The organism is Pseudodesulfovibrio sediminis (assembly GCF_020886695.1).
Classification (GTDB): Bacteria; Desulfobacterota; Desulfovibrionia; order Desulfovibrionales; family Desulfovibrionaceae; genus Pseudodesulfovibrio; species Pseudodesulfovibrio sediminis.
Map to the genome: position 1 here is coordinate 538,035 of NZ_AP024485.1, position 115,343 is coordinate 653,377.

Annotated in this window: 118 protein-coding genes and 2 tRNA genes (2 of these 120 cut by a window edge); 38 read left to right on the plus strand and 82 right to left on the minus strand. The window is 52.2% G+C overall.

Translation table 11 applies throughout. The features are described 5' to 3' along the window. The 9 genes from ettA to SRBAKS_RS02680 all read right to left on the minus strand — a co-directional run. Positions 1-1,217, minus strand: partial view of an energy-dependent translational throttle protein EttA gene (gene ettA, locus SRBAKS_RS02640; protein ID WP_229593344.1) — the 5' portion only. The gene continues 466 nt to the left of window position 1, outside the view; 1,217 of the gene's 1,683 nt are visible here — the first part of the coding sequence; the start codon lies at positions 1,215-1,217; its stop codon lies off the left edge, out of view. Between the two features lie 33 nt (positions 1,218-1,250). Beyond that, positions 1,251-2,081 (minus strand): 2-oxoacid:ferredoxin oxidoreductase subunit beta, encoded by an 831-nt coding sequence (locus SRBAKS_RS02645; RefSeq protein WP_229593346.1) that lies wholly within the window; start codon positions 2,079-2,081, stop codon positions 1,251-1,253. 15 nt (positions 2,082-2,096) lie between these two features. Further along, positions 2,097-3,785, minus strand: coding sequence for a 2-oxoacid:acceptor oxidoreductase subunit alpha (locus SRBAKS_RS02650; protein WP_229593348.1), 1,689 nt, complete (start codon positions 3,783-3,785; stop codon positions 2,097-2,099). Positions 3,786-3,854: 69 nt separating this feature from the next. Next, positions 3,855-4,361 carry a ferritin gene (locus tag SRBAKS_RS02655; protein ID WP_229593350.1) on the minus strand — a complete coding sequence of 169 codons (507 nt, stop codon included), beginning with the start codon at positions 4,359-4,361 and terminating at the stop codon, positions 3,855-3,857. Between the two features lie 186 nt (positions 4,362-4,547). Then, complete coding sequence (gene recD2, locus SRBAKS_RS02660; protein WP_229593353.1) at positions 4,548-6,758, minus strand: SF1B family DNA helicase RecD2; 2,211 nt, start codon at positions 6,756-6,758, stop codon at positions 4,548-4,550. A 15-nt stretch (positions 6,759-6,773) separates the two neighbouring features. Beyond that, positions 6,774-7,379, minus strand: coding sequence for a recombination mediator RecR (gene recR, locus SRBAKS_RS02665; protein WP_229593355.1), 606 nt, complete (start codon positions 7,377-7,379; stop codon positions 6,774-6,776). A gap of 155 nt (positions 7,380-7,534) precedes the next feature. After that, entirely contained in the window at positions 7,535-7,846 is a 312-nt protein-coding gene (locus SRBAKS_RS02670; RefSeq protein WP_229593358.1) for a YbaB/EbfC family nucleoid-associated protein, read from the minus strand. A gap of 24 nt (positions 7,847-7,870) precedes the next feature. After that, positions 7,871-9,700: a DNA polymerase III subunit gamma/tau gene (gene dnaX, locus SRBAKS_RS02675; RefSeq protein ID WP_229593361.1), complete on the minus strand. Its 1,830-nt coding sequence runs from the start codon at positions 9,698-9,700 to the stop codon at positions 7,871-7,873. 276 nt (positions 9,701-9,976) lie between these two features. Beyond that, a complete protein-coding gene (locus tag SRBAKS_RS02680) occupies positions 9,977-10,900 on the minus strand; it encodes a branched-chain amino acid transaminase (protein WP_229593363.1) in 924 nt (307 codons plus the stop codon). A 223-nt stretch (positions 10,901-11,123) separates the two neighbouring features. Between SRBAKS_RS02680 and SRBAKS_RS02685 the strand changes: the two genes are divergently transcribed. The 6 genes from SRBAKS_RS02685 to SRBAKS_RS02710 all read left to right on the plus strand — a co-directional run bounded on the left by SRBAKS_RS02685 (position 11,124) and on the right by SRBAKS_RS02710 (position 16,446). Next, entirely contained in the window at positions 11,124-12,335 is a 1,212-nt protein-coding gene (locus SRBAKS_RS02685; protein WP_229593365.1) for an aminotransferase class I/II-fold pyridoxal phosphate-dependent enzyme, read from the plus strand. A gap of 3 nt (positions 12,336-12,338) precedes the next feature. After that, entirely contained in the window at positions 12,339-13,637 is a 1,299-nt protein-coding gene (locus SRBAKS_RS02690) for a homoserine dehydrogenase (RefSeq protein WP_229593367.1), read from the plus strand. Positions 13,638-13,646: 9 nt separating this feature from the next. After that, positions 13,647-14,843 (plus strand): cofactor-independent phosphoglycerate mutase, encoded by a 1,197-nt coding sequence (locus tag SRBAKS_RS02695; RefSeq protein WP_229593369.1) that lies wholly within the window; start codon positions 13,647-13,649, stop codon positions 14,841-14,843. Next, positions 14,843-15,262, plus strand: a complete 420-nt coding sequence (locus tag SRBAKS_RS02700; RefSeq protein WP_229593371.1) for an acyl-CoA thioesterase — start codon at positions 14,843-14,845, stop codon at positions 15,260-15,262. Before SRBAKS_RS02695 ends, SRBAKS_RS02700 begins: the two co-directional genes overlap by 1 nt. Positions 15,263-15,346: 84 nt before the next feature. Next, complete coding sequence (locus tag SRBAKS_RS02705) at positions 15,347-16,132, plus strand: amidohydrolase family protein (RefSeq protein WP_229593373.1); 786 nt, start codon at positions 15,347-15,349, stop codon at positions 16,130-16,132. Between the two features lie 89 nt (positions 16,133-16,221). Continuing rightward, positions 16,222-16,446: a YgdI/YgdR family lipoprotein gene (locus tag SRBAKS_RS02710; RefSeq protein WP_229593375.1), complete on the plus strand. Its 225-nt coding sequence runs from the start codon at positions 16,222-16,224 to the stop codon at positions 16,444-16,446. A gap of 56 nt (positions 16,447-16,502) precedes the next feature. On the opposite strand, the gene SRBAKS_RS02715 is transcribed toward SRBAKS_RS02710, so the two are convergent. The 10 genes from SRBAKS_RS02715 to SRBAKS_RS02760 all read right to left on the minus strand — a co-directional run bounded on the left by SRBAKS_RS02715 (position 16,503) and on the right by SRBAKS_RS02760 (position 26,658). Further along, positions 16,503-18,038, minus strand: a complete 1,536-nt coding sequence (locus SRBAKS_RS02715; RefSeq protein ID WP_229593378.1) for an ABC transporter ATP-binding protein — start codon at positions 18,036-18,038, stop codon at positions 16,503-16,505. Between the two features lie 5 nt (positions 18,039-18,043). Next, complete coding sequence (locus SRBAKS_RS02720) at positions 18,044-18,961, minus strand: ABC transporter permease (RefSeq protein ID WP_229593380.1); 918 nt, start codon at positions 18,959-18,961, stop codon at positions 18,044-18,046. Positions 18,962-18,965: 4 nt separating this feature from the next. After that, positions 18,966-20,027: an ABC transporter permease gene (locus tag SRBAKS_RS02725; protein ID WP_229593382.1), complete on the minus strand. Its 1,062-nt coding sequence runs from the start codon at positions 20,025-20,027 to the stop codon at positions 18,966-18,968. Between the two features lie 12 nt (positions 20,028-20,039). Further along, entirely contained in the window at positions 20,040-21,179 is a 1,140-nt protein-coding gene (locus SRBAKS_RS02730; protein ID WP_229593385.1) for a BMP family ABC transporter substrate-binding protein, read from the minus strand. Positions 21,180-21,301: 122 nt separating this feature from the next. Continuing rightward, a complete protein-coding gene (gene gpt, locus SRBAKS_RS02735) occupies positions 21,302-21,787 on the minus strand; it encodes a xanthine phosphoribosyltransferase (protein ID WP_229593387.1) in 486 nt (161 codons plus the stop codon). 58 nt (positions 21,788-21,845) lie between these two features. Beyond that, positions 21,846-23,297, minus strand: a complete 1,452-nt coding sequence (locus SRBAKS_RS02740; protein WP_229593389.1) for a dihydrolipoyl dehydrogenase family protein — start codon at positions 23,295-23,297, stop codon at positions 21,846-21,848. Beyond that, positions 23,284-23,988, minus strand: a complete 705-nt coding sequence (locus SRBAKS_RS02745; RefSeq protein ID WP_229593392.1) for a TVP38/TMEM64 family protein — start codon at positions 23,986-23,988, stop codon at positions 23,284-23,286. The genes SRBAKS_RS02740 and SRBAKS_RS02745 overlap by 14 nt, the downstream gene beginning before the upstream one ends. Before the next feature lie 9 nt (positions 23,989-23,997). Next, positions 23,998-24,945: a glucokinase gene (locus SRBAKS_RS02750; RefSeq protein ID WP_229593394.1), complete on the minus strand. Its 948-nt coding sequence runs from the start codon at positions 24,943-24,945 to the stop codon at positions 23,998-24,000. 97 nt (positions 24,946-25,042) lie between these two features. Continuing rightward, the gene (locus SRBAKS_RS02755) at positions 25,043-25,918 is read right to left on the minus strand and encodes a motility protein A (RefSeq protein ID WP_229593396.1); all 876 of its coding nucleotides are present in this window, start codon (positions 25,916-25,918) and stop codon (positions 25,043-25,045) included. 17 nt (positions 25,919-25,935) lie between these two features. Next, entirely contained in the window at positions 25,936-26,658 is a 723-nt protein-coding gene (locus tag SRBAKS_RS02760; RefSeq protein WP_229593399.1) for an OmpA/MotB family protein, read from the minus strand. A gap of 188 nt (positions 26,659-26,846) precedes the next feature. On the opposite strand from SRBAKS_RS02760, the gene SRBAKS_RS02765 reads away from it, so the two are divergent. The 4 genes from SRBAKS_RS02765 (at position 26,847) to SRBAKS_RS02780 (ending at position 29,078) form a co-directional block, all read left to right on the plus strand. After that, positions 26,847-27,473: a Maf family protein gene (locus SRBAKS_RS02765; RefSeq protein ID WP_229593401.1), complete on the plus strand. Its 627-nt coding sequence runs from the start codon at positions 26,847-26,849 to the stop codon at positions 27,471-27,473. A 36-nt stretch (positions 27,474-27,509) separates the two neighbouring features. Beyond that, positions 27,510-27,944, plus strand: coding sequence for an acetyltransferase (locus SRBAKS_RS02770; RefSeq protein WP_229593403.1), 435 nt, complete (start codon positions 27,510-27,512; stop codon positions 27,942-27,944). A gap of 156 nt (positions 27,945-28,100) precedes the next feature. Next, positions 28,101-28,589, plus strand: a complete 489-nt coding sequence (locus SRBAKS_RS02775) for a DinB family protein (RefSeq protein WP_229593405.1) — start codon at positions 28,101-28,103, stop codon at positions 28,587-28,589. Positions 28,590-28,595: 6 nt separating this feature from the next. Next, positions 28,596-29,078 carry a phosphatidylglycerophosphatase A family protein gene (locus SRBAKS_RS02780; protein ID WP_229593407.1) on the plus strand — a complete coding sequence of 161 codons (483 nt, stop codon included), beginning with the start codon at positions 28,596-28,598 and terminating at the stop codon, positions 29,076-29,078. A 125-nt stretch (positions 29,079-29,203) separates the two neighbouring features. Here the strand turns inward: SRBAKS_RS02780 and pal are convergent, their stop codons facing one another. From pal to cutA, 10 genes are all read right to left on the minus strand, one after another. Then, on the minus strand, positions 29,204-29,746 hold the full coding sequence (gene pal / locus SRBAKS_RS02785) for a peptidoglycan-associated lipoprotein Pal (protein WP_229593409.1): 543 nt from the start codon (positions 29,744-29,746) through the stop codon (positions 29,204-29,206). 122 nt (positions 29,747-29,868) lie between these two features. Next, positions 29,869-31,176 (minus strand): protein tolB, encoded by a 1,308-nt coding sequence (locus SRBAKS_RS02790; RefSeq protein ID WP_229593412.1) that lies wholly within the window; start codon positions 31,174-31,176, stop codon positions 29,869-29,871. Between the two features lie 6 nt (positions 31,177-31,182). Further along, positions 31,183-31,971 (minus strand): TonB family protein, encoded by a 789-nt coding sequence (locus SRBAKS_RS02795; RefSeq protein ID WP_229593414.1) that lies wholly within the window; start codon positions 31,969-31,971, stop codon positions 31,183-31,185. A gap of 119 nt (positions 31,972-32,090) precedes the next feature. Continuing rightward, the gene (tolR, locus tag SRBAKS_RS02800) at positions 32,091-32,507 is read right to left on the minus strand and encodes a protein TolR (RefSeq protein ID WP_229590902.1); all 417 of its coding nucleotides are present in this window, start codon (positions 32,505-32,507) and stop codon (positions 32,091-32,093) included. Between the two features lie 9 nt (positions 32,508-32,516). Continuing rightward, a complete protein-coding gene (locus tag SRBAKS_RS02805; protein WP_229593416.1) occupies positions 32,517-33,218 on the minus strand; it encodes a MotA/TolQ/ExbB proton channel family protein in 702 nt (233 codons plus the stop codon). 128 nt (positions 33,219-33,346) lie between these two features. After that, the gene (locus tag SRBAKS_RS02810; RefSeq protein WP_229593419.1) at positions 33,347-33,997 is read right to left on the minus strand and encodes a histidinol phosphate phosphatase domain-containing protein; all 651 of its coding nucleotides are present in this window, start codon (positions 33,995-33,997) and stop codon (positions 33,347-33,349) included. A gap of 7 nt (positions 33,998-34,004) precedes the next feature. Then, complete coding sequence (locus tag SRBAKS_RS02815) at positions 34,005-34,499, minus strand: bifunctional nuclease family protein (protein ID WP_229593422.1); 495 nt, start codon at positions 34,497-34,499, stop codon at positions 34,005-34,007. Continuing rightward, positions 34,493-35,842 (minus strand): tRNA (N6-isopentenyl adenosine(37)-C2)-methylthiotransferase MiaB, encoded by a 1,350-nt coding sequence (gene miaB / locus SRBAKS_RS02820; protein ID WP_229593424.1) that lies wholly within the window; start codon positions 35,840-35,842, stop codon positions 34,493-34,495. Before miaB ends, SRBAKS_RS02815 begins: the two co-directional genes overlap by 7 nt. A gap of 114 nt (positions 35,843-35,956) precedes the next feature. Then, entirely contained in the window at positions 35,957-36,895 is a 939-nt protein-coding gene (locus SRBAKS_RS02825) for a carbohydrate kinase family protein (RefSeq protein ID WP_229593426.1), read from the minus strand. Positions 36,896-36,980: 85 nt separating this feature from the next. Continuing rightward, on the minus strand, positions 36,981-37,301 hold the full coding sequence (cutA, locus tag SRBAKS_RS02830; RefSeq protein ID WP_229593428.1) for a divalent-cation tolerance protein CutA: 321 nt from the start codon (positions 37,299-37,301) through the stop codon (positions 36,981-36,983). Between the two features lie 126 nt (positions 37,302-37,427). Here cutA and nth point away from each other — a divergent pair, with 126 nt between their 5' ends. Then, positions 37,428-38,063, plus strand: coding sequence for an endonuclease III (gene nth, locus SRBAKS_RS02835; RefSeq protein WP_229593431.1), 636 nt, complete (start codon positions 37,428-37,430; stop codon positions 38,061-38,063). After that, positions 38,063-39,181 (plus strand): tRNA guanosine(34) transglycosylase Tgt, encoded by a 1,119-nt coding sequence (tgt, locus tag SRBAKS_RS02840; protein WP_229593434.1) that lies wholly within the window; start codon positions 38,063-38,065, stop codon positions 39,179-39,181. The genes nth and tgt overlap by 1 nt, the downstream gene beginning before the upstream one ends. A 13-nt stretch (positions 39,182-39,194) precedes the next feature. Here tgt and SRBAKS_RS02845 read toward each other — a convergent pair whose 3' ends face one another. The 12 genes from SRBAKS_RS02845 to lysS form a co-directional block, all read right to left on the minus strand. After that, positions 39,195-40,595: a YihY/virulence factor BrkB family protein gene (locus tag SRBAKS_RS02845; RefSeq protein ID WP_229593436.1), complete on the minus strand. Its 1,401-nt coding sequence runs from the start codon at positions 40,593-40,595 to the stop codon at positions 39,195-39,197. A 93-nt stretch (positions 40,596-40,688) separates the two neighbouring features. After that, positions 40,689-43,856, minus strand: coding sequence for an AsmA family protein (locus SRBAKS_RS02850; protein WP_229593438.1), 3,168 nt, complete (start codon positions 43,854-43,856; stop codon positions 40,689-40,691). Positions 43,857-43,859: 3 nt separating this feature from the next. Further along, a complete protein-coding gene (locus SRBAKS_RS02855) occupies positions 43,860-44,741 on the minus strand; it encodes a damage-control phosphatase ARMT1 family protein (protein ID WP_229593440.1) in 882 nt (293 codons plus the stop codon). A 140-nt stretch (positions 44,742-44,881) separates the two neighbouring features. Further along, complete coding sequence (locus SRBAKS_RS02860; RefSeq protein ID WP_229593442.1) at positions 44,882-45,718, minus strand: LpxI family protein; 837 nt, start codon at positions 45,716-45,718, stop codon at positions 44,882-44,884. Between the two features lie 9 nt (positions 45,719-45,727). Next, the gene (gene lpxA / locus SRBAKS_RS02865; RefSeq protein ID WP_229593444.1) at positions 45,728-46,528 is read right to left on the minus strand and encodes an acyl-ACP--UDP-N-acetylglucosamine O-acyltransferase; all 801 of its coding nucleotides are present in this window, start codon (positions 46,526-46,528) and stop codon (positions 45,728-45,730) included. Next, positions 46,528-46,986: a 3-hydroxyacyl-ACP dehydratase FabZ gene (fabZ, locus tag SRBAKS_RS02870; protein ID WP_229593446.1), complete on the minus strand. Its 459-nt coding sequence runs from the start codon at positions 46,984-46,986 to the stop codon at positions 46,528-46,530. Before fabZ ends, lpxA begins: the two co-directional genes overlap by 1 nt. Further along, the gene (gene lpxD / locus SRBAKS_RS02875; RefSeq protein ID WP_229593448.1) at positions 46,979-48,025 is read right to left on the minus strand and encodes a UDP-3-O-(3-hydroxymyristoyl)glucosamine N-acyltransferase; all 1,047 of its coding nucleotides are present in this window, start codon (positions 48,023-48,025) and stop codon (positions 46,979-46,981) included. The genes fabZ and lpxD overlap by 8 nt, the downstream gene beginning before the upstream one ends. 4 nt (positions 48,026-48,029) lie before the next feature. Continuing rightward, positions 48,030-48,542 carry an OmpH/Skp family outer membrane protein gene (locus SRBAKS_RS02880; protein WP_229593450.1) on the minus strand — a complete coding sequence of 171 codons (513 nt, stop codon included), beginning with the start codon at positions 48,540-48,542 and terminating at the stop codon, positions 48,030-48,032. A 34-nt stretch (positions 48,543-48,576) separates the two neighbouring features. Further along, positions 48,577-51,288 (minus strand): outer membrane protein assembly factor BamA, encoded by a 2,712-nt coding sequence (bamA, locus tag SRBAKS_RS02885; protein WP_229593452.1) that lies wholly within the window; start codon positions 51,286-51,288, stop codon positions 48,577-48,579. After that, positions 51,278-51,961, minus strand: coding sequence for an ABC transporter ATP-binding protein (locus SRBAKS_RS02890; protein ID WP_229593454.1), 684 nt, complete (start codon positions 51,959-51,961; stop codon positions 51,278-51,280). The genes bamA and SRBAKS_RS02890 overlap by 11 nt, the downstream gene beginning before the upstream one ends. Next, positions 51,954-53,183, minus strand: a complete 1,230-nt coding sequence (locus SRBAKS_RS02895; RefSeq protein ID WP_229593457.1) for a lipoprotein-releasing ABC transporter permease subunit — start codon at positions 53,181-53,183, stop codon at positions 51,954-51,956. Before SRBAKS_RS02895 ends, SRBAKS_RS02890 begins: the two co-directional genes overlap by 8 nt. 23 nt (positions 53,184-53,206) lie before the next feature. Further along, the gene (gene lysS, locus SRBAKS_RS02900) at positions 53,207-54,715 is read right to left on the minus strand and encodes a lysine--tRNA ligase (RefSeq protein ID WP_229596896.1); all 1,509 of its coding nucleotides are present in this window, start codon (positions 54,713-54,715) and stop codon (positions 53,207-53,209) included. A gap of 298 nt (positions 54,716-55,013) precedes the next feature. Between lysS and SRBAKS_RS02905 the strand changes: the two genes are divergently transcribed. After that, a tRNA-Asn gene (locus SRBAKS_RS02905) sits at positions 55,014-55,089 on the plus strand. A 564-nt stretch (positions 55,090-55,653) separates the two neighbouring features. On the opposite strand, the gene SRBAKS_RS02910 is transcribed toward SRBAKS_RS02905, so the two are convergent. The 28 genes from SRBAKS_RS02910 to SRBAKS_RS03045 all read right to left on the minus strand — a co-directional run bounded on the left by SRBAKS_RS02910 (position 55,654) and on the right by SRBAKS_RS03045 (position 81,085). Beyond that, entirely contained in the window at positions 55,654-56,088 is a 435-nt protein-coding gene (locus SRBAKS_RS02910) for a tail fiber assembly protein (RefSeq protein WP_229593459.1), read from the minus strand. A gap of 8 nt (positions 56,089-56,096) precedes the next feature. Continuing rightward, entirely contained in the window at positions 56,097-57,503 is a 1,407-nt protein-coding gene (locus SRBAKS_RS02915; protein WP_229593462.1) for an SPRY domain-containing protein, read from the minus strand. Continuing rightward, on the minus strand, positions 57,500-58,408 hold the full coding sequence (locus SRBAKS_RS02920; RefSeq protein ID WP_229593465.1) for a hypothetical protein: 909 nt from the start codon (positions 58,406-58,408) through the stop codon (positions 57,500-57,502). Before SRBAKS_RS02920 ends, SRBAKS_RS02915 begins: the two co-directional genes overlap by 4 nt. Next, positions 58,408-61,074 (minus strand): hypothetical protein, encoded by a 2,667-nt coding sequence (locus SRBAKS_RS02925; protein WP_229593467.1) that lies wholly within the window; start codon positions 61,072-61,074, stop codon positions 58,408-58,410. The genes SRBAKS_RS02920 and SRBAKS_RS02925 overlap by 1 nt, the downstream gene beginning before the upstream one ends. Next, complete coding sequence (locus SRBAKS_RS02930; RefSeq protein ID WP_229593469.1) at positions 61,074-63,611, minus strand: Rossmann-fold NAD(P)-binding domain-containing protein; 2,538 nt, start codon at positions 63,609-63,611, stop codon at positions 61,074-61,076. Before SRBAKS_RS02930 ends, SRBAKS_RS02925 begins: the two co-directional genes overlap by 1 nt. Before the next feature lie 104 nt (positions 63,612-63,715). After that, positions 63,716-65,674, minus strand: a complete 1,959-nt coding sequence (locus SRBAKS_RS02935; RefSeq protein ID WP_229593471.1) for a hypothetical protein — start codon at positions 65,672-65,674, stop codon at positions 63,716-63,718. Between the two features lie 8 nt (positions 65,675-65,682). Then, positions 65,683-66,135, minus strand: coding sequence for a hypothetical protein (locus SRBAKS_RS02940; protein ID WP_229593473.1), 453 nt, complete (start codon positions 66,133-66,135; stop codon positions 65,683-65,685). Beyond that, the gene (locus tag SRBAKS_RS02945; protein ID WP_229593475.1) at positions 66,136-68,361 is read right to left on the minus strand and encodes a phage tail protein; all 2,226 of its coding nucleotides are present in this window, start codon (positions 68,359-68,361) and stop codon (positions 66,136-66,138) included. Positions 68,362-68,363: 2 nt separating this feature from the next. Further along, complete coding sequence (locus tag SRBAKS_RS02950) at positions 68,364-68,957, minus strand: phage connector family protein (protein WP_229593477.1); 594 nt, start codon at positions 68,955-68,957, stop codon at positions 68,364-68,366. A gap of 53 nt (positions 68,958-69,010) precedes the next feature. Next, positions 69,011-69,250: a hypothetical protein gene (locus SRBAKS_RS02955; protein ID WP_229593479.1), complete on the minus strand. Its 240-nt coding sequence runs from the start codon at positions 69,248-69,250 to the stop codon at positions 69,011-69,013. Between the two features lie 50 nt (positions 69,251-69,300). After that, positions 69,301-69,474, minus strand: coding sequence for a hypothetical protein (locus tag SRBAKS_RS02960; protein WP_229593482.1), 174 nt, complete (start codon positions 69,472-69,474; stop codon positions 69,301-69,303). Between the two features lie 57 nt (positions 69,475-69,531). Next, positions 69,532-70,365 (minus strand): phage capsid protein, encoded by an 834-nt coding sequence (locus tag SRBAKS_RS02965; protein ID WP_229593484.1) that lies wholly within the window; start codon positions 70,363-70,365, stop codon positions 69,532-69,534. Positions 70,366-70,512: 147 nt separating this feature from the next. Beyond that, on the minus strand, positions 70,513-71,361 hold the full coding sequence (locus SRBAKS_RS02970) for a hypothetical protein (protein ID WP_229593487.1): 849 nt from the start codon (positions 71,359-71,361) through the stop codon (positions 70,513-70,515). Further along, positions 71,354-71,614, minus strand: coding sequence for a Bbp19 family protein (locus tag SRBAKS_RS02975; RefSeq protein WP_229593490.1), 261 nt, complete (start codon positions 71,612-71,614; stop codon positions 71,354-71,356). The genes SRBAKS_RS02970 and SRBAKS_RS02975 overlap by 8 nt, the downstream gene beginning before the upstream one ends. Beyond that, positions 71,583-73,217 carry a portal protein gene (locus tag SRBAKS_RS02980; RefSeq protein ID WP_229593493.1) on the minus strand — a complete coding sequence of 545 codons (1,635 nt, stop codon included), beginning with the start codon at positions 73,215-73,217 and terminating at the stop codon, positions 71,583-71,585. Before SRBAKS_RS02980 ends, SRBAKS_RS02975 begins: the two co-directional genes overlap by 32 nt. Before the next feature lie 3 nt (positions 73,218-73,220). Next, complete coding sequence (locus SRBAKS_RS02985) at positions 73,221-74,309, minus strand: hypothetical protein (protein ID WP_229593495.1); 1,089 nt, start codon at positions 74,307-74,309, stop codon at positions 73,221-73,223. A 2-nt stretch (positions 74,310-74,311) separates the two neighbouring features. Next, positions 74,312-74,611 (minus strand): hypothetical protein, encoded by a 300-nt coding sequence (locus SRBAKS_RS02990; RefSeq protein ID WP_229593497.1) that lies wholly within the window; start codon positions 74,609-74,611, stop codon positions 74,312-74,314. A gap of 1 nt (position 74,612) precedes the next feature. Further along, entirely contained in the window at positions 74,613-74,966 is a 354-nt protein-coding gene (locus tag SRBAKS_RS02995) for a hypothetical protein (protein ID WP_229593499.1), read from the minus strand. Then, positions 74,966-76,408 carry a terminase large subunit gene (locus tag SRBAKS_RS03000; RefSeq protein ID WP_229593501.1) on the minus strand — a complete coding sequence of 481 codons (1,443 nt, stop codon included), beginning with the start codon at positions 76,406-76,408 and terminating at the stop codon, positions 74,966-74,968. Before SRBAKS_RS03000 ends, SRBAKS_RS02995 begins: the two co-directional genes overlap by 1 nt. Beyond that, on the minus strand, positions 76,389-76,925 hold the full coding sequence (locus tag SRBAKS_RS03005) for a helix-turn-helix domain-containing protein (RefSeq protein ID WP_229593504.1): 537 nt from the start codon (positions 76,923-76,925) through the stop codon (positions 76,389-76,391). The genes SRBAKS_RS03000 and SRBAKS_RS03005 overlap by 20 nt, the downstream gene beginning before the upstream one ends. Further along, positions 76,922-77,125 carry a hypothetical protein gene (locus SRBAKS_RS03010; RefSeq protein WP_229593506.1) on the minus strand — a complete coding sequence of 68 codons (204 nt, stop codon included), beginning with the start codon at positions 77,123-77,125 and terminating at the stop codon, positions 76,922-76,924. Before SRBAKS_RS03010 ends, SRBAKS_RS03005 begins: the two co-directional genes overlap by 4 nt. Positions 77,126-77,127: 2 nt before the next feature. Further along, positions 77,128-77,502, minus strand: a complete 375-nt coding sequence (locus SRBAKS_RS03015) for a 3TM-type holin (RefSeq protein ID WP_229593508.1) — start codon at positions 77,500-77,502, stop codon at positions 77,128-77,130. Positions 77,503-77,690: 188 nt separating this feature from the next. After that, the gene (locus SRBAKS_RS03020) at positions 77,691-77,954 is read right to left on the minus strand and encodes a hypothetical protein (protein WP_229593511.1); all 264 of its coding nucleotides are present in this window, start codon (positions 77,952-77,954) and stop codon (positions 77,691-77,693) included. Next, complete coding sequence (locus tag SRBAKS_RS03025; protein ID WP_229593514.1) at positions 77,951-78,619, minus strand: tyrosine-type recombinase/integrase; 669 nt, start codon at positions 78,617-78,619, stop codon at positions 77,951-77,953. The genes SRBAKS_RS03020 and SRBAKS_RS03025 overlap by 4 nt, the downstream gene beginning before the upstream one ends. A gap of 174 nt (positions 78,620-78,793) precedes the next feature. Further along, positions 78,794-79,279 carry a DUF5675 family protein gene (locus SRBAKS_RS03030; protein WP_229593517.1) on the minus strand — a complete coding sequence of 162 codons (486 nt, stop codon included), beginning with the start codon at positions 79,277-79,279 and terminating at the stop codon, positions 78,794-78,796. After that, complete coding sequence (locus tag SRBAKS_RS03035) at positions 79,258-79,674, minus strand: hypothetical protein (protein WP_229593519.1); 417 nt, start codon at positions 79,672-79,674, stop codon at positions 79,258-79,260. Before SRBAKS_RS03035 ends, SRBAKS_RS03030 begins: the two co-directional genes overlap by 22 nt. Before the next feature lie 4 nt (positions 79,675-79,678). After that, a complete protein-coding gene (locus SRBAKS_RS03040; RefSeq protein ID WP_229593521.1) occupies positions 79,679-80,458 on the minus strand; it encodes a hypothetical protein in 780 nt (259 codons plus the stop codon). 3 nt (positions 80,459-80,461) lie between these two features. Continuing rightward, positions 80,462-81,085 (minus strand): hypothetical protein, encoded by a 624-nt coding sequence (locus SRBAKS_RS03045; RefSeq protein ID WP_229593523.1) that lies wholly within the window; start codon positions 81,083-81,085, stop codon positions 80,462-80,464. 322 nt (positions 81,086-81,407) lie between these two features. On the opposite strand from SRBAKS_RS03045, the gene SRBAKS_RS03050 reads away from it, so the two are divergent. Continuing rightward, the gene (locus tag SRBAKS_RS03050; protein ID WP_229593525.1) at positions 81,408-81,701 is read left to right on the plus strand and encodes a hypothetical protein; all 294 of its coding nucleotides are present in this window, start codon (positions 81,408-81,410) and stop codon (positions 81,699-81,701) included. Here SRBAKS_RS03050 and SRBAKS_RS03055 read toward each other — a convergent pair. The 3 genes from SRBAKS_RS03055 to SRBAKS_RS03065 form a co-directional block, all read right to left on the minus strand. Next, positions 81,698-81,877, minus strand: coding sequence for a hypothetical protein (locus tag SRBAKS_RS03055; RefSeq protein ID WP_229593527.1), 180 nt, complete (start codon positions 81,875-81,877; stop codon positions 81,698-81,700). The two genes, SRBAKS_RS03050 and SRBAKS_RS03055, sit on opposite strands and share 4 nt — an antisense overlap. A 281-nt stretch (positions 81,878-82,158) precedes the next feature. Beyond that, positions 82,159-82,677: a hypothetical protein gene (locus tag SRBAKS_RS03060; protein ID WP_229593530.1), complete on the minus strand. Its 519-nt coding sequence runs from the start codon at positions 82,675-82,677 to the stop codon at positions 82,159-82,161. Beyond that, positions 82,677-83,048 (minus strand): hypothetical protein, encoded by a 372-nt coding sequence (locus SRBAKS_RS03065; RefSeq protein ID WP_229593532.1) that lies wholly within the window; start codon positions 83,046-83,048, stop codon positions 82,677-82,679. Before SRBAKS_RS03065 ends, SRBAKS_RS03060 begins: the two co-directional genes overlap by 1 nt. A gap of 155 nt (positions 83,049-83,203) precedes the next feature. On the opposite strand from SRBAKS_RS03065, the gene SRBAKS_RS03070 reads away from it, so the two are divergent. The 8 genes from SRBAKS_RS03070 to SRBAKS_RS03105 all read left to right on the plus strand — a co-directional run bounded on the left by SRBAKS_RS03070 (position 83,204) and on the right by SRBAKS_RS03105 (position 86,939). Next, a complete protein-coding gene (locus tag SRBAKS_RS03070; protein ID WP_229593534.1) occupies positions 83,204-83,674 on the plus strand; it encodes a hypothetical protein in 471 nt (156 codons plus the stop codon). Continuing rightward, positions 83,661-83,981 (plus strand): hypothetical protein, encoded by a 321-nt coding sequence (locus SRBAKS_RS03075; RefSeq protein WP_229593537.1) that lies wholly within the window; start codon positions 83,661-83,663, stop codon positions 83,979-83,981. The genes SRBAKS_RS03070 and SRBAKS_RS03075 overlap by 14 nt, the downstream gene beginning before the upstream one ends. Positions 83,982-84,158: 177 nt before the next feature. Beyond that, positions 84,159-84,398 carry a hypothetical protein gene (locus tag SRBAKS_RS03080; RefSeq protein WP_229593540.1) on the plus strand — a complete coding sequence of 80 codons (240 nt, stop codon included), beginning with the start codon at positions 84,159-84,161 and terminating at the stop codon, positions 84,396-84,398. A gap of 18 nt (positions 84,399-84,416) precedes the next feature. Further along, complete coding sequence (locus tag SRBAKS_RS03085) at positions 84,417-84,647, plus strand: hypothetical protein (RefSeq protein WP_229593543.1); 231 nt, start codon at positions 84,417-84,419, stop codon at positions 84,645-84,647. A gap of 13 nt (positions 84,648-84,660) precedes the next feature. Beyond that, positions 84,661-84,939: a hypothetical protein gene (locus SRBAKS_RS03090; protein WP_229593546.1), complete on the plus strand. Its 279-nt coding sequence runs from the start codon at positions 84,661-84,663 to the stop codon at positions 84,937-84,939. Position 84,940: 1 nt separating this feature from the next. Further along, on the plus strand, positions 84,941-85,348 hold the full coding sequence (locus SRBAKS_RS03095; protein WP_229593548.1) for a hypothetical protein: 408 nt from the start codon (positions 84,941-84,943) through the stop codon (positions 85,346-85,348). A gap of 25 nt (positions 85,349-85,373) precedes the next feature. Then, on the plus strand, positions 85,374-85,940 hold the full coding sequence (locus SRBAKS_RS03100) for a hypothetical protein (RefSeq protein WP_229593551.1): 567 nt from the start codon (positions 85,374-85,376) through the stop codon (positions 85,938-85,940). 9 nt (positions 85,941-85,949) lie between these two features. Then, positions 85,950-86,939, plus strand: coding sequence for a phosphoadenosine phosphosulfate reductase family protein (locus tag SRBAKS_RS03105; protein WP_229593555.1), 990 nt, complete (start codon positions 85,950-85,952; stop codon positions 86,937-86,939). Between the two features lie 3 nt (positions 86,940-86,942). Here SRBAKS_RS03105 and SRBAKS_RS03110 read toward each other — a convergent pair whose 3' ends face one another. After that, positions 86,943-88,088, minus strand: coding sequence for a pentapeptide repeat-containing protein (locus tag SRBAKS_RS03110; protein ID WP_229593558.1), 1,146 nt, complete (start codon positions 88,086-88,088; stop codon positions 86,943-86,945). A gap of 124 nt (positions 88,089-88,212) precedes the next feature. Between SRBAKS_RS03110 and SRBAKS_RS03115 the strand changes: the two genes are divergently transcribed. From SRBAKS_RS03115 to SRBAKS_RS03160, 10 genes are all read left to right on the plus strand, one after another. After that, a complete protein-coding gene (locus tag SRBAKS_RS03115) occupies positions 88,213-88,410 on the plus strand; it encodes a hypothetical protein (protein ID WP_229593560.1) in 198 nt (65 codons plus the stop codon). A 16-nt stretch (positions 88,411-88,426) separates the two neighbouring features. Then, entirely contained in the window at positions 88,427-88,636 is a 210-nt protein-coding gene (locus SRBAKS_RS03120) for a hypothetical protein (protein WP_229593563.1), read from the plus strand. Then, positions 88,629-88,844: a hypothetical protein gene (locus tag SRBAKS_RS03125; RefSeq protein WP_229593565.1), complete on the plus strand. Its 216-nt coding sequence runs from the start codon at positions 88,629-88,631 to the stop codon at positions 88,842-88,844. Before SRBAKS_RS03120 ends, SRBAKS_RS03125 begins: the two co-directional genes overlap by 8 nt. Beyond that, positions 88,841-89,125: a hypothetical protein gene (locus tag SRBAKS_RS03130; protein WP_229593568.1), complete on the plus strand. Its 285-nt coding sequence runs from the start codon at positions 88,841-88,843 to the stop codon at positions 89,123-89,125. Before SRBAKS_RS03125 ends, SRBAKS_RS03130 begins: the two co-directional genes overlap by 4 nt. 185 nt (positions 89,126-89,310) lie before the next feature. After that, the gene (locus SRBAKS_RS03135; RefSeq protein ID WP_229593570.1) at positions 89,311-89,535 is read left to right on the plus strand and encodes a helix-turn-helix domain-containing protein; all 225 of its coding nucleotides are present in this window, start codon (positions 89,311-89,313) and stop codon (positions 89,533-89,535) included. After that, positions 89,532-90,626, plus strand: a complete 1,095-nt coding sequence (locus SRBAKS_RS03140) for a tyrosine-type recombinase/integrase (protein ID WP_229593572.1) — start codon at positions 89,532-89,534, stop codon at positions 90,624-90,626. Before SRBAKS_RS03135 ends, SRBAKS_RS03140 begins: the two co-directional genes overlap by 4 nt. A 440-nt stretch (positions 90,627-91,066) precedes the next feature. After that, the gene (locus SRBAKS_RS03145; protein ID WP_229593574.1) at positions 91,067-91,555 is read left to right on the plus strand and encodes a GNAT family N-acetyltransferase; all 489 of its coding nucleotides are present in this window, start codon (positions 91,067-91,069) and stop codon (positions 91,553-91,555) included. A gap of 177 nt (positions 91,556-91,732) precedes the next feature. Continuing rightward, positions 91,733-93,391, plus strand: a complete 1,659-nt coding sequence (locus tag SRBAKS_RS03150) for a Na/Pi cotransporter family protein (protein WP_229593576.1) — start codon at positions 91,733-91,735, stop codon at positions 93,389-93,391. A 32-nt stretch (positions 93,392-93,423) separates the two neighbouring features. Further along, the gene (locus SRBAKS_RS03155) at positions 93,424-94,464 is read left to right on the plus strand and encodes a hypothetical protein (protein ID WP_229593578.1); all 1,041 of its coding nucleotides are present in this window, start codon (positions 93,424-93,426) and stop codon (positions 94,462-94,464) included. A gap of 79 nt (positions 94,465-94,543) precedes the next feature. Beyond that, positions 94,544-95,926: an MBL fold metallo-hydrolase gene (locus SRBAKS_RS03160; RefSeq protein ID WP_229593580.1), complete on the plus strand. Its 1,383-nt coding sequence runs from the start codon at positions 94,544-94,546 to the stop codon at positions 95,924-95,926. Positions 95,927-95,978: 52 nt separating this feature from the next. On the opposite strand, the gene SRBAKS_RS03165 is transcribed toward SRBAKS_RS03160, so the two are convergent. Beyond that, on the minus strand, positions 95,979-98,165 hold the full coding sequence (locus SRBAKS_RS03165; RefSeq protein WP_229593582.1) for an MFS transporter: 2,187 nt from the start codon (positions 98,163-98,165) through the stop codon (positions 95,979-95,981). A gap of 346 nt (positions 98,166-98,511) precedes the next feature. Here SRBAKS_RS03165 and nifJ point away from each other — a divergent pair, with 346 nt between their 5' ends. After that, entirely contained in the window at positions 98,512-102,021 is a 3,510-nt protein-coding gene (nifJ, locus tag SRBAKS_RS03170) for a pyruvate:ferredoxin (flavodoxin) oxidoreductase (protein WP_229593584.1), read from the plus strand. A gap of 95 nt (positions 102,022-102,116) precedes the next feature. Here the strand turns inward: nifJ and SRBAKS_RS03175 are convergent, their stop codons facing one another. The 7 genes from SRBAKS_RS03175 to SRBAKS_RS03205 all read right to left on the minus strand — a co-directional run bounded on the left by SRBAKS_RS03175 (position 102,117) and on the right by SRBAKS_RS03205 (position 108,084). Continuing rightward, entirely contained in the window at positions 102,117-103,547 is a 1,431-nt protein-coding gene (locus tag SRBAKS_RS03175) for a carbon starvation CstA family protein (protein ID WP_229593586.1), read from the minus strand. Positions 103,548-103,717: 170 nt separating this feature from the next. Next, positions 103,718-105,451: a LytS/YhcK type 5TM receptor domain-containing protein gene (locus SRBAKS_RS03180; RefSeq protein WP_229593588.1), complete on the minus strand. Its 1,734-nt coding sequence runs from the start codon at positions 105,449-105,451 to the stop codon at positions 103,718-103,720. Positions 105,452-105,476: 25 nt separating this feature from the next. Then, positions 105,477-106,343, minus strand: a complete 867-nt coding sequence (locus SRBAKS_RS03185) for a LytR/AlgR family response regulator transcription factor (protein WP_229593590.1) — start codon at positions 106,341-106,343, stop codon at positions 105,477-105,479. A gap of 150 nt (positions 106,344-106,493) precedes the next feature. After that, complete coding sequence (locus SRBAKS_RS03190; protein ID WP_229593592.1) at positions 106,494-107,006, minus strand: hypothetical protein; 513 nt, start codon at positions 107,004-107,006, stop codon at positions 106,494-106,496. Next, positions 107,003-107,296 carry a hypothetical protein gene (locus tag SRBAKS_RS03195; protein ID WP_229593594.1) on the minus strand — a complete coding sequence of 98 codons (294 nt, stop codon included), beginning with the start codon at positions 107,294-107,296 and terminating at the stop codon, positions 107,003-107,005. The genes SRBAKS_RS03190 and SRBAKS_RS03195 overlap by 4 nt, the downstream gene beginning before the upstream one ends. Further along, on the minus strand, positions 107,293-107,631 hold the full coding sequence (locus tag SRBAKS_RS03200) for a hypothetical protein (RefSeq protein WP_229593596.1): 339 nt from the start codon (positions 107,629-107,631) through the stop codon (positions 107,293-107,295). The genes SRBAKS_RS03195 and SRBAKS_RS03200 overlap by 4 nt, the downstream gene beginning before the upstream one ends. Before the next feature lie 377 nt (positions 107,632-108,008). Then, positions 108,009-108,084 (minus strand) — tRNA-Lys (locus SRBAKS_RS03205). Between the two features lie 95 nt (positions 108,085-108,179). On the opposite strand from SRBAKS_RS03205, the gene SRBAKS_RS03210 reads away from it, so the two are divergent. The 4 genes from SRBAKS_RS03210 (at position 108,180) to SRBAKS_RS03225 (ending at position 113,552) form a co-directional block, all read left to right on the plus strand. After that, the gene (locus tag SRBAKS_RS03210; RefSeq protein ID WP_229593598.1) at positions 108,180-110,009 is read left to right on the plus strand and encodes a protein-disulfide reductase DsbD family protein; all 1,830 of its coding nucleotides are present in this window, start codon (positions 108,180-108,182) and stop codon (positions 110,007-110,009) included. Positions 110,010-110,032: 23 nt separating this feature from the next. Then, entirely contained in the window at positions 110,033-111,229 is a 1,197-nt protein-coding gene (locus SRBAKS_RS03215) for an iron-containing alcohol dehydrogenase (RefSeq protein WP_229593600.1), read from the plus strand. A 145-nt stretch (positions 111,230-111,374) separates the two neighbouring features. Next, on the plus strand, positions 111,375-111,962 hold the full coding sequence (locus SRBAKS_RS03220) for an NfeD family protein (protein ID WP_229593602.1): 588 nt from the start codon (positions 111,375-111,377) through the stop codon (positions 111,960-111,962). 12 nt (positions 111,963-111,974) lie between these two features. Then, positions 111,975-113,552 (plus strand): flotillin family protein, encoded by a 1,578-nt coding sequence (locus SRBAKS_RS03225; RefSeq protein ID WP_229593604.1) that lies wholly within the window; start codon positions 111,975-111,977, stop codon positions 113,550-113,552. A 79-nt stretch (positions 113,553-113,631) separates the two neighbouring features. Here SRBAKS_RS03225 and SRBAKS_RS03230 read toward each other — a convergent pair whose 3' ends face one another. Beyond that, the gene (locus tag SRBAKS_RS03230) at positions 113,632-114,855 is read right to left on the minus strand and encodes a M24 family metallopeptidase (protein ID WP_229593607.1); all 1,224 of its coding nucleotides are present in this window, start codon (positions 114,853-114,855) and stop codon (positions 113,632-113,634) included. 78 nt (positions 114,856-114,933) lie between these two features. On the opposite strand from SRBAKS_RS03230, the gene SRBAKS_RS03235 reads away from it, so the two are divergent. After that, positions 114,934-115,343: the 5' portion of a CoA-binding protein gene (locus SRBAKS_RS03235; protein WP_229593609.1), read on the plus strand. The gene runs 10 nt beyond the window's last position; 410 of the gene's 420 nt are visible here — the first part of the coding sequence; its start codon is at positions 114,934-114,936; its stop codon lies beyond the right edge, outside the window.

Consider the following 115,343-nt stretch of genomic DNA (forward strand, 5'->3'; position numbering starts at 1 on the left):
CCCGGCGTCAGCGACCCTCTGTTCTGATCGGCGTAAGCAAGCTCTACGGTAGCTCCCACTGTCATGGTGCCAGAATCCGGCTGTTCGTCGCCGACAATCATCTTGCACAGCGTGGACTTACCCGCTCCGTTGGGGCCGATAATACCGACGATAGCATTGGGGGGAATGATGAAATTCACATCTTCCATAAGCAACTTGTCACCCATGGATTTGGTGACATTCTCTGCGACAATGACCTGCTTGCCAAGATGCGGTCCCGGCGGAATGTAAATCTGCAGGTCATCGGCAAATTGCGCGCTCTCATGGCTGACCATGGATTCATAGGCGTTGATACGGGCCTTGCTTTTTGCACGACGTCCTTTGGGGGACATACGAATCCATTCCAATTCACGCTGCAACGTCTTCTGACGATCCGCTTCCTGCTTGCCTTCCTTCGCAAGGCGATTCTGTTTTTGATCCAGCCAGGAAGAGTAATTGCCCTTCCAGGGGATCCCGCGCCCACGATCAAGCTCCAGAATCCAACCAGCCACATTATCAAGAAAGTATCTGTCATGGGTAACGGCGATAACCGTGCCGGGGAATGAAGACAGGAACCGTTCCAGCCAAGCCACGGAGTCCGCATCAAGATGGTTGGTCGGTTCGTCCAGCAACAGAATGTCCGGAGACTGCAACAACAGACGGCATAAAGCGACACGGCGTCTTTCACCACCGGAGATCACGGAAACTTTGGTATCACCGGGAGGACAACGCAGGGAATCCATGGCCATTTCAAGCTTGGAATCAATATCCCAGGCTCCCTTGGCATCCATCTGCTCCTGCACCTTGCCCTGACGCTCGATGAGCGCATCCATTTCGTCCGCTTCCATGGGTTCGGCAAACTTCTCGTTGATGGCATTGTATTCACGGATAATATCCATGATTTCCCCAACACCTTCTTCGACCACCTCGCGCACGGTGCGATTATCGTCGACCAATGGTTCCTGTTCGAGGTACCCGATGGAAAACCCATCCTTGACCTGAATTTCACCCTCGAATTCCGTGTCCACGCCTGCCAGAATTCTGAGCAAAGAGGATTTACCCGATCCGTTGAGACCGAGAACACCAATCTTGGCGCCATAAAAATAGGAAAGCGAAACGTTCTTCAGCACTTCCCGCTGTCCGTGACGCTTGGTCACCTTGTACATAGAATAGATTATCTTTTCAGACTCGACGCTCATACATACCTCACAGCCGTGTTTATCCGCCCTACTTTAAAGATAGGACTGCAACACCGCTTTCAAATCGTTATTGTCATATTCATGGACGGCCAATTTCTCACCAAGGACAAATGGGAACCGATCATTCTCGTACAGCACACCAAGGGGAATGCTTTCACCAAATTCTTCACTTTTCGCCATAGCCGCCAGCCAGTTCTGCGGATCGTGATCTTTCAAAAAATACGTTCGTTCCTGATACCAGGAAAACGTGTTCACCTTGTTGAAGGAAACACAGGGCTGCAAAATATCAACCATGGAAAACCCCTTGTGATTCACCGCTTCCTTGATAACGGAAACAAGGTGTTCAGGCTCACCGGAAAAAGCCCGAGCAACAAAACCCGCTTTCATGGAAACCGCAGTGGCCACGGGATTGAACGCTTCGGAGCGGGAACCATCAGGCTGGGCCTTTGTCACCTGTCCGCGCGCCGTTGTAGGGCTGGCCTGTCCTTTGGTCAACCCGTAAATCTGGTTGTTATGCACCAACAGTGTGATATCGAGATTACGTCTGATAGCGGCCAGAAAGTGATTGCCGCCCTCTCCGTAGCTGCATCCGTCACCAGAAACGCACACAACAGTCATTTCAGGGTTCGCAATCTTCATTCCCTGTGCCATGGGCAATGACCTTCCATGCAATCCGTTGAACATGTGGCAGTTCATATAATGCGGCATCTTCGCCGCCTGACCAATACCCGATGAAACCATGAGTTCATGCGGTGGAATATCCAACTCCGTCAATGCCGTTTTCAAACTCTTGACGATGGAAAAGTTACCACAACCAGGGCACCATGAGGTCTCGAATTCGCCATATTCTTCGATGGAAACCATAATTATCTCCCTGATCTAAATGATATTTTCCAGGCCACGCAAGACATACTCCGACGTCATCGGACGACCATCAAATCGCAGGATGTACTCCCGCACCATAAACCCGGTCTCCTGAGCCACGAGCCGTGCAAACTGACCGGTGGCATTTCCTTCCACCGCAACTACTGTTCCCGCTTCTTCGAGGAAGTCCATGAACTGTTCTTCCAGAAGAGGAAAGAGCTGCTTGAAGTGCAGCACGGCAATGGATTTTTCAAAGGAGGCCGCTTCCATGGCATCCAAACACGCGCCAAGAGAAGAGCCCCAGCACAAGAGCAGGATATCAGCCCCCTCTTCACCATAATAATCAGGGTCAATGACCTCATCCTCAAGGCCGAACTGTTTGCTCAATCGTTTGGAATTCTGCAACACTCGATTGAGGCCGTCCTCGGTGATGGTGGAATCTTCGGCATGTTCATGCGAATCCGCCCGCACAAGAGCCTTGGAAAACCCAGGAACCAAACGCGGAGAAATACCGTCGTCAGTCAGCGCGTACCGCTTATACGTCTTCTCGTCGGCCTCCAGCATGGGCCGGGCGGTCTTGGGCATGGCATCGATATCAAAGGGTTCCACCGCGCGATATGAATCGGAAAGATATTGGTCAGAAAGAATGAAAACCGGGGTCTGGTATGTTTCAGCCAGATCAAAAGCCCGGTGAGTGAGATAAAAACACTCCACCGGATCAGCCGGAGCGAACACGGCGCGTGGGAACTCTCCATGACCGGCATTCAACACAAGATTCAGGTCGCCCTGCTCGGTACGTGTCGCCATCCCGGTGGCAGGACCGGGACGCTGCACCACGGCACAGACAAGTGGCGTTTCGGAAACACCGGCCAAGCTAACGCCTTCAACCATCAGCGAAAACCCACCGCCCGATGTGGTCACCATGGCGCGTGCGCCGGCAAAGGATGCGCCCAGTCCCATGTTTACAGCAGCAATTTCATCTTCCACCTGCTCATATTGAAGCCCCAGCGGTGCACCCTTCTGAATGAGAGTAAGTGCAACTGTGGTTGCCGGAGTCATGGGGTAAAACGACACGAAATTGCATCCGGCGGCCAAAGCCCCCATTGCGATCGCCTCGTTGCCGTTCATCATCATCCGTGCTGGCACATTCTCATGAGGAGGTGCGATACACGAAAAATCATACGTCTGAGCTGCAACCCATGCATAGGATTTGCGCAAAACCTCAATGTTGGCTTGAACAATTTCTTCCCCTTTTTTGGCAAAGGTCTCAGAAAGCAACTGTTCCAGAATCGAAAGATCATGACAGATCAAAGCACCAAGGATACCAAGGGCGACGACATTGTAAAAGAGCGGTTTTGGAGCCAGCTCTTTGAACGGAATACGCAACGCATTGAAATCAGAGGTCTCAATATCATCGCCCGCTACGACAATGCCCCCCGGGGTCAGCATATCCTTGTGTAGTTCAAGGCTCTCCTTGTTGAGCGCAACCAGAATATCCATTGATTCGACCGGGCCGAACAAGGGCTCTGTGCCCACGCGAATGGCATAGGTGTTATGCCCGCCCCGCACTCGAGACATATACTTCTGGTTGACCAACAGGTGGTAACCTGAACGGGTAACGCCTTTGGAGAGAAGGCGTCCGATCGTCGCCAATCCCTGACCTGCGGCCCCGCCAATAACAATATTCATACTTGAATCTGACATGCAAACCCCTTTGTTGCCGACAAGAAAAAGCCGGAGAGGGAATCCTCTCCGGCCAGATGAATGAATGTGTTAAGCGTCTGTCGGAGGAGTGAACACGCGGGTGCCAAGGTCTCGGTCCAGCATGAACATGCCACCGCCATCGCCAAGCATTTTCAATTTGCCGACGATATCGCCAACGGTATCTTCCTCTTCAACCTGCTCTCCAATGAACCATTGCAAAAAGATGCCGACAGCATGATTCTTCTCTTCCACGGCGAGATCGGCCAAAGCATTGATACGGGCGGTTACACCCTGCTCATGAGCCAGCGCCTCTTCGAATGCAGCCAGAGGTGTTTCCCAGATATAATCAGGTGCATCGATCTGACCGATCTTTGCATGACCGCCAGCTTCATTGATGTAGGCGAAGAACTTCATGGCATGGAACATCTCTTCCTGATACTGCGCATTCATCCATGCGCTGAAACCGCCAAGGCCTTCCTGTGCAAAGTGAGAGCACATGGACAGATAAATATGTGCCGAAAAAATTTCCCAATTCATCTGCTCATTGAGTGCAGCTTCCATCTTTTCACTAAGCATAATCGCGACTCTCCCTATGGGTTGATGTTTTGTTACAGTAAATATTCTGCATACTCTCTCGGAATATGGTCAGCTTAAATGATAATCATCATAAAACTCATGACTAGACGCAATGCATCATTTTTTCATTTCATTTGCAAGAATTTGCGACGACGAATGTGCTCAAAGCTCCTGTTTCAGGAAGCACTATTTGAGTCTGTTCTCATCAAAGATGGCTTGAAGCCGATAAGCCAGATGCGTATTGCGCTTTCCTGCCGTGGCATTGTTCAAGCCAATCTTGAAGGCTCGCTCCGAACCTATCAGAACAGCCAGCTCACGAGCACGAGTCAACCCGGTATAGATCAGGTTGCGCTGCAAGAGAAGGAAATGCTGGGTGACCACAGGCATGACCACAGCCTTGTATTCACTGCCCTGTGATTTATGGACACTGACGGCATAGGCCAAACCAAGTTCATCCAGATCACTGGATTCAAAATGCACGTGGTTCCCGTCAAACTCGACAAACAACTCATGATCCTCTGTGTCCACTTCGACAATCCAGCCGAGGTCTCCGTTGAACACCTCCTTGTCATAATTGTTCTTGAGTTGAATGACGCGATCACCTTCTCTGAATGTGGCAAATTTACGTTTAACTTCACGCACTCCGGGGCCGGGCGGATTGAGCCGTGCCTGGAGCGCCACATTCAATGCCTGCGTACCGACATCACCCTTGTGCATGGGGGTCAGTACCTGGATATCCCTCAGGGGATCAAGGTTATACCGTTGCGGTATGCGCTCGCAGACGGAGTCTAGAATGAGCTTCTGAACCTTGATCGAGTCTTCCTGCGGTATCCAGAAAAAATCGGCCTCCGGTGCCTGGCAGGGATGTTGACGAGGAAATTGACCTGAATTCACACGGTGCGCGTTCACGACAATAAAGCTTTCCTGCGCCTGACGAAAAATATGTGTCAGGACCGCGCACGGAATTTTGTGTGAATTTATGAGATCCCCAAGCACGTTACCCGGCCCCACACTCGGCAACTGGTTGACATCCCCTACCAGAATCAAACGACAGGTATGCGGCAATGCGCGCAAAATAGCGACAAACAGCTGGGCATCAACCATGCTGGCCTCGTCCACTACCAGCACGTCAGCCTTGAGTTTCTGGTCTTCACAATAGTGAAATCCGCCATCGGGTTGGTATTGCAACAGGCGGTGCACGGTCTTTGCCGGATGCCCGGTAGCCTCGGTCATGCGTTTTGCGGCTCGCCCCGTGGGTGCAGCCTGTTTGATCTGAAGCCCCAACTCCTTGAGAGTCAGCATGATCGCCTTGGTAATTGTGGTCTTACCCGTCCCAGGACCACCGGTTATGATGAAGACCTTGTTAGAGCACGCCTCGAACACGGCTTCACGCTGTTCGTCAGACAGCACAAACCCGAGTTTTTCTTCCACTCGTGGCAATGTCTTGTCGATTTTTTTTCGACTGATGGGGGTGGGATGGCTGACCAATTGGTAAAGTCGTTGAGTGGTCTCGTTCTCGAAATGAAAAAAATATATCAGATAAACAGCTTCGGAGATACCTTGCGCAGACAAATCCTCGATGCGAATACGTTTTTTTTCTTCCAATCCGTAGAGAGCGAGCTCAAGCTTGTCGAAATCAGACGTGTCGAGCATACGGGCCACATCTTCCAACAGCTTGGGCTTAGAAATAAACAGGTGCCCGCTCCGTTCGCACCCAGTGAGCAACGTGTAGGCCAGCGCCGCTTCCAGACGCTGTGCGCAGTCTGGGGCAAACCCGAGCTTCATGGCCATCTGATCAGCGGTCTTGAACCCTACTCCCCTGATTTCATAGGCGAGATCGTAGGGATTCTCCCGCAATTTGCTTTCAGCCTGCGCCCCGTACAAATGAAATATCTTTCCGGCAAACGTCGTGGCGACATTATGGGTCTGAAGAAAGACCAGCAGATTTTTTATCTCCCGCTGGCGCCCCCATGATTCAATTATCTCTTTCAGCTTCTTCTTTGAGATACCACGAATTTTGAGCAGCTGTTCCGGGTCATCATCCAGAATATCCAGCACCTCAACACCAAACTCCTCCACGATGACAGCAGCGGTCTTTTCCCCGACGCCCTTGATTGAGGATTGAAGAAACTTGATGACCCCGTTTTCCGTGGCAGGACGGGACTGTTCAAAGGTCGCAACTTCAAACTGTCGACCAAATTTGGCATGAGTGACCCATTTGCCGTTGAGATCAAGTGTCGCCCCGGCTGAAAGTTCGCCCAGAATACCCACGATCGTGGTTTGTCCGGGTTCATCCTTCACCTTGACACGAGCAATGGCGTAGCCATTCTCCTTGTTGTGATAGACAACATTCTGGACTTCCGCGCCCTGTAGGTAGAGGAGTTGATTGTCACTCATAAGTGGACTTTGAACCTAAACCTTTTGCCGGTGAACCAGGGACTGCTTGAGCGTTTCCTTGTCCATAAACTTGACTTCCGCACCGATAGGAATCCCCTGAGCCAGACGGCTTACCGACACTTCGGAAAACTCGTTCGCCACCATATTCTTTATATAAGAAGCCGTGGCTTCCGCATCGAGAGTTGCTCCCAATGCCAGGATCATCTCGGAAATCTCGCCTGAAGACAGACGACGTCTCAAACGTTCAATCTCCAGATGTCCCGGGTCAACGCCATCAAGCGGGGACAATAAGCCACCAAGGACAAGGTACTTGCCACGATAGATGCCCATTTCTTCCATGGCCAACAGCGCATCCCACTCCGGGACCAGACAGAGCTGATCCGTATCGCGGGAAGGATCACTGCAAATGGCACAAGGGCTGGACTCGGCCAGGCAGGCGCAGTCCTCGCACAGGCAGAGCCGTTCACGAAGATCGATGATAGACTGCCCCACGCCCCCAGCCCGTTCACGAGGCATCTTGAGCAATGTCAACGCGATGCGAAGAGCGGACTTGGGGCCGATACCCGGCAGACTGGAAAGTTGGTCGACCACTTCTCGAAGTGGTGCAGGGAGATTTTGCAACAAGACTCCTCAGGTTCAGTCAATTACACTACAATGAATATCCACATATTCATCGACATGATAAACGAAGCAATCAAAACCTCGGTGCTGATTTTCTGCACACAGGTTTGATTGCTTCGAAATAATTCGGCGAGGCTGGTCGGTAATGACCGTCTCTAGAACATGCCGGGAATGGACATGCCGCCGGTCACACCTTTCATGGCTTCTTCCATCATGTCCTTGGATTTCTTGAGCGCCTCATTGGTGGCGGTCATGATCAGATCCTGGAGCATTTCCACATCACCTGCTTCCATGACGGATGCTTCAATGACCACATCGACCACTTCCTGCTGACCGGTAACCTTGACGGTGACCATGCCGCCACCACTGGACGCCTCAACGGTCTGTTCCTTGAGTGCATCCTGCGCTTCGGTCATTTTACGCTGCATGATCTGGGCCTGACGGACCATTTCGTTCATACCTTTCATTATACTTCCCTCGTCTTCTTTTCTTTAGTGTTTTCTGGGACTCACAGAAATCATCTGGGCGCTGAAAGACTCCATGATCTTATTCACGCCAGGATGGTTCTCCGCTTCTTCCATGAGTTGCCTATCCGATTTGGGAACAACGATATCGCCTGTTTCCACACGGACTTCAACCCCTTCATCAAAAAATTCCCGCGCCAGCTCCTCAAGTGCTGTAAAAATCTGTTTTTCCAACAATCGAGAGCACATTGTTTTGGACTTGCAGGTAATCTCCAATCTATTCTGCTTGAATTCGCCATCAGCCAAATGGAGCATGCTCACCTTGACACCAGCCTGCCCATTACGCTCTTCCACGAACCGGAGAAATCCCTCCCAATTCTTTGGGCCGGATAGCGAAGCGCCAACCGGTTGTCTGTCCACTGGCTGCCCCACGGGCTGAACCGGCGGTGCGGCAGACTCAGTCATGGGCGCTGCCTCGGATGGAGCGACAGGCTCAGGTTCCGCTTCAACAGGAGCGGGATCCGACTGTCGAGGCGGTGGTGGTGCTGATGACTGCGGTGTTGTCTGACGGGGCTGCCGAGGAATATGCTGAACAGGCTGATTCTGACTGTGCGGAGAAAAACGTTGTCCGCCCTGAGGCATGCCGCCCTGTCCCTGCATGGAGCCGGTGTTCGGTCCTCCCTGCATTCCGCCCTGTCCGCCCATAGGACGCTGGGGCGCGCCCCCACCGGGCACATTGGCGGTCATGGTTTCAAGATTGATCAGGTCCGGCAGACTGGTCAAATTGAGTAACAGGAGTTCCAAAGCCAACGCCGGTTCAAGACTGGTCATGACCTTACGCTGACCATCCAACGTCATCTGCCAGCAGGCATGAATATGAGCGGCTTCAAATCGTCCGGCCCAATCCATCCAGGATGCGGCCTCCTCGCCTGACAGCCCAAGCAGCGGCAACGCCTCTTTCCCGGCCTGTCTCAGCAGAAACATGTTTCGCCAGCAATTGGTCAACTCCCGCAGGAAAAATCCGAGATCGAGTCCCTGATCCAGGACCTGACGCAACACCTGCCCTACAGCGACCAGATTGCGTGACTCCATGGCTTCCATAAGACCGAAAAAGACGTCCTGCCCCGCCAATCCGAGAAATCCACGTACATCCGATTCCTTGAGTACATCTTCGCCCATGGCCAACGCCTGCCCGAGAAGCGACATGGAATCGCGCACACTTCCCGCGCCGCGTTTGGCGATGATCTGGAGTGCTCCAGGTTCGTATTGGAGCTCTTCGGCATGCATGAGTTTCTCAAGGTGTGTCACCAGCTCACCCTGAGGCAGCATTTTAAATGTATAGTGCTGGCACCGACTGATGATGGTAGCCGGAAATTTGTGATGCTCTGTAGTTGCCATGATGAAGACGGCGCGCGGCGGCGGTTCCTCAAGGGTCTTCAGCAGCGCATTGAACGCTTCCTTGGTGAGCATGTGCGCTTCATCAATGATGAACACTTTATACCGACACTCAACAGGAGCGTACCCGATGTCCTCTTTCAAACGTCGGGCATCATCAATACCGCGATTGGATGCGCCGTCAATCTCGATGACGTCCACGGCCACGCCCGCGGTTATCTGCTTGCAGTTTGCGCATTTGTTGCACGGTTCCGCGGTGGGCGCCTCCACACAGTTCAATGCCTTGGCAAAGATGCGGGCAATGGTGGTCTTTCCCACACCGCGCGTACCGGAAAAAAGATAGGCAGGGGCAATCTTGTCCTGAGCCGCGGCTCTGGAAAGGATGGATTTGACGGCCTGCTGACCGGCCACATCCCCAAAGGTCTGAGGACGATACTTGGCAGTAAGATTGGATGTGCTCATGTGTTCGCCTGGAGCTTGGGCGCAAGATCTAGTTGACTGAAAATACAGAATAAATACGGGAAAACCCGACATCCAGCGCCTGATTTATCCATTAGTATCAGATGATGGACCGACTTTCTAGAGATTCTATCAAGATCTTTTAGCGGAAATGGAGGACGATTCATATTGCAACGAGATGCATGCATCGGAAAAAGGAACGCCGACACACGGTTGTGTCCATGTGTCGGCGTGAGGATCTGCCTTGTCGCGCATCAAAGATGCACGGAATACAGGCTGCTAGATGGAATACCTGTGCAGCCAGTGCTCGTAGTCAGGATTCTCACCCTTGACGATTTTGAAGTATTCGGTCTGGAGCATCTTGGCCACAGGACCGGCCACACCTGTACCTATCAGGCGACGATCGATTGAACTGATCGGCGTCAACTCGGCAGCGGTGCCGGTGAAAAACACTTCATCAGCCACATACAGCATATCCCGGGTAAGCGGCTCTTCACGAACTTCATACCCCATGTCACCAGCCAGGGTAATAATGGAGTTACGGGTCAGCCCACCCAGAACGCCGTCCGAGTGCGGTGTGTAAATAACATCATCCACAACCATGAAGATATTCTCGCCGGACCCTTCGGAGACATGCCCGGTCGTGTCGAGCAAAATGGCTTCATGATAGCCATCAGCCACGGCTTCGGTCTTTGCGAGTACGGAGTTGACGTAGTTTCCGCACGCCTTGGATTTGGTCATCATGACATTGACGTGATGACGGCTGAACGTGGAACATTTGACGTCAATCCCTTTTTCCAGCGCGTCGTCACCCAGATAGGCACCCCACGGCCAGGTGGCGATGATGGTCCGGATAGGGTTGTCTCCGGGGTGAACGCCCATGGCTCCTTCACCGATGAAAATCAGCGGCCGCACATAGGCTCCAGCCAACTTGTTCACCTTCAATGTTTCCACAGCGGCTTCTGTCAGCTCTTCTGCGGAATACGGCACGGTTATGCCGAGAATCTTTGCGGAGTTGATCAAACGGACCATATGTTCTTCAAGGCGAAACACCTCGGAAGAACCATCGGCACATTCATAGGCGCGAATACCTTCGAAAACCCCTGCACCGTAGTGCAAAGTGTGTGTCAAAACATGAACGTTCGCTTCATCCCAGGGGACTTGCGTGCCGTCAAACCAGATGGTTTCAGATTTTTGGACCATTATGATCTCCTATTAAATTTTCGACGTTAAGCCGTATACATTCGTAAATGGAACAAGGACGCTAAGAAAAACTTCCATCGAGGTCAAGACACATCGGCAATCACCCCTGAAAGTCACTAAAAACATGTCTGAAAAAATGTCTTAATTTCATTTTGACACCGGGCAGTCCCAAGAGTAAGAAATTTGAATTCTACTAATAATCTTATTGAGGAGTTGTACAGTCATGTCCAAGTTTGCGAGAGTCGATCGACTGCCCCCCTATGTGTTCGCCCAGGTTAACGAACTCAAGATGAAGATGCGCCATGCGGGCGCGGACATCATCGACCTGGGCATGGGCAATCCCGATGTGCCCACACCAAAGCCCATTCTCGACAAGCTGACTGAAGCGGCGTACAAGACCGGCAACTCCAAATATTCGGCGTCCAAAGGCATCAAGGGCCTGCGCAAAGCAGTACGCGACTGGTACTATCGTCGCTACGATGTTTCTCTTGATCTCGATCAGGAAGTCTGCGTCACCATGGGTGCCAAGGAAGGTCTTGCCCACCTGGCACTGGCCATGCTTTCTCCTGGCGATGTCGTACTGGCACCGGACCCGGCCTACCCTATTCATCCTTACGCTTCCATCATTGCCGGAGCGGATGTCCGCCGTGTGCCCATCGGCCCTGGCCAGGATTTCTTCGAGAATCTTGAAACCGCGGTCAAACACACCTGGCCCAAGCCCAAACTGCTGATCATCAACTTCCCGCACAACCCGACCACACAGTGCGTGGACTTAAGCTTCTTCCAGCGGATTGTGGACTTTGCCAAGGAAAACGACCTCTATGTCATCCACGACCTGGCCTATGCCGATTTCGTTTTCGATGGTTATGTTGCGCCGAGCTTCATGCAGGCCGATGGAGCCAAGGATGTCGGCGTGGAGTTTTTCTCCATGACCAAGAGCTACTCCATGGCCGGCATGCGTGTGGGATATTGTGTCGGCAACCCGGAGATGGTCAACGCCCTGACCCGCATAAAGAGCTATCTTGACTACGGCATCTACCAGCCCATCCAGATTGCGGCCGCCTGCGCGCTCAACGGCGACCTTGAAGCCAATCCCAAGTTCACTCAGGATGACATGGATGCTGCGGTCAAAGAAATCATGGATGTATACAAAGACCGCCGAGATGCACTCTGCTCAGGACTCAACCGCATCGGCTGGGAGGTAACCCCACCACAGGCGACTATGTTCCTGTGGGCAGCTATCCCTAAAGAATTCAAACATATGGGTTCCGTTGAATTCTCCAAAATGCTCCTGCAGGAAGCTGAAGTTGCAGTCTCACCCGGCCTCGGTTTCGGTCAATACGGCGACGACCACGTCCGTTTCAGTTTTGTGGAGAACCGTCATCGCACCAACCAGGCTGTCCGTAATCTACGAAAATTTTTCGCGAAAGGATAAAGCATGGATGTTATAAAACTCGGTCTTGGAGGATTCGGCACGGTCGGATCCGGCTTGGCCAAAATTCTCGACATGAATGCCGAGCGCATTGAAAAACGCCTTGGTAAACGTATAGAAATAAAGGCCGTCCTGGTACGCGACCTGAAGAAAAAACGAGCCTTCGAGTTAGGCTCCGATGTGACCTTTACTGATGATATGAATGTTCTGGTCAATGACCCTGACATTGATATCGTCGTCGAACTCATGGGCGGACTCGAAACCGCCAAAGAATTGATGATCAAGGCCTTTGCCGCCGGAAAACATGTAGTCACCGCCAACAAACACCTGTTGGCGGAGCATGGTCTGGAACTTTTTGACGTCGCTGCGGAAAACAGTGTCGGCCTCATGTTCGAGGCGAGCTGTGCTGGTGGAATCCCTATTGTCCAGACTCTCAAGGAGAATCTGGCCGGAGATGAAATCATCAAGATTCTCGGCATCATGAATGGCACGGCCAACTATATCCTGTCAGAAATGACCACCAAGGGCATGGATTTCCAGGCCGCCCTGGCCGATGCGCAGGACCTGGGCTATGCAGAAGCGGACCCGACCTTCGATATCGAAGGATTCGATACAGCCCACAAGCTCTGCATCCTTATCCGTATGGCGTACGGGGTCGACTATCCCCTGTCGGAAATTCCCATTCAGGGTATCACCTCCGTCACCCCCATGGATATCGAATTCGCCCGCGAATTCGGATACCGCGTCAAGCTGCTGGCGCATGTAATGAACACGGACGGCAAACTGGAAGCAGGTGTACACCCTGCTCTTGTGCCCTACACCTACCTGCTGGCGCGGGTTGGCGGCAACTACAACGCCGTGCGTCTGGAAGGCAATGCGGTGGGCCCCATCATGCTTCACGGTCAGGGAGCGGGCGACCTGCCTACGGGCAGCGCCGTGATCGCGGATATCATGAGCCTTGTGCGCAAGATGACAGACAACTGCGATAAGCCGGACAATACCGGTTTCGGCAACCAGCCTCTTGAGCTGGCCAGCATTCTGCCGCCCGAAGAATCGGAGTCCAAATACTATTTCCGTTTCACTGTGGCGGATCGTACCGGAGTAATGGCGGCCATCACCAACACCATGGCCGAGCACAATATATCCATTGCTCAAGCAGTACAAAAAGGCGAAGCCGGTGCCGAAGGCGTCCCTCTGGTCATCATCTCTCACGAGACCGCAGCCAGAGATGCAGAGGCAATGATTGCCGACGTGGACGCCATGGACTTCACGGTGGAACCCTGCGTGAAATTCCGTATTTTATAGAGACATATAATGAAATTACTTTACCTTATTGGTGATGGTATGGGTGGCTGGCCACTGGAAGAGCTTGGCGGCAAAACAACCATGGAGGCGGCACATACGCCCAATATGGATGAACTCGCCAGGACCGGTCTTGTTGGTCGCGCCCAGACCGTACCAGAAGGCATGCAGCCGGGCTCGGATGTGGCCAACATGTCCCTGCTCGGCTTTGATCCTGCCACCTACCACACTGGCCGTGGCCCTATTGAAGCCGCAGCGCAAGGCCTTGATTTGGAACCGGACGACCTGGTCTGGCGTCTGAATCTGGTCACTGTGTCGAAGCTGACCATTGACGGATTCATGCGAGACTATTCATCCGGGCACATTGCGACTGATGTTTCCAGACCATTGGTGGAAGCGTTGCAGGAAAAACTTGGCAATGACATGTATACCTTCTATCCCGGTATTCAGTATCGTCACCTGCTGGTGCAGAAGGAAGGAGCGTTGTCCGATGACGCGAAGCTGGCTATCAACCCTCCTCACGATATCACGGACAAACCCATAAAACTGGACCTGCGCACCATCTCCAAAAGCCCGTTCCTGTGGGACCTTCTCTTTGAGGCTCAGGAACTGCTTGAAGACCGCACCGTCAACAACTCCAGAGCAAACTCCATTTGGCCATGGGGACAAGGACGTCCGCTCAGCCTGCCGAACTTCAAGGAAACGTTCGGAGTTGAAGGAGCTGTCATCTCCGCCGTGGATCTTATCAAGGGCCTGGGACATGCATCCGGCATGGAAGTCATTGATGTCGAAGGAGCAACCGGCCTGCTGGACACCAACTATCAAGGAAAGGTGAACGCAGCACTGACCTTCCTCAAAGAGCATGATTTCGTTTTCGTCCACCTTGAGGGGCCTGATGAATGCGGCCACGGCGGCAATGCAGAGGAAAAGGTTGAAGCCATCAACCGGTTCGACGCACAAGTGGTTGGTCCACTGCGTGAAGCCCTCAAAGAGGAGGACACAGCATGGATAGTTACCTGCGACCATTTCACTCCCATTGTTGAACGAACCCACACAATGGACGCCGTACCCTTTCTCTTGAACGGTCCCAACTGCGAGCCTTCCGACGTTTCTGAATTCAGCGAAAAGTCAGCTGATTCAACGGGCTTGAAACTCGATAAGGGGCATGAGCTACTTGCCTTTGCACTCGAAAAATTCGGAATGAAATAATGGCTGCTAACAAGGACTTTCCAACACCGGACTGTTGGTATTCCCATTTCATATCCTATGGTGAGACAGATGCCATGGGCGTTGTCTACCATGCGGAGTATCTCCACCTTTTTGAACGCGCACGCAGTAAATTCATTCGTGAAAGCGGTATGAGCTACCGTGAAGCCGAAGAACGGGGCATCATGTTGCCCGTTCGTGAGGCAAACTGCCGCTATCGCACACCGATTGTGTATGATCAGGAAATATTCGTTCATGTTGGCATAGAGAAATGGGGCCGGGCTTCCGTCAATTTCATCTACGAAATCATGAACAGAGACAAGACCGTTCTCCATGCCACGGGCATGACAGGCCATGCCTGCACGGATAAATCTGGAAAACCGGTTCGCATTCCAGATTGGCTCAAAGAAATGTTTGAATAACCCGCTGTTTTTCTAGCATCATTTTTTTTCTTAAAATATCAAACAAGTGTTTACATCCAGATACTGATCTGGCAAATTTTGCCCATGCGAATCGACGTTCATACTCACGCTTTTCATCCGAAGATCGCTCCCAAAGTACTGACCCAACTTGAAGGCCACTACGGCATCTCTCCGGTAGGAACCGGCATAGCCGATGACCTCGTTGCAAAACTGGATAAGGCCGGACTGGACAAGGGAGTCGTTCTGACTGCTGCGACCTCTCCGGGACAGGTTATTCCGGCCAACAACTGGGCCATAGAACTCAAGGAAAACAATCCCCGATTCATTCCGTTTGGCACCCTCCACCCCGGTTTCACCCAGAATGAAGCAGAGCTGGACAGACTGGAACGAAACGGTATCAAGGGGCTAAAATTTCATCCAGATTTTCAGGGCTACCGCATGGATGACAAAGCCCTCTACGAGGTTATGGAGATGGTACAGGATCGGTTCATCTGCCTGTTCCATGTGGGAGACACCCTGACACCCGAGGAAAACCCCTCCTGCCCCAAAAAAATGGCTGCTCTCCGCAAGGCTTTTCCCAAGCCACCGATGATCGCGGCCCACATGGGCGGTTATCGCCACTGGGAGTATGCACTCAAACACCTGACAGACCTTGATGTGTATGTCGACTGTTCCAGCATGCTGGATTTCGTGGATGACACTCTGCTCAAAAGACTTTTCTCCTCCTATTCACAGGAGCGTATACTCTTTGGCAGTGACTATCCTCTCTTTGATGCAGAAACGGAACTCAAACAACTTTCTACTCGCCTTGCCTTCAGTGATTCTCAAATTGAGGATCTTGTCAATCGGGCTGGGGACCTATTCGACTAATCCATTCAATTTGAACATTTTTTCAGTTGATCGAAAGCGTAGCTACAAGGTGTTTTTTCGGAAAGACAATATTGATATGGGGTTTCGAAATGAAAAAACTGCTTACTCTTGTTGTCTGCATGGTACTGACATGGTCACTCGCTGCATGCGCGCACAAGAACTACATGATCACAACAACATCAGGAGATCGCTTTGTCTCCATGGGTGCACCAGATTATGATGTTGTCACTCGAAACTACACCTTCACAGATACACAAGGCAAAACACGACGCCTCAACAAAAATGAAATTGAGACTATACAAGCTCGAAATTAGAAACGAAAAAGCCCCGATTTAATCGGGGCTTTTTCGTTTCGTCAGGAAAAAATCATCTATTCCACAAGGCCTGCCATGAGCGGGCCGATCTTGCCAATTGTCTCCGGATCCGCAGTATCAAGCACTCCAAGTATCTGTCCCCGATATATAACGGCTATGCGGTCCGCCAACTGCAAGGCTTCATTCAGATCGCCTGTCACCAGCAAAACACCAGCAAGCCCTCGCGCTTCAAGCAGACGGGTCCATACTTCTTCCGTGGCAGAGACATCAAGCCCTTGTGTGGGCTGCTCAGCCACGATGAACTTGGGTTCACGGTACAACTCACGAGCGAGAACGGCTTTTTGCAGGTTCCCGCCGGAAAGCTGCCATGCAAGCGCATGGATACGCCCCGGACGAATATCAAACTTCTCGATAAGATCAACTGTGTCCCTGGCAGCCCGCTTCTTATCCAGCAGCCACCCCTTGGCAAAACCCTTTCTGGTTGTCAGCAACAGGTTGTCCACCAGGTTCTGATTCGGCAAGGTGGCCAGTCCCAGACGATCTTCCGGGATATAACACATGGAGCGGTTCCATGTGGACTCGTCAAAAAATTTCCGCCATGGCTGCCCCATGATAAACACGGTATCCAGCGGTGGCTTGATAAGCCCGGTCACGGCCTCGACAAGGTTCTTCTGCCCATTGCCGGCCACACCGACAAGAGCGACGACCTCGCCCTTCCTGACCTCCAGATCAATATCGACAAGCCCCAACCCGGTCAGACTTTTCACCTCAAGAACCAATTCACCTATCTCGGCAGGCTGACGGTCCACCTCAAGCAGCACTTCCTTGCCTACCATGCGTGACGCCAGATCAGCCTTGGATTCAATGGTAGTCGGATCGAGTTCGCCCTCAATACGGCCACGTCGCAAGATGGCAATCTCATCTGCCAGGGCAATGACCTCTTCCAGCTTGTGACTGATAAAAATAATGGATTTGCCCTGTTCGGTCATATTCCACAGGGCATCAAACAAGCGGGCCGTTTCATCGGGCGTGAGCACGGCCGTGGGTTCATCGAAAATGAGGATACGACTTTCACGATACAGAAGCTTGAGAATCTCAACCAACTGCCGCTCACCCATGGAAAGATCAGAGATATAGGCACCCGGATCGATATCAAGAGAATATCTAGTCGCCAATTCTCCGACACGTTTCTCCATCTCCTTTGGATTGATGAAAAAACCTCCCTCCTGCCCAAGTAGTACGTTCTGCGCCACCGTCATGGAGTCTACCAACATGAAATGCTGGTAAACCATGCCTATACCCGCGGCTATGGCATCCTTTGAAGAGGTGAACCGAACAGGCTGGCCGTTAACTTCAATATGGCCTTCATCCGGTTTGTAACGACCAGCAAGCATACTCATCATGGTCGATTTGCCTGCCCCATTCTCACCGAGCAACGCCTTGATACGTCCGGGGTAGATATCCAATGTGATGGCGTCATTCGCAACCACTGTACCGAACCGCTTGGTAAGCCCCTTGAGGCTGACAACAGGGGTTGCCTCTTCTGGAAGTGGACGGACAGGGGTAGGACGAGCAAATTTCAATTCCGTCATATGCGCTACCCCTCCGGCTCGATATTGGTGCCGAGCGCCGCTGGTGCGTCGATACGCTGCCCACGCCATGCGGACAGAATCAGCACCAAGATGGTCAGCAGATAAGGAAGCATAAGCAACAGAGAGGATGGCAGGTTGGTCCCCACAGCCTGCAATCGAAGCTGAAATGCCATGACGCCTCCGAAAAGGTACGCGCCGACCACGGCCCTGCCTGGACGCCAAAAGGCGAAGATGACCAGTGCCACGGCTATCCATCCGCGCCCACCGGACAGCCCATTGGTCCACAGATGCGTGTAGGCCAAAGAAAGATATGCGCCTCCAAGCCCGATAAGAAATCCACCGCAAATGACGGAAAGATACCGTAACCGAATCGGCTTCAAACCAGCAGCAGCGACTGCGGCAGGCATCTCGCCGGTCGCTTCCATGTGAGTTCCAAGGCTGGTGCGCTTGTAAAAAAACCAGAAAAGAATGGGAATGATGAAGGAAACATATACCAGCATATCATGCTTGAAAAATATCTCACCCAATACAGGAATCTGAGACAGCAAGGGAAAATCGAATGGGTTGAACCCGGGCGCGGGCAGTCCCACAAAAGGGACACCAAGAAAATGGGTCAGGCCGACACCAAAGATGGTCAACGCCAAGCCGGATACCACCTGATTGCCCAAGCAGGATACGCAAACGAATGCGTGCAAGGCACCAAACAACATGCCGGCAACGCCCCCGGCCATGAAGCCGAGCCAAGGCGACCCGGTCGTCAGGCTCACCCAGTAGGCGGCCAATGCGGCGATTGACATCATGCCTTCCACGCCGAGATTGATCACCCCGCCCTTCTCGGTCATCATCTCACCCAACGTGGCATAGAGGACAGGTGTTCCAGACTGCACAGTGGCCGCGAACAGCGGTATCAAGAATTCCCACATGCCTTTAATCCTGCTTGAGTTTTCGTTCTAACTTATATGTCAGGAAGAACTGCCCAGCCAGGACTGTGAGCAAAATGATACCTTCCATAATCACGCCAAATGCTGCGGGAATCTGCAATTCAAGCTGCATGTTTTCAACGCCCACACGCAGTGCAGCGAGAAGAAAAGAAGCAAAAGCAATGTTAAGCGGTTCCAATCGAGCCAACCACGCCACGACAATAGCCGTATATCCATACCCGACCATGAGACTGGGCTGGAGGCGATTGACAACGGCAGAGGTCTCAACACACCCCGCCCATCCGGCAAAGCCGCCGGACATGCTCATGACCAACATGACGAGCATGCCGTAACGAATCTTGGCATACTTGGCCACCCGAGCACCTTCTCCGCTGGCCTGGAGTTCAAAACCGAGACGAGTAAAGCGCATGAATGCCCAGAGCCCTATGCCCACTGCGGCACAGAAAAGCAGCCCCCAATGGACCCGACTGTCACCAATGGACGGGACAATGGCACCGGCAGTAAATTCGGGCGTCATGGGAAAGCCGAAGCTGGACGGGTCTTTCCATACGCCAAACACGAGGTAGTCAATCAGAAGAATGGCGATATAGTTCAGCATCAATGTCGAGATAATCTCATTGACGCGCAACTTGAGCTTGAGAAATGCGGGAATAAGCGCCCAGAGCCCACCGAATACAAAGGCCATGATGAACATGAGGGGCAATAAAATGAAGCCGGGCAAATCCGGGAATGAAAGCGCCATCCATGTAGCTCCGATGGCTCCCAGCGCAAATTGTCCTTCAGCGCCGATGTTCCAGATCTGCATGCGAAAAGCAACAGCCACCCCAAGCGAACAGAGAAATAACGGGATGGATTTGAGGAGAACGCCTTCCAGCGCCCACAGGTGACCAAAACTGCCGTCCCACAGAACCATGAGTCCGTGGAGAGCGTCCTTGCCCTGCCCTTCCAGCAGCAATGCGCTCACCAAAAGGGAAAAGAGCAGGGCGCCCAGGAATACTACCAGGGCGCCCCACTTCCAGGGTTCATTTCGTTTTCGAATCTTGAGCACGTGATATGTCGGCTATTTAACGGTGCCGACAACACCCTTGACGAACCAGTTCATGCCGAGCAGGTCGCCATCTGCGATGGTTGCGCCTTTGGCAACGACTTCTTCGCCAGCCTGATTCATGATCGGACCGGTGAAAATGGTGTCGGTGCCGGCCTTGAGCTCATCACGCTTGGCGTTAACGGTGTTCTTCACATCCTCAGGGACCATGGGACCCATGGGAGCGATATCAACAACATCGTCCTGCATGGACCACCACAGAGACTCATCGCCCTTCCAGGTGCCATTACGAACGGCCTCAACGACCTTGACGTATTCAGGACCCCAGTTCCAAACGGCGGAGGTCAGATGCGCCTTGGGAGCGAAAGAGGACATGTCGGAGTTGTATCCAACGGAGTAAACACCGGCCTCTTCAGCGGCTTCCTGAGCTGCGGGAGAATCCTGGTGCTGAGCGATAACGTCACAACCGGCATCCAGCAGGGACTTGGCCGCGTCTTTTTCCAGCGCAGGGTCGTACCAGGTCTTGGTCCAGACAACCCGGACTTCGGCGTCGGGGTTCATGGCCTGCACACCCAGGGTGTAGGCATTGATACCGCGGATGACTTCAGGAATCGGGAACGCAGCAACATAGCCGAGCTTGTTGGTCTTGGTCATGGCACCGGCCACCAGACCAGTCAGGTAACGAGCCTGATAAATGCGACCGAAGTAGTTGGAGACATTGGCGGACTTCTTGAATCCGGAACAATGCATGAAGCTGACTTCAGGGAACTCCTTGCTGACCTTGATTGTGGGGTCCATGTAGCCAAAGCTGGTAGTGAAAATCACGTCAAAGCCTTTACGGGCCATGTTGCGGATAACGCGCTCGGAATCGGCACCTTCAGGCACGGACTCAACAAAGGATGTGGAGGCGTAATCCAAAGCTTCTACAGCCGCACGGCCTTGATCATGCGCGTAGGAGAAACCTGCATCCCCCACAGGAGAAACATATACAAAACCGGCCTTGACGGTCTTGGGAGCCTCAGCAGGAGCAGCGGCTTCATCCACTTTTGCAGGCTCTTCGGCTTTCTTCTCCTCAGGAGCTTCGGCACAAGCGAAAAGGAACAGGAGCGCCATACAGGCGGCAGAGACACTAAACAGTTTCAATAGCTTTTTCATGAAGACCTCTCCGTTATCAATTAAATATCAAAATACCATAGCTCAGCATCACTTCCGGATCAATACCTGTGAGATGCTCGCCAAGCTTAACTCGCTGTTTTTTTTAAAGAAATTATTTTTGCTTATTCGTCAGAAACCTTGGCAATCGGTTCCACGAATTGTGATCCGGCATCCCACGGAAACAATATCCATGTATCCTGGCTCACTTCGGTAATAAACGTTTCGACCATGGGACGCCCTTCCGGCTTGGCGTATACGGTGGCAAAATGCGCCTTGGGGACCATGTCCTGAGCGATTTTAGCGGTCTTGCCAGTGTCTACCAGATCATCGATGAGCAACCAGCCTTCCCCGTCCATATCAACCTGTTTCAGAATATTGGCGTCCCCCTGTTCCAACCAATCGTAGGAAGAAAGACATATGGTATCAATGACATGAACATCCAACTCACGGGCAATGATAGCAGCCGGAACCAGACCACCGCGTGTAATGGCCAGAATGCCTTTCCACGGGCCCATTTCCATTAAACGCCATGACAATGCACGACAATCTCGATGCAATTGTTCCCAGGAAACCGGAAACATCTTCTTATATCTGCTTTTGTTGCCCATTGGATAATCTCCTTGCCAAGTCTCTTAAGGCAGAGGCTTCCTACCTTTATGTGGACCATTAATCAAGGGTACAGGCACGCCCCTTGTAATCGAACAGGAATCCGAGCGTTTTGCGAACCTTGTCGGAGAAAAGTTTGGGCGATAAAACCTTGCCCGCCACCCGTTTGTTGATCTCGCCAACCGTTGGGTACGGATGTACCGCTGACGCCAGAGTCGCGAGCCCGACCTTGCCGTTTGTCGCGGCTACCCACTCACCAATCAGCTCTCCCGCGTGTATCCCTGCTATCTGCACGCCAAGCGGCTTCTCTTTTTTATTAAGGATCAATTTGACTTTGCCGCCAATCACTCCCTCAGCCCGGGCACGGTCATTGTCACTGAACGATTCTTCCCAGACCGTGTATTCCAGCCCGGCCTCCTGCGCTCGTTTTTCATTCATACCAACACTGGCCAACTCCGGTTCGGTAAACGTACACCAAGGCAGCCATGTATAATCGACCTTTCGCGGCAAGCGGAACACCGCATTGGATATGACAATACCTCCCTCATATCCGGCCGCATGCGTAAAGCGATATCTGCCAAGAACATCCCCGGCTGCAAAAATATGTTTCCGTGTCGTGCGCAGGCGATCATCGGTCCTGACCCCTTTGCGGTCGTATTCGACGCCACAATTTTCAAGCTTCAGACTCTCTACACTCGGACTACGGCCTGCGGCCACAAGGAGAGTTTCGACCTGAACCACATGTGCTTTGCCGTCCTGCTCATATTCAACCTCAACGCCTCCAGAAACGGAACGAATCGACCTGGTTGCAGTCCCCAGATCAAGGTGCACCCCTTCCGCAGCAAGACTCTGCTGAATGACCTGGGCCATATCTGGATCTTCCGCAGACAAAAGCTGCGTGTTACGCTGAATGATGCGGACATCACTTCCCAATCGATTGAATGCCTGCGCCATTTCACAGCCAATGGGGCCACCACCAAGCACAACCAATGAACCGGGTAATGCCGGGAGGGAAAACAAATCCTCGTTGGTCAGATACTTCACATCAGACAAGCCGGGAATGGGAGGAGCCGATGGATGCGAGCCAGTGGCCAGCACCCAGAACTTTGCAGAAATCCGTTGACCGGAACAATTCACGACATGGTCATCTTCGAAGCTCGCCTCACCAAAAATGACTTTGACACCCAGGCCGCAGAATCGCTCTTCGGAGTCGTGTACCTGGATGGCATCAATAACCTCTTTGATGCGCCTGTTTACACCGGCCATATCCACAGGCGGCAATTCCACTCCAGGCAGTCCGTACTGCTCGGCGTACTTCATGTTGTGATAGACGGATGCGGTCTTGATGAGCGTCTTGGACGGCACACATCCAGTATGCAAACAGTCACCACCCAACGTCGGAGTCTTTTCCAGAAGCACTGTCTTTACACCGAGCTGTGCGGCTCCGGCAGCGACAGTAAGCCCTGCCGCTCCGCCTCCGATAACACCTATGTCATACTCATACTTCGCCACTTCTCTGCCTCCTGGCCTTATACCAACCAAGGATTTTTTTCATCACCAAAGGGAAAAACCCAAGAATGACAAAGGAAATAATGAGACTCGGAGACAACAGACCGGAAAGAGAATCGATCTTCCCCAACTCCTTGCCGGCGTTGACATAAACGATGGTTGCCGGGAACATGCCAACCTGTGACACCCAGAAGTAGGTGAAAAACCGCATGGGGGTCAGAGCGATCACTGTGTTGATGACAAAAAATGGAAAAACCGGAATCAGACGCAACGTGAAAAGATAGAATGCGCCATCCTCCTCAATACCTTTATTGATGGATGACAACTTATCGCCGAATTTGTTCTGAACATAATCGCCTACAAGATAGCGAGCGACTATAAAGGCCATTGCCGCCCCGATAGTGCTGGCAAAAGATACAACGATAACCCCGGTCACCAGTCCGAACATGGCCCCGCCCGCAAGGGTGAGCACTGTAGCCGCGGGCAGCGCCAACGCAGTGGTGACCACATACAAAAGAAAATACACTCCTAACACCAGCACAGTATGTTCCGCATACAAGGCCTGTAGATGTTCTCTGGAATCCTTGAGGTATTCCAAAGAAAAATACTGTCCTAGATCAAACAAAAAATATGCTGCAATCACTCCGACAATGAGACTTACAATCAACAGCTTCTTGAACATTCCGGCGGTCATGGTTTTCCTTTATCCAGCCAAGATTTGAGCACCATAAAAAGCCGCTCCATACAAGCCGCTTTCTTCATTGGAATTAAGAACGACAGGTACGGAATGGAGGAACTCTTCATATACATGAGAGTTATGAAATTCATTCATAAATTCAGGAACTTCTACAAACATGGGGTTCTTGGCCGCGATGCCGCCGGCGATGACAAATCCACCAAGCGCCATGATTCCAAGCGCCCAGTTTCGACATGCCCGTCCATAAAACCGTGCATACCACTTGGTTGTTTCGCTTTCGGGCGTAATCCGGGCAGAGACTTCTTTGGGTGTCAGGTCTTCTCCTGTCAAAAATTTGTGCACGAGGCTCAGCCCCAGGCCGGTGACAACGGAATCGCCCTCAGGCCAATTACGCCCGCTTTCGCGCCGGTTGAACTCGGCGTATTCGGTCTCTTCCTTGCCAAAAAAGGGAAACGCCATGTGGCCGCCTTCACTTGGAACCGCACTCCATCCGTTTTCTGTGGGGATCAAGGCGGAATATCCAAGGCCGGTGCCAGCACCTATGACGGATATGGCTTCCCCCTCCATGGCCTGCCCATCTTGCAGGACATGGGCATCTTTTACAGCTGACGTCTTGCACGCAAAGGCCTGAGCTGCAAAATCGTTTATCACGCAAACCTTATCGGTACCAAAATCAACTTCACGGACATCAATACCCCATGGAGCATTGGGAAGATTCGGGCATTTGACACCGCCGAGAACAGCTCCGGCTGCGGCCAAGACAGCAGAATCAAAGCCACCAGGTTCGGCTTTGAAATCACTCTTCCACAGCGCAGAGAGCAGGTCGGGAAAAGAAGACACTCCATGGGTTTCCAGCCAAATGGAATCCACAATTTCAAACCTGGAATCTGTGATATCAAACAAAGCGAATCGACTGTTGGTCCCACCGATATCCGCTGCCAGAACGTATGCCATATTCTCCTCTCCTCCTGTGGACGAGAGACTAGCATAAACCGACAAAAAAAAAAGGAGCCTAAAGGCTCCTTTTTTTACTGACTCGATTGGATTTTCATTATGCGGCGACAGTTACATCTTCCTCATGCTTATTCTTCAGTTCCGGCATATCGGACAGTTCAACTGGCTGCTGTTTTTTCTGCACATACTTGCGGGTAATCCTGCGCAACGTCTCGGTCTTTCCTTCGCGCTCTGACGGACTGAGAAATGAGACAAGCTTACGCTCCAACTTGTAAGAATTCTGCTCCTTGCTTATGGCCACAATACCTTCAAGAACAAGCTTCTGATTGAGCAATTCCGCCTTGGTTGAAAAGTTGATATTCTCTGCAATGGGCGAAAAGACAAGGTTGCTCAATACAAGCCCATACAATGTGGAAATAAAGGCCACGGGAATATTCTTGAGAATAACCGCAGTATCATTGATGCCCATGAGTAAACCAATAAGCCCGATAACACTACCTGCCACACCGAACGCCGGAGCCATACGCGCCAAGGTTTGAAAGAACCGTTCGCTTTGTTGACGGCGTAGGTTAAAAAACGCCATTTCCACACTCAGTGTCTCTCGAATCTCTTCTTCCTTGTAGTTGTCCACCAGCAGGATCAAGCCATTCTTCAAAAACGAACTCGTGGCCTTTGCCTCGGAACGTTCAAGGGAAAGGATGCCGTCCACTTTTGATTTGACCGAAAGATCAAGCAAGGTGTTGACGATAGTTTCGGCAGACGCATGACCGTTTCGATAGGCATTTTTTGCCACGGTAATCGCATTCTTTACATGAACAGCGGGATAACTGATCAACGTGGCTGCCACCAGCCCGGACCCGACCACCAGGAAAGCCACCAGATTCAGATAAGCACCGGCTGCTCCGGTAAGCAGGAAGCTGCATACGAAAATAATCAAGCTGATGATAATGCCGACAATGTTCTTTTTACTCATGATTTTCTCCAATCGATTCAGCTTTCATTTGCAAGGACAATTTCAACACGGCGGTTCGAGGCCTGATTGGCCTCGGATGTATCCGGCAGTTCCGGCTGATAGGACCCCCTGCCAGTTATGATGATCCGCTTGGGATCAACATGAAATTTGGAAATGAGGTATGCTGCAACCTCGGCAGCTCGTTGGGTTGAAAGAGTAAAACTCTCTGTGCCTTCCGCTTCGCTTGTGTCGGCATACCCGACAACATGCACCGCGCCGAGGCTGAGTTTGACCAGCTCCGCGATTTCACGAAGATACTGGCCTGCTTCATCCCTCAATTCGCCGGAGCGTTCAGCAAAAAACAATTCTCCCCGCAGTGAGATGCGCACTCGCCCCGGGGCTTCACGAACCACGGAAATGCCATCCGCACGAGAACGGAAAAGGACTTCATTCTCATGGACACGGACAACATCCTTGGATCCACTCGTATCAGCGCGGCTGGCCAACTGCCCAATGAGCCCAATGAGCGGATCAAGGGCGCTGGTGGCCCTGGCCTCACTGGCCGCCTGATTGCTGAACAGAATCTTCACATCCTGCTGACTGCTCGAATAAATGAACAGCACAACAAAAAGCACAAACATGACCATCATCAGATCAGACCAGGGTACGGCCCAGTCATTCATGCCCGGTGAAGAGGCACTATTCTCCAACTGATCAAATGACGTAAAATCCTTTGTAAAACTCGTGTCGATTTCTTGCATGGCATCTCCTGCGTATTCGCGCGCACGGTATCAAGCAAGAATACTGCCATTTTTTTAACACGTTGGGATAACACCGTTATTTGATCGATTTCAACCAACGACGAATCAATATGGAGTAGGGAGACAAAAAACCGACACCCTGCATGACATTGACTCCCCCAAAAATATGGGAGACATTCCACACCACTATGACACGCAAAGGACCATTCACAACAGACAGCCCGTTGGTGCTGGCATCCGGCTCTCCACGCCGCAAGGAACTGCTCACTGACCTGGGTTTAGACTTCAAGGTACACCCGAGCACCCTGGACGAACCGGCTCCGGACGAAGCGGAGCTTCCGCTGGACTATGTCCAACGCATGGCGGAGATGAAGGCGCTGGATATCGCAAGGGGATATAAAACAAGTACGGTACTTGGAGCAGATACCATTGTTGTTCTGGGTGACTGGATCATGGGTAAACCCAAAGACGCATCGGATGCGCTTGGAATGCTCTCCGCCCTGTCCGGCAGAACACACCAGGTCATCACCGGTTTCTGTATTGTCCTGCCAGATGGCTCCGTCATAACCAAGGCAGTCCAAACCGCCGTTGACATGCGCACTTCCACGACAGCTGAACTCAAAAGCTATATCGCCACCAAAGAGCCAATGGATAAGGCCGGAGCATACGCCATACAGGGAATCGGTACATTTCTGGTCTCTGGAATCAGAGGTTCCTATACGAATGTCGTGGGGCTGCCTTTGACACGGGTGTTAGAGATTCTGATGCAGTGGGAAGTTGTTATCCCAAGCAAAAGCTCGTGTGCACTTCCTTGACCTTGTCCCATCATTTCCGTCTCAGCAAGGCGTCGCATGACAATTAAACCTGTCGACAAAACGGACTATCCCAAACTGATTACACTATGGGAAGCTTCCGTTAGAGCAACGCATGATTTCCTGAAAGACGAAGACATCGTTTTTTTACGACCGTTGATTCTTGAACGATATTTTGATGCGGTGGAATTGCGGTGCGCAAAGGATAATCAGGGAAACATTCTCGGATTTTGCGGTGTGGCTAAGAACAACCTTGAGATGCTTTTCGTTTCTCCCGAGAGCCGAGGACAGGGAGTTGGCTCCGCTTTGTGCCGGCATGCCATTGAAAACATGCATGTCACAACCGTTGACGTCAACGAACAAAACACACAAGCACTCGGTTTTTATAAACATATCGGATTCACCGTTACGGGGCGATCGCCAGTTGACGGACAAGGAAAGCCCTTCCCATTACTGCATATGCAGTTGAATTAACCGACTCGGATTATCGACAAAAAAATACAAAGGCTCCCACACAAGGCCCACTCCATTGCGTCTTATTGACGATACTTGGTTACCACCTTACCATCCTGATCAATGTCGCCAGCCTGCCTGTTGCGCCCGAATCATCAACCCCAATAGAGAAACAACATGCCCTCTCCTGAAATTGAGAACATTATCAAAAGCCTTGAAGCCACCCCGTCAATCCTCGCAGGCATGGTCAATTCCATACCGGAAGATCAGCACCTCCTGAAACGTCAACCCGCGTTCTGGTCTATAGCTGAACACGTTGCGCATCTGGCTGATGTGCAGTCCATGCTTGTGGAACGCCTCACGCGGATACTGACCGAAGACAAGCCCGAATTCATCCCGTTCTTCCCTGATGCCGAAGAGGAAGAAGCGCCTCCGATTCCAGCTATGGCCGAAGCGCTTTCGACATTTTCTTCAGGCAGAAAACGACAGTTGGCTCTCTTGAAAGGGATAAATGAAAAAGAATGGGAACGGACGGCCACTCATCCCGAATACACAGAATACAGCATTCGCATTCTTGCCCGGCACATTCTCATGCATGATTATTGGCATATGTACCGTATGGAAGAGCTCTGGCTGACCCAAGACCCCTATCTGACAACAGGGTAAGATTCAATGACACCCAAATCACCACTCGACACCTTGTCAACGGCTCTGGCGACGATGGGCCCTATCGGCCATTTTCCTAAAGCACCCGGCACCTGGGGCTCCCTTGCGTCCATTGTGGTTGCTCCCTGGCTTTTCCTCCCCCTACCGCTTTGGCAGCGTGTAGCAGTGCTAGCCGTAATCCTGCTTATCGGCACCTGGGCTTCCACGCGTGCCGAGATCGTATATGACAAAAAAGACCCCGGCTGCGTCATCATTGACGAACTTTTCGGTCAATGGATTTGCATTCTCTTCTTCACATCCATGCCCATCTGGTATCTGGCTGCTGCCTTTGCCCTATTTCGATTTTTCGACATCCTTAAACCGTGGCCTATCAAATGGGCCGAGAACCGGTTCAAGGACGGCCTTGGCGTTATGCTCGATGATGGTGTGGCCGGGTTTTATGCGCTGGGATGTCTGCACCTCATGCACTTTTTTCTTTCTATGAATTGATAGTTGATTCCAAGGGCCGCCATCGAATTGCAGCCTATGCCCGGTATTCAATAAAATACTGCAGACGACAAAAAAACGCCATTTCCCAAGGGAAACGGCGTTTTTTAATTACAATCGAATTCGGGCTATTTTACCACGAATTCTGCGCGACGGTTCTTGGCCCAAGCGGTTTCGTTGCTTGCGGGATCAAGCGGCTGCTCTTCACCAAAGCTGACGATCTTCATACGCTGAGGGTCAACACCGAGGATAACCAGATGCTCATAGGTAGCACGTGCGCGACGTTCACCCAGGGCAAGGTTGTATTCTTCAGTACCACGTTCGTCACAGTGACCTTCGATAACAATATCAACATCCGCATAGTTACGCAGGATGTTGGCCTTCAGAGCCAGGATAGAACGAGCGCTGTCATTCAACTCATAGGAATTAAATGCAAAATTAATCGTGACGCTGGTCAGCTCAACCATGGCCTCAGTCTTGGCGCGAGCAGCTTGCTCGGCAGCCAGGTCTTTGTCTTCCATGGTGGAATCCTGAGTATCCATCCGGGTGTCGTCCTGAACCTGCACTGTATCATCAGTCGGCGTGGTTGTTGTTTTCTTTGCACAACCTGCTGCAACAAAAAGCGACAAGGCCAACAAGGCCACAACTACAAAACTCCATTTGATCTTCATGCTCTCTCCTTGGTAGCGCCGTTGTTCGGCTAGTATATAATAGCTTCCACAATCAATTTCGTTGCAATACATATAACCTGTACCTTTTTCACTACAAAAATCAACCCTATATGTATGACATTTTACCTTTGTTGCGATGTATCCCATGCCGGAGCAAAAGCAGCGCCCTTTCCGGTAGAGATTTTTCTCGGTGTATCACCATGTCGCGTTGTTAAATACAGTTTATACTCCCCTAAACGGTTAGAGGCGAATGCAACAAAATATCCATCAGGTCCAAACGCGGGGTATTCATCATTTCCCGGACCAAAGGTCAACTGCTTTTCTCGACCAGTGGTCAGGTCGATGAGATAAATCCTATGTCCTTGGGAAGTTTGATGTGTATACGCCACATATCGTCCATCAGGGCTGATACAAGGATGGGTATTGTACTTACCCGTCCTGGTCAGACGACGAACAGTTCCTGTTTTTATTTCAAGTAGATAAATGTGAGGGTTCCCGGCCCGGCCAGAGGTGAATACCATTTTCTCACCGCGTCGGTCAAAACTCGGCGAGACATCGATGTACGGACTCTTCGCCAGTATTTTTCCAGGTTTGAATGAGCTGGAAAGCTCATAGATATTGGTTGCGCCGTTTCTGTTGAGCGAGACATACAGTACATCATCAGGGCCAAAGACAGGACTGATGATCGAGTTGCCCATTCCTTTGTAGCGACGACGTATGCGCTTGTTGACTCCATCATAAACGCCCAGCTCATGCCGTGTCTTCCCAATATGAGTAAACACGATACTTTCACCATCAGCGGACCAGTCTGGACTCAGATTGTACCCACCGAGACGCGTAATTCGTTTCAAATTTCTGCCCTGAGGCAAAACAGTGAAGATTTCCTTGTTCTTTCCTTCCTGCCTGACAAAGGCAATCGGAGAACTAAAAAAGCCCTTCTTGCCAGTCAGCGCTTCAAGAAACGAAGAACAAAACCGATCAGCCACCAGCGGGAGATGTGCGGTGACATCACGATAGGACTTGCCCACCACCCTGCGACCGCTGAACGTTTCAAAAGCGCGCATCTCTATATAGTCACCATTCCAGCCAGTGGTCACACACAAATCGACACGAGCAAGCTGAAAAGGCTTGAAATCAATTTCCGCCCCTTTCACCCCTTTACTGGGATCGCCACCAAGCAGGGTCTCCACCGGGACAAGAGACAGGAAGGGAATATAGCCCAGGTCATTGGCCACAAGCTCTTCGAGAGCCTTGGCAGCCGCTGCGGGCACGGGCGCACCGTTCAGCCCCCGTGGGGGTAACAGGGTAACATTGACCATTCGTTGGCCCGGGCCATGAATATCAACAGTCAATGGGCCAGCCGCATAGGCTGAAAAGGCCATGAGGCTGAGACACATACTCAATATACATATAATCAGATTGCGTTTCATAACTCTTTACTCTGCAAGTTCCTGGCTGTTGAAATTAATGCGAAAGATTTGATCTCTTCTTGTCTTCGGTTTTGCCACATATTCAGTTTCCTTGATGGCACGCAGGGCAGAACTGTCGAATTCAGGATTGTTCGATGACTCGACGACCTTCCAGGTCAAAATCTTTCCAGTCTCATCCAGTTCCACTTCAACGACAGCCACAAGATTGGCATCACCAGAAAGAGCGGGATATCGCCAATGCTTCTTGATGGCCATACCGACAATAACTCCATAGACTTCGGAAAGCCCAGAGCCGGTTCCCCCTACGACACCGCCTTCCTTGCCGCCTTCAACCCCTCCGGGTTGCCCGCCATGAGCATAGACGGCATCGCCTTCCTGCTTTTTCAAGGCAGCAAGCTCACTGGCCAGAGCATTGGATTTGCTGGCTTCCTGCCGCTTGGCTTCAGCCTTGGCAGCGGCCATTCCTTCGGCCAGAAGTTGCTCGGTTGTTTTTTTGGGTTTCGGCTTAGGTTTGGGCTTAGGCTTGGGTTTGGGCTTAGGCTTGGGTTTCGGTTTGGGTTTTGGTTCAGGCTTCTTCTTCACGATCTTCTTCTCAACCTTTTTGGGGCTGATTTCTTCCGCTTTGGCCTCGACAACCTCGGGGGTGACTTCAGGGACCGGCTCTGGCTTGGCTTCCACAACAGGAGCCTCCACAGCCTTCTTTGCAACCTGCGGTTTGGCCTGAACCACCACAGGCGGACCAGGAGGAGGTGGAGCAAGGGAAACAAGATCCACCGTATATACAGGGCGATCCATATTAACCTGCAAGCCGGTTCCGTTCACGCCATACAGGGCAAAAGCACCCAAAGCGATGTGAAAGAGAACAGATAATATAAAACCAAAACTTTGCCGCATTGTATAATTATTCCGAAGAATTACTTCTTTTTCTCTTCGCGTTTCTGTTCAGCAACGATACCAAGGCGGTCTATACCGGCGGATTTGATCTCGCCCATGACCTGGACCACTGTGCCATACGGCACTTCCTTGTCCGCACGCAGGAAAAGCTGCTTTTTCTGGGATGCCACCAAACGCTTCAAGTGATCTTCCAACTCGTCCATGCCCACCTGATACTCATCCAGAAACAGTGTGCCGTCCTGCTTTACGGACAACACCAGGTGGTCGGAATCCTTGGGCAGATTCTTCACTGTCTTGGTTGTGGGCAGGTCTACTTCCACGCCTTGTGTCATGAGCGGTGCCGTGACCATGAAGATGATCAGAAGCACCAGCATCACGTCCACGAAAGGCGTCACGTTGATCTCGTTGAGAAAGCCGCCGCCGGTCTTGATAGCCATAGGTCGCTCCTAGCGCTTCTCAGGCTTGTTGGACCAGGCGATTTCACGCTCTGCCCGGTTCAGAAAGGCTCCAGCGAAGTCCACCATACCGGACTCGACTTCATTGAGTTTGCCCAGGAAATAGTTGTAGAAAATAGTTGCCGGGATAGCGACCAGCAGGCCGATTGCCGTGGCAATCAATGCTTCGGAAATACCGGGAGCGACCGTTGCCAGGGCAGCGGACTGGGCCAGGCCGATGGAGTGAAAGGAGTGCATGATGCCCCAGACCGTACCAAACAGGCCGATGAACGGCGCCGCGTTGGCACAGGTAGCTAGGAAAGGCAGATTGCGGGTAAGGGTTCGCATCTCCTTGGTCACGCCCTGCTTGAGTACGCGCCTGAGCGTATCCTTGACCAGCAGACGCTTCCTGTCCCGGCTAACGTCCGCTCTCTCCAGCAACCGAAACTCCTTCACGGCCAAAGTGGAAATGCGGGTAAGGGGTGACGTTTCGTCACCCACTGCCTTGAGCCCGCTGGACAGATCGTCGGAGGCCATGAATGCGTCATAGCCTTCAATAACCCGTTTGCGGGCCGTGCCGATGGTGAAGAATTTGAAAAAAATGATGGTCCAGCTCCACAGGGACATGAGGGCGAGAAACAGCATCACGCATTTCACAGCCAGGGTCGCGCCCATCAGCAAGGAAATCATGTCGCTCTCAGGTATAACATTCATGGTGGCACCTTTTGTTTTCTATGGGCGGCAAGCCCGCTTCATGCAGTGAAAGCCGGACTAACCAAGCCGCAGCTTCCCGAGTACACTTCATCTACTCGTGTGTTTGGTCGCAATATCGCGACAGTTTTTTACTTCATGCACCGCTGGACGATTTCCCACGCATTGGACTCGGTCTGACGATATTCTTCCAGTGTCAAACCGGCTCCCATGGCGATAGTCTTTCGCAAATCGCTCCCAACCAGATCCCGTGGCGCATGAGCGTCATTGTTGACGACAAGCTTTGCGCCATACTGCCTGGCCAAAGCCGCGACATGACCGTTGGTATAACTGTGCCCGCCGCGAGTCGTTATCTCCAGGGCAACGCCCTTCTCGACAGCGAGTTGCACTTCTTCCTTGGTAATCAAACCGGGGTGAGCCAGAACATCAACACCGGCTTCAATAGCTGCAAGGTTGGTTCCGGGAGCAACGGGCTCAACCGGGGTTTCGCCGTGCATGACAACAACCTGCGCCCCGTTTTTGCGGGCCGCGTCAACCATTTCACCAATGAGTGCTGGCGGAACATGTGTCAGTTCAACTCCGGCCAACACATTGATATCAAAAAAATGTCCATGCTTTTTGACAAAACGGAGCACGTTCTCAAGGGTGTGATACATGGTCGCTTCATCGGCGTGATCGGTCATGCAAATGCCCTTATACCCTATCACCTCTGCTCTGCGAACGAGCTCGGCGGGAATAAGTTCCCCGTCACTGAAAATTGTATGTGTATGAAGATCGATCATGGCTCACCTACATTTTATATTTGGTGTCATCTTCAGAAAGTTTCTCTAGCTCATCTATCCACTGATCCGAATTCTCGGTAGTCAAAACCGTTTCAACCTGTTCAGGAAATGGTCCACCGGCAGAGTCCAAAACGCTCTCTCCGGCATAAATGGCACACTTGGTCCGAACGGCCAGGGCAATGGCATCCGAAGGACGACTGTCAATGCGCATGGTCTTCTCTTCTGTCGAAACAACCAGCTCCGCAAAGAATGTTCCGTTTTCTATATCCGTGATTTCGATACGGGTAAGGCTGCCACCCATTTTATCTATGACATTCAGCATCAAATCATGCGTCATGGGGCGAGGGAAGTCGACGTCATTGATAGCCATGGAGATGGACATGGCCTCCATGGCACCTATCCAGATAGGCAAGACCATGGTTTCTTCTTCGTTTTTCAAGACTATGATGGGAGACTTGCCTGCTTCATCCACTGCAAGTCCAAATATTTCAAGCTTTACCACGGTTCGCCTACCCTCTCGCCATTCAGGGAGTGCTTTTTCGCTTCTTTGATTTTCACCGGGACCATCATGCCCACAAGGCCACTCTGCTGTTCCATGGGAACATTGATAATTCGCCCGGCTGGATCACGCCCTTTCCAGGAGGTTGCATCACCATCCTGCTTACGGCTCAATCCTTCGATGAATGCATCCGTTTCAGCACCCACCAATTTCTTTAGACATTCTCTAGTAATCTTATTTTGCAGTGTCTGCAAGCGCATCAGTCGACTTGAGGCTTCCTCTGGATCAACCTTGGGCTCCATATTCACCGCCGCCACTCCGGGGCGATCCGAATATTTGAAGGAAAAGCTGGATTCAAATCCAACCCTTTCGACCATTTCAAGCGTCTGCTGAAAATCGTCTTCTGTTTCGCCGGGAAAGCCAACTATGAGGTCCGTAGTCAGAGAAATATCAGGGCGCGCGACCTTCAGGCCATCGACAATGGAAAGATACCGATCCCGGTCATATTTCCGACGCATGGACTTGAGCACTGCGTCAGAACCAGCCTGCAAGGGAAGATGCAGGGACGGGCACAGATTCTCAAGTTCACCGAACGCTGTAATGACTTCCGGTGCTATGTCCTTTGGATGAGAGGTCGTGAACCGCAAACGATCCAGGCCTTCGATAGCGGCAACAGAGGTCAACAGGTCGGCAAAACTGACACCGACGCCACCCTTGTCCTGACCAAAGCTGTTCACATTTTGTCCAAGCAGGGTCAGCTCTCTAACCCCGCCTTCGACCAGAGCCCTGCATTCCTGCACGATGGCGTCCGGCCTGCGGGATTTCTGTCGTCCTCGAGTATAGGGAACAATACAGTAGGAGCAGAAATTGTCGCACCCCTGCATAATATTGACAAAGGCCTGTCGTGTTTCCGGCACGGAGATTGTCATTTCCGCAGGTTGTTCCCGTTCCTCATAAATAGAAACAAAATCCAACAAGGCTAGACGGTCTTCCTTGCCTTGCGCGATGCTCTCCAAGGCATTGGGAGCATTCGCAATGCCGTCTGACCCAAAGACAAGTTTGACAAAGGGAAAGCGGTCGAAAAAGCCTTTCCCGATCTGCTGGGCAACACATCCCCCCACGGCAGCGAAAACGGTTTCGTCCCGCTTTACATGGGCAGCCACACGGCCAAGTTCACTGTATACTTTCTGTTCAGGCTTATCCCGAACACTACAGGTATTCAAAATGTATACTTGTGCGTCGTCTTCACCGGCTTCCTGCCACCCTCGACTTTCGAGGGCGGCGGAAAGCCATTGAGAATCGTGTACGTTCATCTGACACCCGAAGGTGATGATGTGGAATTTCATATAATCCTTCCTGCTCAGCCCAGACCCAACGGGTCAATAAGCCGGACATGAGTTGTTTCAGCCCCGGAATTTTACTTACGCCTGAACAGGTGTCCAGCATGTGCAGGGTTTTGCTCAACCTTCTAATGTACCGAAACTTGTTTCGTATCTTTCTGTGAATTCTTCCATCGTGAAGGAGTGCTCCTGAGTGCCGTTTTTTTCCACGGCGTACGTGGCGCAGACAGCGCCGAGCTTGCAGGCATCCACGACTGTTTTCCCCATGGACAGCCCTTTGAGAAGACCAGAACGGTAGGCGTCGCCGGCACCGGTCGGATCGACCACAGCGTTTGCCGGAGCAACGCCAATGGTTGTTTCTTCACCCTTGCAGTTCACGACAGAACCTTTTTCACCGAGGGTCGTGATGAGATAGGCAACAGAATCAATGATCTCATCCTTGGTCATCTCAGTGGAATTCATGATCATTTCCAATTCATAGTCATTGGTGATCAGGATTTCGGCTCCCATGAAAGCCTCTTTCAGTTGATCGCCGGTGAATGCCGGAATCTGCTGACCAGGATCAAAAATAAACGGGATGCCGTTCTCACGATAATACTTGGGGTGATCAATCATGTCGCTCAGGTTGGTGGGAGAGATGATACCGAGCGCCTCGGAGTCATCGATCTTGGACATATCGTACTGGCAGGGATATTTCATAGCGCCGGGATTGAAACCGGTAATCTGATTATCTGCTTTGTCAGTAGTAATATATGCACCGGCAGTGAATTCGGTATCAATGGTACGGATACCTTCCACGGAAATACCGTACTGCTGCAACCGTTCATCATAGGCGGTAAAATCCTTGCCCACCTGGCTCAGAATAACGCCTTTGGTGTCGAGCAGGGACAAAGTGTAAGCGATATTGCCTGCGGTCCCGCCAAAGCGTTCTTCAAGGCCGTCCACCAAAAAGCAGACATTCAAAATATGTATTTTATCCGGCAAAATATGGTTGGAGAACTTGTCGGGAAACGTCATGATACGGTCAAAGGCCAAAGACCCGGAAATGTAGATTTGCATGCGTGCTCCTTGCTGTATGGCAAATTTTGTCACCGGGAAAGTACGTCCATGGCCCCATTCGTGTCAACGTATATACCCAGCCTATCTACTCCTGAGTGGTTTCTGCCGCCACCCACTGAAGAAAATCAGGGTTGCCGTTCGTTATGGACAGCGCGACCACACACGGGACATCATAACTGTGCATGGCCTTGACTGCCTCAGTCAGTTCATCCACCAAGGCGTCCCGGGTTTTCGCTATGAGAACAGCTTCTTCAGACTTCTCCACCCGGCCCTGCCACCAATACATTGACTGCATGCCACCAAGTATATTCACACAGGCCGCAAGCCTGCGTTCCACAAGCACAGAACCGATATTCTCGGCCTCCGCCCTGGTTTCGCAGGTCATATACACAAAGGATACTGCCATATCGCCTCCTTTCCTCATTGGATTTGATGATACATGCTTCGCGCCAAAGAGCAAACAGGAACCGTCACTGTTGACACTTGAGCCATCAGGTGGCAGGTGCTAACACCGTCCAAACACGGAGAGAGCATGAAAAAGAAAGAACGCGCTGCAGAAATCTATACTCGTCTGGCCAAACGCTATCCCTCACCCGAGCCTGCCCTGACTTGGTCCACTCCCTGGGAGCTGCTGGTCGCCACGGCCTTGTCCGCTCAGTGTACCGATGAAAGGGTAAACAAGGTAACCCCCGTATTTTTCGAGCGCTGGCCTGATATTAAGGATGCAGCTGATGCGGACGTCACCGAAATTGAAGAAGTGGTTCGATCCACAGGGTTCTTTCGCAACAAGGCGAAGAATATCAAAGCCGCAGCCACACGCATAATGAGTGAATATGGCGGCGAGGTACCTCAATCCATGGCAGCACTCATCACTCTTGGCGGCGTAGCCCGTAAAACGGCCAGCATCGTTCTCTCAAACGCCTTCAACATCAACGAAGGCATTGCGGTGGATACCCATGTAAAAAGACTTGCATTTCGCATGGGACTGACCACCAAAACGGACCCTATTCCCATTGAAAAAGATCTCATGCCACTCTATCCCCGCGATCAATGGGGCGAAATCAATCACTTCCTCGTATTTTACGGCCGCGAAATCTGTCCGGCCCGCAACCCCAAATGCGCCATTTGTGAACTCAATGACATCTGTCCCAAAAAGGGAGTCAAATAATGACCAAACCCGGTAACTTCACTGTTCATGCCACAGACGGCCAGGCTCGCCGAGCCACATTGAGCACAGCCCATGGCGATATTCAGACGCCCATTTTCATGCCTGTTGGCACCCAAGGGACAGTCAAAAGCCTGACCCCGCGTGATCTGGAAGAAATGGAAGCACAGATCATTCTGGGCAACACCTATCACCTCTACCTGCGTCCGGGAGATGAACTGGTCGCCCGACGCGGTGGTCTGCATAAATTTTCCAATTGGAATCGCCCCATCCTGACTGACAGCGGCGGCTTTCAAGTGTTCAGCCTGCAAGGCATTCGCAAACTGTCGGAAGAAGGTGTTGAATTCCGCTCATACATCGACGGCTCCAAGCATTTCTTCTCTCCTGAAAAAGCCATCGACATTCAGAAGAACCTCGGCTCGGATATCATGATGGTTCTGGACGAGTGCGTAGGCTACGGCAATGATCGCAAATACACTGAAAAATCACTGGAAATGACCACACGCTGGGCACAGCGCTGTCGCGACCATTACCCCAAAGGGTCGGGCCAGCAGCTCATGTTTGGTATTGTTCAAGGTGGATTTCACAAGGATCTTCGTGAAAAGAGTCTGGAACAACTCAGTGAAATCGACTTTGAAGGATTTGCCATCGGCGGCTTGTCTGTAGGGGAATCAACGGAAGAAATGTACGACATCCTTCATCACATCACTCCCAAAATGCCGGAGAACAAACCTCGGTATCTCATGGGCGTGGGCACCCCGCTTGATCTGCTCGAAGGCGTCTCTGCCGGTGTGGATATGTTCGACTGCGTCCTGCCGTCACGCAATGCTCGCAATGGCACCCTGTTCACTTCCATGGGCAAGATCAACATCAAACGAGCCGAGTTCGCCGAAGACGATTCTCCGCTCGACCCGAACTGTGGCTGCTATACCTGTCAGAACTTCAGCAAAGCCTATTTGCGTCATCTGTATCAGGCCAAGGAATTGCTTTCCTACAGGCTCAACACCTACCACAACCTCTATTTCTATCTGGACCTGATGAAACAAATTCGGGCGGCAATTGAGGAGGGCACCTTTGAAGCGCTCAAGGCACGCTACGAAGCCGCATATGCTGTAAAGTAAATAGGACTCTGAATCAGGGGTGTGGCAGGCAGGTTCCCATGTCTTTATCTTCCGGGGCGATCTCAAGAACGCTGTCCGGGTAGGTTTGCGCACATTCCAAAAGAGTCAGGTTGGCCTCACTGCTCGCGGTACTCTTTCCCAGTTCTCCAAAAAGGACATCCAGAAAAGCGAACTTGCTGGCAAACTCCTTGTATACCCGATGCTCGCCGTCCATGTTCACTACACGGACAACATCAAGGATACGAATATTATCCAGCGACCTGGCAGGAGCGAAGACTTCACATCCCTGTACATCAGCCAGAACAGTGTAGCCGGCTTTCTGCAACAGGGTAAACAGATCCGACACCAATGCGGTCGGCGCCATGAGGCCATCCGAAATCTCTTCCACGGAAGGAAGCGGCTTGCTTTCATAAAAGCGCTTGGCCAGCACTACCATCATCAAAACAGCCAGCTTCTGCCGCTCAAACGGCGTCGCCTGACCAAAGTATCGTTGCTTCACGAATGAATTGAGATTCTGCCAAGCATAACTGACCTGTGAACCAAGCAGGACTATGACCCAGCTGATATAGATCCAGATCAGCAGCACCGGCAACTGTGCAAAGCTCCCGTAAATAGCATTATATTTGGCCGCACCGATCTGCCAGGTGATGTAGAGCCACTGAGCCATCTGCCACAAGATACCACCCACAGTGCCGCCAATCAGTGCCGCCCCCATATCCACCCTGGTATTGGGGATGAAGGCGTACATGAAGGCAAACGCAAACGCGATCAGAAAATACGGCGTAACCTTGAGCACAAAGGCTTGCAGGAGACTGATGGTTTCCACGCTCAGGACACCGGCCACCATCTGCTGCTGTTGCAGGCTGATGTTAAAACTGGAAGCGACGATGAGCACCATCGGGCAAATGAGGATGACCGGAAAAAAGTCAGCGACCTTACGCCATGCAGACCGCCCCCGGCGGATATTCCAGATGGTGTTGAACGCCTTTTCCGTGGTTCCTATGAGTGAAAAAACGGTAAACAGCAATGTGGCCACACCGACCCAGCCCAAGGCTTGAACGTTGGTGCGATCAATATACTCGATAATCTTGTCAGCTACTTCCACCCTGCCGGTAGTCATTTTAAGAATGAGTGATCTGATAAATTCCGTATTCTGCAGGCCGAATCCTTTTGAAATGGAAAAGGCCACAGCCAGAAAAGGCACGATGGACAAAATGGTGGTAAATGTCAGGGCTGCCGCACGGATTATGGTCTGATCTTTTACAAATCCGAATCCTACCAGATAAAGAAGACGCCAAAAGCCACGCCAAATCCGAACATAGATGGGCGTGTCAGCTGTACTGCGGACCCATATCCCTTCCTTGAAGTGGTTCTTTACCCTTTTCGATGTCTGATCAAATTTGGCTGCGCACATATTCACTCCATTCATCAGAATTGCAAATACGACAACTGAAACAGGCTCTGTCAACCACGGCTTGTATCCGACTCGTCAGCCAAGTTACCGCCGCTAGTGCAGGATAAGATCCCGAACAAACTCCAACGATTTTTCGGGAAGGCTGAGGATATTGAACACTGTGTCGTTGACAATTTTTCCAGTCGGAATCTTGACCTGAGGGTCAGACAGCTTTCCAACCAGTTCAACAGTAACACTTGGCACCCCTACAAAATCATTCCTGATATCCATATCAATGGTGTTTGCAGACAAACTGAAATTTCCTGTACCTGACGACTGCAGGACAGGAGGCGCTTCCACAGTAAATTCCTTGGCGGTGAAGACACCCTTTTCAACAAGGAATCGGGCCAAAGCCTTTTTGAATGCGGTTCTCGCTTTGGCTCGTCGCGCAACGGCTTGTTCGGCCGTCTCTTTTTTGCCTTTCACTGGTCGAGAATTATAGCCGGTAAATTTATACGACCCATCCACTATCCGAACGAACGCAGTCCCTCCCAGGTTCTCCAGAATGGCATCATCTGTGCCGCCCTGACTGGTCAGATCAAGCTCAACGTCTGTCTCACCCTTGATATACTCCCGGCTGGCAAGGTCCACCATCAGCAGTCCCGCATTCATGTTTGTGACTGTCAAAATAAGATGGGTTTTCAAGGACGTCGCTCCGACTTCACCTGTCCAATCCCCTTTCAACTTGCCATGATACGTGTCGCCGGTCACTTTTGAAATATGAATATTTCCCTTGTCTGCCCGAATAACTCCGTTCAACCCCAGTGTCTTGATGTCCGCAAGTTTGAATGACTGGAAGGTCGCGCGTCCGTTAATGTTCAGGAATCGCAGAAATGCCAGAGGAAGGTCCACCGGGTCAGCCTTTTTTTCCTTACCACTACGTATTTCTTCGACAGAGAGCTTGTCAGACGGCGGCAGATATCTATCCAAATCAAATGCTCCTGCTGAAAGAGACACAGCCAAAGCAGGATCAAGAAAACCGGTGCCGACAATTTCGGCCTTGAATGGCATCCCATCCAGACTACCCTTGAAATCTGTCAAGGCGAAACCATCTGTATCGACAACAAAATCAGTATCCATACTGACTTTTTTCAACGCCTCGCCATCATCGGTTCGGATGGAATAGTCCGTCAGCAAGTATACAATTCTTTTGGGGTTGGCCTGATCAAGGTTCAAATGCCCGTTCACCTTGAAATGACCGTCGAGCCCTGTCAGTTTTGCAGAGCCAGTGACCGTGGTTTCCAGCACCCGAAGAGACGTATTCTCGAATTCCACAATCCCGACATCGGAATCGTATGCGGCAACACCCTTGGTCTCCACGCGCATTGCTTGCTTTGGAAGGGATGAAAGGGAAACATACCCGGAAAATGAAACATCATCTGCTTTGACTGAACCGGTTTTGACGCCCAGGGAGATATCCCCCTCTCCGTCAAAAGTAATCCCTTCAACTCCCTGGCCTCCGCGAGTCTTCACACTAACGGTGACACGCTTCTGCAAGGAAGTATCCGTACCCCCTTCTCCTGGCCGCATTTTCAAGCCCACGGATGCCTTATTATACCGCAGTTTGAATAGCTCTTCGTCATCCTCGTCAGATATTCGAGTCGCTCCCTGACCAAGAGAGAAAGCCACTGTGGCAGACAGGTCCTTGAGTATGTCCAGAACATGCCCCCCAGGTGGACAGGACACCTTGGACACACCGGCATCCACAGTAAGCGTACCAGCTCCACCGACTTGAATTCCCTTCTGCTTGAAAAATGGAAATCCCGCAGCTTGTGACTGTCCGTTAAGTTGTGCTGTCAGCGATATGACCGGAATATTTTTTGGGGCTGCCTCTATCGCCACATCCGCAGAGCCAGTAAAAGAAGAAAACCCTTTCCGCAAGGCAGATCCGGCCAAACGAACGGAGGCCCCACTGGTGTCGATCTTCAGACGAATATCCGAAATGAGTTCATCACCGGTCTTGAGACCACTCACACGTATCGCTCCCTTGCCTTTGAGTTGCGCAATCAAGGGAAGATTGAAGGTGTCCCACTTGAGCGGTTCACCAGCGGATTCGGACTTTGGCGGGAGATACTGCTCCAAATCAAGCGTGTCTCCCTGCAGATCAAAAGAAAACATCGGATCTGAGTACCCGCTGAAACCAGCCTGACCACGAAGAGTAAAGTCATCCAAAGCCAGGACAAGATTCTTAAACTCAACACCCTGTTCAGAAATATGGAAAAAAGATGCTACGGCCCCGCTTTTCAGGCCCTGTATACGATCAATTGAAAGTTCAGGAGCAAACTGAGCCAATATTTCAGCTGGAGAAAACGGATGTACGGTCAAATGCCCGGATACGTCCATTTTCTTGCTCAAATCACCACTTTTTAGATGCCCCTCTGCTCGAAGACCCAAGAGTTGAGCCTGAAAATTGTGCAGACTGACAGTCCCCTTTTCCCAATCCATATCTACAGATGTTGAGATCTCCCCGGTCTGAAGCGCCTTGGGAAGTGCATCAAACTGGAGAGAAGCGGAGACTGTGGCATCTTTGAGCTTAGGGGCATGCCCGTCTTCATCCAGGGTCACCACCCCTTTCAACTTCAAATCGGATTTGATGCCCTGATCCGCCCAGGCAAATGCACTGAAAAGGATAAAGGGAATATCTTGACCGGATTCGATTTCGCCTGTTTTGACTGAAATCCCGCTGAGTCTGTACTCTTCCTCGGTCGGCAGATCCTTGAAGTTGATTTCAGCGTCGTTTACTTCCACAGCGTGAACATAAAATGTCCAATCATCCAAAATGGCTGAGGCAGAAGAATTCGGATTTGTCTCTGATTCCTGTATCATTGACTGCCAATTGAAATGTCCTTCGCCGCTATGAATCAGTGTGAATTCCAAACCATCAACGACAATGGATTCGACTTCGACCATGTTGGAAGCCAGGGGGAGCAGAGAAATATCAATACTCACCCTCTTAAGGGTGGCGAAGACCTCATCGCCGTAGTCAGGGTCTTCAGAGATACTCAACTCACTGACTTCAAGAGCGAAATCCGGCCAAAGAGCAATATCAATATCGCCGTTCAGGATGACATGACGACCGCTCGTCTTTTCCAGAATATCCGTAAACTCGTTACGAAAATCATCGGTATCTATGTAAAAGGAAACGGCAAACAGGACCGCACCAATCACGAGCACGCCAAAGGCGAGCAACTCAATGAAGATAGTGCAGACTCGTTTGAACATGACTTAGTCTCTATGGGATGACGTTAAAGTGCGACAGAAGGCACTCTCTCCCAGAGTCAGGCCTGTTTCACGGGCCACCCTGGGGCATTTGACCTTGAATGCGCAAAAGATGCCGGGAAACCGATTATACAACGCTTCGAAGTTACCCTGGCCCTTACTGACTATGACATCAGCTGCATGCATTCTCTCCACAAAGGCAGGCTCACAACGCTCAAGAATAGTTCCCGGCGTGTCCACGCCACTTTCCACTACATGGCACAACTCAGTCATGCCGACGCTGATTGCATCAGCCATGGTCGCGTCATTGATGACAGGCTTGGACCGAACAGTATACGTCACTTCACAGCCGCGACGCTGAAATTCATCGACCAACAACTTGTCCAATACGATTTCTCCCGTATTATCTCCCAGGATAAGGACTTGGGCTCCTGGTTGAGCCAACGCTTTCAACTCTTCAAGTATTGTTGGAGGAACAGTGTCAGCAACATTGGCAATTTCCTCATCCAGATCAAACTCGATATCAACACCACGATCAATGAAATTACCGATTATCGCCAACTCAAGCGCCAGGGCCAAGGCGTCACCATTTTCAGAACGTACCTTTGCCAGGCGTTCTTCAAGCACGGGAAACAGTGCCTGCACCTGGGTGTTGGCTTCGTGCTTATCCAGGGCATAGAGATCACCACAGTTGGTTTTGGAGCGAATAAGATCAGCGAGATGCCTGGCAATGGCAGGCGGAGGTTGAGTCAGATCCAATGTGGAGAGCATGCCGCCCCACGTAGTGACTATCTCAAGTTGGAGGGCATAATCATCAGGACAGGCGAGTTGAGATTCCTTGACAGCCATGTTCATGAAGCATGGCATACATTCGAGTGCGGTATCCATGTAACCACCTAAATTGTAGCAATATAGTAAATAATTCTTTGACTTCCTTACACAAGAAAGCCCAAGAAGATGTATATATGCATCGCACAAGACCCCACCCATTGCAAGGAAGGTTCTCTCATTGTTCTATAAGTTTTTCTTTAAGAATTCTGAAATGAATCTGAGGTCAAGCCGACAATGGTTATACCGGCTTTATCTGCGCACTCTATTGCGGCCTCTCGATCAAAAAAAAGGGATTTTCCAGCTTCTACACCAAGGCAGACAGCCTTGCCTTCAACCATGGTTCTTATGGTATCGAGACCGAGGCTGGGAAGGTCAACTTCTTCCTGCTGTCCAGGCTTGAAGACCTTGACGACCACACACCCTTTTCCGCCGAATTCACATCCGCGTCGGATAGCCATGTCCGTACCTTCAAGCGCTTCCACCGCGGCCACTATACCCTCGCGGATGACGATGCACTGACCGACGTCCATTCGCCCCAATTCTTTGGCGATCTGCCAGGAAAGACGAAGATCATCCCACTCTCTCTCATCAGGCTTGCGTTTAGTGAGCACGCCTTCAGGAGTCAACAACTCAGGCAGAAAGACATGAGCGTGCACAACAGGCATACCTTCATGCTCGAATTCTCTGGCCAACAGTCCCAACAGCGCTGTATCGCCCTTGTTCTTTTTCCCCACGAACAATTTAATGGCCCGCATATCTAGATGCCGAATATCCATGACCTTGGGCTTTTCAATAGTACCCGCCATGATGATCTGCTCGACGCCGTTTGACTTGAGATAGGAAATGAGCTTGTTTAATTTACCAAGCTTCATCTCCAGCCAAACATCAGCCAAAGAAGCGACATCCATATTGGAATGGCCAGTAAAGCCAACCGCCACCAAACGATGTCCTTTGGCTTTCACTCCCTGTGCGACGAGCATGGGAAACTGTTTGCCTCCGGCAATCAAGCCGATGGTCATTTTTTTATCTGTCATTATAACCGATTAATTTTTATTAAACTTATGATCTGGAGTAACGCCGTTTTTACTCTCACGAATAAAGGCAACAAGCCGTTCGACATGCTCGTTATCGGGAATCTCCCTTTCGACCTGAGCAAGACTTTCTTCTTTGGTCAGACCGGAACGGAAAATAATCTTGTAGGCCTTTTTCAACCCCTTGCAGGAGTCCGAATCAAACCCATTCCGTCGCAGGCCGATGAGATTGGGGCCGAACAACTTGCCACGCACGCCATGCGCCAGCATAAATGGAGGTACGTCCAGCTTGTATCCGCTAGCGCCACCAAGAAAGGTGTACTCGCCGATGCGGATGAACTGCTGTACTGCGGACAACCCACTGATGATAACATTACGACCGACAACCACATGCCCTGCCAATTGTACGGCATTGGCCAGAATGACATTATCACCGACAATGCAATCGTGAGCAATGTGTGCGTAAGCCATGAACATGCAATTGGAGCCGATCGTGGTGACTTCTTCGCCCTGAACCGTCCCACGATGTATGGTGACACATTCACGAATAATATTATTATCACCTATGCGGGTGAACGTTTTTTCACCTTTATACGCGCTATGTTGCGGCTCTCCACCGATGACGGCATGCGGGTGAATGTGGTTGCCTGCACCAAGCTCGGTGTTCGCCTGAATGACCGAATGAGACTCCAGAAACGTTCCATCACCAATTTTGACATCTGCGCCTACGACAGCAAAAGGCCCAATGCGTACATCGACACCTAGTTCAGCAGTCGGATCAATGACAGCGGTTGCATGAATTTCTGAGGCCATTACATATCCCCTTTATTTGCGACAGCTGCCGAAAACTCGCCCTGGCAAACGACTTTGCCATCGACTTCAGCAACTCCACGCATCTTCCATATATTCATTTTTTGTCTTTCAAAAAATACATTGAGAACGAGTTGATCTCCCGGCACAACAGGTCTGCGGAACTTGACCTTGTTGATACCTGCAAACAGAAAAACCTTGTCACCCAGTTCTTCTTCAACAGAACTCATGACAAAAATTCCACCGGTCTGAGCCAGTGCTTCCAACTGCAAGACACCTGGCATGACAGGCAAGCCAGGAAAATGTCCCTGAAAATAGTCCTCATTCATTGTCACATTCTTAATCGCCTTCAAGCGAACTCCAGGCTCGAATTCAACGACCCTGTCCACAAGAAGGAAAGGATAACGATGGGGCAGCAGCTCCATAATCTTCCGTATATCGAGAAAAAACTCGTTACTCATCATCTTCTCCAGAAGCGGCTTCAGCTTTTACTGCAGCAAGTTCTTTTTCTAATTTCTTCACGCGCTTGAACAGATCAGGCAGCTTGGGCAGACACACGCCAGCAGCACGCATGTACTGTTTGGCAGGCATGGCAGGAGCACCCAACAGCGTGACACCAGGGGCAACATCACCGGAAACGCCACTCTTGGCCCCAATGATGGCGCCATCGCCGATTTTGATGTTGTCCGGCACACCGACCTGTCCGGCAAGCACAACTCCATTGCCGATAACCGTGCTTCCGCCGATCCCGGTCTGCCCGATCACCAGACAGTGCTCACCGATTTCAACGTTGTGCCCTACCTGAACAAGATTATCGATCTTGGTACCCTGTTTGATAGACGTCGTATCCAATGCAGCACGGTCAATGGTCGTATTGGAGCCAATTTCGACATTGTCAGCTATCTGGACCGTACCGATCTGCGGAATCTTCCGGTGACCGACAGGTGTCTGTGCATATCCATATCCATCGCCGCCCAAGACCGCTCCGGGATGAACAATGACGTTGTTGCCGATAGACAGGCCACCCATAACCACGGCATTGGGATACACGATACACTGAGTGCCAATGGTTGTGCCTTCTCCGATATAGGCTCCTGCAAAAATGGTGGTGCCTGCACCGATAACGGCCTCGGCTCCAACAAAAGCAAAAGGATACACCGTAACGGTTTCGTCCAGTTGTGCATCAGGGTGAATATAGGCCAACTCACTGACACCACTCAGACATCCCTGCGGCTTGGCAAACAGGTCCACGACCTTGGCAAGGTCCATATAGACGTTGTCGCTGACAAGAGCATTCGGGACCTTATCGGCATAAGGGCCGGATGTGAGAACACATCCGGCCTTTGTCTTTTCCATTTGAGACAGATATTTCGGATTGACCAAAAACGACAACTCGTCCGGGCAAGCCTTGTCCAGGGTGTTGACCCCGGCAATATCAATATCCGCTCCAGTATAATCGAGTCCTAGCTCCCTGGCCAGGGCGGACAGCTTCATGCTCATGTGGCTACTTACCGGCCTTTTTCATTTTGTCGAGTTCTGCAATGATAGCATCAGTAACATCAACACCATCAGCAATATATGTCAAAGCGGGGCTCTTGGCGTAGATGATGGTGTAGCCGTTCTTTTCGCCATAGGCCAAAACTGCGTCTTGCACCTTCTGCAGGAAAGCCGGAGCCAACTTACGGTATTCAAACTGTACTTTCTGATTGAGGAACTTGCTGTTCGTATTCAGAGAGCGTTCACGATCATTCACTTCGACGGTTTTGTCAGCAACCAATTCCTTGTCGATTGCTCCCGCACGCAACTGCTTCTTCAGTTGATTGATGGCAGCGCCCTCTTTGGCCAACTCTTTCCGGCTCGCACCAAATTTGGCTTCAAGCTTGTCGTGAATTTCTTTTCCATAAAGAGAATCTTCACCAATTCTTTGGGTATCAATAACTCCAATCTTGGTCTCGGCAAAAGCGCTGACCTGGAAAAGAAGCACAAAACAGACTGCTAACAGAATAACTTTTTTCATCAGTATATCTCCTAAAGGTAATTAAGAACAAATATTAAAAGGTTTGACCCATGAGCAATTCGATCTTGTGACGCCCATTGTTATCCAGGTCATCCAATGCATAGCCGTAGACCAAGCCAACCGGTCCCATGGGAGAGTACCAGTTTATGCCGGTACCAACACTCTTGTACAATCCAAGAGTCGGTTTGCTACCATAACGCGTCACTGATTCAAAGAGCATCTCGCCCTCTTTCCAGGCGTTACCGGCATCAAAGAATCCAAACATGACGATGCCCAAATCCTTGCTGATCGGACGCTTGATTTCAAGGTTGGTATAAAACGCCTTGTCACCACCGATGGTAGCAGATGACGTCGAGTTTGCCGTTGGGATAATCGAATAGTTGTCATAACCACGAATAGTTCCGACACCACCAAGCTCAAACCTCTGGGCAGTCGGGATTTCCGTGCTGTTCAGATTCTCATGCACATACCCGCCCCAGAACTTGGAGTGGAAGACAAACTCTTCGAAAAGCGGATACCACCAGTTGTATGACCCGACATATTTCACGAAGTCATCAGTACCACCCAACGGCCCACCACCAAACGTGATTTTCAACGTCGTCTTGGTACCAGTAGTGGTATTCATAAAACTGTCACGAGTATCTCTGGTGACTGCTGCAGCCAGAGTCGAAGCGGTATGTTCACCGGCGTCGTCTTTGACTGAATCATCTGCATTGCTGTCAACATTCTTGATCTTGTAATATTCAAACCCATAGGACCAATTGAGTTTTGTATATTCGCCTATGGGGTAGAAGAAACGAAGCTTGGAGCCTATGGCAGCCTTGTCATAAGAGCTAAATTCGGTGTCTGTATTGTATGCCGTAACGCCAAAACCGAGATCAGTATCATCTATATGCGGATTGGTGAAATGGGCAACATAGGCGGTCGAGCTACCAATCTTACCATTGAAACCAATCTCATAGCCTCTACCGAAAAGGTTCCTTTCAGATATTTCACCGGCAAAGAACGGGCCATCATAGGTCGAGTATCCGATACCGCCACTCACCTTACCAGTGGCTTTATCCTTGACCTTGACGACAAGGTCCATTTCCTCAGGATTACCTGTGGGGACCGGAGCGATATCAATTTTTTCAAAATAATCCAACTGGGTCAAACGCTGGTGAGAACGTTTCAACTTGTCACCACTAAACAGATCTCCATCGGCAAGGCGCATCTCGCGCATAACGATGTTGTCCCGAGTGACAGTGTTGCCCTCCAGCAAAACACGCCTGATATGAACACGCTGATGCTTGGTAATCGTAAAGACGACATCGACAACCTTGGTTTCAGCGTCGTCCTGAAGATTTACGGCAACTTCGGTGTAGGCATACCCATAGTTGTTGTAATAGGCAGTAAGTGAATCGACATCACCCTTGAGCAAGGTTCTATCAAAATACTCGCCTTCTTCGTTCAGTGTATTGATCTTAACAAGCCCAATCAGTTTATCCGAATCATCAATGAGATCACCCTTGAAATAGGTTTTCCCCATCAGATACCGGTCTCCCTCGTGGACCTTGTAAATGACATCGATACCATCGTCATTGATTTTGACTTCAGGGCGGCCGACCCTGGCGGTAAGAAATCCCTTACTCTGATAAAACGCCATGATGGCAGAAGCGTCTCGTTCCAGGAGTTCTTCCTTCAGCACACCCGAGTCAGTGACCCAAGAGAGCATTCCGCGCTCCTGAAGGGCCAGGATGCTCTTAATATCATCAGGATCCATCTGCTCGGCACCATCAATGATGACGTTTTCAATGTAGAGTTGAGGCCCTTCATCAATCACGAAGGTCAGACGAGCAACACCGGTACCGGAATCCTCAATCTCATGCGTGACCTTGGCCTTGTAGTACCCTTCTTTGCGATACATCTCTCGAATGACACGAATATCATCTGCGAGGACCTTGGGGTTCACGACCCCACCCTTCTTGGTCGATACGGCTTCGAGAATGTCCTCGGAATCAATTTCCTCGGCACCACGAACGCCCAAAGCCTGAATACGAGGCTTTTCAGTGACATCAAATATCACTTTCTTCCCGTCATCCACATCGGAAATCAACACTTCGACATTATCGAAATAGCCAAGATCATAAACATTTTTAAGAGCAGTATTAACTGCATCAGCAGAAAGCAGGTCCCCCTTCTGCATGGTCATACGCATGAGCACGACTTCCTTGTCCAGCACTTTGGTGCCAGCGACATCGACCTCAGCGACAACGTCCAGACGAAGCAAGTCTGTACGCATCCGGGCAACCAGTGCGTCAACTGCGGGCAACAGATTGATAAGCCCTTCCTTGCTCACGGAAATTTTCTTGCCAGCTCCTGTGCCATAGGCATCGACCAGGCGGGCGTCCATTGTCAGATTATCACCAATCTGATTCAGGGAGCCATATACAGAGAAAGAGGCACCTGTCAGCAGGGCCACTTCACGCGCAGAAGTCGAATCAAAGGTTGTTATGCCCTTCTCATCAAGAATTCGCTTCACCTCTTCAGGCTCTACGACCTTGAACCCAGCTTCAACCAATCGATCATTCAACAGCTCCGGCAGGCTCTCCTCAAGATATGCCAAATCATCGCCGGCGTTTACCTTAAACGGCAACACAGCGACCTTAACGTCCTGATCCATTCCTACCGCGGCCCAAGCCGCTGTTGTCAACAAGAGTACAGCAATCGCGCACATCGCAACTTTGCGAGCGAGATTAATGATCATAAAGTTCTCCTGACCGCAATTCGACACGTCTTTGCATCATGCCTGCGAGTTCCGGATTATGGGTAACGACCACAAAGGTCATGCCTAATTCTGCATTAAGGGAAACCAACAATTCACCGACCTTGGAACCATTTTCTTCATCCAGATTGCCAGTAGGCTCATCAGCCAGAAGGACTTTCGGCTTGAGCAAAATGGCCCGTGCTATTGCAGCACGTTGTCTTTCGCCCCCGGAGAGGGTCGTGACCTTATGTTCAAGTCGATGAGCCAGTCCGACCATATCAAGCGCTTCCTTGGCAAGCTGCAATCCCTTGGAACGTCCCATCCCAGCAATAAACGCCGGCATTGCCACGTTTTCCAAAGTGGAAAACTCGGGCAGAAGGTGATGAAATTGAAAAACAAAACCGATATCCCGGTTTCGCAATTCCGCCCGCTGCCTGTCTCCCATGGTACTCAACTTGGTACCATTAAAATAAATATCACCACTCGTCACAGTATCCAACGTACCAAGCATATGCAGCAGGGTTGTCTTCCCCGACCCCGATGCGCCCAGTATGGCCAGGGATTCTCCCCGGTTGATGGACAAATCAACTTCGTTCAGAACCCGCACTGTTTCAGGCGGACCTGCAAATTCCTTATTAACGGCGACCAGCCGGTATATAGAGTCACTACTCATAACGCAAGGCCTCGGAAGGACTCAAGGATGCTGCCCGACGGGCAGGATAGATAGTCGCCAGAAAACACAATAAAAACGCGGCAGCACCAATGGCAATCAAGTCAATGGCTTCCAGCCTCACAGGCAGATAATCCACAGGATACACATTACTTGGCAACTTGATGAACTGATACTTCTTCAAGAGCAAACTGACCGGTACTCCGATAAGGAAACCGATGGACGTTCCAGCCAGACCGATAAACGTCCCCTGCAACATGAATATGCTCCGAATACTTTTGGCATCCGCACCAATGGACATAAGCACCGCTATGTCTTTGGTCTTTTGTATTACCAGCATAACCAGTGTTGTGACAATACTGAAAGATCCTACGAGAACTATCATGGCGAGAATAATGAACATAGCCGTTTTTTCCAGCTCTAACGCCGCAAAAAGATTGGCATTCATTTCCTGCCAATGTCGTACATACACCGTAAAAGATGCAATTTTTGCACGCAGATCCTCAGAAATCTTTTCCACATTGTACACGTCATCCACGCTAATTTCCAACCCGGAAACCACATCCCCCTTGAATCCCAACAACTTTCTTGCCGCTGGAATGGAGACATACCCAAGGGAGGAATCGTATTCAAACATTCCTGTTCGAAAAACGCCTACCACGTTAAACCGGCGCACTTTGGGGGTGAACCCCGCAGAACTGGACTGTCCCGAAGGCGACAGTAGATTGACCTCGGAACCAGCGGTCAATCCCAGCCGTTTGGCCAGCTCTGAACCGATGATGATTCCGGGAAAATCACTTTGCTCGCCAAGCATGTTCACGTCACCGCTGACCATGTCTTTGGACAGGCTCACCACTGTTTCCGATGTCGAAGGATCAATGCCTCGTAAGACAACCCCCTTCACGCCAGTCCGAGTGGACAGCATGACTTCAGAATAAATAAAAGGAGTCACGCCGGTTACGCCAGGCACGGTAGACACTTCTTCGGCCAATTTATCATGATCCTTAACGCCACCCCGCAAGGAGGTCACCAGAATATGCGCATTGACGCCAAGAATCTTGTCCCGCAAATCCGTGGAGAAACCATTCATCACACCGATGACAACGATGAGAGCACCGACGCCGATAGCCACACCGCATACCGCAAAAAGCGATATGACGGAAATGAACGACTGCTTCCGTAAGGCAAACAGGTAGCGAAGTGCTATGAAGGTTTCAAATCTCATAATTTTCCTTGCAACAACCCACGCTACCCGGCCTCTGGCCTGAGTAGCGGGAAGAGGATGACTTCCCGAATGGAGGCGCTGTCTGTCAGGAGCATGACAAGACGATCGATACCTATACCCTGACCGGCAGCGGGTGGCATACCGTATTCAAGGGCACGAACATAATCCTCGTCCATGAAGTGGGCCTCCTCATCACCGGCTTCCTTTTCTTCCACCTGAATTTCGAAACGGCCTCGTTGATCAACGGGGTCATTCAATTCAGAAAATGCATTGGCCAACTCGCGGCCTGTCATGAACAACTCGAAGCGGTCGGTTATTTCCGGATTGGCTTCGTTGCGACGAGACAGCGGCGAAATATCTGTCGGATAATGATAGATAAAGTGTGGCTGTATGAGCTTCGGCTCAACCAGCAGATCAAAGAGCTTGGCCTGGAGCTTGCCGAGCTTTTCACCCTCGACCGTCTTCTCGCCTTTCTCTTTTACCAGATCACGACATTTGTCATAATCCATATAGATCTCAGGAGGCACGCCACCGATCTTCTCCAGCGACTCATGGAACGGCATGCGAGTCCAGGCTCCGATGGACAGGTCGACTTCGACTCCTTGATAGGTCACCACGGATGAACCTGTCACCTTTGTGGCAATCCGGGAGAACATCTCTTCGGTCAAATCCATCAGATTTTCGAAGTTGGCATACGCCCAATAGAATTCAAGCATGGTGAATTCAGGGTTATGCTGAGTCGAGGTGCCTTCGTTGCGAAAGTTCCTGTTGATCTCATATACCCGCTCGAATCCGCCAACCAGCAATCGCTTGAGGTATAACTCCGGTGCAATACGCATGTAGAGCTTCATGTCGAGAGCATTATGATGTGTCTCAAACGGCTTGGCCGTGGCGCCACCGGGAATGGCCTGCATCATGGGTGTTTCCACTTCCATGAAGCCCTTCTCGTCAAGGATGTTCCGCATCTCACGAATAATTGCGGTACGAGCCTTGAAAATTTCCGTGGTCTTGGGCGTCACTATGAGATCCACATACCGCTGGCGGTAGCGAGTTTCCACGTCCTTGAGGCCATGGTGCTTTTCCGGCAACGGACGCATGGATTTCGTAATGAGTTTGAAAGTTTTGGTCTTTACGGTCAATTCACCGGTCTTGGTACGAAAGAGGCCGCCGGTAACACCGACGATGTCGCCGATATCGGTTTTCTTGAAGCGTTGATAAGCCTCAACACCCAACTCGTCTCTGGCCGCATAGACCTGAATTTTCCCGGTTCGATCCTGGAGATGAAAGAAGGTGACCTTACCGAACGAGCGATAAGAGACCACACGACCTGCGATGGTGTACTCGAGATCCAAGCTCTCAAGCGCCTCTCCATCCGTCTCGCCATGGTCACTCAATATCTGCTGAACCTCATTATCCCGTTTAAAATCGTTGGGGTAAAGATCGATACCGTCGTCAAGCAACAGACATGCTTTTTCAACGCGCGACTTGATTACAGCGTTAAGTTCATCTTTGGCCTGAAGCGCCTCAAGCATTGGCATGAACCTTTCCGCATGTACGGACTTGGTTGCGAGCTTGATTTTCTTATTCTTTTTCTTATTTTGTCCCAATGTTTTTTTCCCTGTTTCCCGAAAAGTCTAGAAAAATACGAGAAACGTTGAATTTGTAAGTCAATTACCCCTCCCCGTCAAGAAAATGAGCCATATAAGCCCTGCTAAAAAACAAATCGCAACTTTCTAAAAAAAGTCGTGTTTTTTTGCTTGACGGCAATTCCCGATTTATTTAAACACTCATCTCGCTTCGACGAACAAAACGCTTCGACGAACACGAAGTTCCCCAGTGGCTCAATTGGCAGAGCGGGTGACTGTTAATCACTAGGTTCGCGGTTCAAGTCCGTGCTGGGGAGCCAGAAAGCTCAAGGGCTGATAAGGATAAACACCTTATCAGCCCTTTTCTCATTTTGGACAAATCGGAGCAAAACGGACACTTTTGGACGGTCCAACCGTCCAAAAACCATCCAGTGTTTTTCTCAAATCCGATGCCACTCTCTTTATTTATTCCAGCCGAATCCCCACTTGTACGTGGTTGGCCAGTAAGCCCCGCCGCCGATACGGACACCGAGCCAGATCAGAGGAGCCCATATTTTCCCGACTAGACCGTGTGTTTTGACACAGTGGTAAAGCTGATTGTCGGCATCAAGTCGCTCTCTATAGTTTTCTGCTGGCGAGGCATCTGCTCCAGCTCCGTAATGATACTCTATGTCATGGTCGAAACAGCCTCGATGGCCTGCACCTCTTCAGGGCTGGTGGATGCTTCCAGGGCATCCTGATACGCCCTCGTCAATCAATACCCTGATTTCGCCGATCGCATCACCACGCTGACTGCCGGATAGCACAACGGGCGTCCTCCGCAGAGAACGCCCGTAAATGGAAGGCATGGACACGCCGCGCCCGCCCATGCCTGTGAACGATAGTCAGGCAACAGGGCTGTCCGGCCACTGGATGGCGTCCGGGAATGCCGCCTGTTGCGGGATATTTCTGAGTTCCCCACGATAGTCGGCCCACGCCAGCCGCGCTTTCTCATCAAGCGGGCAATCAGCCAGTTGCGTCCAGTCAGATTCGGCCAGCAGTTGATCACGTTCAGACCGCACCTGCGTGGCGGCGTGTTCAGCCCTGGCTTTCTCATCCACCACAGCAGACACAACCTCCTCGCGGTAGATCAAATCATCACCCTTGACCCACGCCGTGGTGTACTCGGTAAAGGCATCACGCTTCAAGGGCACCGCCTCATTGTACCCAGCCTCATCCAACTCCTCGGGGGTCAGCTCCGCGAAAGAGCGGAGAAAACCGTTGATCTCCACGGTTGTCGGCGGCATACGTTTGATGCTTCCATCTTTGTATCTGTACATCATATCTCCTAGTTTGGTTGTGCGTTGGAGGTATTGGCCGGATACAGCAATGTCCCGGTCCAGTCATATACTGTGTTACTAACGTTGCTAATGGCACTGACAAGCTTAAAACCATTGCTCAAGAATTTGACGACGGCACTATCAGTCCCATCATTGGTATAGGTGATGCCGTTGATAGTCAGTGTATCCAAGGCGCATCTAGTGCAGATGCACATACCATTAGCACTGCCGTTGCCCTTGTACGAACCGGAGAGGTCATATACCCCATCCTCAATGTTAGAGGGAGCTAAAGCGACGAATCCATCAGGCGCTGGATATTCAAGGTCGGCCTCAGAGAAATGACCGGTTATCCTGGTCCCACTTGTATACACGCTGGCAACATGGATAAAATCCTTGAGCGTTGGGACGGTATACACAGGGTCAGTTCCAGTTGCAGGGGCAGGAGAGCCTGTGCCTAACCACGTCTCATTTTGACGTACCCACGCTTTCCCTGTGTCTGTGTCGTATGCAATACCGATTGTATGTCCGGCACTAAGAGTAGTAGCTGAACACAAAACCACCGCGCTGCTACCATTGGCAATTAACTGCAACTGGTTTGAAGTGAGCATAAAGGCATAGGAACCTGTTCCACCAGCCACCGGACCGGGCCATAAGAAATGATCTTCAAACCCAAACCGCACACCAACTGACTGGGAGAGAGTATCAACATGAAACTCCATATACCATTTGCCGGTACTGAGCAGGGTACTCCGTGAGGCTCCCCACCCGCCCGGACCTTGGATAGATACATTACCATCATGATACACAGGCGAAGTCGTAGCAGTCAGCACATTATAAGTCGTTCCGTTGTTCGTCGGCGTGTCCACGGATTGATCAGCAGACACGAAAGTCCAGTCATTACCATTGCCAGAGGTGTCTGCCCCTAAGTCTACTGCGTTGCCAAATTCAAGCCGCGTGTGCAACGTCAGGCCGGAAATACCTCTTGGTACCCACAGGCCTGGAACCGCCGTCGAAGCCCGCCAGAAGCTCGTGTAATCCAGCGCACTCTCAACAATGGCCAGCCGCGAATAATACCCTTTGTCGCTCCCGCAATACTCGGTCAAAACATTGCTCACGAACTCGGCGTAAGTGGAGCCGACAGCCCCGCCATACGCAGACAGTTCAACATCCTGCGCCCACACGGTCACGACGGTATCAACCTTGCGGATGGTCAGCAGGTAATGGTTGGTCACGTCAACCAGCTCGTGGGACGTATCAACGGTCGGATCAGTCGGCTTGAATCCAAAGGCAATGGTGCAATCCGTTGCCACGGCACCAGAGGATGAAAAACCGGATTCGAGCAGGGCCGAATACGGCACAGACACCGGGTACACGCTCCCATTGCTGTTCTTCAAAATTCCGGCAGGCTGCATCATGCCGACACTCCGTTGACAATGGTCAGGAAATGATTGGTCCCGTCGCTGACGATCTCACCTTGCGCCAGCCCGATGACAGTATCGTACTCACCGTCTATGGAGCCATAGCTGGCCGAGGGATTGAGCGCGTTGTCGCCTGAAGCGACAAAACGGATCACACCGGCAGCCACAGGCACACCAAGGTCAACCGCCCCGCCGGACGTGTCAATGGTCTGGAGTGCGCCAGTGGCCGGGGAAGGCGCGGATGTAACCATGGCATTGGCCTGTGCCGGGTAGCCTTTTTCCAACACAATGGATTCATCTGCCTTGATTGCCTTGGTCAGTCCCAGCCCTTCCACGGCGTCCTCCACTGTATCGCCTCCAGTGCCACCGTCTGTCACAGACAACGGCAGGGCAATAGCTCCCAGATCAGCCAGACTCTTGTTGCCCATTTCAGTGGTCGATATCCAATACAGCACCTTGCCTGCCTCCGGTTCAGGAATAGACAGGTCTTCCAGCTCAGAGGTCAACGGCAACCGGAAGCATTTTGCAAACAGCTTGGCATGTTGCTGGTCCCTCATGACCCCCAGGTTGATATCAGTCTCAAAGACTGCGGCAGGCAGTTTGTCATCATCAATATACCGGCTCAACTGAGTGAGCGGAACATTGCGGATAATCAAAATCTTGTGTCCAACTGTCCTGCCAGAGGTAAACACCACCTTGCCGGTCTTGGCCTCCTCATCAGTGTGGACCATGGTATAATCATCCGTCAGCGTTTGTTCGGTCCAATTCGTGACGCCATCAACAACCTCGCCGTCGTACACCACCAGGTGCGTGTCCAGATACACCGGAAAATCGAAAACGAACTCGGTCTGCCCCGCGCTCGCGGTATATCTCACCTCGTTTTTATCTTCAGTAATCTGCATTATCTCCTCCCTCCTCCACGTTTGATATAAGTTGATGGCGGAAAAATCATTTCCTGCCCGTTTTCCTTTTCAAGCCGCCTCTCCATCCGACGCAAATACCCTGGAGTCACCATCTCCTGAAGATGGTAGAGGATAAGATAATCAAGCGGCAGACGGGTGTACCAAAGGTTGAGGAATGGCGTGTTGTTCTTGGCAAAGTGGAATGCCCTGGCCATGCTCGGAGGATCGCCGTGCATGGTATTGACGATCATGCGAGCGGCATCATCAAGCGAATTGAACACAGGCCCTTCTATGGTCTTCATGGGGCCTGCCCCAAACCGATCATATTTATTCAACAGGAAGTCGCCGTAGATACCGGCCCCGCCGCCCTGCATGAAAGCCGCGCCCCATGTCCCGACATCAGTAATATTGCGTGGTTCACGGCCTTTCACGATGTCTTTCAATGTCATGGCCACATATCCAAGCACGGTAGTGGAAGCGATAAGATGGGCGAGACCTGCCTTGTCCACTTTCCCCCCAGGTGCCCCCCGCCAGTGAGCCATCAACTGCCGTTGCCCAAAGGCAATGGGAAAGGATTTGAACTGCATCATGAACCGGGCGGCTTCGCCCCAAATAGTACCGGGCTGGAGTCCGGCAGTCTGCCATCTCCGCGTCCGCTCATCCGGCACGATTATGCCGTAATTTGTCTCGTCAATGAAATACGCGCCCAGCTTGTCCTGGATTTCCAAACGGGCATTTTTGCGCAGAGCCTCACGCCGCTTGTGCAGGTTCATGTCCACATGCGTTTTGTATATGATCTCGTCTTTTGGAATATCGCTTCCACGCTTTCCGTGTTTCTTGAGCCACTGATCCTGAAGGAACGCTTCATACTCAGCCAGCTTGGGCGCAATGTAGGCGTCAACGGCTTCATTGCTCAGCGTTTTGGCTGCTTCAGGGGTAATATACCCTTTGCCGTCCACATCGTGTTTCTCCAGAGCCTGCACAGCCTGCCATGTCCGTTCATCAATACCGTGCTGCAGGAGTGTGGACCGGAACCGCTCAGTCAGCTCGCCCCACTTCTGCTTGGTCCGCATCCCCATGTGCGCACTGCTCATCATGGCAAAGGTGGTCCGGTTGCGTTCCGTCCAGTCGGTCAGACCGGACAGCTTGAAAAACGTCTGCTGTGCCTTGGAAAACTTCCCATGCACCTGATCTTCGGCCATGAACCGCGCGTGGATGTCGCCAAGCATCCCATCAAACCCCACACCGAGCAGATACGCCAGCTCCTTTTTCTCATGGTCGTGCTTGCCTTCAAACAATCCCTTGACCATTCCGGCGTAGCTTTCGAGCAAAGGCTTGTCCTGAACACGCAGCCGTGCCGCAGCCGTGGAAAGGTCTGTCACGGATGACATGACCGCCATGCCCAGCTTTGCCATGGAAGTCCAGGACCGCAGGAATGATCCGGCCTTGGCTCCAATATGATTGTGTGGTTTGTCAGCCCGGCCGGTCACGAGATTGAATCCCATGGCAATGGGGCTGTTCACCTGGTCAAGACTGCGCGGCAGTTTCCCTGCCTGCTTTTTCTTCTCCGTGTCGGTCAGCGTGGGATCGTCCCATATCTTCTTCTCCGTGTGCTTGATATACCGTTCCATGAACGCCTGCGGGTTCGCCCCCATGAACTCCATGGAAGCAGCATCGACCGCATTGTCCCGCAAGTGGTGCATGACCGAATCAAATACGTTCCCGGTGCCGAATTCAGAGGCGTATTCCATCCACTTGTCAGCGTTCTTGAAGAAGAGCGCACGATGCTGATTGGCGAGCTGTTGAGCAAGGTTGGCCGGTCCTGACACAACCATGTTCTGCCAGTTGGTCATGGTGGCCACATCTCTTCCACTGATAATCTTGTAATATATCTGTTCCAGCGCATCATTGACATGCTGTGGCGGCAGGTTCCCGAATGTCCGTTCCATGTCCAAAAGGTCGTTCTTGACCATGAAATCACGCCATTCATTCAACCCGGTCTTGATAATCCTGGCCACATCATGCCGTTGCGGCACCCAGTTGGTGAGCCGTTTCACGTCGGCGCCTGCTTTCTGCACCCGCTGGCGAGATTCATCAGCCACGTCAGTGAGCACCTGTGCAAGCCATTGGGCATCCTTGTTGCCGGTCACAAGCTGCCCCTCGTCAATATGGAACATCTCGGTCGTTACATCGTCGAGGAATTGCTTGTCCTTGCGAATGAGCTTGAGCACATGCGGCTTTTCTCCCTCGATACTGGCCAGGATCTTGCCTGCCCACCGCTGTTCAAGATCAGCCCGCCGCGTGGACACGGACACGCGCCCAGCTTCCATATTGTAATGGGTGCCGAGCAAGACAGAATCAAGAGCCTGCGCGTAAGTCAAATTTCCTTTGGTCCGTAGTCCTTCCACATGTGCATCAAACTTCTCTCGCAAAACAATGTTGCGAAGGAGCTGCTGCTTTTCTTTCATGGCCGCTTCATGAGCCACTTCACCGAAACCATGCGCAATGAGATTCATTTCAACATCAATGGCATCAATTTCCATTTCAGCCCCTATGCGCTCCTTCTGGTCAAGCATGGACTGCATGATTTCAACTGCTGTGTTGTCATCAACACCAGCCCTGTTCATGATGTCCTGTACACAATTATCGACTTGATACCGCGCCATTATGCCACCCCTCTGACAATGCATTCAGCAGCAACCTGGAACGCAGTTGAAATTCTGTTAGCCTGTTCAACGCCCCGTTCCGCGCCTTTAAGTTCAAGCATCTCTTCCTCGGTCACTCGGCCAGCCTCCATGAGCACCTGCACATCCTCCATATCCTGCGCCAGCGCATCCTCAACCTCCATGGTGTCAATAGGATCAATGGTTCCCCGCTCCGGCTTCTCCACACGCCAGTCAAGACGCTCCTGCGGAGGATGCACACCGAACCTTTCAGCAAGTATTGAGGAAAGAGATTCACCGGCCTGACCCAGATCAGCGCCATCAAAGATACGGACATGCGCACGGCCATCGGGCAGGAACTGCACCGCTCCGTTTGCCTTGCCACCCACAGAGAACCGTTGCGGTCCATGCCGGGTCACACTCGGCGTGCCGTCCATGGTCCACCGGACAGCATCCTTGACGATCCACGCAACATCCTCGTCAGTCATTTCAACTTCAAGACCATGATTCCGCAGAAAATCCCGAAACCACGCCTTGATGCTCTCCCATGCCGAAGTTTCCAGATCGGACAGTTCCGCGCCCTTGGCTACCTGCTCCCCGATATGGGCCAGCATTTCCTCGGCAGCCTCGCGCCGATGGGTAACGTTGGTGAAATCAAGCCCGTACTCCTGCCGCACCATTTCCAGATTCTCGGCCCCAAAGTGGTCAAACACCGAATCCATGAGCGTGTTGAATTTCGCATCATCCCCCACCAACCCGCGCAATCCATGGTGCACCCCCTGCTCATGCAGCCACACCGCAGCGGCTTGCTCAGGCGAATCAATGGCATCGGCAACAATGTAGACCTTCCCGTTGTCCTGAACCCCGCGCACGCCACCAGTCATTTTGCGACTGCGATAATGCTCCCTGATATGCTCCGGCAGCTCGGCAAAGGTGTTCACGACCTTGAGCGGGGCCGCGTTTTGAGCGCGGGATTGCAGATCCTCAACAGTGCGGCGAATGTCCTTTGGAAGGTGCTTGCCATTCTCGCCAGCATCGCCTATATTGTTTTTGTGATCTTGGCGGGTGGGAGCGTTCCCCGTATCCCCGTCCGGGTTGGTAGACTGAGGCGCTTCAGGTTCAACCCCCTCCTTTTCTTTATCAATGAACCTTGCCCATTCGCTTTTACCCTTCCTCGCTCTGGTGGGTATTTTTGTGTTTATTTCTTCCTTCCCTACGACACGCTTATTGTAGGCAATAACAATGTCCCATACATCCTTCCCCAGCTCCTCATCGACATACCGTTTGAAATAAAGCAGCTTCTCGCCATCAGCTTTTGATACAACTACTTTAATATCCTCATTTTTAAACGTGTTTGGCAGGCTATGAAGATACTCTTCTCTCTTTGATTGTTTGGTAAAATGCTCGTATTCCACACCACTCCAATCTTTCCGTGGTCTGAAAATTACATCTTCAGTGAACAGGTGATCCACAATATCCTTGATGGCATCAAGATACTGATTGGGATCTTCAAATTTGAGCTGTTTGATTTTTTCCGGTTCCAATGTATCAAAATAAGCTTTCATGCTTTTGCGATCTTGCAAACTGAATTCAGCCCCGGTATCCTCATACTCAACCCTGATTTTCCCGGTTTCGTCATACATGACCTTCTTGGCAAACCGGATACCTTCCCCGTCACTCCCACCCACTTCGATATCGGCAATGTGCTTGCGTACCCAGGAATCAACGTCCATGCCCTGCGCCGCTGCCAGCCCCTCCCAATGCGTCAAAAAGTTCTCGGACTGCACCGCATCCAACCCGCCATCCACAAGCTGTTTGAACGCCCGTTCCCGGTTGAACTGCCCGGCCTCCACAGCCTCCTTCATGATCGGTCCCACATCCACGGGCTTGCCATCCCCCACATCCAGCACGCTCTTTTGCAGACCGCGCAACACCGCGCCCTTAGTCTCGCCACGAAAATGCTTTGCCCAGGCTCCACCAGCCCCGCCAAACAACATGCCGACCCCGGTGCCCATCACGGTATCCCATGCATAATCCTCGAAGGTGATTGCTTCACCACGCCGCTTCAATTCAGGGCCGATAAGTATATTTGCTCCAATGCTACCAGCCCCAGCCTCAAGTCCAGACACTACCATGCGTCCACCAATGGCCCCCATGCTTGCGATGGCCTTGGCCTTATACGCTGGGCCAATAATGGGAATATAGTTAACCGGATCGACCAACCCGACACCCATCTGTACACCGACGCCAACCACTTTCTGTGCTATGGTCTGCTTGGCTAGAATGGCGTCTCGGGACCGCCGGGCATCATAGAATTCGGCTCGATACTTAGCCGCTACAGGTGTCAATCCATCTTCCCATTCCATCCCTTCACGATAATATTCATGGTCAGGCCAATCCTCTTTTGCAATGGCATTTTTTTGTTCTAACAGCGCATTTTCATAACGATTTCCCCCTCCATAGGCCCGTATTTCCGCCAAGTCCTCACCAATAGCTTCACCCACACGAGCGATAGGAGACCAGTCCCATGCTGCCCCCATATTCGCCCCCACAGACTCCAGCCATGTTGGTGGAAGCGCTTGTGCAACACGCGCTATATCTTGCTCAGAGGCACCCTTGTATTGAGGCAATGACATACGCATTATTACCACCTCACATCATCACGGGTAGGACGATTTTTGGTTGCTAACCTTTCTCTCTCATGCTCGTTTCGTTCAAATTTAATGAGATCTTCATAGGTAACGACAATCGGATTTCCCTCTTTCTCTTTCATGATTTCACCTGTTGGCAGAGCCAGCAAAAACCCAGTCCTGTCACTGGAATTGACCCATACACCAGCCCTTCTAAATGTGTTGTCGTATGGAAGCGACCACCTCCAGTTTCTCAGGCTGAGTTTCAGTTCATCTGTATTCACCTCAACTGGCGCACTTATTTGCATGTCGTCACTGAAGACAAAATCGACTTGCTTTCCCCACATTTCTTCGACCGCTTTTGTACCATTTCCTATGACCATTCCGTACTTCATGGTGGCTGCCAGCAGTTCCTTGTTCATGTGCTGATACTGAGGGTTGGCAGTCAGTTCATATTGTTTCTGAAAATATGCCCCAGGGCCGTTGAAATATGCGTCTTCAACTTCCTGCTTGACACTCTTTCTTGTCTCCGGACTGATCACTATGTCTTCATTCTTCAAGCTCATCGCTTGCAAAATATTTCGGCCAAGCAACGAATCACCATTGTATAATTCGGCTGCATAAGCATCCGCATGGTCAAGTCCCAATTCTTCCAAGGCTTTCCCGTCAAATTTCCCATATGTCGTGGTCAGCCCCTGAAGAATCTGCGCCTTCCCATCCCCATCAGCCCGTTCAAACTGATCCTTCAACCCCTTGGCCTGCGCCATGGTCAACAGTTTCGGTTCGGCGTTGCCAAGCTCCCGCTGCATCTCCATGGACGCCTGAATCACGAGCGGTTCCAAGCTCTCTTCCCGCATGGGACTGGCCGCATTTCTGGCTCGATTTTCAGCGTCTGCGCGCACAAATCCGGCAGGGTCTGCCTGAAATGCCTTGGCATTCTGCACCACAATCTGCGCAGCATGCTGATACATATCCATGTCAGCCCTGTATCCGGGAGTTCCCGGTTCCGGCCGGAGCGTTTCCACCGCCGCCATCTGCTCGGCGTGCGGGCTGAACTTCACCGCGTCCAGGGTGTTCCAGACCGTGCCTGTCCGCTCAAACCGGGCGCGATACTTATCAGCAATTTCGGCACCCCGTTCTCCCAGACCGGACAACTCCGCCAGCATCTCCTTGGTTCCGTCCATGGTCACACCGGTCTGCATGGCCGAAGCGGCGGAATCTTCCAGCAGCGGTATCAGGGCGTTGGCCCTGTCGTTCTGATACTCGGCAACCCGCCGCGCTTTTTCCCGCTTGAGCACATGGTGCCGCGCTTCGAGCTGGCCCACCTGAGCAGGACTGAGGTCCATGAACGGTGTCGGGTCAAACGCCCCTTCTCCGGTGGTCGCATTCCACGCACGTTGGTACTGCACCGTATCGTTGACACGCTCCCGCACCTGCGCGAACTGCCCCTTGGACATATGCGGTTGGATGGCCGCGAGCCGCCCGTTCCACATGGCCTTTGCATTGGCATAGTCCTGGTCTGTCTTGGCCTGAATCATGTGGTTCATGTAGGGATCAAGATCCTCATTGAACCGGGCCACCCTGTTGGCAGAATCCTTTTTGGTGACAATGGCCTTCCACTTGACACCATCGCTCTCGGCAGCCAGATCAAACCGTTCCCGCAGCTTCTCCTGCACCCGGCTTGACTTCCCTTCATACAGGGATTCAGCCAGTCCTTTGACCTTCTCGGCCCGACGTTCTCCGAGCGTGGCCAGGTCTTCATCCTTGTCAAACTCGGCATCCAGGGCATTGACCCCTTTGGCAAAGGCCAACACCCCGGAATGGTAATCATCTTCATCCTGACTGGCAGACATGTTCAGGGCCATGCGGCGCATCTCGTTGCCCACAGCATCAGCCCCGATTGTCCGGGGCATGGCCTGCCGTGCTGTGCCTGTCAACTTGAGTCCACCAGCGGTAAATTTCTTCAATTCCATGAGGCCCCCTAGAACATATCCATAAAATCGCCCACGCCACGCAACAGGGTTCCCCCTGCCTTGAGATACCCCTGCTGCCGCGCACTGCTCGCAGACCGGGCAGCGTTGTTTGCCTCGGCGTACAGGCTGTCACGTTTCGACGCTGTTTCCCGTTGTTTGTTCCGCTTCTGCAACTCCAGTTGAGCCATGGTGTCAGCCATGATGTCCATGGCCGAACCGGAAAACGCGGTGTTGCTCCCGGTGATGGCATTGAGATTGCTGCCCACGAGCTGCCGCCCCTCACGCTCCAACTGCTGTATGTCCATGTCACCGGACTCCTGCACCAGTTGCGCGTCCTTGAGTGCGGCCTGCCGGTTGGCATAGCCGGTCTTCCACGCTTCCTCGGCGTCCGTCACGTTGCCAAACAGGTTCAAGGCAGTGCTCCCGCCAAGCAGCAGTTTTGCCATGCTCTTTTTGCTCATCTAGGTATCCTCCACACTGATAAACCGATCAATCCGCTGAATCTCAAGCGGGGTCGGTGAATCGTGCGCTATGTACAGGTCAGGGCAGGTCAGGGACCACCCGCCGGAAAGGGTCAGGGGAATCTCACCAGTAAAAAGGGGATTGGGTTTGCCAAGGGTCCGGTTGCTCGAACCAAGGGGAACGCGCTCCAGCTTGTCAAGACTGCTGCCGAACTGCACATCCAGTGACTCGCGCACAAGCAGCGTTGCCTTTTCAAGCTTCTTTTTCTTGCCGTGGCTCGTGCCATACTGAACCTCGAATTCACGGCGCGCAGGCGCGGCATACCCTCGGTACCCCAGCCCCACATGCACAATGGACGCCGCGTATTGCAGGGAGATCGAACCACCTTCAACAAGCTGCTCAGGATGAACAGCACCGTCTGCCAAAATGCGGACAGTTTCGCCGTTGAACATCTCAAGACCGGATATGGTGTGGGTCGGCTCACCGTTGTAGGATATGCCGCAGTCAACATAGAAACACTCGGGTTGCCTAGCGAGGATGTCCGCTTCTTCCTGTGCATCTTCATAGGGCGTGTACCCCAATGTCATGCGTTCGATTGTACGGACAACAGAACCTCCCAGTGTCCGCTTGACGCGCAGATAAAGATGATCCCGCGCATTGTCACCAGGGATCACGGCAATGGATTCGACAAAGGCGTCACCGCCGGACCCGCCACCGATGGTCACAGGGAAACACCCGGTCACGTTCTCGTTGGCATCATGGACCATGCACACCAGCTTGCCGTTGTTGAGCAGACACCACAGATACGGCACCGGCTCTTCCTGATAGGCGACTTCCTTGATACCGGCAGAAAACAACGTGGCCCCCAACCGCGAAAGCAGCTCCTCAGTCAATCCGTCATTCTCGAACTTGTATTGGAGCGCATAGACTTTCTTGCCGTTTTTCTGAACGAACACGGTCTTGGGTCCGATCCGCACCGGGTCGATAGCTGCGGCCTTGACGCCACAATCCAGACGGAACGTGCCGTTACTCGGCTTGATCGGTTCATTTGAGGTCGTCACCAGCCGCCACACGCCACCGCCGGTGAACAGCACAAGGTACTGCGCCCAGGCAAAGGAATGAATGGGGTTTATCTGGTCTGACCCGCCAATGGTCTTGGAAAACCCATTGTTGTCCTGTACTTCGGCGTTCTCGTCAGTGGGACCGAAATCATAGATATCAATGTCGTTCGACTTCCACACGGTCTGCGATTGCGTCTTGGTATAGGATGCCGCAAAGGCCTGATTGATGAAGCCCACATTCTTGGGGTACCCGGTGGTTTCTGACCACGCCCCCAGCCACCATATTTCCGTGGCCGTTGTCGTGCCGAAGTCACGCTTGACGTCAAGTTTCACATGCGTGGAGTCGGTCACCTCAGTGATGATGCCCCACCCCACCGTGTACGCGCCGACATCACCATGACGCAAACGGACATGCCGTCCCACATCCGTGGACTCAAACGGCTCGAAGTCCGTACCACTGGCCGTGATCGTCACCGTACCGGTGGTGGCAGACGGCTTCAGGGTACATTCATCTTTCAGATTCACATCAAGATACGGCCCGTCCTCCGCTTCAAAATCAGCCAGACGCCAATCGTCATGGTCGTAGCGGGAGAGCGTGGTTATCTTGTGCTCTCCGTCTGCCATAAAGAACACGTCAGCAGACTGAGTGCGGTTGAGCTCAGCCACATTGGTTGCAGAATACCCGTTGGAAATTTCATAGGGATCGCCCTCACCCCAGACGCCCCAATACTCTGTCCAGTCCGCAGCAACACCGGGTTCATGATCGGTTGTATGCGTCTGAGTACAGCGAAACAATACGCCAGTATGCGCAACATAGGCATCCACGGCATATTCGGTCCCGGTTGCCCACGCATCCGTATCGGCCACACTCTTGATGATATTGCCATCACCGGACACGAACCGGAACGATCCGGGTTCGACATCGATGACATACGCCTGATCGTTACTGAACACGAAGGGCAGAATACGCCCTTCCTTGCTGGAGTCCTTCACTGTGTTCACCAGCACGGTGCCGCCTCTGAAATACAGATCACCTTCCACCCGCGCCAACATATTGAGTGCAGTCTGCAAGCCGCGCTCACGCGGTTCAATCCTGTTCTGCCCGTCCAGCGTGGGAGCGATGACCCCGGAGTTGAATGACTCGTTGATAACCGGATATGTCATGGCTACCCCTGATACGCACTGACCCAGCCGCCGCTCTGCCTGCTTGGCGGCGCGGCTTCCGAGGAGTCAATGGACTGACCGGAAGCGATAAGCCCGGTGTACACTTCCATCATACCGTTTTGCAGCTTGCTTTCACCCACACCCGGTGCCACCTGCGCGGCCAGACGGAAGCTCAGGGCATTGACGAAAGACGCGTCAAATTTATTGGAGTTGGTAACCAGCCCCACCCCCTTGAGATACAGGGGAGCCTCTTCATTTGTCAGGATGCAATCCCCTTCTTTTTCCCATGCCCCGTCAGCCGTCATGGGCATCTGGTCAGCACCAAAGACCGTGATAATCCGCATGCACTCCTGCGGCAGCTTGTAGGCATACTCCCACTCGAAAAGCGGCTTGTCCGTATCGGACGGCCCACCGAGCAACCACCGCTTGGTGGCAAACCGCCACGGATACGCCCGCAGCACTTCCTTGAGCACCGGCGACCAATGCAGCCGGAACTGCTGCGCGGCCACAGAACTCTCGGTCAACACGTTGGTCAACAGGTCTGTGATCTTCAAGTGCCCAAGGGCGAGGTTGCAAATATTCGTATCCGGCTGCATATCCATCTCCAAAAGGCGGGGGCAAAGCCCCCGCCGGTTCATCGTTCGAGGTTCTAGGTGGCGTTGACCACAGTTGCAGGCGAAACACCGGACACCACGAGCATGTCAGCTGCGGCGTTATCACCGGTCTTGGCAATGATGATATCGCCTGCGGTCAGGTTGTAGTCGTTTTCAGCGTCGCCAAAGTAGTCAGATGTAATCACGGTGGCGATGGCATCATCGCTGCTGTAGATATACAGGTTGTCACCGGGATACCCGCCCACAAGTCTCAGGTTCTCTTTGTTGTAAGCCATGGCTTAGCTCCTTCCGGTTGATACCGGGCTGCGTTATTCCTTGGTCCGGCCTATTTCTTGGCGTCGTCCAGGGATTTTTTCAGAGCCTTGATCCGGTCAAGCCCCTTGACCTTGCGGCCTTCCTTTTCCACCTGTCCGAAGTAATCAGTCAGGAAATCCACCACCTCGTCCACAGGTTCACCGAGGACAATGGATGCTTTCTTGTCGTCTTTCTTCTTGGTCATGTGTGCTCCTTGAATGGAGGTTAGGGGCCGGAATCATCCCGGCCCGCATTCATTGACTTAGGCAGCAGGCAGAGAGCCGGTGTCCTTGCACTGGATCTTCACGACGCCTTCGGGGTCGATCAGCACGCCGCCCAGACTCATCTTGTTGTTGACGAACCAAGAGTCACGCTCTTCTTCGTATTTGGTCTTCAGCACGATGTCGGAGACTTCGCCCAGACCCACGGCACGCTTGTGCCACATGAAGCATTCGCGCACCGTGTCGGTGATGGGCAGTTCCGTATGATGAATCCAGGTCACGCCGCGCCAGGTCTTGGCCTCGGTGTTCTGGAGCCACGGCTTCTTGTCGCCCACATAGTCCGCATTGGCGAAGGCTTCGATGCCCATGAGCTGTTCCCACTGAATGGAACCGAGAGCGGCATACCGCTCAGTATTGGGCACCGTCTTGGTGTTCAGTTTGATGAGAGCATTCTGCACATGGACCAGTCCGAAATCCGTGGTACCAAGGTCAACGATGTTGTCGGTCAGGGTCATCTGGTTGAAGATAAGCTCGTCAACCTTGCGGCCACAGGCACCGGCACCGGCTTCGGACAGGGCAGCTCGGTCATCGATGTTGGTCATCATCTGGTCGAAGTCGTCCACCCAGTCAGGCGCGTACCAGTTTTCCATGGTTGCGGAGACACGGGAGTGTTCCACGTTCATGGCCGGGATAATGCCATGGCGAGTCTTCTGCACAGCCTTGCCCTTGCCGATCTTGGGGAATTTGACAGTGGACGCCTTCACACCGGTCTTGAGAAAGACCGTCTTGCGGAGCAGGGAAGCCCCCTGCTGATAGGCATGTTTCAAATCACTGGAATACTCAGTGACAAACACTTGATCGATAGAATCGGACATGGTGTCCTCCTAAGTTTTCGTTAAACAAAACGCCTCGGATCAATTCCGGGTGTCCCGCTTCCTGAAACCATGGAGGGTGTCCTTTCGGGCCTCCGGTCCCTTGGGGGCCGGGCGGCGGTTTTACGTCCCGCCGCACGACGATATTGATTAATTCTTGTTCGCCTGCTGAAATTCGGTCAGCCGCTTGGCATACTCATGGACTTCGTTGACGTAGTTGGGATCACGCTGATCTTGGTCTTTATATCGAAGGTCTTCTTTCATGGCGACCAGCCCCGCCATGGTCGGAACATCAGAACCTCCAGTTCCGCCTGAGTTGACATCCGCCAGATCCCCTTCACCCAGATACCGGTTGCCCAGCTCGTACAGATCACGCACCAGCGGGGCCTTGTTCTTCCAGTCCGCATCGGTGAGCATCTGCCGTGTCTCATCAGAGAACTTGGACAGGAACCGCTCTCCCACATTCAGCTTGTAATCGAACTCGTCACCCCAATCCCTTTTCACGGCGTCCATGTTCTTCTGGAGCTCCGCGCTGTACGCCTGCATGACTGCCTGCTCTTCATTGGCAAGCTCTTCGCTCAACCCGGAAATAATGGATTGCATGGCCTGCGGAGGCACACCGTTGGTGAACCCCATCTCAATGAACTTGGGCATCATCGCCCCTTCACCAAGTTCGGGCAGTTGCAACGCTCCCTGATACTCTTCCAGGGAACCCGGCACACCAGACAACTCGCGCAGGGAAGTATTGAAGGCCGCAACCTCTTCTTCACTCGCGCCCTCACCCGGAGCCACAAGCCCCTTCTGCTTCTGCCCGGCAAGCTTGCTCAGATTGTCAACGCCCTTGAAAAAATCCTCCGGCGTCTTGTACTTGGCCACAAAGCTGGCTTCGCGGAATTCCTCCGGCACGGATGCAATCCAGTTGTCACCACCGCCGTCATCTGCGGGGGGCGTGTCCTGTACAGGGGCCTCAGTCGGGGTTTCGATGGGTTCATCAGCCATTGTCGTACTCCTTGGGTAAGGTGTCAGGGTCAAGGTTCAGCGTGTTCATGATATCAATCACCACTTCCCGCTTGCCCTCGTTTTTCCATGCCTGTCTGTCAGACATGCCTTCACTGCTTATGGGCCGGGTCACACAGTACCGTTCGGCCATGTCAGCCAGCACACGCTGACCGTCTTCAGTCCTGAAAATCCTGCGATACGCGCCACGCGCACGCAGCGCGCTACTGAACCGCTTGAGCGTCCACGCCATCATTCACTCCGAGCTTTGCGGCCATGTCCACGCCCTGGCCCAATGTTTCCATCTGCTGCTGCGCGGCCTGTTGCTGCGCCCGACTCTGCCGCATCTCTTCCACCTGCTGCTTGTCTTCCAGCATCTTGGCTGGCGGGTTCCACTGCTTGATACCGGCAAGGAACGCCTCATCGTCATTGAGATTGTCAAACACCGGGGATTCACCGAACTGCAACCGCTTTTCAGCAATGAATGCAGCCAGCTCGTACACGCCCTGAACGGCCTCGGTTTCAGCCCCATGCTGCAACAGCAGGAACAACGGGGAACGCATGCCGATCTTGAGCTTGGACAGCCCTTCCGGCGGCTCTGGCAATTCACCGCGCCGGATGAGCATGTACAGCCCGCGCATCATGGCCTTGCGGATGTATTCAAGGAAAAACCGGTGCAACAGCGGCGCAATCTGCTTGACCTTCTCAAGCTTGCGCATCTGCCGCTCGCCCAGCGTCACATCCGTCTTGACCTCTTCCATCTCAAAGGCACGCACGCAGAAATACCGGCGCATCTCCTCTTCCTTGCCCATGATTTCCTCACGGCCCCACCCCGGATCACCACCGGGCAATTCACTCACAGGCGGCTGCCCGCCGCTGGAATAACTGTCATTGTAGTTGATGGTCCCGGCCTTGGCAGTGATGGCTGCCTGCCACCCCTGATTGGTGGCCACCAGAGACGGCTTGACCCGCTTCTCTCCGGCCTCCAGTGTATTGACCTCCATGACCTGGAGAGCCTGCCCCACACCCAGAGCCTTCATGGCAGGGCTGCGTCCGGCAATCTCGCCAAAGGACTTGCTCCCGCGAGCCACCAGAAACGGAAATTCGTAATACCCCTTTTCCTGCGCCACATGCTTTTCGGACCTGAGAATGTAATACTCGGCCCACGGCGCGTTCATCGCCCCGCCCTTGGTGCTGTCCCTGTCCTTGCGCGGCACCACCACGTGCAGATAGTCGAACTTCCTGTCCAGCTCGTTGTTCTTCAGAGCCTCCAGCACCGGCTTGCCCGCATCCTTGCCAAACCGCTCACGCGCCACACGCGCAGGCAACTCAACGGTACCCATGACCGTGTCCACTTCCCCCTCCTCATTCTCGAAGTAGACATACTCAAACGGATTCCGGGTCGAGAAATGAAAGGCCGTCTTTTTGCCTTCCTTCATGAAGGTATTGGTGATCCCGGCATACAGCACATCCACGATGGCCTCATGGCTCTGAATGGTGAAATTCGATTCATGGAACCCGGTCATGACCTTCTTGGTGGCCATCTGGCACCACAGGGTGTTTGCCTTGTCTTCGGCTTCAAACTCGTCATCAGGCTCGAACACGCCCCACAGTGCATCCGGCGGCATGGTCTCGGAATGAATCCCGGCAGCGGCCACGTCCAGCGCATCCTCCGGCGTCCCGTTCCACACGGCAGTGTGCCGCTTGTCCCCATCTATCCCGCGCATCTCCATCTTGGCCTTGCGCGGCTTGAAAATCTCGGCACACATCTGCACATGCGCCCGCCACGTTGCAGCGGCAGACCGCGCCTTGGATTCCCTTTCAATGTATCCATTTATCTGGTCTTCAATCAGCGGCATGCTCTACGCTCCATACAGTTTCTTGAACAGGGTATTCGCCTCGCTCTGCAACCCCAACCCGCCAGTCAGCAACGTGGACTTGTACCGGCTGCGCGTCACCTTGCGGGGAGCAACAGCCGGTGTCGGGGCATCATCATCAGCCACCACCGGAGTCACGGACACACCTTGTCTGGAACTGTTGTTGCCCAGCATCCCCAGTGTCGGGGTGCTGGCCTCAGTGGACGTTCCCGGCGCACGGCGCGGTATGGCCGTGTCAGAGCGTGTCACACGCTCCTCATCCTTTTTCCTGGTCCCGAAAACACCCGCTTTTTCCATTGTGTTGTAATCATAGAGTGTTGAGCCTGCCTTACCAAAGCTGTAGAGCGCTGAAAGTGGACTTCTGGTGACCATGTTGAAGACTCCACCGGCCATATCAATGGCTAGCCCAAGAGGATCTTGCGCAATTTTACCGTCTACGACTTTGTCATCCCCTTGACTCAACTCTTTGGCAGCAGTCTTGCCGACACCGGCCCTGTGCATTCGTATCATCTCGGACATGGGGGCGGTCCTCTCAATACCGGTCAAAGCGTCCCAAGCTTTGCCGCCAATCCACCGGTCAGGCTCAAAAACCGACTTCGTCCGGTCAAATGGTTGCGTGCCTTTTGGCTGCTTGAATTCTCCATATTCAGAGAAGTCCCTCTCAGCCCGTGTCATATCCCGGGCATCTGCTCGCAGCCGCCCCTGCTCAATGGCCTGTATGCCGAGCTTCGAATAGGTTGCCGCATTCACAACCCCATCATCCTCCTGCATTTCACGAAAGGCGGTAATCGGGGCCGTTGGTACAGACAACTGCGGATTAGTGTTGACCACAAAAGACGGTTTTTCAGCCACAGGCGCAGCCACCGCAGCCACAGCACCGCCCATGGTCTGCTTGCCCGTTGCCGTGTTGGCCTTGTATCCAGGGCTGTTCGTGACATTGGTCCCTCGACTCATCGCAGCACGGTTCTCAGCCCGCCGCTGGCTTGCGATACTGCCAAGCCCTTTGCCAAAGCTATACCCGCCAAAGCTGCTTGTTGCAGGGCCACTCTTACTGCCGGAACTGGAACCACACATGATCAATTCCCCCCAAACAAGGTTTTCAGCCCCACATTGGCCGGGGATTTCACGCCCAGCCCACCCGTCAGATTCGTGGACTTCGTCTTGCTCCGCTTGGCAAGCGCCCGTTGTCTGTTCTGCATGGCCTCGGCATCAGCCGCGCTCGTATCCACTGCACGCGGCGCAGACGTCACCTTGGCCCCGCTGTTCATCAACCCGCTGGCAGTGGTTGCCACAGCCCCGGCAGCGGTCACGCCGGACACGACCTTTTCAAACAAACTCATGTCCTTGGGAAACAAATTACTGATCGACCCGCACATATCACCCCTCCAACCGTTGAAATCCGAACATCTGCACATCAAACCCCATGAACCCGACCATGCGGGTGAAGTGCACATCCCTCTTGTCGTCGCTGGCCACCATCATGACCGTGGCCCCACGATCCATGCAGAACCCTTTCATCAACGGAACATCGAACTTTCGCAGTTCCTTCAACGCCCCCACGGAAAACCCGAGTATCCGCCAATACAGCCACGCTTGGTCATCCCTGAACGTCAGCCCGCACACGGCATACACACCGCCATCAGGCCCCACGAGCTCAAACCACTCGTATTCCTCCTGCGCGTATTCAAACCCGCACAGTTCCACAGGCTGCGTATCCACTCGGCGTATCATCAGTACGTGCTCTTCAGTTTGGTGGTGGATGGCGTCTTGAACCCCACGGCAAAATACCGGAACGCATCAGCATCATGGCTTGTCCAGTCGTGCAGCGGATTGTTTTTCCAACACCCGTTCTTGTCGTCCCACTCCTTGCGGTACGCCTCCAGCGACTTGACCCCTTCCGAACATTTCCGCTCATCAAAATAACATTTCGGCAGGATATTCCGGGCCGCATTGATGCCGTCCTGCACAGACAGTTGCGGTGCCACGTCAAAGACGATCCCAAGCCCACGGGCCGTTTCCAGCCGGGACTTGCCGCTGCCGAGTTCCTTGACCCGGATGTCATGAGGAGCAATGTGCCTGCCATACTTGTACGGTTTGGAATCCAAGTGCTTTGCGTAGTGCTCCAACCCCTCGCCAGAATTGGTGTAGTGGTCGATTACGCGGTACTCACGATCTCCGAGAGCCTGCACAAACCAGATGGATGTCGAATCAGCCATGCCCAGATCCCACGCAGTATGCACAGGCAGGGCCGGATCATACGGCACATTGCAAATCTGCTTGTTCTCCCGGATGCCAGCGAACTGCGAAGCGTAATACGCGCCCTCGATAGCCGCCTCAAAAGCCTCTTCCGGGGTACTTGGATACTCCCGTTTCATGTCGTCCTGCTGGTCATTCTGCACAGCAGCGTACCAGGCACGTTGCTCGGCACTGAGCAGTATGCCGAGGTTGGCTTCAAGCCCCTGAAAGTATTCCTCGTGGTGCCGGTGGAGCATGGCCTTGTTCGGATCCAGCTCGTACTCAGGGTTCTTGAACCACGGAAAGAAAAAGAACTTGTAGTCCAGCGGTCCCGGCTCCCGCCCACTCAATTGCAGGTCACGCGCCGCCTTGCTCTTGTCATGGAAATCGCCGGTCTGCCCTTCGGCAGTGGACTCAATGGTGATAACCCCTGTCTTCGGCACCGCAGGGAAAGCACCGGTCCTGATCTCGCGGGCCACTTCAGGCTTGCGCGCACATATCTTGCCGTACTCAGAGAGATGCAAAAAGTTGATGGTCCCTGACCGGAACCCGGTGGACACGCGAATGGATGAGTTGTTGGAGAACATGAGTTCATTCACGTTCTCTGTCTCGATAGGCCGTGCAGCCCTGAAAGCGTCCGGCATGTTCCGGTAGGCAAACTTCACCTTGTCCCGGAAAAACGCCTTGGCATCATCCTTGTGGTGGGCAATGATACCGGCGCGCACATTGGAGTTGAACAGACACATGTCCAGAGCGATCAAGCACATGAGCGTGGTGAACCCAAGCTGCCGCGCCTTGAGGATGACATTGCGGTTGTGCCAGCCCTGCAAAAACTGCATCTGGCCCCAATTCGGACGGAACTGCATAATCCCGTCTTCCTTGGTCATGATCTTGTAGAGGTTGTTCAGCCTCCACAGTCTATTCCGCAATCGGTTCATCGTGCTCCAAGCCTTGTGTTGTCCCGTCAATCTCATCCAGATATTCAGCCAGATCAGACCCGGTATTGGTCAGGTTCATGTTTCCGTTCAAATCAATCTGCTTCGCATTCGGCCACCGCACAGGGTCACGACTCCTCAGAAATGTTTCAATGGCCCGCACATTGGGCGGCACCTGCTTGATGCGCTCCTCGACCGGCACCATCTCCCAATCCACAATTTCACCGGCCTCGTCCGTCACAGGGAAACGCTGAAATTTCTTTTCCCGATACCGGAACCCTTTCACCAGCTTGAGCAGACACCGTTCAGCTTCCTTGACGTCAAAAATATCCTTGCCTTCCTGAATCGCCCGTTCGAACTCCGGATACGTCTGTATCCAGGCAGTGACAGTTGCCTTCCCAACCCCGAAAACCTTGGCGAGCTTTGCCTGAGTGAACCCACCCCACCGACACATTTCCTTTGCCTGCGCGGCGTATTCCTCCCTGTATTTCGTTGGCCTTCCGCCCTTGTCCTTCTTCATGGCCTCACAAGATCGACAACAGTTTTTATGGCCATCCCGGCAACACCGACCAGACATCCCCACACGATCCGCTCAAGGGTCTTGATCTTTTCCGTATGGGTGTGACACCGCCGGTCATCGTTGATCCCCCTGATTTCCTCCTGAATGCCAGCCACGCGCTCATCAATGCGAACAAGCAGGTCATGCGACGTCTCATCCATGGCTACTTGTTCCTCCAGATATCCACGCCTTTCTCGGCACTGCGGCCAACAACATAGCCACCCACACCGATTTTCATGAGCTGCCACAATTCAGGCGGCAACGAGAGTTCCGGTGCCTCAGGCCAGAACAGGGCAAGATAGGGATAGACAAGATAGTTGTTCGCCACGATGGCTACGATCACGAGCATGAGTATCGGTCTCCATGACCGTTGCAGCCAGTTGCCAGACATCTCGGTCACCAGCACCTGCACCTGTGCAGCCAGCTCCGACAAGATGAGATTGAGCTTCCCGCGCTCTTCTTCACCGGCATCGGGCCATATCTTGTCGATGATCGTGCTGCCGATGTTCAGTATTCCGTCAACCCCAAATGCCATCATGACTCCTTTTGTTTCCCGTGTTCCCGGTCCTGCCCCAACAAGTGAGGAGGCAGGACCGGGAGTGCTCAGGGAATGCGCACGGCTGTAGCCCACAGCGTAACCCCACAAAAAAGCCCAAAACCACGTTGACATAGTTTTGGGCGTCCAAAAGGGTACTTTTAGACCATCATTTCCTATTGACAGCTTTTTCAGCCAGATACATTTCCCTTGTTTGAAGGGGAAACAAGGTGCTGATATTGACTACGAATTTCCCCCCATTTCTCAGGAAGATACTGGTCAGCCTTCCAGATTGACCAGATATCAAGATCATCAGGCCGGGCGAACCACGGTCCACCATCGCGTTCCTGATATGCTGGCAACCCTTCTCGTTCGACAAGTGTAGGAACATCCTTGAATGCTTTTCCTACAGCCTTGGCAATTCTGTCCCGCCCCTTGATAATATATTCGTTCACGCCCGCGCCCCTTTGGGATGGGGCAACACCCCGAACTGTCCTGTGTTGGCTTGCTTGGCCCGGAGCTGAGGCTCCATGCGAAACGACAGATACCGCTGGCACGAGTCCACGGACTTCCACCCTCCTGCCCTGGCTGTCTCCAGCAGCGCATCAGCCTTGGTGCCATGCTTGGCCGCGTCTTCGAGCACCGCCTCAAACGTGTTGTTGGCAAAGGTCTTGCGCATGGAGTGCGTCCCGATCTTGCCATCCATGCCCAGCGCACGCGCCGTATCGTGGAGTATCTGCCACGCCCGTGTCCGGCTGATCGGCTTATTGCGCCCTTCCCGACTCCGAAACAGCATGGTTCCCGGCGAGTAATACCCGGCCAAACGCAAGGCCGTGACCTGTGCATCAATGGCAATCTTGTCATCGTCACCGAGCATCACCGTGCGTGTGTCGTCCGTCTTGGTCTGTAAGATCGTCAACCACTCCAGCACCTTGCCACCGGAGTGCACATCCTGCACCCGCAACGAAAGCATCTCGGAAACCCGGAACCCGCACGATACCCCCAGCACGAACAAACAGATGTCCCGATAGTTCTCCGACCTGCAAAATGCTTCTTTGATCGCCACCACTTCAAATCCGTTCAACGGACGGCATCCCTTCATCGGGTTTGTTGCTAACATATTGATTCCTGTACTCATATCTCGTTTGCACAACCGTTCGGAAACCATGGCATCAAAAAAAATAGACAACTCGCCATTTTTTCAAGCCAATAAAACACGCTTTTGACTATACCATGCCTCGGTTTCACGACACCTTGCACACCACTGAGTTTAAAAATCAGTGAGAAAGTGAAACTACACTGCCTCAAGAATCTCCAGCCTGTACTCGGTCAATCCAACACACGCAGCCAGAAACCGCCGGAACGTATTGCCCGAATTGAGCACGGCACGATCACCATGCAGCTTGCCCTCGTATTCGCCGAGCAGCAGACACCCATGCGTGTCCTCGACCACGTTCCCGGCATGGAATAAAATATGGGACCGGCCCGGTACATCCTTGACCTCGAATGTCCTGCCAAATCGCGGAGAATCCACAATCCCGCACACATACTCACCAGCAGGAATGCACGAAATGTTGACAGCGTTGCCCTTGTCCATCGGCTCAAGGACCGAGCAAAACGGACGGCCATCCACCAGCAACACGCCAAACGTCCCGTCCTGATCCTCGTCGTACCGAATGAGCCTAACCTGCATAAGCGCCCTCCAGTGTTTTTCAGCGGCCAGCAGCTCATGCAGCGGCGCGCCGAGTTGATATAATTTTAGTGGGTCCGTGGCGTACATTGCTCACGCCCCTCATACACAGGCCGAATCATCCGCACCAAATCAAGCGGGTTCATGTGCGGATTCCGCTCCCTGGCCTCTTTCATCAGCGTCTCGAAATAGCCGATGTCACCACGCTCCCGGCGTATCTCCGGCTGCTGCTGCCCGCCATTGCTCTCCCGCCACTGAAAATGCAACGCCTTGAGCTTCTTGGCCCAGTTCCGGGGCGGCGCGTCCATGCCGCGCACCTGCACCAGTATGTATCCCCACGCTTCGAACGGGATGTACTGGCACTGCTCCCACACGTCCTCCTTGAACTCCTGCTTCGGCTCATCCTTGCCAAACGCCAGCCACATCAGCCGCCACACCCGGCGAAACTCATCCCACTTGCGCTTGATCTGCTCTGCTTCCGTCATGGCATCACCTCAGTTCCGGCGGCAGTTCATCGTCGCCGTTGGTCTGGCTCTTGATTTCATCCTCCCACTGTCCCTCGTTGAGCCACGTTGAGGGGTTCGGGACATACTGCTTGCCATCGTTGCCGCGAAAGTGATCCCCGGCAACCTGGGCCTTGATGGCCTCCACGATGACCAGGGCGTCCACGCCCTTGATCTTTTTCCAGCAGGAAAAGGCGTACTTTTTTTTGACCTTCTTCGGGTACTCGGCCCAAAAGACCTCAAAGGCCTGGGTGTATGCGGCCACTTTGGTGGCCTTCTTCTCTTCTCTGGATTCAGGATTCAGGATTAAGGATTCAGGATTCAGGGGAGGCTCGTCTGGGGTTTGCACCGGGCCAGTCTTGGGCTTGTCTTGGGCTTGTCTTGGACTTTTGGGTCTATGGTCGGGCTTTGGTCCGGGGTTTGCCCCTCCACCATTGCCATTAAATCCGGGGCAAGCCGGGTATTTTTCCTGCTCCTTATAGTGCGGAGTCTGGTGCTTTTCGAATCCGGGAATGTACAGATACTGCCTCCCGTCAACCTCGTAGCGCACCACCAGTTCATGCCCACACAGCTCGTCAAGCAGCTCCAGCGTATCAATGCTGTCTGCCGGAAAAATCTTCATCTTGATCTGTTTGGGACGATCTTCCAACCGCCCGCATCGGTCAGCCATGGACCACAATCCGATGAAGCACAGCCGAGCCCACGGCGTACACTCCACCAGCTCCTCATTCGTGAAAAAACCGGGCTTGATATTCCGAGCACGCACAGCCTACGCCCCCCGCACCTTTTTCAAAACTGCCCGAAAAATCGTCGTCCAGAATCCCCGCTTGTTCCGCACAACCCCCTCGGCCATGGCCGCGATATCTGCCTGCACCTGCTCGGAAAGCTCACCGGCAAACCGCACCCCGTGCGGATCAGCGTAGTCCTGAGCATACGCCCGCACAAACAACTGCATCCGCTGCATCACATGCTCACTGTGCGCGCACAACAGCGGCACCGGCTTGTTCTCCACCCCGCACGCAATGCAGTCGGACACGGCCCGGTACAACTTTTGCGAGGCCATGCTTGCGCTCTCGTCACACAAAGTCGGCACATCCATGGCCAACCGCACAGGCAGCCCGAGTTCCATCAAATGGGAAACAAGCACACGAGCCGCATCAATCGCGGCCTCTCGCCCTTCCGCACTGCCCTCAGCCACCAGCGCGTCACACACCAGCAGCACATGCTTGAGCGGCCCGTTCTGGTTTTCCCCGGTCCCCGGCTCTCTACTCCACCGATACGCCTGATTCCTGGATTTTTTTCCGCACATATCACCCACAAGGTTGGCACCCAACAGGTCATTTGCACGCCGCTGCCAATCATGAGGCGCACCGCATACAGTTACTTTACTCATGTCATTCCCCTCGTGACTTTGCGATAAATTAATTACTGTTAATCAAACATGCAGACTCATGTTCCTGGATAAGCTTTATTGCCAATTCATGAGTCTGAGGACGTTTAAAGCGTCCTTCCCTCCGATTGTCTCGGTATGTTCTCGGCGGGAGGCTTAACGCTTGAGCTGCCTTGGAATGATTACCGTAAATTCGATGTAACGAAGTAACGATTTGTGAAAAGGTATTATGTTTCATGAATGCAATGGTAGGAGATTTTCTCCTCTTTCGTCAAGGAGATGCAACGCCCTACCAAAGCAAAAAATAAAATGGCAAGAATTTAGTATGAATGAAAACAAAATACTCTATGAAGCGCTTTACGAAATAGTCAGCGAATTGAATGACAAAAATTTGAGTGACGCAGAAATAGGGCGCCGCGTGTTCCCTCATTCAAAAGACTCTGTACGTGTCTGGCGGAATGCCAGGAACCAGGGGCGTCAATTAAAATTCTTTGAGGTTCGCAGGATAGCACAAGTACTTGGAGTAGACATAGGATATCTCAGTCATATGATTGAACAACGTCACCAGGATAAAATCAAAAAGAAGAGTCTGAGCATCGTCCCAGACTCAACCACTTAACCCACTTTACTCGGAACATACCCTCTCTCGTTCAATTCAAGAATTGCTTTTCTATGTTCTTTACGAACCATCTCTAAAAGCACCTGAACATATTCATCACTACACTTCTTGGCCAAGAACCTTAACGCCAAGTCAACATCAAACAACGCATCAATTGGATCAAGTCCAGTTTCCATAAAGCCCTCCTAGTTTTTTTCGCCAACCCTTCCCACAGGATACCAGCGTTGGGCCATATGGAATAATCGTGCTAGCGACATTGTGTTCATCGCAAAGCCCGCTGCTTGTATAGGAGATTTTCTCCTATTTTTTTGTTGACTGAGAGGAGATTTTCTCCTAGCATCTACTCAACAGGTCGAGAGAACCACCTGCGCGGCCGCGGCCCGCAAACGGTTTCACCCATCCGGTTTCGACTGGAGCGCACGCGCAGCGGCGCCACTCGTTCTTTGACATACAGGGATTAATCGTCGAATTCTTTGAATATGCGATAGGGCACGAAGTGATTGATTTGAACACAGAAGTCTTTCCACTTCTTGTATTCTGGATACTCCAATTTCGTTGGATCATATGACGGAAAATCAACGAAAACAGGCGACAATTTGGAATGCGGTTCTAGCATTTCTAAATCCTCGTCATAGCACTCCCACTCAGACTGAACATCAAAGCGTTGTAGCCCTTCTTCTGTTTCCCAATAGACAAAGCGATCTTCCAGAGCTGGAGACAAATCTCGTTCAAGTGGATTTGTCACTTCTCTTGTTGGCTTGTAGGGATTCGCACTTTCACCGTTAGGTGGGCGTGAATTGGGAAAAGGTTTGTCTTTTAGGATAAAATTATGGCGCCTATGACTATCCGTTACTTTGGATTTATTCTGCTTTGTCTTTCTTGGAAACAGCTCGTCACCATCCCCAAAAGTAAGAAAATTTAAAAACAAACAAGCGCCCACTCCCAGCAAAAAAAGAAATGGTTGCCACCATTCCATTATTTGGGACTTCCATCTTCATTGCAGTACATCAAGAAAGCACTTGTTAATCCCCTGTCATAGGCCACTTTAAAAGAATTACACGCTTCTTTTTTATTGCCGTTATGAAGATTAATTCTCCCATGCCAAAAAGCGGGAAAAGGATTGTTCGGGACCTGTTGACTGGCTTTGTCGCAGACATCAAGACACAAACTACCAGCATTCTGAGCTATCGGCCCCCTTGGGTTAAGGTACATTTTTGCAAACAATTCACATTTACGAACCTTTTCATAATCTGTTTTACAGTTAGCCAGCACTTTTTCGCCTCTACTCGCACACCCTGCACCAATCAGCAGAGCAAAAGTCACCAGCACCAACACAAAATTTCGCATGAGAGTCTCCATATTGATTGAGTTTGTCCTCTTTCGATATCAGACCGCCTCTATTTGTTCAACATACCTGCTTTTCCTCCGTAGAGCAGGACAAACCAAGGCCCGGCCGGGAGCGGTGCATTCCCTGTCCGCTCCCGGCCAAAAGGAAAAAGACCATGGCAACCTGCAAGCATAAACCGTGCGCGGTTCTCCCCAAGTTCAAGGGGGAATCAGGCACCCTGAAAACATCGTTCTACCCCGCAGAACTGTGGGAAGACGAACACGGCGGAATGCCCGGCATGTACCGCGTCATGATCGGCGACAAGTGGCACACCCGCGAGGGCGAAAGCGTGAGCTTTTTTACTCTGGAAGGAATTTCCCGGCTGATACTCCTCCACCTGACCAAGGGCATGGGCGTCGAACCTGAACCACTCGGCGTCCTGCCCGACACCGCTCTGAAAACCCCGGTGCGCTACTGGCCCCAGAGCCGGACACAGCCACTGCACAGCTATACTAAATCCGTCCCGTTTACCGATTCTCACGGCGAATGGCGGGTCTGGATTTACTACAGGGATAACCCGGTCCTGCTGGCCGAACTCGAATACTGTGACGACCCACGAAAGGAGCAGAACAATGGACAAGGATAAAAACGCCCCCCTCCGCCGCCTGTGCGAAGCCATGGGTGCCACGGATCACATTGACCTCGCTGGCAAGCTCGACCTGTCCCGGATCACCCCGGCATACATCCGGCAAAAAGGCATCCCCTACAAGTGGCTCGTCATAGCTGCCAAGCGCGGATACCACCCCGACTGGATAGAAAAAGGAGTCAGCCCCAAATACCTGATTCCCTCAGACTACCCGACCTTCGGCGAATACCCCCGAGTAAGAGTAGGCATTCCTGCCCACCCCCGCTGCCCAAACAGCGGCCCGGCAGAAGGCATCGTAGACGTATAACCATCCCTGGACACTGCGCGGCCAGCCAACACCCCGGATAACTGGCCGCGCAGTCAAAGCCAATTTTCGAGGATCGTCCTCGAACCCAAATGGCCGGGAGCCACATGTGTGGCAAGGACCGTTATTGAGAGTCCTGATCATCCCGGCCATTTACCAAATTTCTAGGAGTAGTCAGACATGACAAAAGCAGAATTGATATCCGCTCTTGAGGGATTCCCGGACACTTATGATGTGCGCGTGTTCGCCACAATCTACTGTCCTCACGCCGATGACGTACGGTGCTGCGATCATGACGGAATCAACATCGGACACACCAAGCATTCGAGGGGCATTTTCACCCCGTGGGGAAGTGTGTTGAAGGCTGTTAGCAGTGACGACCGAGGAACGGCTGTTCTGCTCGAAACAACAATCAGATGATGAGAGGTAGGTGGCGAAATGGAATTTCCCGACACCAGCGTAAGCGACAACGTTCATGTTGCGTCTGAGATAGTTCGTGCCCTGGATGCGCTTGCCAATCCTGCAAGCCCACACCGTGACGGATACGCAAGAGTCATTCGCAAGGCCGAAGCCGACTACGACAAGGCGCAGGCCAGCGGATTCGACAATTCAACTTGTGCCTTCATCATGAAGCAACAGGTTGTGATTCAAATCTTAGAAGAGAATTAAAGGAAGGCAGACGATGAATAAACTCACCCCAAAGCAAATGGCCGAAACGATCCGCAAGGGCGACCCTCTTGGCCCAGACTTTTTGAAGAAGGTCGCCGATACCCTTGATGGAGTTGGATACCAGCAGTTTTTGAGATTGCGCGATGAGAACGCCACCCTCAAAGGCGAACTCGCGGCCATAAAGAGTGACACGACTGTCACCCCGTCAATGTCAAACGGCATAGCGTGGTGCGAATGTCCCGCATGCGAGTACAATTTTATGCTCGGTAATATCGAAGAGAATGGAGGGTAGTATGGCAAAGCGCGAACTCACGGTCATGTGGGAAGGGGAAAACCCCAACAAAGACCGCAAATCCCAATCTCTGGCGGATGAACCGAGCAAGGTCCGCGTCCTTGATCTTCTCGACGTCTTCCATGACGGACGCTTTGCCACCGTCATGGTCGAGGGATTGATTGAAGACAACAACGGGATCAACGAGGGATGGAATCCAAACTACGGTGAACGTGTAGCGGTCAAGCTTCTCCTTGATGAAGTAATGAGGCTTGAAGACCTTCTCTCCCGCGTTGCCGATGTCGCTACTGGCGGCAAGCTGTCCAAGACGAACTACGACATGGACACATACCGCGAAGCCATCCACGAACACCTTTGCAACGAGCGCAAGGATGCCTTCAATGAAGGTCTGTCCACGCTCGGCGCGTAACCTGTTTGATAGTAGGTAGCGCAAAATGAAAGACGATCAGAAAGACTATTTCGGGCTGACCTTGGCCGAGTTTAAAGAGGCTGTGCATGACTTTCAGAATGGCCCTTGCTCTGAATACTCGTATGAGGCCAGTACACTGAGATTCGACACTATCGACGGCGAATGGGACGGCTATCAGGCTACAATTATCTTTACGGCAGAACCTTGGTATCACCAGAAGTACGCAATTGAAATCCATTCAACCGCAGAAGGCGTCCGCATTTGCTGCGGTGAGGAATGCTATCTGGAATGTGATTCTGCCGGGCTGTTCACCTACCTTTACCATGAGGCTGCCGAACTCGCAGAGAAGCGGGAAAAGGCAAACAAATATCTTCGCAAAGCGTACCGCTATCAACGAGCGTCTATGCGGCTTGCCGCTGCCCTTGTCGGCCCAACCGCTCAAGCGACCGACTTAGCGTCCAGAATTGGAGAAAATGCCAAGGTTCGTTACCACATCACGCGCCGACTGTGCGACCGGATTATAACCAAGCTCAACTTGTGCAACCAGAGAGCCAAGGGCGCGTTTGAAGACGCGGCAACGTATTCAAAATAGGCAGACGAAATGACACAAGACGTAATCACAGCCCACGAATATGCCGAGCGCATTGCATGGCCCCTTGAACGCAAGATCAAGGAATCATGGGAGCGCATTGCGGCATGGGTTTCCTATTGGGGCAAAGAGGCGTCGCTGTCTTTCTCAGGCGGTTGGGATAGCACCGTGTTGTTACATCTTGCCCGGACCTGCCCCCATATCGACGGCCATGCGCTGCCTGTTTACTTCGCGGACACCGGAACCGAATACCCGGATATACGCAAGTTCGTGAAGTCTACCCCCGGCGTTACATGGGTACGCCCAAAAATGAAGTTTCATGAAGTCATAGGCAAGTATGGATACCCGGTTGTTTCCAAGCGTGTGGCGCAATATGTGGGTGAAGTCCAACGGGCCAATACCGCACAGATAGTACGCCTTCGCACAACTGGCTGGCGAGAAAACGGGACTCATTCCCCCATGAGTACAATCCCCCAAAAGTGGCAATTCCTCATAGGTGCGCCGTTCAAGGTTTCTGACAAGTGCTGCGACAAGATCAAGAAAGCCGCCATGAAAGGCACGGGCCATGCTTTGGTTGGTGTTCGTGCTGCCGAAGCCAAGAACCGGGAGAAGGTGTACCTGCAATACGGTTGCAACGCATTTGATATTGACCGGCCCCGTTCATGGCCAATGGCGTTTTGGACGGATGAAGATGTACGCGAATATACCGCCGTCCATAACCTTGAATACTGCCCCATCTATGATCTTGGCTACCACCGCACCGGGTGCTTTCCGTGTGCCTTCGGCGTCCACCTGGAGCCGTGGCCCAACCGTTTCCAACTAATGCAAAAGACCCACCCTCGTTTGTGGAACCTCTGCATGGACCGCTACGGCTTCCAGATGGTTTTCGAATTCATGAACGAATGGCTGCCAGCCAAACAACAAATTTCATTCCATTGGTCCGATTACACGGCCAGGGAAGCGAGAAAGCACCAACAAGCAGAACTGCCGATGGCAGTCTGAGAATCAGCAGAACCACGGGGATAAACAATGAAAAAGAGAAACTTCTTCCGGCTTTCCAATGCCCAAAATGAACATGCGACATGCCAGTGCGATGAAGGCCAGGAGGCCGAAACCAAGAGTGACATGAAATTCGATAATGAATTTTTTGACAATGAAGCTTTGATGCTGGTTGAACTTCTTGGTCAAGTGGATCAGAAGAGGCTCTTTCATTTTGATCTGTTCAAGGTTTTTATTTACCAGCTCCATGTCGGTTGTCTCAGCCTTCAGGAGGCTGCGCACGTCATCCAAGGTCGAGTGGATATCCGCATAGGCCGTGTGCTGTTCAACCACGGGTTGTTCCATCTTTCGGTTTGCCTTTTCGCCAAGAGCGCGACTGTTACTTTGCTGAATACTCTGACCAGCCCTAGCAAACCCACCTCTGTCCTGAACCTTTTTCAGAATAGCTTCCCCCACTCCGGTCCTTCGCAGCTTCCATTTTTGAAATGTCTCCCAGCCCGTGAGGTAGAGTGTGACCATGAAATAGACGGTGGCAACCATAGTTCCTACATAGAGCCAGATTTCGTTGCCATCTTTGAGCTTAAACCCCAATGGCTTGAATTGAGCTATATCCAAAAGTCCCACCGCGAGAACGAAAGACAACACTATCAGAATGATCAAATTGCGTTTCGCTTTGAGCGCCTGTTCGGTCAACTCAATGAACGGTTCCTCCACTATCTGCTGTGTGTTGTCGAGATATATGGTATCTCGCTGCTGCTCAACCGAGAGCGGTCGGGCCAGTTTCTCCATTGCCTGAAGGGAAGGGAAACAGGTCTTTTTGAGATTGGCTTCCCACAGATCGGCACCATCCAGGATGAGAGGGCTGTCTTTACCATCAAGAAAGACGGTTTTTGCCAAATCAACCTCCCACAAGACAACATTGCTTACATCCGCCCCAATTAAATGCGCGTTTTGCAACGATGCACCCCAAAGATTCGCACCATGGAGGTCCGCATGTTGGAGGTTAGCCCCCTTGAGGTCCGCCCCCTTGAGGTTCGCTCCTTGAAGGATCGCCCCTTGAAAATCCGGCGTTACTTTCGGATTGTCCTCCCTCCATTGATTCCAGACCTCAATGCCTTGCTTCAGTATTTTAAGATGTTCAGAATTTGCCATGGGGAAGTCCTCCAACGTGAGTGTGAAATAGGAAAAGCGATTTTCAAGCAGAATGCGTTGGAGTCGATGAGAATGTCAACCAGCCAAGCCATATAGGCCGTAGAACTCAGCATAAGGGGGCAACGTGAAAAGCTATGAATACCGTCAAGAGGTTGAGCGCAAAATCAAAGATAAGCAGATGCGAGAAAAGATTGCTCTGCTCGAGGAGGCTTTTGCCCACAAAGATGGGGCATTGTCGTGTGCGACTTCCGACCCGAAAGTATCAAAACTTTACTCTGACAGAGCCGACGAATTGCGCGAGGCCGCAAGAGTAATCAACTGACATGAGAAAACCTTACATGAACGGTCCCGGCCTTAACCTCGAATGGGAGGAAGTGATGCCTTACGAAAATGAAGATGTACGTTGCCCAGTTTGTGGTCGCTACTATGACTCAGCGAGAATGACTGTTGACGAGCAGGGGCGTGATATCTGCGAGGTTTGTGAAGAGGCCGAGCAGATAGAGTTTATCCAAACTGATACTACCAACCTGGAGAAAACCAATGAATGAGTGGAAAGTCCCAGACGGAGCGAAGCCTTTTCAGTGGGCTATAGTCGTCAATGGCAACGTCTGCCCCTGGCGCAAGGGACACTCTTGCTCATGTGACACCGAACACCTCAACCCTTCCGGCAAATGCTCCTATGAGAACTGCCCGGTGAAGGTCGACGAGGTGTTTCCAGAAAAGTCGCAGAATATGAACAACTCGGAGGAAAAATGAAATTAGCAGCAATTGTCTTGGCTATGGCCCTGACGCTCGGCCCATGTCTGTCCGCAGTGCAGGCGATGGAGTCAAACACTCACGCCTATCTCGCTGCGCTTACTTTGCTCAAGGTGATGCCCCCCGTTGAGCGACAGGCTGCCGGGACCGAATTGGTCGAGGCGTGGTGCTCGGGTGATAAAAAGGGATTCTACGAGGCTTGGGTCAAGGTCATGCGAGCCTACGACAACCACATTCTTCAAATCCGCACCAATAAGGCATCACCAGACAATGCCCGTTAAGTGTAGTGGCTGTGATTTTTTGGAGGCAGATGAGGGCGGCCATGGACACCCTGGCTTTAGATGGTGTCGCTACACCGGCAAGCCGGAGCTGATCACATGGTGCTTTGTTTGTCCAAAAAACAAAAATCTTCAGACGACGTGAACAACAAAGACAAATAAATAATCCTACGAGCGTCAAGGTTAGCATGAATCGACAATGGATCACTCCGGCAAAAGCTGCCGAATTTTACGATGTACACCCCAAATCACTGGCCAGATGGGCTGATGGTGGAAAGGTGGAAGTGCGTAAAACGCCGGGGGGCCATCGTCGTTATTCAGTTGAATCGCTTGAGAAAGCTCTTGGTATTGAACAAATTCAAATCGATGTAGATCGGGCCGCGATACGGGCGGCCTTGCGAGGGGCGGCATGATTGGTTATTCAGACACTATGAAGTTGTCTAAGCGAAACGACACCGGAGCCTATGTCATATGGATAGACGGCAAGCGCCACAGCCTGAAAAAGTTTTGTGGCCGCACTATCACGGACGGCAAAGAGGCGAAGAGAATCTTCACGGCGATTCGCCAGGAATGGCTTGCCGGAAAACTTTCTTATATCAAGGGTGAAACATATGTCACCATTGAGCAATTCAAGGATGAATATCTTGCTTGGGCCATTGAAGTTCAGAATAAGCACACCTATGCAGGGAACCGAAAAGCTTTGGATAAGCTGGTAGAATACGGCGGCAAATCAATGCGCCTGGATCGCATCGGTCAAAAGGTCATTGACACCATGACAACCGACCTCTTGAAAAAAAGCCGGAAGCCCAACACCATCAACTGTTATATCCGCCATGCTAAAACGGTAATGAACAAGGCCGTTGAATGGGAGTATCTGAGAACAAACCCACTCAAAGGCGTGAAGCAAATTCCGGGCGGGAACACCGAACCGGGTTTCTTGGATGCTGCCCAGGCAAAAGATTACATCAAGAAGATCAAAGACATTCATGTAAAGCGCATGGCCGTCGCCTATATTTTCTCAGGACTCCGACGGACTGAGCTCCTTGCCCTGGAGTACCCCAGAGACATCGACTCTGAACGTGGCCTTATCCGGGTAGAACGAAAAAAGAAGCGTCATCTCGTCGTGGAATGGATGCCTATGCATCCCATGTTCAAGGCCGTACTGAACTCAATGGACTTGGATGAAGGCAAAAGAATCTTCCGGCGCTGGCGTCACCCTGACACCATCACCCATAAGGTAAAAGACAGTCTTCGGGCTGCCGGGTATGGTCATCTGAAACTTCACTCCTTACGCCACACCACCGGGGCATTGCTGGCCATGGAAGGATACGGAGCCAAGACTATAGCCGAAGTGCTCGGCCATGCCCAAACACACACCGCAGATATCTACACTCATGTGACAAAAGACCATGTCACCCAAGCACTTCAAGCGGTCAATCTCGGTCCTATCGACCTCGGCAATTCGTCCGGTATTCGTCCAGTAGACCCGGAAAACGAGGAATAGAGCCAACCACCTGTTTCCTGTTAATCACTAGGTTCGCGGTTCAAGTCCGTGCTGGGGAGCCAGAAAGCTCAAGGGCTGATAACATAAACAGGTTGTCAGCCCTTTTTTGTTGCTCAAAACATCAGATTTAACACTTTAATTACAACATGTTACGAACCATCATCTTCATATCATCTTTTCAAACCACCTTTTCTTCACTACCTTTCCCCCCTCCTCTTAATTGCTGTGAGCCACAGACTCTTCACGTAAAAAGGCAAAAAACTGAGAATGCAATCACGACATGCCAATTGTCATCCTAATTTCCGAAAAGCGTTTTTTTTTAACCAAATCAGCCGAACCAACTCGGAAAATATCTTTGTAATGCAAAAGAATTAAGATTATATCCTCATTCACATTGAATACGGACTCAATCCAAACTGCCCACAAGAGGAGCCAACCGCATGCGCGACGCCACTGAACAGGATCTTCCCAGGATCGTAGCCATATATAACTCTACTGTCAGATCCCGTCAGTCTACCGCTGACACGGAAGAGGTCTCGGTGGAATCAAAGCGCTCCTGGTTTCGTGGTCATGTCCCTGGCAAACGGCCCATCCTTGTCCATGAAGAAGGCGAGCAAATCGCTGCCTGGGTCAGCTTTGAATCCTTTTATGGTCGCCCGGCCTATAGGCATACGGCAGAAATCAGTATTTACATCGCCCCCGAGTTTCGTAGACAGGGACTGGGACGCAGATTGCTCCAAGAAGCCCTAGAGCTCTGCCCGGCACTCTGTATAAAGACGATTCTCGGGTATATATTCTCTCATAATGAGCCGAGCCTGAAACTTTTTCAGTCCTTTGGCTTTGAACAATGGGCTCATCTGCCTGACATCGCAGAAATGGATGACCAAGAGTACAGCCTGTCGATCTTTGGAAAAAGAGTAATTCCTTGAATCTCCCAATCCCCGATACACAAAGTGAAACAAACGCCCGAAAGACCAATTCATACGCTTTCGGAAAAAGAATCATGGATGTTTCATGATTCTCTCTTTCTTTCCGGCCTCCAACAGCCACAGCACCCCAGTTAACAACAAGTATAAGACCAAAGCGTTTCAAGGAGCTGCCTTTCTATGATTCTTTCCCTTATAGCCAGCCTGTTCGGCGGACTGGGCCTTTTTCTCCTTGGCATGCGCCTGATGACCAAGGGATTGAAGAATGCTGCAGGTAAAGCTTTGAGAACAATCCTGGGACGATGGACAAAAACACCGTTTCGAGGTCTTGTTTCCGGCTTTATGATGACGGCACTGGTGCAGTCTTCCAGTGCCATAACCGTTGCAGTTATTGGTTTTGTTAACGCCGGCCTCATGACCATGCCACAATCGGTCGGTGTCATTTTCGGCTCCAACATAGGTACGACCGTTACCAGTTGGATTGTAGCGGCCATTGGTATCAGTGTTAAAGTCAAAGCCTTGGCTCTACCGCTCCTTGGTATCGGCGCCCTGCTCCGGCTGACAAGCGGAGACTCCAACCGCAAACATATTGGCGATGCCCTGACCGGTTTCGGCCTCTTTTTCTTAGGGATTGAGATACTGCAGTCGAGCTTTCAGGACATTGGCAACATCATCGACTTGGCTTCATTCAATATTGGAGGACTCCCGGGCGCTCTTCTCTTTGTTGTCATCGGTTCAATTTTAACTCTGCTCATGCAAAGCTCCAGCGCGGCCATGGCAATTGTACTGACAGCAGCCATGTCTGGAATTATCACCATCGAAAGCGCAGCCGCTGCTACAATCGGCACAAATATCGGTACAACATCCACAGCGTTGTTCTCGGTCATTGGAGCCACACATAACGCGAAGAAAGTGGCTGGGGCCCATATCATTTTCAACCTTGTCACCGGCGTGGTCGCCATTATGATCATTCCATTCCTGCTCCATGCCGTGGAATGGTTCTCGACCATTGACGGCACCGCGGATGTCGCGGCTACGCTCGCTCTTTTCCACACGGTATTCAACGTGCTCGGAGTGAGTCTCTTCCTGCCATTTACCAACAGACTCGTAAGCTTTCTCGATAAACACATCGGCAGGGATATTGCCATGCTCGGCAAGCCCAAATATCTGGACGACAACGTTCTCGCCACCCCACAACTGGCCATGGACGCTCTTTTCCTGGAGTTGGGAAGACTGGGGGAAATGACACGCGAGGCATGCCAAAAAGCGATTACGTCCAAGTTCCGCTCCAAGGAATTCATCAAAGACAAAACCGCCATGGATACTCTTATTGATGCCATCAAGAAATACTGTGTCAAAATTCAACTTCTCGATCTGCCGGAACCAATCGGCCTCAAATTGTCCCCTTCCATCCGGGTTATCCAATACTACAGGAAGACAATCGATATCATAAGCGAAGTGTCACAAAGCCACGTCCTTCTTTCACATTCTCTGCCAGAAGCGGCCTCGCTCTCTGCCCGGGATTACCGCAGGGCTGTCAGAGACATCCTCAACGTTGCCCACACACCCTGCGCGCCGGAATTCATGAATTTGACGCAATTGTTGCACGAACTTGACGATGCCTACCATGAGCTCAAAGATGAATTGCTTATAGTGGGTGCACAGGGAACGGTGGAGTTGAATACCATGGTTGACCTGCTGGATTATTATTCGTCGATGCGCAAAATGTATGAACAAGCCATCAAAGGCACCATCTACTGGTCGCAACTCAGAGACAAAAGCCTGACCTGCGCCAACGCCGAAGAAAAGAACGAATACGCCTGGCAACAAGAAGCATAACCTGATACTTTTCACTTCAGGAGAAATAACCCATGAAAAATAGCCGAATTGCACTCATACTTATTGCCTGTGCTGCACTGCTTGCAGTGGGGGCATATGTTCTTTTCCAAAAGCAGGCCCCAAGCGGCCCCATGCTTCGAGCCGAAGCCGTCCAGCCACCCGATACGCCCGCCAAAGCACCGGACTGGGTAAATGGTGGCCAAAAAACTCAGCCGGACTACACTCCATCAACCACTGCCCCCGAAGCCCCCAAAGAGACACTGGAAACTCAGCCCGTAAAAGAAGTGAAACCGCTTGAAATAGCAGAAGACAAGGTTGTCTCATTCACTTTTGTCGAGTCGCTTACCGAGTTCATGTTGGATCGTTTTCAACCGCAAGGACCACACGGCAAGCCTGCCACGCTGATTTCTTCAATCGCACTCAATCGCTATTTCGGTCGCGAGTTGGAGGGTTTTAACACTGAGGGAGATGACATCAACGCCTCTCGTAAATCCGTGTTGGACTATGCTTTCAACCCAACCATGATCAAGACTCTGTACGATCTTTACGCTTCGGCTTTCATGATTCATCTGGTCGACACCGCGTCCACCGATGAACGCGAGTATGTTGTTGGAAAGAAAGAGGAAATACGGACACTGACAAATGAAGAAATTCAGGTCATGCTCAAACTCAACAGTCGCCGCATCGAGCGGACCGCCGATCTGTTCAGAACCATGGGATCCAGCCCTGAATTCATCGAGATGACTTCCAAATATCGCAGACTGGCCCAGGCGGTGGGACGAGCCAACAGCCAACTCCAGGATACTATTGCCGACGGAAAGAATTCCACCAATGCCAGCAAACGATTCCAACAGGCCATCTTGCAACGGGAGCAAGCCAAAACCGCTTTGGTCACGTATCTGAAACAGGTCTGCCAATCCTGTTCCGATACAGAACTGTTCTATCTCTCACAATGGGCCTACAGACGATATCAAAACGGCCCCGAGAATATTGCGGACTCCTTTGTCGCAGCAGCAGACATCATGGATGACCTTGCCGCCCGTTTCAGAGCACAAGCGGATGAAATAAAGTAATCATTACCAACTTGTTGCATCAACTCCTTTTTATGCTTATCTTGCCCGATAGCAAGAAGAGCATAAAAAGGAGTTTTTTATGTATTTCAAACAGATTACTACTCCCGGTCTCGGCTGTTTTTCCTATGTCATAGGGTGTCCGTCTGCCGGTGAAATGATCGTCGTCGACCCCAAACGCGATGTCGAAGACTATCTCAACATTTCCCGCGAAGAAGGCATGAAAATCGTTCATGTCATTGATACTCATGTGCATGCGGATCATATCTCAGGCGCTCAGGAGCTGAAATCACACACCGGCTGCGACATCATGATGTACGAAACTTCGCCCGTCTCCTATGAGTTCACCCCACTCAAGGAAGAGCAAAAACTGACTATCGGAAGCGCAGCGCTCGAAGTGCTGCACACCCCTGGTCATACTCCCGACGCATTGTCTCTGCTGGTCACAGACCTGACCCGAGGCAATGAGCCGTGGATGCTGCTCACAGGCGATGTTCTTTTCGTCAACGATATTGGCCGTCCGGATCTGGTCGGCGATGCGAAACTTGATGAGCAGATCCAGAATCTCTGGAACACTCTCTACATCAAATTCAAAAAGTTCCCTGACAGCCTTGAGGTCTTTCCCGCCCACGGAGCAGGGTCACTGTGTGGTCGAGGCATGAGCTCCAAACCCAGCTCGACACTGGGTTTTGAACGACGTCACAACGCCATGCTCGGCTTTGACACCTATGAAGACTTTCATAAGGAAATGAGCAAGGAATTCCCGGCCCGTCCCAAATCCTTCACCCATATCATCTCAACAAACGCCGGAGGGGCTCCCCTGCTCGAACGCTGCCCCCTGGATCTTGCCATGGAGCCCATGCGCTTCGAGGAGAAAATGCTGGCAGGAGCCGTGGTCATCGACGTCCGCGATGCCGCAGCCTATGCCGGATACCATATTCCCGGCTCCATCAATATCGGATTTGAACCAAGCCTGGCTAACTGGGTCGGCATGGTTGTGGATCCCGGAGCAGACATCCTCTTGGTCGTTTCTTCCAGGGAAGACTATGAGCGTATGCGGATAGAGCTTCATCGAATCGGCTACGACAACATCTTCGGCTACCTGGCCGGCGGCATTCAATCATGGGTCTTCAGCGGTCGTCCCGTTGACAAGCTTTCCATCGACTCCGCTCAGGACCTCCAAACGTGTCAGGACCAGAGCAAACCGATCAGCCTCATTGACGTTCGTACACCCAACGAAGTTGCCCAGTCTAGAATACCAGGATCAGTCAACATCCCGCTGGCAGACATACTTGCCGGGAAATTCGACCTGCCGGAAGACGAACACCACTTGCTTTATTGCGCTGGAGGATACCGCTCGAACATCGCGGCCTCCTATCTGCAAAAGCATGGGTATTGGAATGTACGCGGACTGGCCGGAGGATTCCTGGCTTGGAACAGGGCCGGCTACAGTACGGAAAAGTAACACACCGTTTACACACACTAACAAGGCCTCGGTTGTTCCGAGGCCTTGTATTTTATTCAGGGAAATTGGCTGTTTTCACCACTGTCATATCCGGTTGAAACCATACGGCCGATGTCCCGGGAAACTCTTTATCCAACAGGAAAAGGCCGTCCTCTGCTCCGGCAATCATGAGAGTCGTCGCCAAAGCATCCGCTTCTTCAGCGGTCGCGGCTACCACGGTCACCCCAATCGCCTCTGTAGCAGGAGCCATGCTGATCGGATCAAGGACATGGTGACGCTTGATGTGCTGACCATTGCTCTCACTCATCACGAACTGTTGATAATCCCCTGATCCGCAAACGCCCTTTTCACGAATCCGGATCAAGCCATACACCTGTCGGGTTCTGGGGTGCCTGATACCCACAGTCCACCATCTGTGGCCAAAACAATAAAAATCACCGCCAGCCTCAACAATACCTGCCTTGATGTGCAGCTCGCGCAACAAGGCGACTGCGGCGTCTATGACCGCGCCCTTGGCAATACCGCCTAGATCCAGTGCCATACCCGTTTTTTTGAGCATGACCCGCCCTGTGGCATCATCAAGTTTGAGTAGCCTGTAGTTCACCAGATTTTGTTTGGCCTTGAGCACGCTTTCATCCAACGCATAATACAGAGGTGAAGTCGTGGCAGCGCCGATTGTGGGATCAAAAACACCGCCTGTTTTTTTGCTTAAGGCCACGGTCCGTTGCAACAAATCAAATGTCCGCCGTGAAGGATGCACCCAGGTACGTCCGGCCGCTCGATTGATACGGGCAACAGAACCATCGGTACTCCTGAAGTCATAGTCCCGCTGCAAAGCGCGTATGAATGCAATGGTCTTGTGCGCTGCGTCATCAGCAGCCTTCCTGCTCTCGGTCTGTAGCGTCAGTGTGACCACGGTTCCCATGGCAACATCGGTATACGTATACACGCTTCGCTCATCGAAATGTCGGGATGCTCCTCCATACAGTATGGGGGTCACCCCGACTCCCACGATCAGCACACAACAGGATACAGCCAACACGAGGGTGTACCCTCGTCCCCAATGCAGATGACGATCAAGGATGGACCAAAGAAGCGGTATGCACAGGCACGCACCCAGAATGGCGACCACTTGCAGTATTCGGCCGACCTCATAGGATGCCTGAACAACCAATCCCCCCAGAATGGGGCCAAGCAACAATCCTGCCCCCGCAGCAAGTTGCGTCATGCCAAAGACACGCCCCTGCCGATCATCAAGGGTCGACGCAACGGCCATGGATGAAGGCATGGAGATTGCTGTACCGAATCCCAACACACAGCCCCAGATCGCGTACTGCACCACTGAAGCGGACATACCCAGACCATAGAGGCCGCAAGCACTCAGCAACATCCCCAAAACCACTTGGGAAGAACGTGGGACTTCACCGGAGAATCGGGAAACCACCGGCAACGCAAGGCAAACGACCAGAGGGGGCAAGGCAAAAAGACTGCCGGTAACGAGGCCGCTTCGACCCAGAACCATAGTTAATAGTATTGGATAGAATGCCGCCATGGCTCCAACACCCGAGGCCCGCCCGGCTATGGCAAGATACAAGCTGACTCGATCTATTACGGCACCACGAGCTGCGCCCTCTTGTGTCTGTTTATCTGAATTGGTGTGAAAACCGTTCGGCAATGAAAACCCTGCAACGACTGCACTCAATCCCATACACAGTATGAGCCCAAACAGAACCGGTTCCATCGACCGGTTGAAATACAACACACCGCCCAGAACAGGCCCCACGAAGAGCGCCACATTGAACACGAACGTGTGCAGGGCAAACCATTTTATCAGCTCTTTCTTTCGGCACAGACTGCCGAGAACGGCCATACCGATTGGCTTGATGCAACCAGCCGCAAGCCCAATGACAAACTGGACCATAAAAAGGACATGGACGGACGGATCAAAATACGCGGTAAACGGTATCCCGGTTCCCACCGCGAGCATACACGTCAACGGGATGCGCGGACCGATTCTATCAGTCAGGATGCCCGCAACAGGTGCGGCCAGAACTCTGGCCAGAAAATATCCCGCAAAGCCCGTCCCGAGCCACATACCACTGACACGCTCATCAAGACTGAGAAGGGGCACGGCAAAAGAAAACAATCCAATCCCCACAGTGGACAGAAAGCCACACAGGAGAATGGCAAACGCCAATCTGTTTCGGTCTGCTGATGTGCGAAGGTTTGTATCTTTCATTGATGTTCATTAATGTGGCCGGATTATTCGATCTTGGCAAGCAACCTGACCACATGAACATATGTGAATAAAATCACAATAATACCAATCACTGAAATCAAGACAATTAATCGGTAAAAGGTGCTTTTTTTCCGGGGAACGGAGGACAAAGGGGTTGACCACAACCGGAAAAATCGAGACAAAAGTGATCATACTACCCGCGTATCAACATGCGCACTTCGCCCGTAACGAACATGCCTATTCCAGACCATCCGGAACGGCGAGTATTTCGCAAGAATAGTTCGAACGATTGCGTTCCGATATTATTGGTTGATACAGATCCTACATCATAACTGTGGAGAGACAAATGCCTAAGAAGACGATGAAGACAATGGACGGCAACACCGCTGCCGCTCATGTGGCCTACGCCATGAGCGAAACGGCTGCCATCTACCCCATCACCCCCTCAACTCCCATGGGAGAAATTGCCGACGAATGGGCAGCCCAAGGACGCAAGAACATTTTTGGACAGACAGTACAGATTCGCCAGATGCAATCTGAAGCCGGCGCGGCCGGTGCAGTACACGGTTCCCTGGCCGGTGGCGCATTAACCACCACATTCACCGCCTCCCAGGGCCTGCTGCTCATGATTCCCAATATGTACAAAATTTCCGGCGAGTTGTTGCCCGGCGTTTTCCACGTTTCCGCCCGAGCGGTCGCTGCACATGCACTCTCCATCTTCGGTGATCACCAAGATGTAATGGCCTGTCGTCAGACCGGTTTTGCCCAGCTTTATTCAAATTCCGTTCAGGAAGTCATGGACCTGGCTCTGGTCGCTCACCTTGCGGCCATTGAATCCAGCGTTCCCTTCATGTCCGTGTTTGACGGCTTTCGTACCTCACATGAAATTCAGAAAATCGCCGTCATCGATTACGACGACATGAAGCCTCTGGTGAACGAAGAAAAACTGGCAGCCTTCCGCAAACGCGCCATGAACCCCGAACATCCTGATGTCCGAGGTACGGCACAGAATCCGGATATCTACTTCCAGGGTCGCGAAGCAACCAATACATATTATGAAGCCATCCCCAACATCGTTACCGACGCCATGAAAAAGGTCGGCAAGATCACGGGCCGTCGCTACAAACTCTTTGACTACGTTGGTCACCCCAAGGCGGACAAAATCATCATCGCCATGGGATCTGCCTGTGAGTGCATCGAAGAGACCGTTAACTACCTCAACTCCACGGGTAAAAAAGTCGGCCTGCTCAAGGTTCGCTTGTTCCGTCCGTTCTCAATCAAGCACATGCTTGCAGTCATTCCCAAGACCGTCAAAAAAATCGCTGTCCTCGACCGCACAAAGGAACCTGGTTCTCTGGGTGATCCCCTCTACATGGACGTCGTGGCCGCCTACGCTGGCAAGGCCAAGGCTCCCAAGATCGTCGGCGGCCGCTATGGTCTCGGTTCCAAGGATTTCACTCCGGCACACGCCAAGTCCGTTTTCGATTCCCTGGCCAAGCCCAAACACGGCTTCACTGTCGGTATTCTGGACGACGTCACCAACACCTCGCTCTTTGATTGCGACTGCGTGGACACCACCCCCGAGGGAACGGTCCAATGTAAATTCTGGGGCCTTGGCTCGGACGGTACTGTCGGTGCCAACAAGCAGGCCATTAAAATCATCGGTGACAACACCAACATGTACGCGCAGGGATATTTTGCCTATGACTCCAAGAAGTCCGGCGGTATCACCATCTCTCACCTGCGTTTCGGCAAGAAACCGCTGCAGTCCACCTACCTGGTCAAGGACGCGGACTACATCGCCTGTCATAATCCAAGCTATGTCAATCTCTACGATGTACTGGACGGCATCAAGGACGGCGGCACCTTCGTGCTCAACTGTCCCTGGACCGCCGAAGACATGGACTCCAAGCTGCCCGCAGCCATGCGTCGCACCATTGCCGAAAAAAAACTGAAATTCTACACTGTCGACGCCGTCAAGATCGCTGGCGAAGTCGGTCTCGGTGGCCGAATCAACATGGTCATGCAGACTGCCTTCTTCAAGCTCGCAGACGTCATTCCTTTCAAGAAAGCTGTCACCCTCCTCAAAGATGGCATCGAAGCAGCTTACGGCAAGAAAGGTCCGAAGATCGTCAACATGAACAACGCCGCGGTTGACAACGCCGTGGACGCCATCATCGAAATCCCGGTGCCCGACGCATGGAAAGACCTTTCAGATGAGAAGGTCAAAGCCACCCGCGAGCCTGCTTATGTCACCGACGTCATGCGTCCGGTTCTGGCTCAGAAAGGCGATGACCTGCCGGTCTCCGTCTTCTCCCATGACGGCACCATGCCCGTTTCAACCTCCAAATACGAAAAACGCGGCGTAGCCATTCTTGTTCCCGAATGGATCAAGGACAATTGCATCCAGTGCAACCAATGCTCCTTCGTCTGCCCCCACTCCGCCCTGCGGTCAGTGTTGGCAACCGATGATGAAATGAAAAAAGCACCCAAGTCCTTCGAGACGCTTCCGGCTCTGGGCAAGGACGCCAAAGGCATGCAGTTCCGTCTCCAGGTCAACACTCTTGATTGTCTGGGTTGCGGCAACTGCGCCGACATCTGCCCGGCCAAGGAAAAGGCACTGGTCATGAAGCCCATTGTCACCCAGACGGCTGTTCAGACCACCAACTTCAACTTCTCTGACAAAGTCAGCTATAAAGAAGTCTTTGGCCGTGAAACCGTCAAGGGTTCCCAGTTCCGTCAATCGCTGATGGAATTTTCCGGCGCGTGTGCCGGTTGTGGTGAGACTCCGTATGTCAAGGTTATCACACAGCTCTTCGGTGAGCGTATGGTCATTGCCAACGCAACAGGTTGCTCCTCCATCTGGGGTGCATCCGCACCGACCTCGCCGTATTGTACGAACAACGACGGCCATGGTCCGGCCTGGGGTAACTCCCTGTTCGAGGACGCCGCTGAATTCGGCTTTGGTATCGAGATGGCCACCGATCAACGTCGTGCCCACCTGGTAAACCTCTGCACGGAAGCCGCCAAGAACGAAACAGGCAAGATCAAGACCGCGCTTAACGCATGGGTCAAGGCCAAGGACAGCTCCGAAGAATCCAAAATCGCCGGAGACAAGCTGAAGGCCGCTCTCAAGGGTACCCGTAAAAAGGCGCTGAAAGAGATTGTCGCCATGTCCGACCTGTTCACCAAACAATCCATCTGGGTCTTTGGTGGCGACGGTTGGGCCTATGATATCGGTTACGGTGGACTCGACCACGTCATCGCATCCGGCAAGGACATCAACATCCTGGTCATGGATACCGAAGTGTACTCGAACACCGGCGGTCAGGCTTCCAAAGCCACCCCGCTCGGCTCCATTGCCAAGTTCACGGCTGCGGGCAAGACGACCGGTAAAAAAGACCTCGGCCGCATGGCTATGACTTACGGCTACGTGTATGTCGCCTCTGTCGCCATGGGCGCCAACAAAAATCAGTTCCTCAAGGCGATCAAGGAAGCCGAGGCCTACCCCGGTCCTTCCATCATCATCGCCTACGCTCCGTGCATCAACCAGGGCATCAAGAAGGGCATGGGCAAAACCCAGCTCGAACAGAAACTCGCCGTTGATTCCGGTTACTGGCCGCTGTACCGCTTCAACCCCGAGTTGGCTGATCAGGGCGAGAATCCCTTCATCCTGGAATCCAAGGCCCCTGACGGAACCCTGCAGGAATTCCTGTCCGGTGAAAACCGCTATGCCATGCTGGAGCGGTTCTACCCCGAGTTCTCCAAGGAGTTCCGCGCTTCCATCGAAAAGGATTACGAAAAGCGCTATGCCACTCTGAAACACATGGCTGGTGGCGGCTGCGACGACAAATAGTCGCCCCTTCATATACAGTAAAGAAAAAGCCCCGCCATTTGGCGGGGCTTTTTATTATGCGTTAATCAGGATGGACCCTGATAACTCTACTGTATTTAAGCTGATTCGTTGACGACTTCCGGCGTCTTGCGCAGGCCAAACTTCAACATGAAGACAACAAACGCGGCGGCGGCAACCACAATCCCACCAACAACCGAGGTTTCATAGCTGAGATTAAACCCGATCTGCGCATTCATGATGAATGTCGTACAGACAGCAGTCATGAAGGTCGCAGGGACCGTGGCAATCCAATGCAGCTTGTTGCGCTGTGCCAGATACACAGCCGCAGTCCAAAGAACCAATGCGGCCAACGCCTGATTGGAGAAACCAAAGTAGCGCCAAATGGTGGAGAAGTTCTGCGTTGAAATCACGAACCCGAGAACAAACAACGGGATAGCAATCAACAAACGAGAAGATATCTTGCTCTGCCCCATCTTGAAGGTCTCGGACACGATGAGACGAGTTGAACGGAATGCGGTGTCACCACTGGTAATAGGCAGTACGATGACAGCGAGAATGGCCAACCCACCACCGATGGGACCGAGCAGACCATGGGACACTCCGGCAACCACTGCGGCGGGAGAGCCGGAGCTGATCACTTCCTGAAGTGCAGCGGGGTCATTGTAAAAGGACATGCCCAGGGTGCACCAGATCAAGCCAATTATACCTTCGATGATCATGGCGCCGTAGAAAACGGAACGCCCTTCTCGTTCATTCTTCACGCAGCGAGCCATAAGCGGGGACTGGGTAGAATGGAACCCGGACAAAGCTGAACAGGAGATCGTGATGAAGAGCAACGGCCAGATGGGCTTGTCGCCGGGGTGCGTGTTAACAGCGAAATCCAGATTTGGCAGCACAGCGTGCGGACTGGTGAAAAGCGCAATGGCCAATGCAGAGGTCATGACCAGCAACAACAGCCCCAGCAGCGGATAAAAACGACCGATGATCTTGTCAATGGGCAGGATCGTAGCCAGGAAGTAGTAGCCGAAGATAGCAGCCACATACCAACCGGTTGCAATGCCGGGAGTCAGTCCGTGGAGCAGTTTTGCCGGACTGAGCACAAAGACCACGCCAACCAGCATGAGCAGCACGAAAGAGAACACGCGCATCACCTGGCGGGCAGGCATGCCCAGATACTCGCCGACAACCTCGGGAATACTCGCGCCATTGTTACGCACGGAGAGCATACCGGAAAAATAGTCATGAACGCCACCGGCGAAGATACACCCGATAACGATCCAGATCAAAGCCTGCGGTCCATAGAGGGCACCTAGAATAGGGCCGAAAATAGGCCCGATACCAGCGATATCCAGGACCTGAATGAAAATGAGTTTCCATTTGGGCATCGGCATGTAGTCGATACCATCCTGAAGCGCATAGGCAGGAGTCTGCCGATTGGTGTCGACTCCGAATACTTTATCCACGAATGTACCGTAAATGAAATAGCCCAACACAAGCAGGCCAACACAGAACAAAAAGAATAGCATGTAAAACAACCTCCCAAAAAATGTTCAAAAAAACCTCTTGGGAGACCGACTACGCCATCGTGGACGTTGTCTTCAACGACTGTTGGACGAAATGCCCTTTTTCACGACTGAACGCACCAGATCACCGGACGAAAAGACACGAACCAGGTCAAAAAAAGGGAAGGAACGGATCACGCTACGGCATTCAATGGATTTTTCGGAATGGAAAAACTGACCTGCGTCCCCTCTCCCGGATGACTGAGAATGTCCAACTGGCAGTCAGGGCCATAAATCTGCTCCAGACGTGAGGCGCAGTTGCGAATACCGATACCTTCGCGGCATGAATCCAACCCGGGATGCCCTGTCAGGGCTATTTTTTCAAGAAGCGAATGAATCTGAGCCGTATTCATCCCGCTGCCGTTATCAGTGACACAGATATGCAGCTTGTCGTCTTTCCGTGACGCCGTAATGGTCACCGAACCGCCATGGCTCCGCCCCAGGATGCCATGTTTGACACTGTTTTCAACCAAGGGCTGAATGATCAGAGGGGGAATAGGCCAACCTGCGCAGGTTTCATCAATGTCCCAATGCACGTCTATGCGATCGCCGAAACGAGCCTGTTCGATGGCAAGGTATGAACGCACTTGGTCCAGCTCATCGGACAGGGGAATAAACCCACGACTGGAGTCAAGATTTTTACGCATATACAACGACAGATCGAGCAACAATTCACGGGCCTTCTCCGCATTGGTACGACAAAACGAACCGATGGTGTTCAGGGAATTGAAGAGAAAATGGGGATTGATCTGCGCCTGAAGACGACGGATTTCCGCATGGGCCAGCATATGCTCCTTGATACGCAGGTCTTCCAGTTCAAGCTGAGTGGAAAAGAGCTTGCCCAATCCTTTGCACAACTCAAAAAGAGTATTGTTGAGCGGTGAAACTTCGCTGCCATAAAACTTGAGCGTACCGACAATCTGCCCCGCCTTTGTCAGGGGCACGATGATGGCACTGGTATTCGGACAATCCGCCACATCGCAGCCAATGGCCGTCCTATTATCAATATAAGAAGGTCGCCCTGTTCGAACGACCTCTCGTGTGGCCTCGGTATGGATAGGTAACCCGGACAGGTGGTGATCACTGCCTGCTCCCACATGAGCCAACACGTTTCTGGTGTCCGTGACAGCCACAGCCGCCATCTGCACCCGCTCATGAATAATCAACGCTGTCTGCAGAGCGGAATCCTGATTCAGGCCGGATCGCAAATGGCTGACGGTCAGATTGGCAATATCCAGTATCTGCTGAGCATGCAACGACTCCCGCCGCTCTCGATTATAGAAAAAGACATTGATCAACTCCACCAGAATGGCAACGCCGAACGTATTCACGGCAATCATGGGCGGAGCGATAAGCTTGACCAGTTCAACGGCATCACCAAAGGGGCGCGAAAGCAGGAGCACCAGCCCCATATGCAGCGCTTCGCCAACAAGCGCAAGCGGTGCAGCGACTTTCCATGTCATTGTCCGATCCCCGAACCGGTAGGCAATATATCCGGCAACGAGTCCTTCCATGAAGGTCGCTATGCCACAGGGATAGGCGCTGAACCCGTGCAGATCAAAAAGAATTCGATGCCCTCCGGCGATAAGCCCGGCCCCGATACCCACCACAGGCCCACCAAACAGCCCGCCGGTAATGACCGCCATGGCCCGCAGGTTGGCCACAGACTGAAAGACCGAGTTGCCCGTGTAGGTGCCAAGGATACCGAACAGGCCGAAAAAGATCGTCAGCAGCAGTGTTCGATTTTTGGTAGAGGTACGAGCAAAGCCGAACCTTTTCACAGGTGTAAAGGTCAGCAACAAAAAGACCGCGCCGACAAGCAGACCAAAGCGTTCTGCCAGGGTAATAATGAGTTGTTCGGAATGCACTGTGTTCAGTTCCTTGTAAGGAAGATCATATACCCAGAGCCGCTTTGAAAAACCGGACCCGGCTCTTGCTCAGTTCGATTTCCGTGGCCTCCCGATGACGCATGGTGATGATATATTTGCCGCTATGCCAAGGGGTGTAGCTGCGTACGAAATTAAGATTTATGAGTTCGCCACGGTTGGCGCGGAAAAAGTTAAAACCGGACAGCCGCTCTTCTATCTTGTCCAGCGATTGCTCCAGACCGCAGGGATAGGCCGCTTTGGCTGTATGGGCCAAAACCCGACGATCCTGAAGGCTGAAATAGAGAATCTCATCCGGGGTAAGCAGAACATTGCGTCCTTCATCCTCGGCTGGAATACGCACAATTCCGATAGCTCCTGCCGAAACAAGACCGACCTTGGCCAGCAGACTTTCAAGCCTCCCCTCGCCATGGCCGCCCTCTGGTTTGGCAAGCAGGGAACGTACACGTTCTATGGTCTTGCCAAGCCGCTCCAGAGACATGGGCTTGAGGATATAATCCACGGTGTTTTCCTCAAAGGCGCGAATAGCATGCTCATCAAATGCCGTTGCGAACACCACCAGCGGCAATTGCCCACAAACCATAAGCTCCCGCAACACCTGAAACCCGTTCTTGTCCGGCATTTCGATATCCAGGAAGACTAAATCAGGCTGCGCCTTGGTGATAATATCCACAGCATCCGCGCCCGACCCAGCCGTAGCGACAATCTCTATGTCGGGAAAACGAGACAGCAGATAGATCAACTCATCCAGAGCTGGCGGCTCGTCGTCCACCACAATGGTACGGATACTCTCAGGTGCAGCACCGCGCACACTGGCACGATCATGAGAACGATATGGGGATTGCATGGACATGGTCGGAATTTTCTCGAACACTGTTTAGAGGTCAGCCTACAATCAGACGTTGGGCTGAGAAACTGTATGTACCCGAATCGGAGTTGTCAATTTGTCGGCGAAAAGAGCTTGGCCACGGCCCGCAAACGGTTTCACCCATCCGGCTCCGGCTGGAGCGCACGCACAGCGGCGTCACTTGTTCTTTGACATATTCGGAGTTTTTATCTCGTCCACGAGTTCGCCGCAATTAGCGATGCTGGCAATAGCACTGTTGAAAACCTTATTTATCACTTCTATTAACGCGGTATCGCTCGCTCTAAGATACTGAAGATGCTTTCGCAAATGGTTAGCGGCGATTCTATACCGATAGAGTATGTGTTCAGAGAAAGCTCTTTCAGCAACAACTTCAGCTACATATGGAAACCCTTTCTCGCGATGGAGAGATATTGAGAGCAGAAGATCGTTACCGTGTTCAGAAAGTAAAAAGATCTCAAGCAAGGTACTAGAGAGTGAATTGATTATAGCCGCTTCTTCTTGATAGCGATCAGGAAATTCTTTCTTCCAAGCTTGTATGATTTTGATCCCATAGATTGCTTCGGCTTCTGTTTGTGCAAGTTGCTCTCGTACTGCATCAGGCGAGAGTTGAGCGTGTGCTGCTCCGACCAGAAACATTAGTACAACAAGAGCCGATACTAAAACTCTCATTCCTCAGGCTCCCAATTGTAATCACAATACGTCCGGTACCGTTCTGGCTTCCCGTTCTCAGCCGCCTGCTTGTACATGCCGCACGCATGGCCCCGCTTGTTCTCAGCCATGAGCCGGTCCCCATCCCGAATGCAATAGTCTGCCACCTCTTCCCGGCTCATGCCGTTGGAAGATTTGTTGGGGGTCATTGACCACAGGCTATGCCCCCAAGTTGCTGCTGTGACCTCCGCACCAGTACACCCGGCACACACGGCCAGCACCAGAACAACAGCTATGAGTGCCCTTTTCATTTCGGACTCCCATCCTCATTGCAGTACGCAAGAAAGGCAGAATCATCGCCCAGCATCTTGGCAAAGGCAAAGTCTTCACAGGCCACATCCTTGGCTCCGTAAACCAGCCGTATCTTCCCGGCTGCAATAGCAAGTGCTGCATTATTCGGGTCAGCTCTCAGAGCAACAATGCAGTCTCCAAGACACCGTTCCGCATTGTACTTTGTTGGTTCAAGCCCACCGCTTTCAAACATCTTCAAGCTATCAAAGCACTGCTCTGCCTTTTCTTCTTTCGTGGCACACCCTGCACCAATCAGCAGAGCAAAAGTTACCAGCACCAACACAAAATTTCGCATGAGAGTCTCCATATCATTTAAGGATATCAACAACTTTCGATATCAGACACTCGATGAACTATCAACAGTGCGTTTGTTTCATTGAGAATACGTCATAAATTGAAAAGATGAAGGAAGTATGCCGAGCATTAAGCGTTGTCTTTCAGCTCAACAATTAATGGGATAAAAACTTCAAGATAGAGTATTACAAAACCACGTCGTCTTGTCTTTTCATACAAAGACAGAATTATAATTATATATGCTCGTTGCGCCAAGGCATAGAAATACGTAATATTCTAGCATGCATATATTAATTCCCAGCAAGAGGTCCGCTTTAAAGTCACTTTCCACTAAACAAAGAAAAACCCCGCCATTGCTGACGGGGTGTGTGTTTCGAGTGGTGGGTCACCAAGGAATCGAACCTTGAACCTCCGGATTAAGAGTCCGCTGCTCTGCCAATTGAGCTAGTGACCCACTCGTGTTGTGCTTGCGCTCAACGGAGTGAATAACTATAAGTGGAGACAGGAAAAGTCAACAACAAATTTTCACTTTTTTAACATAGGACCTCAATGTCGCTAACCAAGCCGATTTCCACCCTGTTTCTCACTCTGCTGCTCATACTGGCTTCAACCCTTGGACATGCACAAATACAGCCGTCCAAGGTCCCCATGAAAACGGTTGTAGAGGCATTCTCCATTCCGGCGGGGACATTTGAAGCCCAGGACACACAAGCAATTTTACTGACCGTTACCATGAATATGGAACCGGATTGGTATGCCTACTCAAACCTTCCGGCTGAAATGGGAAAGCCCACTTCGCTGACTGCGACAACTGCGAATAAACACCCACTGGAAGTATTCTATCCCAAAGGCAAGGAAAAACCGGATACATTTGATCCGACCAACACGGTGGACGCATACGTCAGCGGCACCAGTTTGTTCACCCTCATTCCAGGCATCGATCAGAGCCACTTTCCTGTAGCGCTCAAACTTGACCTTCTCCTTTGCCATCCGACAAAATGTCTTCCGGTTCGTCTTGATCTGACCTTCAAGCGCCCCGACTCTCCGGAGACACTGCCCGCGGCCAAGGAACAACCATGGTGGCCTGCTTTCCTCAAGCTCTCCCCGCTCAAAAACGAATATCAACCGGCCACGACATTCACGGACAGCGAGACAACCGTTGTCGACTGGAAGTTCACACCGCAGTATCTGCAACCCGGTCTGGAAGTCACCAGCCTACTCTCCGCTCTGCTCATGGGGCTGCTTGCCGGTCTGATCCTCAACATCATGCCCTGCGTACTGCCTGTGGTCAGCCTCAAGCTCAGCGCCCTCCTCAATGCCGGGACTGGTGACAAAGACGATCAAAAACACGCCTTCCGGGAGCACAACGTCTTTTTTGTTCTCGGCGTCCTCAGTTTTTTCATTGTCCTTGCAGTGGTCCTGGGCGCGACCGGCAAGGCGTGGGGTGCACTCTTCCAATACAGATGGCTGGTATTCACCCTGGCCGGAATCATGGCCGCGCTTGGATTAAGCCTGTTCGGTCTCTTTCACCTGCCGGTCATCGACCTGAAATTCGGAACAGGGCATACCAATCCGCGAAAACAGGCTTTCTTCACGGGCATGCTGACCACATTGCTCGCAACCCCGTGCAGCGGTCCTTTTCTTGGCGGTGTCCTTGGCTGGGCACTCATCCAAGGCCCACTCATCATCGTTACCGTCTTCATAGCCATTGGCCTCGGCATGTCGATTCCCTATATAATCCTTATACTGAATCCGGCTCTCGCCCGTTTCCTTCCCAAATCCGGGCCATGGATCGAATATGTGGAAAAAGGCATCGGCTTTTTCCTGCTCGGCACGGCCTTTTACCTGGCGGCGATCGCCGTTGGGAACGACAGCCTGCGCATACTGGCTCCCCTATGGGTCATTATTGTCGGCGCATGGCTCTGGGTACGCACTCAGACTGCCAAGCTCTTCAGTCGCTGGATCATCAGACTCAGTGTACTCGTCCTGTTGATCGGTGCCATCCTGTGGACGGCCCCGGCAAAAATCGAAACCTCCCCGTGGGAGGCTTTTGACCCAGTCGAACTCAATGAGCGCATTGGCCAGGAAATTCTTTTCGTGGATTTCACCGCTGACTGGTGCCCCACCTGCAAAGTGTTGGAAGCCACGGTCATGACCGATGAAAATGTCAACAAGTGGAAAAACGAATACAGCATTCCGTTCATAAAGGTCGACATGACAGAACGAGACCCTGACGCCGAAGCGTTACTCATGGCGCTGGGGAGTCGAAGCATTCCCACTGCCGCCATATTCATGAAAGGAGACAAGGCTGGCTCACCACTGGTACTCCGCGATCTGTTCACTCAGGAACAACTTGAAAAGATACTCAAATCACTTTAGAAGCACTCAAAAAAGGAAACCATATGCTCAATTTTCAATACTTCATGCCCACCCGTGTCATTTTCGGCCCTGACACCCTCAACCAACTCGGCGACACGCCCTATCTGCCGCGTGGCAAAAAAGCCATGATCGTCATTGGCGAATCCGGCGTCATGGTAAAACAGGGATACCTGTCCCGAGTTCAGAGCCTGCTCTCAAAACAGGATGTCCAAACCATCGTATTTGACAAGGTTCGCCCCAACCCGGAATCCGACACCGTGGACGAAGCCGCAGCCCTTTGCCGTGAGAACAACGTGGACTTCATTGTCGGTCTGGGCGGCGGGTCCACCATCGATTCCGCCAAGGCCATCGCCACCATGACAACCAACGACGGAAAGTACTGGGACTACATGCAGTCCGGCTCCGGTGGCGGTCAGACCCCGGAAAATGACGCTCTGCCCATCATTGCAATCCCGACCACCGCTGGCACCGGCACCGAAGCCGACCCCTGGACCGTCATCACCAAATCCGGCACAGATTCCATGGAAAAAATAGGCTGGGGCAATGACTCGACATTCCCGGCGCTGTCGATCGTAGACCCGACTCTGATGCTCTCCGTACCCCCAAAACAGACTGCCTACACCGGCATGGATGCGTTTTTCCACGCTGCCGAGGCATACCTTGCCACCTGCCGCCAGCCGGCAAGTGACATGCTCGCCCTGGAAGCCGTACACCTCATCGCCCACACACTGCCTCAGGCCGTGGCAGAAGGCGACAACCTGGAAGCCCGCACCATCATGGCATGGGCATGCACAGCAGCCGGGTTGTGCGAATCCTACTCTTCCTGCATATCACAGCACTCTCTGGAACACGCCCTGTCTGCCTACCACCCGAACCTGCCTCATGGAGCCGGCCTTGTTCTTATCTCCAAGGCGTACTTCGGTTACCTCGCAGCCTGTGGCGAAGAACGTCTCGCCGACCTTGCACTCGCCATGGGTGACACGCTGGAGGAAGACATTGAAGAAGAAGTGAGCGGTGTGGCATTCCTTGATGCTCTGGACACCCTGATCACGGATATTGGTCTGGCAGATGAAAAACTGTCCGACTACGGCGTGACTCGTGAGGAAATCCCCGCGTTGGCTGAAAACGCGCTTACAACCATGGGCGCACTCTTTGATATCACCCCGGTTCAAATGAACATCGAAGATGTCATCGCCATCTATGAGGCCGCATACGAGTAGTATTGATACATTCTATCAAAGCCGCCGCAACCCATTGGATTGCGGCGGCTTTTTGTTTGAAGCGTGTACACATATTCAAAGATTTCTTGCTCTGTCACAAAACATTCTGTAATTGTTTATCAACTTTTATAAAGGAGTTTGGGACATGGACTTTTGGTTTGGTTCACTCAATGGCCTTGATATATTCTTCCTGTCCTGCGCCTTGATCGGCGGCATTCCACTTGTCATCAGATTCATCTTGCAATTCCTTGGGGCGGACTTCGGAGACGAAGCCACTCTTCATGCAGATTTCGAATCTCCAGACGGTGGTGATTCATTTGATGCTGATGCCAGCCTGAAATTTCTGTCGCTTCATGGCCTGACTTCTTTTCTCATGATGTTCGGCCTGGTGGGGTACGCCCTGTATCGCCAGAGCGAAGTTGGCAGCGGCTACTCCCTGCTTGGCGGAACGCTTGCGGGGCTCGTGTCATTCTGGATAATCAGCAAACTCTTTACCTTCATGGCGTCCATGCAGAGCAGCGGCACCATAGATATCAACAAAGCGATTGGCGGCGAAGGCAAAGTCTACACAACCATCCACCCGGATAAGACCGGAAGCGTTATGGTCACATTCCAGGGACGGCTTCGGGAGTACGACGCATCTTCCGTTGACAATCAGAAAATCCAAACCGGCACTCGCATTCAAGTAGTCAAAATCAGTGGCAACATCCTTGTTGTCTCTCCCATCCATTAGAAAGGAGTCTCCATGGATTACGAAATTTCAAGTCTTGGCTTGTGGGCTCTGCCCGTCATAGCCTTCACATTTCTCCTTGTTGCCACAGTCGCCTTCCTGGCATCCCGGTATAAACGGTGCCCGTCAGATATGATCCTTGTTGTTTTCGGTAAGGTCGGACAAGGTCAGTCGGCACGCTGTATTCATGGTGGCGGCACGATCATCTGGCCGTTAATTCAGGACTTCAGCTACATGAGCCTGACCCCCATGACCATTGCAATCCCCTTGCAAAAAGCGCTTTCGCTCCAAAACATCCGCATCAACGTGCCCAGTACATTCACTGTCGGCATCAGCACCGAACCCGGCATAATGCAAAATGCTGCGGAAAGATTGCTGAATCAGGCGCAGCAGGAAATCGAAGAAATGGCCATGGAAATCATCTTCGGTCAATTACGATTGACTGTCGCCTCCCTGACCATTGAGCAGATCAACCAGGACCGTGAGAGCTTTCTTGAATCCATTCGCGAAAACGTCTCCCCCGAACTCAACAAGATCGGTCTGTATCTGATCAACGTAAACATTACGGATATCACCGACGAATCCGGCTACATTGACTCCATCGGTAAAAAAGCCGCATCCGAAGCCATCAACCAGGCCAAGGTTGATGTGGCTGAACAGGACAAGCTCGGCGCCATCGGTGAGGCCAGTGCCTACAAGGAAAAAGACATCAAGGTCGCCCAGAATTCCGCACAATCGGAAAAGGGGCAGAAAGAAGCCGAAGCGGACAAACGTATCTTCATACAGCAACAGGAATCCAACGCGTCCATCGGTGAAGCTGACGCCAACCGCCAAATGGAGATCAAAGTCGCTGAGAACCTGGCCGAAGCTGTGAAAGGTAAAAAGAAAGCCGAAGCCGATCAGCGTATCTTTGTTCAAAGCCAGGAATCGGAAGCCGTCTCGGGTGAGAACAAGTCCAAGGCGGAAATCGCCCAGGCCAATGCTGATCTGCATGTAAAGCAGGCCGAAGCCCTTCAACAGGGAGAGGTCGCCAAACGCCAAGCCGAAGCAGAAATTCAAAAAGCGCAATATCTGGCAGAACTTGAACGACTGAATGCCGAAGAAGTTGCGGTTCAGGAAGTCGAAAAGAGAAAGGTTGAAATCGCAGCCGAGGCCGAAGCCGAAAAGATCAGACGAGAGGCAAAAGGTAAAGCGGACGCGACGCTCATGCAATACGAAGCTGAAGCCAAGGGTATCCGTCAGGTTCTTGAAGGTAAGGCTGAAGGTTACCGCGTGTTGGTCGATAGTACTGGCGGTGACGCCAAAGCGGCTGCCACCATGCTCCTGCTTGAAAAACTCGAAAACATCGTGGAAACACAAATTGAGGCCATCAAGAACCTCAAAATTGACAAGGTCACCGTCTGGGACGGTGGCGGCAACGGGGATTCCACCTCAACGGCCAACTTCTTTTCCAACATGGTCAAAAGCCTTCCACCACTTCAGGACATTACCAAAATGGCCGGGCTTGAACTCCCCGAGTATCTCGGCAAGATGAAAGAAGATGAACCGGCCACTGATAAAACAGACACTGACAAATCAACAGAAACCGAATAGCGAACAAGAAAGGCTCCCGAATGGGAGCCTTTTCTTATCATTCTCAGTGAATACATGTATTCACAACTTGCTCGACAGCTTACTCGACCGGAATCATATCATATGCATCGCCGGAGATGCACCGGCAGCCATCTTCCGTGATTTCAAACGTATTCTCCACGCCCACCATACCAACATTGCGGATGCCTTGCTTCGGTTCCAGAGCAATCACCATGCCCTTCTCAAACGGAAAATCAAAGCCTTTGGCAATGGGGGGAAATTCATCAATGGTCAGACCGATACCGTGTCCCACAAACGGGACCTGATTATCATCCAATCCCATGAACCCTTCGGCAAAACCTTGCTGTTGCGCCTCTTCGATGCAGTATAGATACAGTTCTTGCGGAGTAACGCCGGGCTTGGCTGTCGCACACATCCAGTCCTGCATTGCAATACAGAAATCATGCCCTTCCCTGATGGCACCACTCTTGGCCGACTCCGAACCGGCAAAATACGACTGGCTCTTATCCGTATGGTACCCTTCAAGCTGAAAGCCGATATCGAGCATAAGCGGTTCGCCCATCTTCCAGATCTTCTTTTCATTCCCCATAAGAGCCGAGGCCGGGTGTTCGCCGCGCAATCCCAACGGCCCGTTGAATCCACTGGGATAGTTCCCGGAATCACCGGCTGCGACGTGTCCCAGAAAGATTTCCTCGCCATGTGCCTGCATACGCATGATCCCCATATGCCCCTCCGAGAAGAACGCTTCCCAGGCAGTGTGGGCAATTTCCCGTTCGGTCATACCGGGTCTGATCTTTTGCGGAATAATATCGTATAGACAACGGTGATGCCGCGCTCCGCACTCACGCAGGATACGCAGTTCATATTCAGATTTGACCATCTTGGCCAAAGCCACGGCATGGTCTCCCGGCACGATGGTGTATTCTTTCAGCTTGGTTGCCAAAAGGGACCCCAATTGCCAGGACAAACCGGCCATGACTGCTGCGATGGTCGAGGTAAAAGGGCTGCCTGCGTCTGCACACAACCCGGGAAGCTCCGAGTAGGACTTGAACGGCAGAATATGGTCAAGGCTGGTCTCCAGCTTCGCACGGCTGACACCCTTGCGAATCAATAGAACAGGCTTACCTTCCAATGGAAGCCAGAGCACCCCCTGGCCGAACGTACCGGTGAGATAATAAATATTCAGTCGTGAAAAGACGAGAATTCCACCCGCACCGGGAGCGATGGTGTGCAGGTGTGCACGGACCGCATTCTGGCGGCGCCTTAATTCGTCTGCGGGTACACGGGAAAGAGCTTCAAACATGGGGTCTCCTTATATAACAACTAGGCAACCGGAAGCGTTTGCTGTACAAGAACGTTCCAATCATATGAGGAATAAACAATGCTGATCGACATGCAAGAGCTAGCTCCCCTTCTCCGTGAGGTCAAGACGATAGCGGTTATAGGGGCAGTGGATAAACCCGGGCGCCCGGTTGATATGGTGGGACACGCCCTTATTTCAATGGGATTCACTGTCATTCCGGTACACCCCAAACGCCGGGGCGTGTGGGGACTGACCACATATCCGACTGTCAACGACATCCCTATTCCAGTGGACATGGTGGACATCTTTCGGGCTTCGGAATTCTGCCCGGCGCACGCACGGGAAGTGCTCGACATGAGTCCCCTGCCAAAAATTTTCTGGATGCAATCAGGAATAACCAGTCCTGAAGCGCAAAAAATCCTCGCCGATTCCGGCATTACGGTTGTTGAAGACCGCTGTACCAAAGTTGAAATGCAAGCAATGGGAAT

Bases quoted from the DNA above. Each gene is read 5' to 3' on its own strand.
- SRBAKS_RS02645 (WP_229593346.1), bottom strand. From the start codon at position 2,081: ATGGTTTCCATCGAAGAATATGGCGAATTCGAGACCTCATGGTGCCCT.
- SRBAKS_RS02650 (WP_229593348.1), bottom strand. From the start codon at position 3,785: ATGTCAGATTCAAGTATGAATATTGTTATTGGCGGGGCCGCAGGTCAG.
- SRBAKS_RS02655 (WP_229593350.1), bottom strand. From the start codon at position 4,361: ATGCTTAGTGAAAAGATGGAAGCTGCACTCAATGAGCAGATGAATTGG.
- recD2 (WP_229593353.1), bottom strand. From the start codon at position 6,758: ATGAGTGACAATCAACTCCTCTACCTACAGGGCGCGGAAGTCCAGAAT.
- SRBAKS_RS02670 (WP_229593358.1), bottom strand. From the start codon at position 7,846: ATGAAAGGTATGAACGAAATGGTCCGTCAGGCCCAGATCATGCAGCGT.
- dnaX (WP_229593361.1), bottom strand. From the start codon at position 9,700: ATGAGCACATCCAATCTTACTGCCAAGTATCGTCCTCAGACCTTTGGG.
- SRBAKS_RS02680 (WP_229593363.1), bottom strand. From the start codon at position 10,900: ATGGTCCAAAAATCTGAAACCATCTGGTTTGACGGCACGCAAGTCCCC.
- SRBAKS_RS02685 (WP_229593365.1), top strand. From the start codon at position 11,124: ATGTCCAAGTTTGCGAGAGTCGATCGACTGCCCCCCTATGTGTTCGCC.
- SRBAKS_RS02690 (WP_229593367.1), top strand. From the start codon at position 12,339: ATGGATGTTATAAAACTCGGTCTTGGAGGATTCGGCACGGTCGGATCC.
- SRBAKS_RS02695 (WP_229593369.1), top strand. From the start codon at position 13,647: ATGAAATTACTTTACCTTATTGGTGATGGTATGGGTGGCTGGCCACTG.
- SRBAKS_RS02700 (WP_229593371.1), top strand. From the start codon at position 14,843: ATGGCTGCTAACAAGGACTTTCCAACACCGGACTGTTGGTATTCCCAT.
- SRBAKS_RS02705 (WP_229593373.1), top strand. From the start codon at position 15,347: ATGCGAATCGACGTTCATACTCACGCTTTTCATCCGAAGATCGCTCCC.
- SRBAKS_RS02710 (WP_229593375.1), top strand. From the start codon at position 16,222: ATGAAAAAACTGCTTACTCTTGTTGTCTGCATGGTACTGACATGGTCA.
- SRBAKS_RS02715 (WP_229593378.1), bottom strand. From the start codon at position 18,038: ATGACGGAATTGAAATTTGCTCGTCCTACCCCTGTCCGTCCACTTCCA.
- SRBAKS_RS02720 (WP_229593380.1), bottom strand. From the start codon at position 18,961: ATGTGGGAATTCTTGATACCGCTGTTCGCGGCCACTGTGCAGTCTGGA.
- SRBAKS_RS02730 (WP_229593385.1), bottom strand. From the start codon at position 21,179: ATGAAAAAGCTATTGAAACTGTTTAGTGTCTCTGCCGCCTGTATGGCG.
- gpt (WP_229593387.1), bottom strand. From the start codon at position 21,787: ATGGGCAACAAAAGCAGATATAAGAAGATGTTTCCGGTTTCCTGGGAA.
- SRBAKS_RS02745 (WP_229593392.1), bottom strand. From the start codon at position 23,988: ATGACCGCCGGAATGTTCAAGAAGCTGTTGATTGTAAGTCTCATTGTC.
- SRBAKS_RS02750 (WP_229593394.1), bottom strand. From the start codon at position 24,945: ATGGCATACGTTCTGGCAGCGGATATCGGTGGGACCAACAGTCGATTC.
- SRBAKS_RS02755 (WP_229593396.1), bottom strand. From the start codon at position 25,918: ATGAGTAAAAAGAACATTGTCGGCATTATCATCAGCTTGATTATTTTC.
- SRBAKS_RS02760 (WP_229593399.1), bottom strand. From the start codon at position 26,658: ATGCAAGAAATCGACACGAGTTTTACAAAGGATTTTACGTCATTTGAT.
- SRBAKS_RS02765 (WP_229593401.1), top strand. From the start codon at position 26,847: ATGACACGCAAAGGACCATTCACAACAGACAGCCCGTTGGTGCTGGCA.
- SRBAKS_RS02770 (WP_229593403.1), top strand. From the start codon at position 27,510: ATGACAATTAAACCTGTCGACAAAACGGACTATCCCAAACTGATTACA.
- SRBAKS_RS02775 (WP_229593405.1), top strand. From the start codon at position 28,101: ATGCCCTCTCCTGAAATTGAGAACATTATCAAAAGCCTTGAAGCCACC.
- SRBAKS_RS02780 (WP_229593407.1), top strand. From the start codon at position 28,596: ATGACACCCAAATCACCACTCGACACCTTGTCAACGGCTCTGGCGACG.
- pal (WP_229593409.1), bottom strand. From the start codon at position 29,746: ATGAAGATCAAATGGAGTTTTGTAGTTGTGGCCTTGTTGGCCTTGTCG.
- SRBAKS_RS02790 (WP_229593412.1), bottom strand. From the start codon at position 31,176: ATGAAACGCAATCTGATTATATGTATATTGAGTATGTGTCTCAGCCTC.
- SRBAKS_RS02795 (WP_229593414.1), bottom strand. From the start codon at position 31,971: ATGGATCGCCCTGTATATACGGTGGATCTTGTTTCCCTTGCTCCACCT.
- tolR (WP_229590902.1), bottom strand. From the start codon at position 32,507: ATGGCTATCAAGACCGGCGGCGGCTTTCTCAACGAGATCAACGTGACG.
- SRBAKS_RS02805 (WP_229593416.1), bottom strand. From the start codon at position 33,218: ATGAATGTTATACCTGAGAGCGACATGATTTCCTTGCTGATGGGCGCG.
- SRBAKS_RS02810 (WP_229593419.1), bottom strand. From the start codon at position 33,997: ATGATCGATCTTCATACACATACAATTTTCAGTGACGGGGAACTTATT.
- miaB (WP_229593424.1), bottom strand. From the start codon at position 35,842: ATGAAATTCCACATCATCACCTTCGGGTGTCAGATGAACGTACACGAT.
- SRBAKS_RS02825 (WP_229593426.1), bottom strand. From the start codon at position 36,895: ATGCAAATCTACATTTCCGGGTCTTTGGCCTTTGACCGTATCATGACG.
- cutA (WP_229593428.1), bottom strand. From the start codon at position 37,301: ATGGCAGTATCCTTTGTGTATATGACCTGCGAAACCAGGGCGGAGGCC.
- nth (WP_229593431.1), top strand. From the start codon at position 37,428: ATGAAAAAGAAAGAACGCGCTGCAGAAATCTATACTCGTCTGGCCAAA.
- tgt (WP_229593434.1), top strand. From the start codon at position 38,063: ATGACCAAACCCGGTAACTTCACTGTTCATGCCACAGACGGCCAGGCT.
- SRBAKS_RS02845 (WP_229593436.1), bottom strand. From the start codon at position 40,595: ATGTGCGCAGCCAAATTTGATCAGACATCGAAAAGGGTAAAGAACCAC.
- SRBAKS_RS02850 (WP_229593438.1), bottom strand. From the start codon at position 43,856: ATGTTCAAACGAGTCTGCACTATCTTCATTGAGTTGCTCGCCTTTGGC.
- SRBAKS_RS02855 (WP_229593440.1), bottom strand. From the start codon at position 44,741: ATGGATACCGCACTCGAATGTATGCCATGCTTCATGAACATGGCTGTC.
- SRBAKS_RS02860 (WP_229593442.1), bottom strand. From the start codon at position 45,718: ATGACAGATAAAAAAATGACCATCGGCTTGATTGCCGGAGGCAAACAG.
- lpxA (WP_229593444.1), bottom strand. From the start codon at position 46,528: ATGGCCTCAGAAATTCATGCAACCGCTGTCATTGATCCGACTGCTGAA.
- fabZ (WP_229593446.1), bottom strand. From the start codon at position 46,986: ATGAGTAACGAGTTTTTTCTCGATATACGGAAGATTATGGAGCTGCTG.
- lpxD (WP_229593448.1), bottom strand. From the start codon at position 48,025: ATGAGCATGAAGCTGTCCGCCCTGGCCAGGGAGCTAGGACTCGATTAT.
- SRBAKS_RS02880 (WP_229593450.1), bottom strand. From the start codon at position 48,542: ATGAAAAAAGTTATTCTGTTAGCAGTCTGTTTTGTGCTTCTTTTCCAG.
- bamA (WP_229593452.1), bottom strand. From the start codon at position 51,288: ATGATCATTAATCTCGCTCGCAAAGTTGCGATGTGCGCGATTGCTGTA.
- SRBAKS_RS02890 (WP_229593454.1), bottom strand. From the start codon at position 51,961: ATGAGTAGTGACTCTATATACCGGCTGGTCGCCGTTAATAAGGAATTT.
- SRBAKS_RS02895 (WP_229593457.1), bottom strand. From the start codon at position 53,183: ATGAGATTTGAAACCTTCATAGCACTTCGCTACCTGTTTGCCTTACGG.
- lysS (WP_229596896.1), bottom strand. From the start codon at position 54,715: ATGCTTGAGGCGCTTCAGGCCAAAGATGAACTTAACGCTGTAATCAAG.
- SRBAKS_RS02910 (WP_229593459.1), bottom strand. From the start codon at position 56,088: ATGTACAGATACAAAGATGGAAGCATCAAACGTATGCCGCCGACAACC.
- SRBAKS_RS02915 (WP_229593462.1), bottom strand. From the start codon at position 57,503: ATGATGCAGCCTGCCGGAATTTTGAAGAACAGCAATGGGAGCGTGTAC.
- SRBAKS_RS02920 (WP_229593465.1), bottom strand. From the start codon at position 58,408: ATGCAGATTACTGAAGATAAAAACGAGGTGAGATATACCGCGAGCGCG.
- SRBAKS_RS02925 (WP_229593467.1), bottom strand. From the start codon at position 61,074: ATGGCGCGGTATCAAGTCGATAATTGTGTACAGGACATCATGAACAGG.
- SRBAKS_RS02930 (WP_229593469.1), bottom strand. From the start codon at position 63,611: ATGGGGGCAGCATGGGACTGGTCTCCTATCGCTCGTGTGGGTGAAGCT.
- SRBAKS_RS02935 (WP_229593471.1), bottom strand. From the start codon at position 65,674: ATGGAATTGAAGAAATTTACCGCTGGTGGACTCAAGTTGACAGGCACA.
- SRBAKS_RS02940 (WP_229593473.1), bottom strand. From the start codon at position 66,135: ATGAGCAAAAAGAGCATGGCAAAACTGCTGCTTGGCGGGAGCACTGCC.
- SRBAKS_RS02945 (WP_229593475.1), bottom strand. From the start codon at position 68,361: ATGACATATCCGGTTATCAACGAGTCATTCAACTCCGGGGTCATCGCT.
- SRBAKS_RS02950 (WP_229593477.1), bottom strand. From the start codon at position 68,957: ATGCAGCCGGATACGAATATTTGCAACCTCGCCCTTGGGCACTTGAAG.
- SRBAKS_RS02955 (WP_229593479.1), bottom strand. From the start codon at position 69,250: ATGGCTTACAACAAAGAGAACCTGAGACTTGTGGGCGGGTATCCCGGT.
- SRBAKS_RS02960 (WP_229593482.1), bottom strand. From the start codon at position 69,474: ATGACCAAGAAGAAAGACGACAAGAAAGCATCCATTGTCCTCGGTGAA.
- SRBAKS_RS02965 (WP_229593484.1), bottom strand. From the start codon at position 70,365: ATGTCCGATTCTATCGATCAAGTGTTTGTCACTGAGTATTCCAGTGAT.
- SRBAKS_RS02970 (WP_229593487.1), bottom strand. From the start codon at position 71,361: ATGGCTGATGAACCCATCGAAACCCCGACTGAGGCCCCTGTACAGGAC.
- SRBAKS_RS02975 (WP_229593490.1), bottom strand. From the start codon at position 71,614: ATGATGGCGTGGACGCTCAAGCGGTTCAGTAGCGCGCTGCGTGCGCGT.
- SRBAKS_RS02980 (WP_229593493.1), bottom strand. From the start codon at position 73,217: ATGCCGCTGATTGAAGACCAGATAAATGGATACATTGAAAGGGAATCC.
- SRBAKS_RS02985 (WP_229593495.1), bottom strand. From the start codon at position 74,309: ATGTGTGGTTCCAGTTCCGGCAGTAAGAGTGGCCCTGCAACAAGCAGC.
- SRBAKS_RS02990 (WP_229593497.1), bottom strand. From the start codon at position 74,611: ATGTGCGGGTCGATCAGTAATTTGTTTCCCAAGGACATGAGTTTGTTT.
- SRBAKS_RS02995 (WP_229593499.1), bottom strand. From the start codon at position 74,966: ATGATACGCCGAGTGGATACGCAGCCTGTGGAACTGTGCGGGTTTGAA.
- SRBAKS_RS03000 (WP_229593501.1), bottom strand. From the start codon at position 76,408: ATGAACCGATTGCGGAATAGACTGTGGAGGCTGAACAACCTCTACAAG.
- SRBAKS_RS03005 (WP_229593504.1), bottom strand. From the start codon at position 76,925: ATGAAGAAGGACAAGGGCGGAAGGCCAACGAAATACAGGGAGGAATAC.
- SRBAKS_RS03010 (WP_229593506.1), bottom strand. From the start codon at position 77,125: ATGGATGAGACGTCGCATGACCTGCTTGTTCGCATTGATGAGCGCGTG.
- SRBAKS_RS03015 (WP_229593508.1), bottom strand. From the start codon at position 77,502: ATGATGGCATTTGGGGTTGACGGAATACTGAACATCGGCAGCACGATC.
- SRBAKS_RS03025 (WP_229593514.1), bottom strand. From the start codon at position 78,619: ATGTTAGCAACAAACCCGATGAAGGGATGCCGTCCGTTGAACGGATTT.
- SRBAKS_RS03030 (WP_229593517.1), bottom strand. From the start codon at position 79,279: ATGTACGCCACGGACCCACTAAAATTATATCAACTCGGCGCGCCGCTG.
- SRBAKS_RS03035 (WP_229593519.1), bottom strand. From the start codon at position 79,674: ATGACGGAAGCAGAGCAGATCAAGCGCAAGTGGGATGAGTTTCGCCGG.
- SRBAKS_RS03045 (WP_229593523.1), bottom strand. From the start codon at position 81,085: ATGAGTAAAGTAACTGTATGCGGTGCGCCTCATGATTGGCAGCGGCGT.
- SRBAKS_RS03050 (WP_229593525.1), top strand. From the start codon at position 81,408: ATGAATGAAAACAAAATACTCTATGAAGCGCTTTACGAAATAGTCAGC.
- SRBAKS_RS03055 (WP_229593527.1), bottom strand. From the start codon at position 81,877: ATGGAAACTGGACTTGATCCAATTGATGCGTTGTTTGATGTTGACTTG.
- SRBAKS_RS03060 (WP_229593530.1), bottom strand. From the start codon at position 82,677: ATGGAATGGTGGCAACCATTTCTTTTTTTGCTGGGAGTGGGCGCTTGT.
- SRBAKS_RS03065 (WP_229593532.1), bottom strand. From the start codon at position 83,048: ATGCGAAATTTTGTGTTGGTGCTGGTGACTTTTGCTCTGCTGATTGGT.
- SRBAKS_RS03070 (WP_229593534.1), top strand. From the start codon at position 83,204: ATGGCAACCTGCAAGCATAAACCGTGCGCGGTTCTCCCCAAGTTCAAG.
- SRBAKS_RS03075 (WP_229593537.1), top strand. From the start codon at position 83,661: ATGGACAAGGATAAAAACGCCCCCCTCCGCCGCCTGTGCGAAGCCATG.
- SRBAKS_RS03080 (WP_229593540.1), top strand. From the start codon at position 84,159: ATGACAAAAGCAGAATTGATATCCGCTCTTGAGGGATTCCCGGACACT.
- SRBAKS_RS03085 (WP_229593543.1), top strand. From the start codon at position 84,417: ATGGAATTTCCCGACACCAGCGTAAGCGACAACGTTCATGTTGCGTCT.
- SRBAKS_RS03090 (WP_229593546.1), top strand. From the start codon at position 84,661: ATGAATAAACTCACCCCAAAGCAAATGGCCGAAACGATCCGCAAGGGC.
- SRBAKS_RS03095 (WP_229593548.1), top strand. From the start codon at position 84,941: ATGGCAAAGCGCGAACTCACGGTCATGTGGGAAGGGGAAAACCCCAAC.
- SRBAKS_RS03100 (WP_229593551.1), top strand. From the start codon at position 85,374: ATGAAAGACGATCAGAAAGACTATTTCGGGCTGACCTTGGCCGAGTTT.
- SRBAKS_RS03105 (WP_229593555.1), top strand. From the start codon at position 85,950: ATGACACAAGACGTAATCACAGCCCACGAATATGCCGAGCGCATTGCA.
- SRBAKS_RS03110 (WP_229593558.1), bottom strand. From the start codon at position 88,088: ATGGCAAATTCTGAACATCTTAAAATACTGAAGCAAGGCATTGAGGTC.
- SRBAKS_RS03120 (WP_229593563.1), top strand. From the start codon at position 88,427: ATGAACGGTCCCGGCCTTAACCTCGAATGGGAGGAAGTGATGCCTTAC.
- SRBAKS_RS03125 (WP_229593565.1), top strand. From the start codon at position 88,629: ATGAATGAGTGGAAAGTCCCAGACGGAGCGAAGCCTTTTCAGTGGGCT.
- SRBAKS_RS03130 (WP_229593568.1), top strand. From the start codon at position 88,841: ATGAAATTAGCAGCAATTGTCTTGGCTATGGCCCTGACGCTCGGCCCA.
- SRBAKS_RS03135 (WP_229593570.1), top strand. From the start codon at position 89,311: ATGAATCGACAATGGATCACTCCGGCAAAAGCTGCCGAATTTTACGAT.
- SRBAKS_RS03140 (WP_229593572.1), top strand. From the start codon at position 89,532: ATGATTGGTTATTCAGACACTATGAAGTTGTCTAAGCGAAACGACACC.
- SRBAKS_RS03145 (WP_229593574.1), top strand. From the start codon at position 91,067: ATGCGCGACGCCACTGAACAGGATCTTCCCAGGATCGTAGCCATATAT.
- SRBAKS_RS03150 (WP_229593576.1), top strand. From the start codon at position 91,733: ATGATTCTTTCCCTTATAGCCAGCCTGTTCGGCGGACTGGGCCTTTTT.
- SRBAKS_RS03155 (WP_229593578.1), top strand. From the start codon at position 93,424: ATGAAAAATAGCCGAATTGCACTCATACTTATTGCCTGTGCTGCACTG.
- SRBAKS_RS03160 (WP_229593580.1), top strand. From the start codon at position 94,544: ATGTATTTCAAACAGATTACTACTCCCGGTCTCGGCTGTTTTTCCTAT.
- SRBAKS_RS03165 (WP_229593582.1), bottom strand. From the start codon at position 98,165: ATGAAAGATACAAACCTTCGCACATCAGCAGACCGAAACAGATTGGCG.
- nifJ (WP_229593584.1), top strand. From the start codon at position 98,512: ATGCCTAAGAAGACGATGAAGACAATGGACGGCAACACCGCTGCCGCT.
- SRBAKS_RS03175 (WP_229593586.1), bottom strand. From the start codon at position 103,547: ATGCTATTCTTTTTGTTCTGTGTTGGCCTGCTTGTGTTGGGCTATTTC.
- SRBAKS_RS03190 (WP_229593592.1), bottom strand. From the start codon at position 107,006: ATGAGAGTTTTAGTATCGGCTCTTGTTGTACTAATGTTTCTGGTCGGA.
- SRBAKS_RS03195 (WP_229593594.1), bottom strand. From the start codon at position 107,296: ATGAAAAGGGCACTCATAGCTGTTGTTCTGGTGCTGGCCGTGTGTGCC.
- SRBAKS_RS03200 (WP_229593596.1), bottom strand. From the start codon at position 107,631: ATGCGAAATTTTGTGTTGGTGCTGGTAACTTTTGCTCTGCTGATTGGT.
- SRBAKS_RS03210 (WP_229593598.1), top strand. From the start codon at position 108,180: ATGTCGCTAACCAAGCCGATTTCCACCCTGTTTCTCACTCTGCTGCTC.
- SRBAKS_RS03215 (WP_229593600.1), top strand. From the start codon at position 110,033: ATGCTCAATTTTCAATACTTCATGCCCACCCGTGTCATTTTCGGCCCT.
- SRBAKS_RS03220 (WP_229593602.1), top strand. From the start codon at position 111,375: ATGGACTTTTGGTTTGGTTCACTCAATGGCCTTGATATATTCTTCCTG.
- SRBAKS_RS03225 (WP_229593604.1), top strand. From the start codon at position 111,975: ATGGATTACGAAATTTCAAGTCTTGGCTTGTGGGCTCTGCCCGTCATA.
- SRBAKS_RS03230 (WP_229593607.1), bottom strand. From the start codon at position 114,855: ATGTTTGAAGCTCTTTCCCGTGTACCCGCAGACGAATTAAGGCGCCGC.